The sequence below is a fragment of the Streptomyces sp. JLBJ103 genome, assembly GCF_058215575.1.
In genome coordinates this window covers 2,397,500-2,511,949 of sequence record NZ_CM177089.1, presented here as the reverse complement: position 1 = coordinate 2,511,949, position 114,450 = coordinate 2,397,500, and the positions used below count along the sequence as shown (strand labels likewise).

Here is a 114,450-nt window from a genome sequence, read left to right as displayed (position 1 = left end):
GCACCTCCGCGACCGCGGAACAGATGCAGGGGTCGGCGATGTACCGGCAGATACCTCCCGACAACGGACGTGAGGCGCGCATCGCCGCGGAGTTCGCGCTCCACGGCAACATCGTGCGGACCGCCCCCGGGGAGTGCGCTCCGGCGGAGAAAGCGGTGGTGATCGGGGACCCCCACGACATCTACAGCACCAACCTCAGCGAGCGGTTCGCCAAGGAGTTCAAAGGCGCCCGGCAGATCTGGTTTCCCCTCGGCGACGCGTCCGCCTCCCCGCCTACCGGGCTGAACAACGAGGGGGACGAATGGGTGTCCAATTCACCCCAGATGGCCACCAGTATCTGCCGGAGGCTGACGGAGGATCCACGCACGGTCGTCTACTGGGCCGCCCGCGCCAATGAGTTCGAGAATTTCCTCAACGCCTTCGACGAGGGCACCACATGCAAGGGACGGGTGACCGTGCTCGGCGGCAACGACCTCACCAATGCGGTGGTCGAGGATCAGCGGCCCACCGAGCGGCACTCCGGGCTGCGGCTGTACTACGCGGCGCAGGCCCTGCCGAAGGACGATCCGCCCAATGTGATCGGCATCGCCTTCCGTCGGCAGTACGCCGAGGCGTACGGGAACGACCTGTGGAGCAACGACGGACGGGCCCCGCTTGCCTGGGACGCCCTCCAGGTCCTCTCCGAGGGGATCAACACGGCGTATCGCAACGCGGGCACGGCACCGTTCGGGCGGGCCACGGTCCAGTTCGCGCTGGAGCAGGGGGTGGGCGGTACGGACGGGGTGCGCGGGGCCACCGGATCACTGGTGTTCGCCGAGAACCGCAAGGTCCCGAGGAACAAGCGGCTGCTGCTGCTGTACGACAGGGCGGAGTCGTCTCCGGCGATCGCGTTGGAGTGCGGCATACGGGACAGCGGAGAGGAGGCTACGAGGTGGGGGCCCGGTGACCGGTTCTCCTGTCCCAGCGACCGTGACGACTGATCAGCCCTCGGGGGAGTCCGGACCGTGGCCGGGATCACCGCTGTACGCCCAGCCCGTCCAGCGCACCACCTCGACCTCGGTCACCGGTCCGCTCGGCACCCGCCCGGCGTACTGGGGATACTTCGCGACCAGCCGTTCCACCGCCGCCGTACGGCCGTCGGCGGACGCGTCGGGGAGGATCCGGGCGCGGCCGTCGGCCCGGACCCACCACAGCTGTCGCCAGTCCTCGTCGTAGTGGTCCACCAGCAGTGACACCGCCGGGTTGGCGCGGATGTTGCGCAGCCGCCGCAGGTCCTGGTGGCGCTTGGGCTTGTGGTCCACGGCCATCACCACGGTGTCCGCGTCCAGCGCGAAGGTGGCGGGGACCAGATGCGGTCGGCCGTCCCCGTCGGTGGTGGCCAGCCGCAGCACCCGGGCGCGGGCGAAGCGCCGCCGCGCCTCGGCGATCTCCAGTCGCATGCGGTGAGGCTACTGCCGCCGCACCGTCTCGCGGGTGAAGCCGCGGCGCCGGCCACGGCCGGGAGTCCCGGGTGGCGGCGATGCCGAGCGTGCTCTGCGCGGGCAGCATGCCCGCCGCGAACACCCCGCCCAGCGGCGGCCCGGTCAGCTCCGCGAGCCGCGCAGCAGTCCGGTGATCTGCGCCGCCGTGGCCGCCAGACGGCGGTGGGCGTCGGCCAGTTGATGCGAGGTCACCCCGTGGTCACGGGCGGTGTCACGGATGTCGTCACGGAACCGGTCGAGCAGCCGGTCCAGGTCGCGGGCCGGGTCGCCGGAGGCGGCGAAGTCCCGGGCCCACGCGGGCTGGTCCGCCTCGGCCGCGCCGGGCGTCGTGTCCGTGGCCGCGCCGGGTGTGGTGTCCGTACGGCCGCCGTTCGCGGTGCTGCCGTCCACGCGGTCCGTGCCGTCCGGGGTGCCCGTCTCCCGCGACGGCCGGTCCTGCCGGGAGAGTCGGCTCATCCCGCGCGAGACCTCGGCCAGCCCCTCGCGCACCGCCCGCTGCCAGTCGCCGGTCCGGACGTGCTCCTGGGTGCGCTCCTGTACGCGCCGGGCCATCCGCTGGACCTCCTCGCGCGCGAACTCCTGGGCGTCCTGGGCCTGCTGACGGGCGCGCTGCGCGTCCTGCCGGGCCCGCTTGCTCTCCTCCTTCGCCCGGCGCGCCTGCTCCTTCCACTCCTCCTTGGCGCGGCGCATCTCCTCCTTCGCCTGCTGCCAGGTCTCCTTGTCGCTCCAGCCGCCCTCCCATGAACCGGGCCCGGCTTTGGCGCCACCGGAATCGCCGGAGGTGCGGGTCCGCTTGGCGGCCTCCCGCATCTCACGCCGCAGATCGCTGGCCGAGCCGCGGACGTCCTCCCTGATCTCGGCGGCCAGTTCGGCGACCGACTCGCGGATCTCCAGTTCCAGATCGGCCAGTTCGCCGCCGCGGTCGGCCAGTTCGGCGCGTCCGGCGTCGGTGATGGAGTAGACCTTGCGTCCGCCCTCGCTGGTGTGGGTGACAAGCCCCTCGGCCTCCAGCTTGGCCAGCCGCGGATAGACGGTCCCGGCGGAGGGCGCGTACAGCCCCTGGAAGCGCTCCTCCAGCAGCCGGATGACCTCATAGCCGTGGCGCGGCGCCTCGTCGAGCAGCTTCAGCAGATACAGACGCAGCCTGCCGTGGGCGAATACGGGAGGCATCAGAGGACCTTTCCCTGGGATCCGTCGGTGGTGTCCTCGGTCCGCGGACGGCGCAGCAGCGCGATGGCGCCGGAGAGGGTGGTGGCGCTGAGACGGCCACTGCCCGTGCCGAGCGTGCCGTTGATCCGCTTGGCCCCCCACTGTCCGGTGACCCGCAGATCCTCGAAGGCGCAGGAGACGGCGCCGCTCGCGGTGCTGGCCTCGACCTCGGCGTCGGCCGGGTGCGGCAGCCGGATCGCGATCTCGCCGGAGACGGTGTTGAGACTGATGTGCGCGCTCTCGGTCGTGGGGGCGAGGTCGAGCACCACATTACCGCTGACCGACTCGGCCCGTACGCACGGTCCCGAGCCCTCGACGACGGTGAGGTCGCCGGAGACGGAGTTGAAGCGCAGATCGCCGGTGACGGCCTGGGTCTCGACCCGCCCGGAGACGGTGTCGGCGCGCACCGGGCCGGTCAGCCCGACGAGGGTGAAGTCACCGGAGACCCCGCGCAGCTCGGCGCGGCCGGCCAGCCCGGAGGCGACAGCGGCGGCGCCGATGACGCCGATCGAGACATCGGTGGCGGTGGGCACGGTGAGGGTGAGATGGACGCTGCGGTTCCAGCCCTTGCGGTCGAGCCATTTCAGCAGGCCCTTCCAGGGGAGGTCGTCATAGGCGACGGTCAGGGTGGCGTCCTCGAGGGTGACCGTCAGCGGCGGTCCGTCGAGGTCGGAGAGTTCCAGCCGGGCGGGGCCGCTGTCGGTGCCCACGACATTGACGGTGCCGCCCACGACTCTGACGTTGAGGGCGGAGACGGGTCCGTCGAAGGTGAGCTTCTCTGGTTCGCTGATCGACCACTCTGATCGGGCTGACATCCCCGGCCTCCCCTGCTGGTTGCGCGACGCAACATATCGCGTCTTCACTAGACACGATATATCGTGGCTCGGGGGAGTCAAGCCCTCCTTCGGTGTACGGCGCCGCCGTCGAGGGGCAGGAGTTACGAGCAGGCCGCCGACCTGTTCGTCCGCGCGTACCGCACCTGATGTGCGCTAGGCCGGGTCCGCGACGGCCCGGGGCGGGCGGGCGGGGAAGGCCCGGCGGTAGTCGCCCGGCGAGACCCCGATGTGCTTCAGGAAGTGGTGCCGGAGGTTGTTCGCCGTACCGAGGCCGCTGAGCCGCCCCACCGCCTCGATCGGCAGGTCCGTCGACTCCAGCAAGCTCTGCGCCCGCGCCAGACGCTGGGCGAGCAGCCAGCGCAGCGGGGTCGTCCCGGTGGCCGCCTGGAGGCGCCGATAGAGGGTGCGCGGGCTCATCGCGGCCCGCCGCGCCAGGTCCTCGACCGTCAGTGGCTGGTCCAGATGCGCGCGGGCCCAGTCCAGTACGGGCGTCAGCCCGGCGTCGTCCCGGGCGGGCACCGACAGATCGATGAACTGGGCCTGGCCGCCGGGCCGGTGGGCGGGCACCACCATCCGGCGGGCGAGTTGGTTGGCGATATGCGCGCCCAGGTCGCGGCGCACCAGATGGAGACAGAGGTCGAGCCCGGCGGTCAGCCCGGCGCTGGTCAGTACGTCCCCCTCGTCCACATAGAGCACCGAGTCGTCCACGCGCACCTTCGGGTAGCGCTCGGCGAGTTGGGCGGTGTGCATCCAGTGGGCGGTGGCCCGGCGTCCGTCGAGCAGTCCGGCCTCGGCGAGCGCGAAGGCACCGGTGCACAGCGAGACCATGCGGGCGCCCGCCGCGGCGGCACGGCGCAGGGCCGCGATCAGCTCCCGCGGCAGCGGCGCGCGCTCCTCGACACAGGCGTCGGGCACCGAGGGAACGATGACGGTGTCGACGCCGGTGAGGTCGTCGAGCCCGTAGGGGGTCCGCAGCGAGAGCCCGCCGCCGGTGGTGGAGGGGGCGCCGTCAGCCGTGCCCGTACCGCACAGCCGCAGGTCGTACCAGGGGTCGGCCAGATCGGGCTGCGGCTTGCCGAAGACCGTGCAGGGGATGCTCAGTTCGTACAGGTCCCAGGAGGGGACCCCGATCTCCTCGGTCACCACCACGGCGACGGAACCAGCGCGCATCTCCGCAGAGTAGGGCAGGAATCAGCGGGTGGCAGGAATTTGGTGGCCGTCGTCATCGGTGTCACTGTTTCCGGCCCTCATGCGCTGCGATCTTGGGTCAATCCGGTCAAACCCCCGCCCCCGGCGGACGAATGAGGAGTTGTGACATGCAAGCTGACCGCTCGGCCGTCAGTGTCATCGGACTGGGATCGATGGGCTCGGCGCTGGCCGCCGCGTTCCTCGACCAGGGCCATCCGACCACCGTGTGGAACCGCTCGGAGCACAAGGCCGCGCCGCTGGCCGAGCGGGGCGCCCACCGTGCCGCGACGCCCGGGGAGGCGGTCGGGGCGAGCCCGCTGATCGTCGCGTGCGTCCTGGACTACCCGGCGCTGCGCGGCGTTCTCGACCCCGTCGCCGCCTCCCTCGCGGACCGGACCCTGGTCAACCTCACCTCCGGCTCCCCGGAGCAGGCCCGGGAGATGGCCGAGTGGGCCCGGTCGCACGGGGCGCGCTATCTCGACGGCGCGATCATGACCACCCCGCCCGGCGTGGGCAGCCCCGAGATGATGTTCCTCTACAGCGGTCCGCGGGAGGTCTTCGACGCCCACTGTCCGGCACTGAGGTCCCTGGGTGACGCCCTGCACCTGGACACCGACCCGGGCCTGGCGTCCCTCTACGACGCCGCGCTGCTCGGCCTGATGTGGTCCACCATGACCGGCTGGCTGCACGGCACCGCGCTGGTCGGCGCGGAGAAGACGGCGGCCACGGAGTTCACCCCGGTCGCGGTCCGCTGGCTGACCGCGGTGGCCGGTTTTCTGACCACCTACGCGCCCCAGGTGGACGCCGGCCGCTACCCGGGCGACGACGCCACCGTCGACATCCAGATCGCGGCGATCGACCACCTGATCCACGCCGCCGCGGCCCGCGGGATCGACAACTCCCTGCCCGAACTGCTGAAGCGCACCATGGAACGGACCAGCGCCGCGGGCCATGGCTCCGACAGCTACGCGAGTGTGATCGAGGCGCTGAGGGCCCCGGCCGCCCGCTGAGGGATCAACGGGCGTCCTGGGATCGGCGGCCGTCCGAGGATCAGAGGTCGTCGTCCTCGTCGTCGAGCCGGGCCAGCCAGGTCGCCAGCCGCTCCACCGGCACCTCGAAGTCCGGGTTGAGATCGACGAAGGTCCGCAGCTGATCGGCCAGCCACTCGAAGGTGACCTCCTCCTCGCCGCGTCGCTGCGCCAGCTCCTCGATACCGCGGTCGGTGAAGTACAAGGGTCGCTCCGGAAGAGGGAAGAGGGGCTCAAGGGATCTGCACCGCCCAGGATATGCCGCCGGTGCCCACGACAACGGCCCGGCCTCCGCTCGCGCGGGGGCCGGGCCTCATGGTCGACGGGCCGTGACGGGCCGCTGGATCAGATGTCGAAGACCTCGTTCACCAGCGCCTGCTGCTCCGCCTGGTGGCGCTTGTTCGACCCCACCGCGGGCGAGGACGAGTGCGGCCGGGAGACCCGGACCAGACGCTCGGAGGCGGGGACGTCCTCGCCGACCGCCAGCTCCAGGTGGTCGATCAGGTTGAGGGCCATGAACGGCCATCCGCCCTGGTTCGCCGGCTCCTCCTGAGCCCACACGAACTTCTCGACGCCGGTGTACTTGGCGATCTCGGCCTGGACCTCGGCACCCGGCAGCGGGTACAGCCGCTCCAGCCGGATGATCGCCGTGTCCGTCACCCCGCGCTTCTCCCGCTCCGCGGCCAGGTCGTAGTAGACCTTGCCGGAGCAGAAGACCACCTTGCGGACCGCGGCCGGGTCGGCGGTCTCGTCACCGATGACCGGGCGGAAGGCGCCGGTGGTGAACTCCTCCGCCTTCGAGGCCGCCGCCTTCAGACGCAGCATCGACTTCGGGGTGAAGACGACCAGCGGCTTGTGGTGCGGGTTGTGGACCTGCCAGCGCAGCAGGTGGAAGTAGTTCGACGGCAGCGTCGGCGTGGCGACCGTCATGTTGTTCTGCGCGCACAGCTGGAGGAAACGCTCGATCCGGGCCGAGGAGTGGTCCGGGCCCTGGCCCTCGTAGCCGTGCGGCAGCAGCAGCGTGACGCCGGAGGTCTGGCTCCACTTCTGCTCGGCCGAGGAGATGAACTCGTCCACGACGGTCTGCGCGCCGTTGACGAAGTCACCGAACTGCGCCTCCCACATGACCAGCGACTCCGGGCGGGCCAGCGAGTAGCCGTACTCGAAGCCCATCGCCGCGTACTCGCTGAGCAGCGAGTCGTAGACGTTGTAGCGGGCCTGGTCCTCGGCGAGGTAGAGCAGCGGGGTGTAGTCCTCGCCGGTCTCCCGGTCCACCAGCACCGCGTGGCGCTGGCCGAAGGTGCCGCGGCGGGAGTCCTGGCCGGCGAGCCGGACCGGGGTGCCCTCCATCAGCAGCGAGCCGATGGCGAGGGTCTCGCCCATGCCCCAGTCGATCGTGCCGTCCTCGATCATCGCCGCGCGCCGCTGGAGCTGCGGGTACAGCCGCGGGTGGACGGTGATCCGGTCGGGGATGTTGACCTGGGACTCGGCGATCCGCTTGACGACCTCCTGGGAGATCGCCGTGTTCACCGCGACCGGGAACTCCGGCTGCGGCTCGGGCACCTCGGGCTGGGCCGGGGTGGAGACCGCGTCGCGGACCTCGGTGAAGACCTTCTCCAGCTGCCCCTGGAAGTCCTGGAGCGCCTGCTCGGCCTCCTCCAGCGTGATGTCGCCGCGCCCGATCAGCGACTCGGTGTACAGCTTGCGCACCGAGCGCTTCTTGTCGATCAGGTCGTACATCAGCGGCTGGGTGAAGCCGGGGTTGTCGGTCTCGTTGTGACCGCGGCGGCGGTAGCAGATCAGGTCGATGACCACGTCCTTGTTGAACGCCTGACGGAACTCGAAGGCGAGCCGCGCGACGCGGACCACGGCCTCCGGGTCGTCGCCGTTCACGTGGAAGATCGGCGCCTCGATCATGCGCGCCACGTCGGTGGCGTACATCGAGGAGCGGGACGCGGCCGGGGCGGCGGTGAAGCCGACCTGGTTGTTGATCACGATGTGCACGGTGCCGCCGGTGCGGTAGCCGCGCAGCTGCGACATGTTCAGCGTCTCGGCGACCACGCCCTGGCCCGCGAAGGCCGCGTCGCCGTGCAGGGCGACGGGCAGCACGGTGAAGTCCGTACCGGCCTTGCCGATGATGTCCTGCTTGGCGCGGGCGACACCCTCCAGGACCGGGTCCACCGCCTCCAGGTGGGAGGGGTTGGCGGTCAGCGAGACCTGGATCTGCTCACCGTCCAGACCGGTGAAGGTGCCCTCGGCGCCCAGGTGGTACTTGACGTCGCCGGAGCCGTGCATCGACTTCGGGTCGAGGTTGCCCTCGAACTCCCGGAAGATCTGCGCGTAGGACTTGCCGACGATGTTGGCCAGCACATTGAGCCGGCCGCGGTGGGCCATCCCGATGACGACCTCGTCCAGGCGCGACTCGGCGGCCGCGTCCAGCACCGCGTCCAGCAGCGGGATGACGGACTCGCCGCCCTCCAGCGAGAACCGCTTCTGGCCGACGTACTTGGTCTGGAGGAAGGTCTCGAACGCCTCGGCCGCGTTGAGCCGGCGCAGGATGCGCAGCTGCTCCTCGCGCTCCGGCTTGTCGTGGCTGCGCTCGACGCGGTCCTGGATCCACTTGCGCTGCTTGGGGTCCTGGATGTGCATGAACTCGATGCCGGTGGTGCGGCAGTACGAGTCGCGCAGCACGCCCAGGATGTCGCGCAGCTTCATCATCGTTTTGCCCGCGAAGCCGCCGACCGCGAACTCGCGCTCCAGGTCCCACAGGGTGAGCCCGTGCTCGATGATGTCGAGGTCGGGGTGCTTGCGCTGGCGGTACTCCAGCGGGTCGGTGTCGGCCATGACATGGCCGCGGACCCGGTAGGCGTGGATCAGGTCGAAGACCCGGGCCGCCTTGGTGACGTCGTCGTCGTGGCTGACGTCGATGTCCTTGAGCCAGCGGACCGGCTCGTAGGGGATGCGCAGCGCCTTGAAGATCTCGTCGTAGAACTCGTTCTCGCCGAGCAGCAGCTGGCTCATGACCCGCAGGAACTCGCCGGAGGCGGCGCCCTGGATCACCCGGTGGTCATAGGTGCTGGTCAGCGTCATGACCTTGGAGACGCCCAGCTTGTTCAGGGTGTCCTGGGAGGTGCCCTGGAACTCGGCCGGGTACTCCATGGCGCCGACACCCATGATCAGGCCCTGGCCGGGCATCAGCCGCGGCACGGAGTGCACGGTGCCGATGCCGCCGGGGTTGGTGAGGGAGGCCGTGACTCCGGTGAAGTCCTCCATCGTCAGCTTGTTCGCGCGGGCGCGGCGGACGATGTCCTCGTACGCCTGCCAGAACTCGAAGAAGTTGAGCGTCTCGGCCTTCTTGATCGCCGCGACGACCAGCTGGCGGTCACCGTTGGGCTTGACCAGGTCGATGGCCAGGCCCAGGTTGACGTGCTCGGGCTTGACCAGGGTCGGCTTGCCGTCCTTCTCGGTGAACGAGTAGTTCATCGAGGGCATCGTCTTCAGCGCCTGCACCATGGCGTAGCCGATGAGGTGCGTGAAGGACACCTTGCCGCCGCGGGCGCGCTTGAGGTGGTTGTTGATCACGATGCGCTGGTCGAACAGCAGCTTCACCGGGACGGCACGCACCGAGGTGGCCGTCGGCAGCTCCAGCGACGCGTTCATGTTCTTCGCCACGGCGGCGGACGGGCCGCGCAGCGTGACCAGCTCCGGTCCGGCGGACGGCCCGGGCTTCGCGGCCTTGGCGGAGGGCGTCGGCTCGGCGGGCGTCGGCTTCACCGGAACGGGCTTGGCCGGGGCGGGAGCCGCGGCGGCGGGCTTCGGGGCGGCCGGTGCCGCGGCGGCGGGCTTGACGTCGACCGGCTTCGCGGCGGGCGCGGCGGCCTTCGGCTGCGCCGGGGCGGTGGCGGCGGGAGCGGCCTGCGCGGCGGCGGGCGCGCCCGGGGCAGCGCCCCCGGTCACGGCCTGTGGCGGCGCGGCCACGGCGGAGCCGGTGTCCTGACCCGGCTTGTAGTCGGCGAAGAAGTCCCACCAGGCTCGGTCGACCGAGTTCGGGTCCTGGAGGTACTGCTGGTAGATCTCGTCGACGAGCCACTCATTGGGTCCGAAAGCAGCGGCAGGGTTGGCTCCCTGCCCGTCCTGCTCGTCGGTAGAGACGCTCGAGGTATTGGGGGACTGTGGCGACACGGCGGCAACCGCCCTCTTCCGCTTCCTTAGATGGTGGACAGCGGGAATAAAGGCTACGCCTCTTGGACCCAAACGTGCAGGCCGCACTGGTCATCGTCGTGCAAGTCACACTGATCGGCGGGTTTCGGCGCATGTTATGGCGGGAAACACACGGGGTTCCGCTGGGTTCCCGCAGATACGAGCGAACGCAAAAGTGCGCCCACACCGCTCGAATGTGCGCGTCTTCGATCGACCTTACGTCACATGTGATCTCGGGGGCTGCCCGGAAGACTGACCTTGATGCGGCAGCCCCGGGGGGACTCCGCGACACCTATCCGGCCGCCGTGCAGATCGACCGCCCAGCGGGCGATCGCCAGCCCCAGACCGGTGCCCCCGTCGCTGCCCTGCCCGGACGGGCGGCGGGGCGCGGGCCCCGAACCGCCCGGGGAGAGCCCGCCGCGGTTGAAGCGCTCGAAGACGCGGTACCGCTCCGCCTCCGGGATGCCCGGACCCTCGTCCAGCACCTCCAGCTCCAGGCTCTCCGGCTCCTCGCCGCGCCGGGCCCGCACCGTGACCCGGCCGTGCGCCGGGCTGTGCTTCATGGCGTTGTCGATGAGATTCGCCATCACCTGGTGGAGCCGCTCGGCGTCCGCGTGCGCGGTCAGCTCCGGCGGGGAGACGTCCAGGTGGAGATGGACGTCCTTGCGGGTGTGCGAGCCCGACCCGCCGTCCGCGCTCTTGGCCATGCTCGCCTCCTTGAGGATCTGGGCCAGATACGGCCAGACCTCGAAGCGCCGTGCGTAGAGCGGCACCACCCCGTTGTCCAGCCGCGACAGATCGAGCAGCTGCTCGACGAGGCGGCCCAGCCGCTGGGTCTGGCTCAGCGCGACCCGCATCGTCTCCGGATCGGCCTCGGAGACCCCGTCCACCACGTTCTCCAGCACCGCCCGCAGCGCCGCGATCGGAGTGCGCAGCTCATGGGAGACATTCGCCACCAGCTCCTTGCGGTGGGTGTCCACCGCCTCCAGGTCGGCGGCCATCCGGTTGAAGGCGTTCGCCAGATCGCCGAACTCGTCCCGGCGCTGGGCCGCCCTCACCCGGCGGGTGTAGTCACCGTGCGCCATCGCCCGGGTGACCTCGGTCATCTCGTCCAGCGGGGCGGTGAGGCCATGCGCCACGAACTGGGTGATCAGCAGTGAGGCGATGATCGAGAAGATGGTGATCACCCGCAGCTCGGTGTCCGAGTGCATCGCCGCGAACACCAGCAGCGTGGTGATGATCACCGACCCGATGACCAGCGCCCCGAGCGCGGCCTTGACCGAGCGGTACGGGTCGAACGGCCGCAGCGCCTCCCACACCCGGTTCCAGGTGGCCCGGCCCCGGGCGCCACGGCTTCGCGCGGGGTGCCCGGGGGAACCGGGCGGCAGTGGCGGCCGGTCGGCTCGGTCGGTCCTGGCCGCGGTGAGCGTCCGCAGCGCCGCGGTGAGCGTCCGCAGCGTCGTCAGGGCCCTGCGGACGGGAGAGACCCTGGGAGCCCCGGGGGCCGTCCTCATGCGGCCGGGGTCTCCAGGGCGTAGCCGACGCCGTGCACCGTACGGATCCGCTCGGCGCCGATCTTCCGGCGCAGCGCCTTGATATGGCTGTCCACGGTCCGGGTGCCCGAGGCGTCCGCCCAGTCCCAGACCTCCGCCAGCAGCTGCTCGCGGGAGAGCACCGCGCGCGGGGTGTTGGCCAGGCAGACCAGCAGATCGAACTCGGTCGGGGTCAGATGGACGTCGGAACCGCGCACCCGCACCCGGCGCTGGGCGTGGTCGATCTCCAGCTCGCCCAGGCGCAGGATCCCGCTGCGCGGGGTGTGCGCGGCCAGCGCCGCCCGCTCCACCCGCCGCAGCAGCACATGGACCCGGGCGGCCAGCTCACGCATCGAGAACGGCTTGGTCATGTAGTCGTCCGCGCCGACCCCGAGCCCCACCAGCATGTCGGTCTCGTCGTCGCGCGCGGTGAGCATCAGCACCGGCACCGGCCGTCTGGCCTGCACCCGGCGGCACACCTCGAGCCCGTCGAAGCCCGGCAGCATCACATCGAGCACCAGCAGATCGGGTTGCCACGCCTCGGCGGTGTCGACGGCCGCGGGGCCGTCCCCGGCCGTCTGCACCTGGAAGCCCTCGGCCCGCAGCCGGGCCGCGATGGCGTCCACGATGGTCGGATCGTCCTCGACGACGAGCACCCGGCGCTGTGCGCCGGGGGTGGTCGTGGCGGCCCCGTTGTGGCCGTTGAGATTCTGCTCCATACGCCCGCCCCATGCGTCGTCCCGAAAAACCGCGCTCCGCGCCTGGTCATTGCCGTGCGGCGTGGTCTAGGCAAGAAAGCGTAAGGGCAGCGTACGCGGCTCGGCTACGCGCCTCGAATCCCGATGTGGACCACGTCGGGTACGCCACGGGCAACAGCGATCTCTTCCGTACGGACCCCGGTGAATCCGGCATTGCGGAGAGATCCCTCGAACGCGGCCGACGGCTGTGCCGACCAGACCGCGAGCACGCCGCCCGGTGCGAGGCGGGCCGCGCAGGCGGCAAGACCGGCGGGGGAGTAGAGGCCGGTGTTGTCCTCGGTGACGGTCCAGTCCGGTCCGTTGTCGATGTCCAGGCACAGCGCGTCATAGACCGGGCCGTCCGGCTCCTGGAGATGGGCGACGAGATCGGCGCGGACGATCGCGGTGCGCGGATCGGCCAGCGCCTTCGCGGAGACCGCCGCCAGCGGGCCGTCGCGGTGCCAGTCGACGACCGCCGCCTCCCGCTCCACGACCGCGATCCGGCCCCAGCGCGGTTCACCGGCCGCCTCGGCGAGCGAGAAGCCGACGCCGAGACCGCCGATGAGCAGGGCGGGAGCGGAGCGGTCGGCGGGCAGGGCATCGAGGGCGGCCCGTACGAGCAGCCGCTCGGAGCGGCCGTCGGAGGTGTCCATCAGGAAGCAGCCGTTCGCGATGATCTCGAAGACGGCGTCCGCGTCGTCCGCCGCCCCGCGCCGCCGCAGCACCACCTCGCCGTAGGGGCCGTCGCGGCGGTCGAGGGTGACCGATCGGCCTGCTGCGGTGTCGTACGGGGGCTGCATCGTGTGACCTCCGGCTGGACGTGGCGGGCGGGCCCCTCCGGCGGGCCCGCCGCCATCCTCGCGCCACCCCGGCGCGCGGGTCCACTGCGATTGATGTCCGCTGTGGTGGCGTCACACCGGGATGCGGTGACATCACTCACGGCCCGGAGGTTGTTCCTGTGTGCACCGCGGAAACACGCGCAGCGAGACGAAACGGGTCGCACGGCCGACGGAGGGGAGCCAGGCCCTGTCCTGCCGATCTTCGTGGGCCCGCGACGCCTGGCAGCGCGCCTCGCCGCGTTGTCGGGATCGTCCGAGTACGCCCAGTACGAGGACGACCCCTCCTGCGATCCTCCCCCAGCTACCGCTGGGAGGTGCCCCCTCACCTGACGCCGCGGGCTGATCCACGAAGATCGACAGGAAACAGGACCTAGGCGGTGACAGTGGTGCAGGCGGATGGTGCCAGGGCCGGTGAGGACCGCGCGGTCCCGGACGCGCCCGCGGACCCGGCCACCAGTGGTGGAGACCTCTCCGGCGCCGTCCCCACCCGGCGGCGCGATCCCGCCCTCGCCGGATGGTGCTGGTCGGTGCCCGGGGCCTGTGCGGATCCGCTGTTCCCGGCCCGTTTCCCGGCCCGGCCGGATGCCGTCGCCCCCGGGGCGGCGACCCCGCGGATGCCGGGCCGGAGCCGGGAGGTGCGGGAGCGGTGGCGGCGGGTCGTGCGGTCGGCGCCCACGCCCACCTCCGCGCCGTTCACGCTCGCCTACGCCCTCGTCCTCCTCGGCACCGGCCTCTTCTTCCACCTCGGTGATCCGCGTACCGTCCACGACCTGCTGGCCGCTTCCAGTACCGATGTCTCCCATCTGTTCCAGCGCCCGCTGCTCACCCTGCTGGCCAGCGCGGTGTGGATAGCCGGTGGCCTTGTCTCGTTCTATCTCGCCGCGCTGCTGCTGGTGCTCACGCCGCTGGAGCGGCGGATCGGCGGACTGCGGACGGCCGGGGTGTTCCTGCTGGGCCATGTGCTGGCGACGCTGCTGACCGAACTCCCGGTGGCCGCCTCCGTCGCACTCGGCCATCTCCCGCACAGCTCGCTGCGGCGGCTGGACTACGGCGTGAGCTACGGGCTGATCGCCTGCGCCGGGGCGCTCGCCGTGCTGCTGCGCCCCCGTGCGCGCTGGGTGCTGGTCGGCGGGACCGCGGCGCTGCTGACCGTCTCCGGCCTGACCGGGGCCGTCGATCCGCTCACCGGCTGGGGCCATGTGCTCGCCCTGCTGACCGGGCTGGGCTGCTGGCCGTACGTCCGCCGCGGCGCCCGACGGCGCGCCACCGCGGCCCCGGCGGACGCCGCCGCCGACCGGGCGAACGGCTGATCGCTCACAGCGAACGAGCACCCGGGAACACCTGAAGCCTTCTGGGCATTGAGTCTGCGTAGCTCAACTTGCCTGCCTAAGGGGAGATCATGGCTTCGCTGTCCGCACCGCTCACCCTGCCTGTGCTGCCTCTCGACGACGAGGTGGTGCTGCCCGGCATGGTGGTGCCGCTGGACCTGTCCGATACCGAGGTGCGCGCCGCGGTGGAGGCCGCCCAGGCCGCCGCCCGCTCCCGGGGGAGCGGCGGGAAGCCGCAGCTGCTGCTGGTGCCGCGGGTCGACGGGACGTATACGGGGATCGGCACCCTCGGCACCGTCGAGCAGGTGGGCCGACTCTCCGACGGCGACCCCGGTGCGCTGATCCGCGGGGTGCGGCGCGTTCGCATCGGCGCCGGGACCACCGGTCCCGGAGCGGCGCTGTGGGTGGAGGGGACCGCGGTCGAGGAGATCGTGCCCGACCCGCTGCCCGGTGCCGTCACCGAGCTGATGAAGGAGTACAAGGCGCTGGCCACCAGCTGGCTGCGCAAGCGCGGCGCCTGGCAGGTCGTGGACCGGGTGCAGCAGATCGACGATGTCGCGCAGCTCGCCGACAACGCGGGCTACTCACCCTTCCTGACCACCGCCCAGCGCGTGGAGCTGCTGGAGACCGCCGACCCGGTGGCCCGGCTGCGGCTGGCGGTCAGCCGGCTGAGCGAGCACCTGGCCGAACAGGACGTCGCCGAGTCGATCGCCAAGGACGTCCAGGACGGCGTGGACAAGCAGCAGCGTGAGTTCCTGCTGCGGCGTCAGCTGGAGGCCGTCCGCAAGGAGCTGGCCGAGCTCAACGGAGATCCGGAGGACGAGTCCGACGACTACCGGGCCCGGGTCGAGGCCGCCGGTCTGCCGGAGAAGGTGCGCACCGCCGCGCTGAAGGAGGTCGACAAGCTGGAGCGGTCCTCCGACCAGAGTCCCGAGGGGAGCTGGATCCGGACCTGGCTGGACACCGTCCTGGAGCTGCCGTGGAACGAGCGCACCGAGGACGCGTACGACATCCAGGGCGCCAAGGCGGTGCTCGACGCCGACCACGCGGGCCTGGAGGACGTCAAGGAGCGGATCACCGAGTACCTGGCGGTGCGCAAGCGCCGTTCCGACCGGGGCCTGGGCGTCGTCGGTGGCCGCCGCGGCGGCGCGGTGCTGGCGCTGGTCGGCCCGCCCGGGGTCGGCAAGACCAGCCTGGGCGAGAGCGTCGCCCGCGCGATGGGGCGTACCTTCGTCCGGGTCGCGCTCGGCGGCGTCCGCGACGAGGCGGAGATCCGCGGCCACCGGCGCACCTATGTGGGCGCGCTGCCCGGCCGGATCGTCCGGGCGATCAAGGAGGCCGGTTCGATGAACCCGGTCGTCCTGCTCGACGAGATCGACAAGGTCGGCTCCGACTTCCGCGGCGACCCGGCCGCGGCGCTGCTGGAGGTCCTGGACCCGGCCCAGAACCACACCTTCCGGGACCACTACCTGGAGGTCGAACTCGACCTGAGCGATGTGGTCTTCCTGGCGACCGCCAACGTCCTGGAGGCCATTCCGGAAGCGCTGCTGGACCGGATGGAGCTGGTGCGTCTGGACGGCTACACCGAGGACGAGAAGGTCACCATCGCCCGCGATCACCTGCTGCCCCGGCAGCTGGAGCGCGCCGGTCTGGAGCCGGGCGAGGTCGTGGTGGAGGACGCGGCACTGCGCAAGCTGGCGGGCGAGTACACCCGCGAGGCGGGGGTGCGGACCCTGGAGCGGTCCGTGGCCCGGCTGTTGCGCAAGATCGCGTCCCAGCATGAACTGGGCGAGCGGGAACTGCCGTTCACCGTCGGGGTGGAGAGCTTGCGGCCGCTGATCGGACGGCCGCACCACACCCCCGAGTCCGCCCAGGACCCGGCCGAGCGGCGCACCGCCGTCCCCGGTGTGGCCACCGGGCTCGCGGTCACCGGCGCGGGCGGCGATGTGCTGTTCGTCGAGGCGTCGCTGGCCGACCCGGAGACGGGCGGCGCGGGGCTGACGCTGACCGGTCAGCTCGGCGAGGTGATGAAGGAGTCCGCCCGGATCGCGCTGTCCTTCCTGCGCTCGCACGGCGCGGAGCTGGAGCTGCCGGTGGGTGACCTCAAGGAGCGCGGGGTCCACCTCCACGTCCCGGCGGGCGCGGTGCCCAAGGACGGTCCCAGCGCGGGCATCACCATGACCACGGCGCTCGCCTCGCTGCTCTCCGGCCGCCAGGTGCGCCCGGACGTGGCGATGACGGGCGAGGTCTCGCTGACCGGGCGGGTGCTGCCCATCGGCGGCGTCAAGCAGAAGCTGCTGGCGGCGCACCGGGCCGGGGTGACCACCGTGGTCATCCCCAAGCGGAACGAACCCGATCTGGACGATGTCCCCGCCGAGGTGCTGGAGAAGCTGGACGTCCACCCGGTCTCCGATGTCCGGCAGGTGCTGGAGCTGGCGCTCCGGCCCGCCTCGTCGGTGACCCCGGAGGTTCCGGCGGTGGCGTGACGGACGCCGCCGGTGGCCGTGGCCCGGAATCCCAGGTCGAACGGGATTCCGGGCCACGCGTGACCTGGCCGTCGTGCGTATCGTTGGACCAACCGGCTGCATGCGTTCGGTGTGCGGCGGGGAGGAGCGGCACAGTGACCGTCATGCCGATTGACAGGATCGAGATGGCCGACAGCGACGAACTCAGCCTGGACGAGCTGTTCGACTGGCTGGAGCGGAGCCACGTCCCCGAGGGCTACAAGGTCGAGGTCGTCGAAGGGGCCGTCTTCATATCACCACAACGGACTGTGCACTGGCGCATCATCCGTCGCATCGTGCGGGCGCTTGAAGACCGCTTCGGCGTGGACGTGAACGTGCTGTCGGATGTGCGGATCGACTTCCCCGGAGAGGGGAACGGCTTCGCTCCTGATGTCGTCAAGCTCGTGGATGACGCCGAGATGACCTCCCCGGGCGGCTGGCGGCACGGGGACGTCGAATTCGTCGCCGAGGTGATCTCGAAGGACACGGCGAGGAACGACTACGGACCGAAGAAGGTGGCCTACGCGACGGCCGAGGTGCCCGTCTATCTGATCGTCGACGCGTACACCGGCAGGTGTCACGTGTTCACCGAACCCAAGGACGGCGACTACCTCACCGAGTTGACCGTGTCCTTCGGCAAGGAACTCGATCTGACCGACACCGTCGTCGGGCTGACGCTCAAGACCGACGAGTTCCCCCGCGACTGACACGGCACATATGGGCTGGACGACGGGGCGCTCGCCGGGTATGAGGAGCGCTACCGGGGCGCTGCCGGCGTCCGGGGTGCCGCGCGAGCGCGGCCTCACCGCCGCGTAACACCAAGGCGAAGAGCCTGGCCTCCCTGTGAGCGGCCGGGCCCTGTGCCGCGTCCGTCGTGGGTCAGCTCCGCGCCGGGCAGGCGAGCGCGGCCAATTCCCGGGTCGCCGCCTTCGCCGCCATCGCGCTCTGCGGTCCGGGCGAAGGCACAGCCGCGGAAGCCGTCCTTCACGGTGACGGTGCACACCGCGTCGAACAGACCGGTGAGCTGGTCGCGCGGATCCGGTCCGGCCGCCTCGGCCGCCTCCTTCAGTGCCTGCCGCCCATACGTGTCCCACTGCCGGAGGCAGGCCACCACCAGGGCGTCCTCGCAGCCGAACTGGGCGTACAGGGTCGCCTTGGCCACCCCCGACTCAGCGATGATCCGGTCCACTCCGACCCCGCGCACCGCGTGGGCGTCGAACAGGGCGGTGGCCGATGCTCCTCGGGACGGGCCCAGGACGGACGGTGCCCTCCAGCGTACAGACAGACCTGTCCGTACACCGGAGGGCGGGTGCGCCGGCCGTGGGGGGTGGGGGGCCGCCGCGTCAGCCGTTCGCCAGGGCCTTCAGCCGGTCCATGGCACCGTTGAACTTGTTGTGGTCGCCGACGGTCGCGCCGGTGGAGGTGTACTGCCAGATGGTGTGGAAGCCCCAGCCCGCCGGGAGTTCACCCACGGACGAGCCGTAGCGCGGGATCCACAGCGGGTTGACGCTGCCGAAGGCGCTGGAGTTCCCGGTACAGGTCTTCCACCAGCTGGTGGAGGTGTAGATCACCGGGTCACGTCCGGTGCGGGAGCGGTAGGTGCTGGTGAAGTCCTTGATCCAGCTGACCATCCCGCTCGCGCTCTTGCCGTAGCAGGTCGCGCCATAGGGGTTGTACTCCATGTCGAGCGCGCCGGGCAGCGTCTTGCCGTCCTTGGACCAGCCGCCGCCGTGGTCGACGAAATAGTTGGCCTGTGCGGCGCCGGTGGAGTTGCCCGGCAGCGCGAAGTGGTACGCCCCGCGGATCATGCCGACGTTGTACGAGCCGTTGTACTGCTGGGTGAAGTACGGGTTGGTGTAGCTGGTGCCCTCGGTCGCCTTGACATAGGCGAACCGGACACCGCTGCTCCACAGCGTGGACCAGGCGACATTGCCCTGGTGGCTGCTGACGTCGACACCCTCGACGGTGGCCAGCACGCTCGGCGGTTCCTCGCCGGAGGTGGAGCTTCCCTCGTGTTTGATTATCTGCGACCCCGCCCAGTCGTCCTCGGGATGAGGGATGTCATCCGGGCGCGGCGCGGCGGAAGCCGGGGCGGAGAGCGCGAAGGTCGTGGTGGCGAGAGCGGCGAGAATGCCGGTCAGCGCACTGAGGACGGGTCGGGCCGGACCAGGTCTGTGCACGGGCATGGCGTGCCTCCGAAGCCTCGGTGGGGGAGCGGGGGAATGGGGGTGGGGGGAGTGGGGGGAGTGGGGGGAAGGGGAGGGAGGGTGTTGGAATGGCCATGTCATAAGTGACGCTACGGGCGTAGACAGGGGCGGGGAAGGGGGAGGTGGTGGTGTCGTTGGTCTAATCCTGCGAAATACTGGCGGAGCTGCGGCAACAACCGCACTTGGCGGAAACTTTCACCCGGTGAAAATGCGGAGAGGGCTCTGACGTGCACACCAACGGGCCAACGCCCCCTGAGCGGGGTGAGGACGGCGCCATGGACGGAATCGGCGTGGACCATGCATTCCTGGCCCTGGAGCGAGAATTGGCGGTCTTTCTCCGCCGGGCCCGTGCCGCGTCCGGGGAATTGGCCCGGAAGGTCCACCCCGATCTGGAATCCGCCGCGTACGGGCTGCTGATGCGGCTCGATGACGCGGGACCGCAGCGTGCCACCGACCTCGCGGGCTACATCGGCGTCGGCAAGGCGACGATGAGCCGTCAGCTGCGCGCGCTCGAGGGGCTCGGTCTGGTGACCCGCACCCCCGACCCGGCGGACGGCCGGGCGTTCCTGGTGGAGCTGACGGACGAGGGCCGGAGCCGTTTCAGCGCCGTCCGGGGCGCCCGCCGGGCCCAGTACGCTCGCCGCCTCGCCGCGTGGGAGCGCAGCGAGGTCGCCGAACTCGCCCGCCTGCTGCGCCGGTTGAACGGCGAGCAGGAGGCCGACGACGCCGGGCACACGGCCCGTGGGGGCGAGGAGTAGGGCACTCACATACGTCAGCATCGGCGAGCCGCGCGGATCCGGCGACGCGGATGTGGCAACGGCGTTACCCGGTGCGCCATCGGGGTGCGGCGGGTTTCGGCGCAGGTTCCGGCTGGGCGATCAGAGTTCGGCGTAGATCACGGCGGCGTCGTCGTGCGCCTTGCCGCGCCGGAAGGCCGTCCGGTCCGGATCGGCGTGCTCCGCCGCCCGCACCCGGTCGATCAGCGCCTGCGGGCCCTCCTTGCGCAGCAGCGCGAAACAGGCCGTCCAGTCGCCCTCGCCGAACACCTCCACCCAGCGCGACGCCCCGTCGGTGAGCGCCGCCAGCGCCCGCACTCCGGTGCGCGGAAGGTCGCCGGTGACCGCCTTGGCGGAGACGGCGGGGTCGGCGGCGGCCGTGAAGAAGCCGCCCTCGGCGTTGCGCAGTCCGGCCAGCCGGCGGCCCGCGGCGCGCAGCCGGTCGATGCGGTCGTCGAGCACCGGTGTCACCTCGCCGTCCGTCCGCTCGATGAGCAACGCCGAGTCGGAGAGCACCAGATGCTCGACCCGTGCGTCGTCCCAGCGGGCGGCGACCACCGTGGCCTGCGGGGTCAGTGGGTGATTAAGGTCACAGGTTGAACTGTGTGCTTCCGCGGTACGCCGGATCGCCTCGGAGAGGCATGCGGCCAGCGGTATATCCCGCTGCGAACCGGACAGTTCGAGCAGTGCGCCGCCCAGCCGCGCGGTGAACCAGGGCACTCCGTGGACGCATCCGTCGTCGCCCTCGGGCGGGGTCACCCCGTCCAGCACCACCAGTGAGCCGCCAAGGCCCGACGCCGGCAGGGCCACGGAGGCCCAGTCCTCGTTGGCTCGCCGCTGATCGCCGGGGGCCGTCGCGAGTTCGATGCGCATTCCGTCAGTCTGCCGGAACCCTTTCGAACACCGCCTCCTCGGGGGTGCTGAGAAAAACAATGGTTCGCACCAAACACGTGTTTGTCGGATTGGGGCGGGAATGCGTTGTCTGGGAAGGTGTGGGCGGGCATCTTGCCAGGATGGCCATGCCTTTTCCAATCACGGAAAAGGTGGTGGGAGGGTATGGCCTCTACGCAAAGTTGGTGGTCAACTACGCAATGCGGTTCACTCGTTCGGGTGGCCGGGTGGGTGATGCGCGCCCGCCCCCGAGCCGTCCTGAAAGGGTCGGAATCCCTACCAGAGGTGGGGAAACACAATTGTTGATCCGTCGTCACCTCTGGAACCACAGCGGTCGGGCGAGAAAAGATTGTGAGCACCGGTGCGGAAGAAGCGGCTTCGGGGCACCAAGCGCGAACCGGGCGGCGAGCCACGCCTTCAGGACCTCCGTGTCGGCACAGCACGGCGGCGTCCCGCGCGTGTCCGCAACCGCCTGGCCGCGTCCATCGCCCTGGTCGCCGTCGCGGTCCTCGGCGCGGGAGCCCCGGCCGTCCTCCTGGCCCTCGACGACTCGACCGACGCCCAGCGGCTGGTCGACCTCGCGCGGACCAACCGTGACGCGGTGGCCCTGGCCCACTCCCTCGCCGACGAGCGCGACGCCATGACCGCCTATGTCGCGGCCGGACGCACCACCGCCTCCGGCGCCGGGGTCTCCGAGAGCCAGCGCGCCCGGGTGGACCAGCAGGTCCACGAGGTGCGCCAGGAAGTCCCCGGCTCCGTCCGGAGGCTGCTGGGCAACCTCCCGCGTCTGCGCCAGCAGGCCCTGACCGGCCATGGCTCGGCCCTCGACGTCTTCACCTCGTACACCACGGCCGTCCAGGCGCTGAACAAGGTCTCCGCCACCCTCGCCCGCAGGCTCCCGGCCGACGCGGGATCCGGCGCCGCCGCGGCGGCCCCCCTGGGCCGCGCCACCGAGCAGGCGTCCGCCACCCGGGGACTGCTGGGCGCCGCGCTCGCCGGGGGCGGTGCTCAGCCCACGCTGACCTCCGCCGCCCAGCGGACCCAGGTGCGCGAGCAGTCCGCGCTCGCCGACTTCCACCAGCTCGCCCCGGACCGGGCCCGCGAGTCCTACGACCGCACGGTCAATGGCACCGAGGTCACCGCCGCCGAGCGCTACACCACCCGCCTCACCGACCAGGGCAGGCTGTCCGGCGGTGACCTCCACGTCGACAAGGACCGGGTCGAGGCCGCCCTGAGCGCCCGGATCACCAGGATGCGCGGGGTCGAATCCGCCCTGGCCTCGGCCGAGATCACCACGCTCGCCCGGCTGCGCGACGACGCGGTCACCGCCCTGGAGGTGCGGATCGCCCTCGTCGGCGGCGCCCTGCTGCTGGCCGTCGGCATCAGCGCCCAGACCGCCCGCTCCATGACCCGGCCGCTGGCCGCCCTGCGGCTCGGCACCCGCCGGGTCGCCGCCGACCCGAAGTCCGAGGAGCCGGTCGGCCGGCCCGGCCGCGACGACGAGTTCGCGGACGTCGTCCGCGCGGTCAACGAGCTGCACGCCGCAGCGGTGCGCGCCCAGGAGCGCGCTGCCGGGCTCGGCACCGAGCGCACCCGGCTGGTCGGGGAGCGGCAGCGGCTGGCCGACCAGCGGGACGCGCTGCGCCGTGAGCGGGACGAGGTGGCGGCCCGGCTGGCGGGGCTGCGGGGCCGGGTGCACGGCAGCTTCGTCAGCCTCGCCCTGCGCACCCTCGGTCTAGTCGAGCGCCAGCTCGCCGTCATCGAGGGCATGGAGGAGCAGGAGCAGGACCCGGACCGTCTCCAGACGCTCTTCCAACTGGACCACCTGGCCACCGGGATGCGCCGCTACAGCGAGAACCTCCTGGTCATCGCGGGCTCGGAGAACACCTCCGGCCATCCGGGCCCGGTGCCGCTGCTGGATGTGCTGCGCGCCTCGATCAGCGAGGTCGAGCGGTACGACCGGGTGCGGATCCAGTCGCTGCCGCCGCACGCCCAGGTCGCCGGGTACGCCGCCGACAGCATCAGCCACCTCGTCGCCGAACTCCTGGAGAACGCCACCTCGTTCTCCCCGCCTGACGCCCCGGTGCAGATCTCCGGCTGGCTGCTGGAGAGCGGCGAGGTGATGCTCTCCGTCCAGGACGAGGGCATCGGGATGACACCCGAGCGCAGGGCGGAGCTCAACGACCGGCTCGCGGATCCGGTGCCGGACCACGGCCAGGGGCCGCGGCCCGAGGACCCGTTGGGGCTGGGCCTGTATGTGGTGACCCGCCTCGCCGCGCGCCACGGTGTCCGGGTGCAGCTGCGGGAGCAGCAGCCGGGCGGGGTGGCGGCCGTTGTCGTCCTGCCCACGAAGATCCTCCCGGCCGGTCCGCCGGGCGCCGGGCTGCCGTCCGCGCCACCGGCCGGTGCGGGCGCCGTCCACCGTGATGTGGGGTTGCCCGCCTTCCCGGGTTCGGAGGCCGAGGCCAACTCCAACGCCCTTCCCTCCCAGGCGCGTTCGGTGCCCGCAGCCGCGGTGGACCCGGCGCCGGAGCCGGACGGGGCGCCCGCGCCCTGGGCCGCTGCCGGTGCGGAGGGGACCCCGGCCTCGGCCCGGGGCGAGGAGCAGTACCCCATGGAGCCGACGCCGCCGCGCGGCCACCCGGCCCCGGGGACCGCCGATGACCCGCCCCAACTGCCCCGGCGCACTCCGAAGTCCGCCACCGCGTCCGCGTCCGCACCCGCCGCGCAGGATCCCTCCGAGCGGACGATCGAGTTCGCCGCGCCCCAGGACGCCACCGGGGAACTGGCGGGCGGCCACGGCATCCGCCCGGTGGGCGCGGACGCCTGGGGCCCCGCGGCCACGAATCCGTACGCCATCGGGCCCGATGAGCACACCCGCGCCGCCGAACACCCCCGCACCGACAAGGGACTTCCCAAGCGCACACCGAAGAGTGTGGAGCACCGTGAACCCGGGGTGCGGGGGCGGACCGGCGCGGTCGACGCGGAGGAACTGCGGCGCAGGCTCGGTGGCTTCCAGCGCGGCGCGATGAAGGGCCGCCGGGACGCCGAGGCCGAGATCGCCGCGCGCGGCGAGGGCCGGGAGCACGGGCCGCGGGGCTCCGCCACAGAACATACGGGGGCGCACGACGAGGGTGACACGGTTGAGGAGGCACGCAGGTGAATGCGCCCAGCAGTACCTATGGGTTGAGTTCCGAGGCTCGTAATCTGCACTGGTTGCTGGCGAATCTCGTCGAGGAGGTGCCGGGCGTCCGATCGGTCGCGGTGGTCTCCTCGGACGGGCTGCTGCTGCTCTCCTCCGACGCGCGGCACATCGCCGCCGCGGGCTCCGTCGACCCCACGACGCAGGACGGGCCCAAGGGTTCCAGCGCCGATCTCGCCACGATCGTCTCGGGTCTCGGCAGCCTGACCCTCGGCGCGGCGAAGCTGATGGATGGCGGCGGCGTCAAGCAGACGATGGTGGCGATGGACGAGGGCAGCCTGTTCGTCATGACGATCGGCGACGGTTCGCTGTTGGGTGTGCATGCCACCCCCGACTGCGACATGACCGTCGTCGCCTATCACATGGCACTGTTCGTCGGCCGGGCCGGACATGTGCTCACCCCCGAACTCCGCGGTGAACTACGCAGGTCCCTGGAGTCGGCTCAGTGACGGCCGGGTCCGCCCGGCCCGCCCGGCCCGCCCGTCAAACCGGTCGTGTCCGTCCGTACTCGCTCACCGGCGGCCGGACCCGCTCGGGCCATGTGCTGCTGGTGGAGACCTTCGTGGCCTCGCTGGAGCCCCCCGACGGACGGTTCGACCCGGCCCCCGGCGGGCCGGGCGCCCGGATGCTGCCGGAGATCCGGGCGATCATCGAACTGTGCCGCCGGATGCGCTCCGTCGCGGAGGTGTCCGCGATGCTCAAGATCCCCCTCGGGGTGGTGCGTGTCCTGCTCAGCGACTTAGCCGACCAGGGAAAGATCCGCGTCTACGGCACCGGGAGAGGCCCGGGACAGCCGGATCGCGCATTGCTCGAAAGGGTGCTCAGTGGACTCCGCAGGCTCTGACACGATTCCGACCACCACGGTGGTGCCGCCGCCGCGTGTGTCCGGCATACCCGGCGCCGGGATACCCGGCGCCGAAGAGGTGCTCCAGAGCTGGCAGACGGACCGTTCGCGGGCACCGATCGCGATCAAGGTGGTGATAGCGGGCGGTTTCGGAGTGGGGAAGACCACCTTCGTCGGCGCGGTTTCGGAGATCACCCCGCTCCAGACCGAGGCGCTGATGACCCGGGCCAGCGAGGACATCGACGACCTCACCGCGACTCCGGACAAGCTGACCACCACGGTGGCGATGGACTTCGGGCGGATCACGCTCGAGAACGACCTGGTGCTGTATCTCTTCGGCACCCCCGGCCAGCACCGCTTCTGGTTCATGTGGGACGACCTGATGCGCGGGGCGATCGGCGCGGTGGTGATGGCCGACACCCGGCGGCTGGAAGACAGTTTCCCGGCGCTGGACTACTTCGAGAGCCTCGGACTGCCCTATGTGGTGGCGGTCAATCACTTCGAGGGCGCACCGCGGTACGGGCCGGAGGACATGCGCAACGCGCTCTCCGTGGCCGACAGGATTCCCGTGGTGCACATGGACGCCCGTCGGCGGATCTCGGTGGTGGACGCGCTGCTGGCGTTGGTACGGCACGCGGTTGACCTCGCGCCCGAGTGACGTAACCTCGGCTCCGCTCGCGGAATGGAGTCTTCCGTTCCTCTTTTTGCTCAGAGCTCGAGGGAGCGTCGACAGTCATGCGCAAGATACTCATCGTCGGAGCCGGGCAGTCCGGGCTCCAACTGGCCCTCGGCCTCCAGTCCCACGGGTATGAGATCACGCTGATGTCCAACCGGACGGCCGATGAGATCCGCGCCGGACGCGTGATGTCCACCCAAGTCATGTTCCACACCGCGCTCCAGCACGAGCGCGATCTGCGGCTGAACTTCTGGGAGGAACAGGCCCCGCGGATCGAGGGCCTGGGCGTGTCCATCGCCGGACCGCCGACCGCCGCGGGCCACGCCCGCGCCGTGGACTGGCTCGGACGGCTGGACGGCCCTGCCCAGTCCGTCGACCAGCGGCTGAAGATGGCGGGCTGGCTGGAGCTGTTCGAGCGGCGCGGCGGCCAGGTGGTCATCCACGGCGCCTCCGTCTCCGACCTCGATGTCTTCGCGAACACCTACGACCTGGTGCTGGTGGCCGCCGGCAAGGGCGAACTGGTCTCCCTCTTCGGCCGGGACGCCGCCCGCTCCCCGTACGACACCCCGCAGCGCGCACTCGCCGTCGCCTATGTGCACGGCCTCGGGCCCCGCCCGGAACACCCGGAGCTGGATGCGGTGCGCTGCAATCTGGTGCCGGGCGTCGGCGAGCTGTTCGTCATGCCCACCCTCACCAGCTCCGGCCGCGCCGACATCCTCTTCTGGGAGGGCGTCCCGGGCGGTCCCGTCGACGCCTTCCAGGGCATCACCGATCCCTCCGAGCACCTGGCCCGGACCCTGGAGCTGATGGAGCGGTTCACCCCCTGGGAGTACGCGCGGGCCACCAAGGTCGAGCTGACGGACGCGGGCGCCACCCTGGCCGGGCGGTACACCCCGACGGTGCGCAACCCGGTCGGGGAGCTGCCCGGCGGCGGGCGGGTGCTCGGCGTCGCCGATGTGGTGGTCACCAACGACCCCATCACCGGCCAGGGCGCGAACTCGGCCGCCAAGTGCGCCGCCGGCTATCTGGAGAGCATCGTCGAGCACGGCGACCGGCCGTTCGACGCCGACTGGATGCGCCGGACCTTCGACCGCTACTGGGCGACCGCGCGCCATGTCACGAAGTGGACCAACGCGATGCTGGCCCCGCCGCCGGAGCACATCGTGCGGCTCCTGGGGGCGGCGGGCGAGCTGCCGGAGGCCGCCGGGCGGATCGCCAACGGCTTTGACGACCCCGCCGACTTCGAGCACTTCTTCTACGAGCCGGAGCGGACCGCGGCCTATCTGGAGGAGCTCAGCGCTTCGCCCGGTTGAGCGGCCCCGGGCGTACCGCGCCCTGCACCGGATTGGTGGCGAGCGGGGAGAGCTTGACCACCTGGCCGGGCCGCGGCGCCTGCACCACCTGGCCGTTGCCCGCGTAGATCGCCACATGGCTGGCGCCCTTGTTGTAGATCACCAGATCGCCGGGGCGCAACCGCTGGAGGGAGACCCGGGGGAGCAGCCGCCACTGCTCCTGGCTGGTGCGCGGAATGGTCCGCCCCGCATGAGCCCACGCCTGGGAGGTCAGCCCCGAGCAGTCGAAGGAGTTGGGCCCCTCCGCGCCCCATACATAGGGTTTGCCGATCTGGTCGAGCGCGTAGTTCAGGGCCCGCTGTCCGGCGCTGCCGGACGTCGTGGGGGACCCTCCGGAGGACGGTGGTTTCTGGGTGGTGCCGCCACCGCCCGCCGTCGAGCCCCCCTGGCCCGTGCCGTTCTGGTCCGTGCCGTTCTGGTCGGGGGTCGTCCGACCGGGGGCGGACGGTCCGGCGGCGCCCGCGGGGTTGTTGCCTCCGGTGCCGAGGGCGCCGGAGGAGACCAGCTTGCGCTGGGCCTCGTCGGTCTCCCGGCGCTCGCGCTCGGCCACCTCGGCGACCTGGCGGGCGGTCAGCGACGCCAGCTTCTTCTCGATGCCGGCGAGCCGCTTCTTCACCTTGTCGCGCTGCTTCTTCCGCTTCGACGCCAGGGACATCTGCTTGTCCAGGGCGGTACGGGCGCGGGTGGCGAGGTCGTCGGCGTGCCGCTCACTCTTGGACAGGCGTTCGACCAGGGTGGCTTCACGGCCCGCGGCCCGGGTGAGCTCGCGGCCCTGGTCGGCGGCGGCGTCCGGGTGCGCGCTGAGCAGGGTGAGCAGAAAGCCGTAGGAAGAGAGCCGGCTGTGGCCCTGGTACTGCTCACGAGCCAGCCGACCCGCCTCGGCCTGGCTGTCGGCGAGCCGGGTGCGGGTGCGCGCGAGGTCGGCGTTCAGCTTCTTGGTCTTCGCTCGCTGCTTGCGCAGCTTCTCCTCGGTCGCGTTGTACGCCTCGGTCGCCTCCTCGGCCTTCTGGTACATCGTCCTGAGCTGCGTCAGCAGCTCGGCGACGGACCCGTCGGCGGGTCGGGTCGGGGCGGCCTGCGCCGTGGCTCCCGCGACGGGCGGCACCAGTGCGGCGGCTGCGGTGATCGCCGCCGCGCAGACCGAGCCCACGATTCGTCCTGACACGTGCTCACCTCCGGCTTCTGAAAACCGTCTTTCGACTTCCAGATCAGCAGGATCGTGGCATGTTGGTCGTATCGTCAGGACAATTGTGGGCGGGTTGGGTCAACACGGTCACCCATCCGGTGGTCCGGTCACCGCCGAACGGCCCTGGCCCGGTGGACACCCGGACCTCGTTTCACCGCCGCTCACCGCCGCGGTTTCCACCGGCGCACCGGGAACCGTTGCGCGGGAGCGTCAGGTGGGGGTGTCAGCCCGGCTTGGACCACGGCCACTTCAGCCCGCCGCGTGCCCTGCCCTCCGGGTCGTACTCGTACCGCCAGCCCCGGATCACACCCAGCCGCTTGGACACCCCCGCCGGAACCCGGCGGTAGACATACACCGTCGGCGGTCCGCCCGCCTCGTCCTCCACCGGGACCTCGTAGGTCTTCGGCGGCTGTCCGGTGGCGCCGACCATCACCTTCAGCACCCGGCCGTCCAGCGGCCCGCCCACGAAGGGCGTCTCCTCGCTTCTCACCGGACCAGTCTCACAGCGGCGCTCACAGCAGATGCGCCGCCTCACCCACCACGGGCAGCATCCGGCGCACCAGTACACCGACCGGTCCCTGCGCGGGCTCCATCGCGAGCGCGGCCCGCGTCACCGCCGCCGCCTGCGGATCGCAGGCCGCGGTCGCGCACAGCATGGACACGAAGTGGTCCACCAGCCAGTCGCGCAGCTCCTCCGTCGGCAGCTGCTTGCGCTCGTCCAGCCAGACCAGCGAGGCCGCCTCGACCGCCGTGATCCAGGTGCGCACCATCATCCGCAGACGTGGGCTGGGCTCCTCGACCGCCAGATGCAGCAGGATCTGCTCGGCCCCCGCCCGTCGCACCTCGTCGACGATGGCGTTGGTCTGCGAGGTCTCGGCCACGCTGCCGCTTTGGAGCAGTGCGCTGAACCCCCTGTCGTGTTCGTCGACAAAGGCGAGATAGCGGTCGAGCACATGGCGCAGCCGGGCGCTGAGCGGACCGCTCTGCGGCTCCTCGAAGCACCGCTCCAGCTCATCGGCCGCGCTGCGCAGCACCGCCTCGTACAACTGCTGCTTGCCGCCCGGGAAGTAGCGGTAGACCAGCGGGCGGGAGGCGCCCGCGGCCGACGCGACATCGTCCAGCGACACATCCTCGGGCGCGCGACGGGCGAAGAGATCCAGGGCGGCGGCGATGAGTTCGGCCCGCCGCGCCTCGACGCTGAGCCTGCGGTAGGTCCCGCGGCGCGCGACGGCGGGACGGTCCGCTGCCGGGGGTGCTGCCTCCGGGCGTGCCGGGGCGGTGCCGCTGCCTGTCGTCATGTCTGGCAGCGTAACCGCCCCGGTCCGGGGCGCGAGGGTGCGGGGTGCGGGCATGCGGGGTCAGGGCAACCGGATTACGCCAGCAGCCCCGAGCTCCGCCACATCCGGCGGCCGGCTCCCCGGAGCACCCCGATGTCATCGAGGAAATCGGTCAGCCGCTTGGCGCCGGTCTGCATCACCTCGCGCCGATGGCCGCTCGCCCGCACCTGGGCCACCGCCTCCCGCCGGTCCAGGCCCACGTCCGTGTACACCCGCGGGTTGATGAACGCCCGCGCGAACACCCGCGCGAACTCGCCCGCGCTGAGCCGGGTCAGCTCCTGCTCCCAGCGCGGAGCGGTCACCATCTGGCGGCGCAGCTCCTCACGCGCGTACCGCACATGGCGGGCCTCCTCCACCACATGGATCCGGGTCACCCCGCGGACCAGCGTCTGCACCCGGTCATCGGGGAAGGTCAGCCGCTGCATCCAGTCGAGCACTTCCTCGCCGAGCAGGGTGGCGGTGAAGGAACCGGGCGTGGTGGAGACCGTCTTGAAGAACCGGGCCAGATTGTGGTGGAAAGGCGACACCGGATAGTCCCCGACACCGCCCTTGTTGATCAGCCGCGCGAACATCATCGAGTGGCGGCACTCGTCCGCGATTTCGGTGAGCGCGTAGCGCACATGGGCGCTGGTGGCGGGCTTGTCGTAGATGTGCCGGGTGAGCAGCTGCATCAGGATGACCTCGAACCATATGCCCAGCGACAGCAGCGCGGCCCCCTCGTGCTTGGACAACAGGACGCGCTGCTCCTCCGACATCCGCCGCCACATCGGGGTGTCGTACAGGGACACCAGCTCCGGCGGCCAGAACCACTTGTCCGGCTCGAACGGGGCGTCCCAGTCGAGCTCCTTGTCGGGGTCGAAGGAGTGCTTGGCGGAGGACTCGAGCAGCCGCTGCGCCACCCGCTCCCGATCCTTGATCAGCCCGAGCGCGTCCCGGAGCGCGGGCGGTTCGGTCGTGGTCGTCATCGCTGAGGGCACCTCGCTGATGGCTCGGACACGGCGCCGTGTCATCTCCTGACCGGCGAACTCCTCTTATGAGACTGCGTGTCAGCAAGCGCGTCAATCCCCTGCGGATGTGTTGTTGACCGTTCCGTCAAGCGCGTGTGAGCCTGCCGCATAAGCATCCGTTCACGGGGGAGCGAGGTGAAGGAGGGCGTCGGTGTCGACGCATGAGCTCTACGCGATGGATCCCGGGAACCCGATGTGGAAGGTGCCGGCCACCGGCTCCGCGCGCTTCAGCTGGGAGTACGACGACCATCGTGCCCGGCTCCTCGCCCTCTACCAGAAGGGCAAGGACAAGCAGTGGGACGCCACCAAGCGGATCGACTGGCACCTGGAAGTGAACCCTGACGACCCGCTGGGCACCCCCGACGAGGCCCTCGCCCTGTACGGCACCCGGTACTGGGACGGGATGTCCGAGAAGGAGCGCGGGGAGCTGCGGCGCCATGTCGCCGCCTGGCAGTTCAGCCAGTTCCTCCACGGGGAGCAGGGCGCGATGGTGTGCGCCGCCCGGATCGTCGAATCGGCACCCGACCTCGACGCCAAGTTCTACTCCGCCACCCAGACCATGGACGAAGCCCGCCACGCCGAGCTGTACGGACGCTTCCTCCACGAGAAGATCGGGATGCTCTACCCGATCAACGACAACCTCCAGGCCCTGCTGGGCGACACCCTCCGCGACTCCCGCTGGGACATGGCCTACCTGGGCATGCAGGTGCTCATCGAGGGCCTGGCGCTCGCCGCGTTCGGCGTCCTCCGGGACACCACCGACCAGCAGCTGCCGCGGCAGCTGCTGGCCTATGTGATGCAGGACGAGGCCCGCCACGTCGCCTTCGGCCGGATGGCGCTGCGCGACTACTACCGCCGGCTGACCGACGCGGAGCTGCGCGAGCGCGAGGAGTTCGTGATCGAGGGCTGCTATCTGATGCGCGACCGGCTGCGCGGGGTCGAGGTGCTGGAGAACCTCGGCATCCCGAAGGCCGAGGCCGAGGAGTTCAGCGAGCGCTCGCCCTATCTGCACATGTTCCGCAAGCTGCTGTTCAGCCGGATCGTGCCGTGTGTGAAGGACATCGGGCTGTGGGGCGAACGGCTTCAGCGGGCCTATGTCGACATGGGCGTGCTGGAGCTGGGCGACAGCGATCTGGACCTGCTGATGAGCCAGGACGAGGAACTCGCCGAACACCTCGACGCCGAGCGCTTCGCGGCGGAGGAGGCGGCCCGCGCCGGTGAGGTGGCGGAGGCGATCGCGCAGGGCGCGGAGGGCGACTGACGGCGGTCGGCGGCGGCCCGGGGCGCCTGGGACCGGATGGGTGGGCACCGCGTGGCGACACGCGGACGGGTGGGCACCGCGTGGCGGGGACGTGACACCGTCAACACCGCCCTGTGACATGGCCCTTGTTACCTTCGTGATCAGTGCCACCGGGAAATACCGAGGTCATTGGGGTGATGTCGGTCCGGTGGCATCTGTAGTGCAACAGAACGGCCAAAGGGTGCTCTCCACGGCGGTGGGGGGCACCCCTTTGCGGAACGGCCGGAGGATGATGGTGGTGTGCGGATTCGAACGAGCACCATCGAGGACCTTCCCGTCCTCCAGGAGATAGAGCGTGCGGCGGGGCTGTGCTTCCGGGACGTCGGCATGGACGAGGTCGCCGACGACGAGCCGCTGAGCCTGGCCGAGCTGGGGTGCTACCAGCGCGCGGGGCGGGCCTGGGTCGCGGTGGACGACACCGACCGGGCGATGGCCTATCTGATCACCGACCCCGTCGACGGCAATGTGCACATCGAACAGCTCTCGGTCCACCCGGACGCCGCCGGGCGCGGTGTGGGACGCGCGCTGATCGACCACATCGCGGCGCGGGCCGCCGCCGAGGGCGTACCGGCGCTCACCCTGACCACCTTCGTGGACGTGGTGTGGAACGCCCCGTACTACGCGGCGCGGTGCGGCTTCCGGGTACTGACGGAGGACGAACTCACCCCGGGGCTACGGGAGATCCGCCGCAGCGAGGCGGAACACGGTCTGGACCGATGGCCACGGGTCTGTATGCGCAGAGAGGTGCCCCCGGGCCCGGCCGCGCCCGCCCCGCCCGGCGGCTGAGCAGGACGGCGGGGGCGGGGCCGTCAGGGGTCAGGCCCCGGACAGCGTCCGCAGCCGCTCGGCGATCGTCTTCACCACGGCGGGCACCTGATCGTTGAGGTAGAAGTGCCCGCCGGGGAACACCTGGTACTCGAAGGTGCCGGTGGTGTGCCGCTGCCAGGCCCGCACCTCGTCGATGGTCGTCCTCGGGTCGGCATCCCCGGTCAGCGCGGTGACCGGGCAGCTCACCCGCTGCCCGGGGGCACAGCGGTAGGTCTCGATGGCGCGGTAGTCGCCCCGGATCGCGGGCATCGCCAGCCGCAGCAGCTCCTCGTTCCGGAACACCTCCCCGTCCGTCCCGTTCAGCCGCCGCAGTTCGCGCACCACCCCGTCGTCGTCCCGCTGGTGCACGGTCTCGGTGCGCACGGTGGACGGCGCCCGCCGCCCGGAGACGAACAGCACGGCAGGCGTCACCCCGGCCCGCGCCTCCAGGCGCAGCGCCACCTCGTACGCGAGCGTCGCGCCCATGCTGTGCCCGAAGAGCCCCAGCGGCCGGTCGAAGATCCCGGACCGTTCCTGGACGGCGGCGGCGCCGAGGGCGGCGACGATGGCGTCGGCGAGCTCGTGGAGATCGTCCAGACATGGCTCCCGGTGGCGGTCCTGCCGCCCGGGGTACTGCACCGCCTGCACCTCGACCGACGGCGCCAGGGCCTTCGCCACCGGGAGGAAGTAGCTCGCCGACCCTCCGGCATAGGGGAAGCAGACCAGCCGTATCGCGGCGTCCGGGGCCTCCTCGTACCGCCTGAGCCAGGTGTCGGCGCCGCGGGCGATGCTCGTCATGGTGAACGGTTCCTTCCCCCGAAGGTTCGCGGGACCGGGGTCCACCCGGTCCTCCGTAACGACCACGGCCTTCGTATCAGGAACCCCCTAACGTACGGCTTGAGCGGCGGGACAGGTCAGGCCAGGTGGACGGGGCGCGCAGGTGAGACCCTGAAACCAGGGGACTGGTCTTCGGGAGTGGGTCCGATGGCAGTGAGCATGCACGTGGTCTGGAGCAAGACCGAGCCGGGGCGCGTCATCTATGAGACGCACTCGATCGAAACGATCACCGACGGCGAGGGTGTACACGCGACGGTCGACAGCCACACGTACGAGATCTCCGTCCGCAGTCGCGCGCAGGCGGAGTCCATTGCGGACGAGGAGGGCTACGAGCTGTTCCGCAAGGGCGAGGCGTGGGAGAGCCTGCCCGAGGAGGAAGACGCGGAATGAGCACACGGCGCGGGGCCCGGGGGCGCCGCACCGTGTGCTGATTCGTGTGTTCCCGGGGTTGTGACCCGGCCGCCGGGGGCCGGCTAAGTGACCTCGCTGAAATCCGGTGCGGTTCGGTTGCGCCCCGAAGGGGCGCGGGGCTGTGTCGATGTGCCGCTCAGCCGCGTGGGCGCGACCAGCCACGACGCAGCCGCGGACAAACGACCGCACCTCGCGGCACTTCCCGCGGAGCGCTTAGCTGCCGTGGGCCAGCAGGAAGTCGACGTCCCGGGCCTCCGCGGGCTTCGCACCGCCGACCGTGACGGGCCGGGTCGCCGGTGCGTAACCGCCCGCCACCACCGTGTAGTGCTCACCGGTGAGGCCCTCGAAGCCGAACGTTCCGTCCTCGCCGGTGATGAACTGCCCGACGACGTCCCCCGAGGAATCCAGCAGCGAGACCCGCGCGTCCTCCAGCGGCTGCCCGCCCCGTCCGCGTACGGTGCCGCGGACCCGGGCGGCGGGCCGCAGCTCCGCGTCCACCCGCACCGGCTCGCCGCCGGTCAGCTCCACCTGGGTGGCATGCGGACGGTGTCCCCCGGCGGCCAGGGTCACGGTGTACGTACCGGGGGCCAATTCCGGCAGCTCGAACTCGCCCAGCTCGTCGGCCGTGGCCGCGCCTGCCACCGCTCCGTCGGGCCCGGTCGCGGTCACGGCCGCCCCGGCCAGCGGCTCCCCGCCGGTGGTCCGTACCGCACCGATGAGCCCGGTGCCGCCGCCGGTCAGCCGCAGATCGCAGACCACCGGCTGGTCCGCCACCAGCAGGGTGGCGGCCTGCGGGCGGTGGCCGGGGGCTGAGCCGATGAGGACGACGTTCCCGGCGTCGGGGACGGCGACGCGGTAGCGGCCGTCGTCGCCGCTGGCTGTACGTCCGAGCTGCTGACCGCCGGTGTCGATGAGGGTGATGGCGGCGTCGGCGAGCGGAAGGTCGCCGGGGCCGAGGACGCGGCCGTGGACGAGGCGGCCGGTGAGGGGCTCGGGCCCGGCCTTTGTGTCAGCTGTGTCAGCCTCGTCGGCCTCGCTCACGTCCCGCGGCTCGGAGGCAGCGGCGGGGTTCCCCGGAGCGAGGGCGGTCCGGCGCCGCGCGGGCAGGAGGAGGGCGATCAGCAGACCGCCGACCGCGGCGGCGCACGCCACGGCGAACGACGTCTTGAACCCGTCCGTGTTCGGCAGCGGAACACCGCCGAAGCTGGTGGTCTGGTGCGCCAGGATCACACCCACCACCGCACTGGAGGTGGACATGCCGATGGACCGCATCAGGGTGTTGAGCCCATTGGCCGCCCCCGTCTCACCGGCCGGAACGGCGCTGATGATCAGGGTCGGCATGGCCGAGTACGCGATCCCGACACCGACGCCGAGCGCGATGGACAGCACCACGATCTGCCAGACGTGGTCCATCATCACGATGCCCGCGCCGTAGGTCGCGGCGATCACGACCAGCCCCAGCATCAGGGACACCTTGGGGCCGCTCGCGGCGTTGATCCGCGCGGACAGCGGGGAGACGACCATCATCGCCACGCCCATCGGCGCCACGTACAGCCCGGCCATGACCATCGACTGACCGAGGCCGTAGCCGGTGGCCTCCGGCAGTTGCAGCAGCTGGGGGAGGATCAGCGACATCGCGTAGAAGGAGAAGCCGACCATGATCGAGGCGAGGTTGGTCAGCAGCACCTGACGGCGTGCGGTGGTGCGGAGATCGACCAGTGGGTGCTTGGTACGCAGCTCGATCAGGCCCCACAGGACCAGGATCACCACGGAGGCCCCGAACAGCCCGAGAGTGGTGCCGCTCGCCCAGCCCCAGTCGGCACCCTTGGTGATCGGCAGCAGCAGGCAGAGCAGCCCGGCGGACAAACCGGTCGCGCCGATGAAGTCGAAGCGGCTGGGGGTGCGGACGCTGGACTCCGGGACGACGATCAGCACCAGCGCGATCGCGACGGCGCCTATCCCCGCGGCTCCGTAGAACAGCGCATGCCAGTTGGTGTGCTGGGCGACGAACGCGGCGGCCGGAAGCCCGAGCGCACCGCCGATCCCCAGCGACGAGCTCATCAGGGCCATCGCGGAGCCCAGCTTCTGCGGCGGCAGCTCGTCCCGCATGATGCTGATGCCGAGCGGGATGGCGCCCATCGCCCCGCCCTGGATGGCACGTCCGATCACCATCACCACAAGATCGGAGGTGACGGCGCAGGTCAGCGAGCCGATGACCAGCAGCACCAGGGCGACCACCAGGATCCGGCGCTTGCCGAACATATCGCCGAGCCGCCCCATCACGGGGGTGGCGACGGCGCCCGCGAGCAGCGTGGCGGTGATCACCCAGGACGCGTTCGACCTGGTGGTGTCCAGCAGCTGGGGCAGATCGGTCACCAGCGGGACGACCAGCGTCTGCATCACCGAAACGGCGATACCGCAGAACGCGAGGACGGCCACAAAGCCGCCGCCGACCTCGCGCGGAAGCTGTGAGCCCGGCGACGCGGCGCTCTGAGGCTCCTCGACGCGGGTGGGGGCTGACTGGGGCATGCGGGTGCCCGCCTCCAAACAAGTTCACGGGACAACGAATGATGTGCATCCTACACACGATGTGTACGATGCATATTGCCAAAGAGGATTACGGGGGCGGTGAGGAGGAAGCGTGCTGGAGCGACTGGAACGCGAGCTGATGCTGGTCGCCCGATGCCATGTGCTCACGCCCCGGGAGCGCAAGGCCGCGGGGGCGGCCGGCGCCGACGGTGCCGCCGATGGAGCCGGCGCCGACGGAGCTGGTGGGACCGCGGCAGGGGCGGACGGGTGCGGCCCGGACCGCTTGGACCGCCTGGACCGCTCCGCGTATTTCCTGCTCTCCCGGCTGGACGCGGAGGGCGCGATGTCCATCGGCCAGCTCGCCGACGCGTTCCACCTGGACGTCTCGACCGTCAACCGCCAGACCGGAACCCTCGTCCGCAGCGGCCTCCTGGAGCGCATCCCGGACCCGGACGGTGGCCTCGCCCGCAAACTCCGCGCCACCACCCTGGGCGCCGACCGCTTCACCGCCGAACGCGCCCACCGCCGGGCCGTCCTGGCCCGGATCCTGGAGGGCTGGACGGAGGAGGAGGTGGCCCGCTTCGAGGGGATGCTGACGCGGTTCAACCGCGAGGTGGAGACGCACGAGGGCCGCGCCTGGCCCCGTGAGGACGACAGGGCGGAAGAGACGGCGGGTGTGTAGGCGGGTGTGCAACGGGCCGGAATGCGCGCACTCGGCCGTACGTTCAGGTGAGTAAGGAACGCACTGAGTGCGGAACCACCCGAGAAGCCTGAGAAGTCCCGAGGAGGACGTGGTCATGTCGACCCACGCACCCCACCCCACGACCGGCAGTGGCAGCGGCGGGCACCGCGTGGATGTGGTCCGCGGCTCGCAGCGCGTCAAGGTCACGATCGACGGCCAGGTCGTCGCCGAGTCCAACCGCCCGCTGCTGGTTCATGAGACGGGTCTGCCGGTGCGCTACTACCTGCCACCGGAAGATGTGGACCTGACCCTCTTCGAGCCGACCGACACCACGACCACCTGCCCCTTCAAGGGCGAGGCGGCGTACTGGACGTTCATCGGCGCGAAGAGCGGAGGCGAACTGCGACCGGATGTGGTCTGGGCGTATCCGCAGCCGATCGACGCGGTGGCGGAGATCAAGAACCATCTGTCGTTCTACGACACGGTCGCGGAGATCACCGTGGAGGAGTGACGACGGCCGTCGGCCGTTGTCACCCCAACAGGGGCCTTCCACGAGCCGGGCGGCGGGAACGGCTGTCGCGTGCACTTCCACGCGTACTTGTGGCTGGGCGAGAAGGAACTGTTCGACAGGGAGGCGCGCCGCCGCCTGCCGGACCGCCCCCGGCCGCCCGTCACGGCGGAGGACGAGGAGTACTACCGGTCGCTCGTCGAGACCTTCCGGCGCTCCGAGCTGCCCCCGATGGAAACGGCCCACTGGCTGCTCAAGTCACCCCGCGCGATCCGCGCGACCTTCGAGGAACCGAAGGACGCGGCGGCCTGGCTGGGCCGCGAACTCACCGAACACGCCCCCGGCTTCCTCTCCCAGCAGGAAGCCGACACCGCCCGGCTGGCCCGCCTGGTCACCACGGCCGCGGAGCGCCTGGCCCACGGCGGGGACGTCTCGTTCGGCTTCTACCTGGGCCGTTCGTCCTTCCTCTCCCTGGCCCTGGTCACCTGCTCCCCAAACCACACCGCCCCGGAGTTGCCGTGCCCGCGGGGGCGGTGAGGCGGGTGTGGCGCGTGTAGCGCTACTTGTCCCAGTGGATGGTGACGGGGCCGTTGGGAAGCCGGTCGGCGCCGGGGCACTTGTACCAGTCCGCGGCGAGGTCATGTATCACCTGCGCGGTGAACGTGGAAAGGTCGTGGAGTCCCTTGGTCGACTTGCTGAGTTGGGCACCTGAGCCGATGGCGTTCCGCACGGTCGAGGCGCTGGTCTCGATGGTGATACCGCCCTTGTCCTCTCGCGGCGGAGACGTACACGGCACGTAGAGAGAGAACCCGCCTTCGCGCGTCAGATACCCGGTCGCGTCACCTAACGAGGCGCGATGCGTCTTCCCGCGGAAGTGCTCGGGCGGATACTTGCCCGAACCGTACAGATACATGATGAGCACCTTCTCGTCGCCAGCTTTAAATTGGCAACTACCGTAAGAGCTCCTGATGCTGAACTGAGTGGTGTCCTCGCGGAACTCCGCCCCCTGCTCGGGAAGTAGTCGGTCTGCATTATTTCCGGAGACTCGATGGTCGCAGATCCGCTCGGGCACCGTGAGGGCATTGTCCGACTGAGAGTCGTATATGAACCACCACGCTGTTCCCGCTGCGACGAGCAGAGCCAGTAGGGCGGCTATCCCTTTGCCCTGTCGGGTCGACAATCGGAACGACATCTGAGAGAGCCGCCTCTTCCCTAATCGTGTTCCACTGAGTTGGCGGTACGCGTCGAGTGATAGACCGCGTCGGCGGCGTGCCTTACGCCCTTGTCCGTGGGGTCAAGACCGGCACTCGCGGCAGCGCTGTAGAACGCTTGCTTCGTTGCCTGTGCCGTTCGCTCGCGTTCGGTGTCCAGGTACTTGTCCCGGTTCTCCTCGATCTGCTGAGCTGCTGCTTCAGGGTCTTTCACCAGGTGCTCGAGGGTGGCCTCCCGCGCGTCCTCAGTTGCCCAACCGAGGACATCACCCGCCACGGGGACGTAGCTTGTGCCGAGATCGACGAAGCGGCCGACCCACTTGTCCCTGTCCGCCAGCTTCTCGTTGTACTCCTCGATCTTCTCGACGCTGTCATCGGCAGTTGCGATCGCGTCAGCTCGCCCATCGGCGGTCACACCCGCGATGCTCCCCCCGGGCTGCGCCGCGGTCGAGGCGAGATCCCCAAGGCTCTCGTCCTCTCCACGGTGCGCGATGGCCTCGCGGATCGCTTCGGTCGTCACAGCCTGCTGGGCGTGGGTGATGGTGGAGTACGCCTCCGAGTCCGCTGCTGCTGTCTTGAGGAACTGGTCCAATACGTGCTTGCCGTCGTCACTCGAGAAATCGGCAGCTACCCCGGTGTCCTTGAAGTAGCCGCTCTCATCCCCACCCGCATAAACCCGCTGAATATCGTGCATGTACTCCGCCGACATATTGCCCAGACTCCCCGCGATCGGCGCGAGCTCCCCGTCCCCCTTGAAGAGGTCGGGGTTCGCCGCCACCTTCTTCGCCACCGTGCTGAACAACTCGGCCTGCTCCAGGGTGTGATCCTTCGCAGGGCCGGCGCTGTCGTACGGTCGCCCGGACGTCGCGGACTCCAGCGCATGGCCCAGCGCTTCCTTGCCGTAGTCCGCACCCTTGGCGCCCCCGCCGAAGATGTCCGTGGCCTCATCCGCGACCCACCAACGGTGGTTCTTCCCCTCCTTGTCACCGAGGAAGTAGTCCAGATTGCGGAGCTTCTCGAGCCCGTCGTCCTTCCCTCCCCCCGTGGACCCGTGGAAGAACTCCGTCGACGCCTCCGGGCTGTGGCCCAGCCCTTCGAGGAGTCCCGGAATCGGGTCCCACCCCAGCCCACCCTTCTTGTCGAGATTGAGACGGTAGTCCTGCTCCCCGCCGGGCCTTTCGGTCCACCCCCACTCGTTCGGGTTCTTGCGATCGAAGGTGACCATGTCCTGCGCAATGGGAACGAGGAAGTCCTTGTCGTACTTCCCGTGGCGCAGCAGGGTGGAGAGGACCTGATAGCCACGGACACCATCGACCCGTCCCCACGGGTCGGACGGCAGGTACTCCTTTCCCACCCTCTTCAACTCGCTCACCCATGACTTCCCGAGATAGTCCTTGTCCTCGCGAAAGGCGGTGTTGGGGTCGTCCCTTCCGCTCGGGTGTCGGGTCGCCGTCGCCAATGCCTCGCCCATACTGACCTGAATGCTGTGGGCCAGCTTGAATCTTGCCTTGTCGCCATCTGCCGGGGCGCCGAGCGCGATCTGTTCCTGGAAGCTCAAGGCGTCCCTGGGGCCCAGTGACCGGTAGAAGTCGACGGCGAACTCACGGTCCTTGTAGTTACCCGCGAGCAGCTGCTTGAGCTCGGCCAACTCTGTCTTGCTGAGCTGGTCCTCCCATGCCTGGCCGGGTTTGAGGGCCTGCCTGGCCAGCTCAACGGCCCGCTCCGCCTGCGCGTCATCCAGCGAGTCGTATTTCGTGTGGCCGAAGTTGTGGCTGTCGCCACCGTGGATCTTCTTCAGTGCACGGGTCACGGAATTGTCGATCTCATCCGCCTGCGCGAGGAGAGCGTTGATCTTGCTCTCCAGGGCCTCCCGCGCATCGGCCTGTTTCGGCGTCTCCTGGTTGGTGTCCCCTCGCTGTCCCACAACCACGCACGAGACCGTACCGTCGTCCAGTCCGGTCACCCGGATGTGCCACTTCTTGGCCTCGACGTCCACGGCTGTCTTCAGGGCCGACTGGATCTTCACCAAGTCCGTATGCGCGTCCCGAAGCATGCTCCAGATGGCTTTCGCCTCGGTGTGCGCGTCCCGGAATTCCTTCCCGGTCTTGCGGACGAACGGCCGCGTGACATCGGCCGTCAGACCCGCCCAGCGCGCCGCTTCGGACTGCTTGACCATGCCGTCCTTGGCATCCGTGGCCAGTGTGTCCAGTTGGTCCACCATCTCCTTCCAGTCGTCGGCCGCCGTGCCGAGACTCTTGAAGGAGACGTGATAGAGGTCGTCAAAACATAATCGGGCCATGGCCGTCCGCCCCCTCTACCGGTAGTAGCGGGAGATCTCGGAAACCGACATGGCGCTTCCGTTCCGATGCGTCATGGAAGCGCCGATCTCCTTGTCCGTATGGGATTGCGACTTCTTCGTGTAGTCGAGACCGTTGGAGATATGAGCGCACGCCTGGAGCAGCGTCTTCAGCTGGTCGTTCCACATCGTGGCCATCGTGGTGAGGGCATCACCCATGCTGAAGTGGTGCGCGCCGAGCGCACTCGCGGCCTTGGCCGTCGCGCCGTCGTCCGACGCCCCACGGGTCATATCGCCCGCCTCCTTCAGGCGGGCGTGGAGTAAGAACGCCTCATGGCCGACCCGCCCCAGATCATCCTGGTGCACCACCAGATCGCCCGAATCCGCACCAGGTGATCCTTTCCCCGCGCTGTTGACCCGCATCCGGGATGCCGCCTCGGCGCGCAGCCCACTCCATTCCCCATCGAATGACACGCTCTCTCCCCAAGGTGCGTCATGAACATGAAGTGACGTACAGCTTAGGGGAGTTGACAGTGAGTACGGATGCATGAAGGTCGGTGTGTCACCGAAAAGCGCTACGCACACGCACCCGGTCCTTGACACCAGGGAGACTGAGTAGGAGGACTCATGCGGCGGCACCCCTTGCCGAGGTGAGCTGGGCGCATGGCCGACAGCACAGCCCCCACCCCGGCACCGGACGCCTATGACCGAAGAGCCTGGATCGCACCCCTGCTCTCCCTGCTCGTCACGCTTCCACTGGCGTTCGGGCTCTCCATCGGCGTGGGGTTCGCCGGGATGGCGTGCGACATCGGATCCAGCGCCGAGATCAGCCGCTGCAACGCGAGCGTGGTCCCGGCCGCCAAGGTGTACTTCTGGGGAATGCTGCTCCCACTGGCGCTGCTCGTGGCCAGCTGGATCGTCCCCTGGCGTCGGAACCACCGCTTCCACCGCACCGTCCTCGCCCTGCTGGTGCCCTCCGCCGTGATCGTCCTGTACGTCGTCTTCAACGCCATGGTCGACTGGCCCCCGGAACCCTGAGTTCGGGTCCGGCGGTGTCGCCCCCGACCCGGAGCAGTCGGCAGGGCATGCACGAGTTTCTGGTCGAGTGCCGCAAACGCCCGGCCGCGTCTGCTCGCCGGACACCCAACGAACCCGAGCGCCCTGCCCGCTGATCTGCGCCCCGCACTGACCGAGCGGCGGCGGGGACGGCGGCCAGGGTACGAGGAGGCCGCCCGCCGAGGAAGAGCGGGCTTCACCGCCCCGCGAGCTGGTCCCGCCAGCGGACGAACTGGGCCGTGGGATCGCCGGTGTAGAGCCACGGGGCCATCGCGGCGCGGTTGTCGAGGAGGCGGAAGACCTGGGCGGCCTCGTCGTACATCGTCGTGTGGACGAGAGCGTGCGCCAGCAGGTTCAGGTCGGCGACCAGCGGGGCGTGCGCGGGGGGCCGTACGTGGGCCAGCCACTGCTGGAGGGTGAAGCGCAGATCGTGATGGGCCACGTCGTTGTTCCAGTGGAAGGTGAGCCCGGGTGCGTCCTGCCCCTGGAGCCGGACGATATGGCGGAAGTGCTCCACCCGGGCGGCCTGGGTCAGTACCGGCAGCGGTGAGCCCGGGGGAGCGGTGGCGGCGCTGTCGCGGGCGAAGTTGTACATGTGGCCGTGCGATCCGTGCCAACGGGCGGACAGATGGCGCAATGCCTGGTGGTGCGCCTCGCGGTTGCCCGGGTCGCGGTGCAGGACCTCCCGCCACCACCGCCATACCTCCGGGTGTCCGTCGCCGTACAGCCGGGCGAGGGTGAGCAGGGAGATCCAGGGGAGCGGATCGGCGGGTGCGGCCTCGGCCGCGTACCAGCACACCTGGCGCACCCGCTCCAGGGCCGTGCGGTCGATGCTGTCCTCGCGCGGATCCGCGGCCCCGGCAGCGGCAGCCGCCGCGAACGCCCGGGCCACCTCGGTCTCGGCGCGCATCACCAGCGCGTCGGGGTTGTCGGGTTCGGCCGACTGCCAGCTCTCCACGGCCCGTCCGTCGCACGCCGTCTCCGCCAGCACCCGCGCCCGGAACGTCCGCAGCCCCCAGGCGCCGTAACTGTCGCGCAGCAGATCGCGGGTGGACTGCCAGCGGCCGATCAGGAGGTCCTGGCGTGCCGTGGACAGGACCGTGTCGTGCGCGGCCGGATCGAAGCTGGGCGGGAGAGGGGCGCGTTTGCGGGCCACGGTGGTTCCTTCGGGACGACTCGGGGTCGGCGCGGTCGGGATCGGGCGTGCGGGTGGTTCGCCCGCCGGGAGGGCCGACGGGAGAGCCGCCGGGAAATCCGCCGGGAAATCCGACGGGAGTGCCGACGGGAAAGCCGTCGCCCTCAGAGGTCCGTGAGCATGCCCCCGCCACGAGGGCCTGTGTGCGCGGTCTCCAGACCCGTGCTGAACTTGTCGTCCATCTCCTGCGCCACCCGGGCGTCCAGCCGCGGCGCGCGCCGGTAGAAGGGCGTCCCGGACATCCAGTAGTACGCCATCGGCAGCAGACCGAGCCCCAGCGCGCCCAGTCCCACGGCCAGTGTGGTGGTGTCCAGGGCGGGGATGGACTTCCAGAACACCCAGCCCATGAAGGCGGCGCCCGCCAGCGGCCACACCCCGACGAAGAAGAAGGTGCCGAAGGACCGCAGCAGCAGCTTGCGGTAGGCGACGACCACGGAGAAGCCCGCGAGGGCGTAGTAGAGACAGATCTGGAGGCCCATCGCCTCCAGCGCCGACGACATGATCGTGCCGACGGAGCCGAGCGCGTTGGAGCCGATGAACAGCGCGAGCGCGACCACCACGACGGTCGCGGTGGCCACCCAGGGTGTCCGGCGGGTCGGATGCGAACGGCCGAGCGCCGCCGGCAGGGTGTTGTCGCGGCCCATGGCGAACAACGACCGGGTCACCTGGATGAGCGTGGTCTCCAGGGTGGCGACGGTGGAGAGGATCACCGCCAGGATCATGGCCTTGCCGCCCCAGCCGGGCAGTACGGCATCGCCCAGCAGGGTCAGGATCTGGGTGTCCCCGTGGTCGATCTGGCGGGCGGTCAGCACGGTGTTGACCGCGATCGTGATCATCTCGAAGATCAGGAACGCCGTGACCACACCGAGCAGCCCGCCCAGACCCGAGGTGCGTCGGCTGTTACGGGTCTCCTCGCTGAGGTTGGCGGTGACATCCCAGCCCCAGAAGTAGAACGCCGCCAGCAGTGCGGCGGCGGCGAAGCCCTGGGCGCCGTCGAAGTGCCCGAGCCCAAGCCACGACCAGTCGAAGGCCCGCCCCGCGCCCCCGCGGACGAGCGCGACGACGCCGACGAACAGCAGGATCGCCAACTCGATGCCTGTCATGATCCACTGTGCGTGCGCGGTGATCCTCGCCCCCATCACCACCAGCCCCGCCATCAGCAGGAACCAGCCCGCCCCGACGGCCGTGGCCAGCGCTGTGCTGTCGGCGTGGTCCGGGACGAACAACGAGAGGGTGGCGGTTCCGGCGGGCAGCGATCCGGCCACCATGAACACGGTGGCCGACACCACCAGCGCCCACCCGCTGAGAAACCCCAGCGCGGGATGGAGCGCCCGGCCCACCCACGAGTAGCTGGCCCCGGCGTTCACATCCACCCGCCCCAGGTAGCTGAAGGCGAACGCGATCCCCAGCATGGGTATCGCACACCACAACAGCGCGGCGGGGCCGGCGGATCCGGCGGTGGCGATGAGGGCGGTGGTGGTCGCGGCGAGGGAGTAGGCGGGCGCGGTACCGGCGACCGCCATGACCAGGGTGTCGAACCGGCCGAGGACGTCCGAGGCGAGACGGTTGTCGGGGACGGGACGGTTGCCGGGGGCGGGACTGCTGTCGGAGGGGGTGGCTGCGGACTGAAAGCTCATGAGTGTGGACTTTCGGGGCGAATTCGGCCTTGCGGCCTCGCGAAGGGGAAAGGACCAACTTCGAGCGACAGGACACGGTGGTGCCACGGAGCTCACCGGGGTCGAGGGATCAGAAGTGGCTGAATCCGAACCCTGGGCGGCCGAATGTTATCAACACGCATGACTTTTCGCAGTGTTGTATACATAGAAGGAAGTTACTGAGGGGTATGTCCAATTTACGGGAGAACGTGGGAGGGGAGTGGTGGACAGAGCGTCACCACCGGCCCGCGAGGGACTCGCCGTGCCCACCGGTCAGCCGATGGCCGCCTGCATGATCCGCTTGGCGATCCAGGCCGCCTGGCCGTCCCCGCCTTGGCCGTCCTCCACGACCACCGCGACCGCCACCCGCTTGTCGTCGCCCTCACCGCTCCGCGCGTACGAGGTGAACCAACGGGTCTGCGCCTCGGTCGTACCGCCGGCGGTACCGCCGTGGGCCGTCGCGGGCTGGCCGCCGAGGGAGGCACCGCTCTCTGTGGGCAGGCCCCGGCCCCATGCGTCCACTGGCTTTGTCCCCCTCGGCGGCAGCTCACGGCTCATGAACTGCCGTGACGGCAACTCACATTAGTGGCGTCTCAGTGGCGTCGGCCGTCGACGGAGGAGGTCTCCGTGATCAGTCGGGCAACGTGAGCGGGGTCGCCCTGTGTGGTGTCGATGACGTTGCCTTCCCGGCTGAGCCAGGGCAGGGCTTCCCGGTAGGCGGCTAGGTGGTCAAGCCGCCACTGGCGAGCCCCGGGGAACTGATTATTCGTTTCGCTGTCCGTCTCGATCCGCTCAGTGAGGGTGTCGTGATCGGCATGGAGTACGAAGTGGTGGACCGGGATCCCGATCTTTTCGAGGGCGTCGCGGATCTCTCTCCAGTACTCCTCAATGAGGATCGACTGAGGGACGACCAGGATCCCGCCGACGTAGTCCAGGAGCTGGGAAGCCGTCTCCACGACCAAGTGGCGCCACGGTGGCCAGTGCTGGAAGTTCCCCAGCTGCGGGAGGTTCTCCACGTGTCGGAGCATGTAGCCGACCTGTTCGGCGTCGAAGATCCTCGCCTCGGGGAGGAGTTCGATCAACTCGCGGGATGTGGTCGTCTTTCCCGCGCCGAAGGTGCCGTTCAGCCAGATGATCACCTGGCGAGCCTAGTCGCACCACGAGGAGGGGACCCAGGGCCGCGCTCGGCTCCACGACTGGTCGTTACGTGATCACTGGCATCCGGCCCCACCAACGCGAAGACCCCGCCGTCAGCCGCTGGACTGATGGCGGGGTCTGCTAGCACCTACTGCAAGGCAAGGTGCCCCCGGCGAAGGACACAGTAAATGGGGACAAACCGACCCATTTGTGGGCGGTGAGCTGGTGATCCAGACGGCCTTCCCGGTGCCGGTGACTCGGGCGCGCACGTAACCGACCGGCGCTCCGACCGCTGCGTACAGGGCTCTCCCCTCGCGGCCCCTGCCGAGCCCCGACATTCCACCGATTTCAAAGGCAGGGCCCTGCCCGGCCAGGCCGTGACGGACGCTCGCTCCCTGATCGCCTGGTCGACGCTGCGAGGTTCCGGAGCCTTCCGAAGACGTGTCGCCCGCGTTACCCAAGGAAGGTAGCTAGTGTCTAAGTAAGATTCAATCTACGTAAGATCGAAACTATGTTTGATGCCGAGAGACGGAGCAGGGATGGAGTTCAAGGGCAGGGTTGCTGATCTCGACCTGCTGACCAGGCAACTGGGTCTCGTGACCGAGGGTGCGGGAGCCACCCGGGGCCAGGCTGTGATCATGACGGGGCGGCGGCGGGTGGGGAAGTCTCGTCTGGTCCAGGAGTTCTGTGACCGGTCCGGGGTTCCGTACGTGGTCTTCCAGGCGACCCGGGGTCGTAACGCCGTCGCTGAGCGGGCGGACTTCTCCGCGGCGCTCGCGCAGTCCCCGCTGCCCGGGGCGGAACTGGTGGCCGGACTGCACGCCGCGGACTGGAACCAGGCGCTGCGTTCCCTGGCCGTCGCCGTCCCGGACGATGCCCCGAGTATCGCGGTGATCGACGAAGTGCCGTGGCTGGTGGAGCAGGACCAGGAATTCGAAGGGGCGCTGCAGACGGTCTGGGACCGCCACCTGTCTGCCAAACCGGTCCTGCTGATCCTGGTGGGCAGCGATATGTCAGTGATGGAGGTGCTGCAGTCCTACGGCCGTCCGTTCTTCGGCCGGGCCGCGAAGATGACCGTACGGCCGCTGCACCTGGCCGATGTGCAGGCGATGACGGGCCTGGACGCGGCGGACGCCGTGGACGCCCTACTGATCACCGGGGGCTTCCCCGAGATCGTCCAGTCGTGGCGGCCTGGGATGGGGCGTACGGACTTCCTACGCGAGGCCGTGGCCAGCCCGCTGTCCCCGCTGCTGGTGGCGGGTGAGTTGTCGCTGCTGGGGGAGTTCCCCGAAGCCTCGCACTCCCGGGCGGTGCTGGAGGCGGTCGGCAGCGGCGAAAGGACCTTCTCCACCATCGCCGCGCAGGCCGGCGGCGCCGGCGCGCTGCCCTCCGGAACGCTGTCCCCGCTGCTGCACACCCTCCAGACCAAGCGCATCCTGGCCACCGACCTCCCGCTGTCCATCAAGGCCGACAGCAAGAACAAGCGCTACCGCATTGCCGACCCCTACCTCCGCTTCTGGCTGGCCTTCCTGCAACGGGGAATCCCCCTCATCGAACGTGGCCGCGGGGACCTCGCCCTGGAACGCATCGAGCGGTCCTGGACCACCTGGCGAGGGCGCGCGGTCGAGCCGGTCATCCGCGAGTCGCTGCTACGCCTGCTCCCCGATGACCGATGGCCCCACACGGAAGCGGTCGGCGGCTGGTGGAACCGTCAGAACAACCCCGAGATCGACCTGATCGGCGCCGACCGCGAACCGGTCGCGGACGCGGTGCACTTCATCGGCTCCATCAAGTGGCTGGAGTCCCAGCCATTCGGTCGACGCGAGTACGACACCCTGGCCCGGGACATGCTCGCGGTGCCCGGAGCCGAACCGGACACCCCGCTCGTCGCCGTCTCCCGCTGCGGCATCGAGGACGACCTGCCGCTCGCGGCGCACTGGGGCCCGGAAGACATGGTCCGCGCTTGGCAGTAACCGGGGGAGAGGCGGGCAAGTGTCCTGGAGGGCGGCTGCCGGGGTCAGCAGACGGCACGAGCGCGGAGGAAGGTCAATGGAAGGGTTCAGTGAGTCGGCTCTGCGGGCGTTGGCCGGTCCACGCTCCTTCGAACGGGGACGGGGGTATCTGGACGCGGTGTCCGGGATCGAGGTCGGTGACGGCTGGGTCACCGCGAGGGTCCACGGCACGGAGCGGTACGAAGTGGCGTTGACGCTGGACGGGCCCGGTGGTCTGTCCGGCGACTGTGACTGCCCGTACGGCATGGAGGGCAACTTCTGCAAGCATCTGGTCGCCCTCGGCCTGACTGCGCTCGCCCAGCGGGAGAGCCTGCCGCGACAGCGGAAGGCGGCCCGGGACCGCGCGCAGCACCTTGACGGCTGGCTGTCCGGCCTGTCCAAGGACGCATTGCTCATCCTCGTACGTGAGCAGATCGCCGAGGACCGGCAGTTGCGCCGCCGCCTGGAGCTTCGGGCCGCGAGCGCTCGCGGGGACCTCGCCGCGGTCCGCGCCCGCATCCGCGATCTGCTGGACATCTCACCATTCGCGCAGTACGGGTACGTCGCGTACGCCGATGCCCGCGCATACGCCGACCAGGCCGGGCAGGCGGTGTCCGCGATCGGCGCGCTCACCGGTTCGGGCCGGGCCGACGACGCGATCACCCTGACGCGAGAGGCGATGAAGCTGCTCGCCGCCGCGGTGGAGAACGTCGACGACTCCGACGGCTGGCTCGGGCAGGTCGGTACAGACCTCGCCGACACCCACCTCGAAGCGTGCCGTGCGGCACGCCCCGACCCCGAGGAACTCGCGCGCTGGCTGGTCGGCCATGCGCTCCGCGACGTGGACGACGGATTCACAGACATCGATCCGCTCGACTACGAGGAAATCCTCGGCGAAGACGGATTGACCGTCCTGCGGAAGCTGGCGGTCGAGGCGTGGCGGGGCAACCGCCGTGGCTGGGCGGAGAAGTACCTGATGGAGCGTCTGGCCAAGGCGGCAGGCGACGTCGACGCGGTGATCGCCGTGTATGCGGCCGACCTCTCGCCGAGCGGCCACACGCACCTGGTCATCGCCCGCGAGCTGGACACCGCCCGGCGCCCGGACGAGGCCCTGCGCTGGGCGGAACGCGGCATCCAGGACGCCCGGGACCTCGCTGCCGTCGACACTGCCCTTGTCGACTACCTCTGCGACCGCTACACCCAGGCGGACCGGCTCCCCGATGCTGTTGCCGTGCGCCGCGACCACTTCCGCGCCCGCCGCACCCTGCTCGCGTACCAGCAACTGCGCGCCGCCGCACGGGCCGCGGACTGCTGGCAGGCCGAGCGTGAGGGGGCGCTGGCCCTACTGCGTGCCGACGCGGAGCAGCGCCCACCGTCTTGGTACGGCGGCCCAGTCTTGATCGACGCCCTGCTCGATGACAAGGACCTCGACGCCGCCTGGCAGGCCGCCACCGACATCGGCGCCGACGACCAACAGTGGCTCACCCTCGCCGACCAGGTCCGCCCCATCCGCCCCGCCGACGCGCTCGGCGTCTACCACCGCCTGGCCGAACCCCTCACGAAGGAGACGGGCAACGCGATCTACGAGCAGCTGGCCAGCCTGCTGCTGAGCATCCGAGACTGCCACCATCGCCTGGACACCCGGGAAGAGTTCACCACATACCTCACCGCCCTGCGCGCCGGCCAGAAGCGCAAACGCAACCTGATGCGACTCCTCGACCAGCACGGCCTGTGAAGCGCGGCCGGCCCTCGAAAGCCGCGCGTACGACCTGGGCCGGAAGCGGTGGTGGGCAGCCACCGCAAGGCGCGGACCGCTTGCTGTGGTGAGGCACTGCCGCACGTTCGAGTGCCAGGCGGGGGACGCAGCAAATGGGGACAAACCGAACCATTGATGGGCGGTGAGCTGGTGATCCAGACGGCCTTCCCGGTACCGGTGACTCGAGCGCGCACGTAGCCGACCGGCGCTCCGACCGCACGGGGAGCCGCCCCTGACGGCTTCCGTTCCACTACCCGGCGGCTCGGCCGTGGGACGACCCCCTCACCTATGGGTGTGGTCCTGGATACAGTGGGTAGCCACAGCGTGCTCGACCACCTCGACCGGAGGCAGACATGGTCCGTGCCTGGGAGGCTGACCCGTCCGCGTTATTCGAGCGACGGCTGGGGAAGTCGGCCGAAGAGCTCGGGAACTCCGACGGCAATGACGAGTGTCCGGACATCTGGCAGCTCGACAACGGTGATGTGGCTGTGATCGGCAGGGATCTGACAGCTGTCTACGGCCCTCGCCTGCCGCAGGGCGTGCACCTCGCTCCGGATGAGCGGTTGGTCGTCATCCCAGGGAACATGCTCAGCGCGGCCAAGAAGGACATCCCCGATGCTTGATCTCCTCGCCCCCGATCTCGTTCTCGAGCAGGGCGATCGGCTCACCCGCACCGCCTATAAGCAGGACTTCCGGCAACGGGAGGACGCGGTCCGTAACGGGAGTTCCTGGAAGCTGGAGCGCCGACAGTACTTCGAGGAGCAGGGCAGTCCGAGCCGGGACGCCCTGCGCCGGGGTGACTGGGATGAGGCGCTTCGGCTCCTCGCCGACCGGCGCGACACCTTGGCCGCGACCGCCCAGGAGGACGAGCGCAGAGGATATGCCTTTCACCGTGTGCGGGTGGTCGAGAGGCCACTGACGCCGTATGTGCAGTGGGAACTCCACTCCCAGCGGCAGCGTGCGGAGCACGGGCAGCGGATCAGGGTCGTCCCTGCCGCGCAGGTGGCCGCCTCGGAGGACACCGGGCCGCTTCCGGAAGTGGTTGTGCTGGGCGGCCGCACTCTCTTCCAAGTCCTGTACACCGAAGCAGGAGTTGCGAACGGCGCGATCCGCTACACCGACCGTGATCTTGTCGAGCGCTGGGAGAACTACATCAAGGCGCTCTACGCGGTGGGTGAAGAGGTGATCTCCTACTTCGACCGTGAGGTGGCGCACCTTGATCCGCCGACGCTGAGCGCGGGAAGGGAGTAGGCCGATCGCAGCGCCAGGCGGAGGGGGCGAGCAGTCCGGCAGCACCCATTCCGAGCTGTCGGGATCCTCACGTGACGTCGTCCAGGCGAGAAATGTCCACGGAGGCATCCACTTCCACGCGCAGGGCACACCGGACCCGGGGAGCTCCGCCAGCCCCGTTCCACGCCAGTTACCGGCTGACGTACGCGGATTCGTCAACCGCACCGATGAGCTTGGCGAGCTGAACGCCGTTCTCACCAGCGAGGACGGCGGTCCGCTCGTCGTCTCGGTATACGTGATAGCCGGCACCGCCGGCGCTGGAAAGACATCGCTGGCACTGCGCTGGGCACACCAGGTCCGGGAACGATTCCCGGATGGTCAGCTGTACGCCAATCTGCGCGGCTACGATCCCGGGGAGCCTGTCGCGGCACGTGAGGCTCTGCACCGCTTTCTGACCTCTCTCGGTGTGCCGACCGATGCCGTACCGCAAGACCTCGATGCCGCCGCCGCGTTGTACCGCTCATTGCTGGCCGATCGCCGGGTACTGGTCGTCTTGGACAACGCGGCCACCGTCGGCCAGGTCAGGCCGTTGCTACCGGGGAGCGCGCACAGTCTGGTGCTGGTCACCAGCCGCAGCCGCCTGTCGGGTCTTGCCGTCCGTGACGGGGCCCGCCGACTCACGCTTGGTGTGCTGCCGGAGCCGGAAGCGGTCGCCTTGCTGCGGGCCATCACCGCTGGGTACCGGCCGGTGGACGACGAGCGGCAACTCGCCGAACTGGCCCGGCTATGCGCGCGGCTTCCCCTTGCACTGCGTATAGCCGCGGAACGCGCCGCCAGTCACCCCCACCTACGGCTGGACGACCTGATCGCCGACCTGCGCGACGAATCGGCCCTCTGGGACGCCCTGAGCACGGGCGACGACGAGGAAGCCGAAGCCGTCCGCACCGTCTTCGCGTGGTCCTATCGCGCCCTGCCCGAGCAAGCGGCCCGTTTGTTCCGCCTGCTGGGCCTACACCCCGGACCCGAGTTCGGGCTGCGGGCCGCCGCGGCCCTGGCAGGGTCGGCCAGCGTCAGTCGGTCCCGGCAGCTGCTGGACTCTCTGGTCGGTGCTCATCTGCTGGAGCAGACCGCCCAGGACCGTTACCGGTTTCATGACCTTCTGCGTGCCTACGCCATCGACCAAGCCCAGCACGAAGAGCCGCCGGCCGAGCGGGAGGCAGCTGTGCGCCGCGTGCTGGAGTGGTACCTGCACACCGCCGATGCCGCGCAGAGTTGGATCAACCCCGCCGAGGATCGCGTGACCCTCGCGCCTGCTCCGAATGACGTCAGCCCGCTGACGTTCTCCGAGTACGACGCCGCCGTGGACTGGGCCGAGCGGGAGCACGACAGCCTCCTCCAGGCCATACGTATGGCCGCCGAGGCCGGGCATGACCGACTGGCGTGGCAGTTGGCCACAGTCCTGTGGAACGCGCAGTTCCCTTCCGTCTCAGGCACAAGCTGGCCGGCCGTGGGACGCATCGGGCTGGAGGCAGCCGAACGGTTGGGGGAACGCGCCGCACAAGGCGCACTCCACACCTACCTCGGAATGGCCTACACCCGCCTCAACCGCCAGACCGAAAGCCTCGAATCCCACGAGAACGCGCTGATGATCCGGCGCGACCTGGGCGACCGCCTTGGCGAAGCACGCTCACTCAACCTGATCGGGCTGAACCATCTCCGCGGCAGACGACTCGACACCGCTGCCCGCTACTTCGAGCAGGCCATCTCCGCCTTTCAGGAGCAGGACGCCGCCCACTGGGCCGCCACGGCGATGTCCAACCTCGCTACCACCCACTACCGAGCCGGGCGGCTTCCGGAGGCGGCGACCGTCATCGACCAAGCCCTGACAGCGCACCGGACCCTCGGCGATCAGCGTGGCGAGGGCAACATCCTGCGCGTGCTGAGCGACCTCCAACGCGAGCGGGGCGATGTCGAGGCATCCCTGGACTCGGCCCAGGCCGCCCTCGATATCGCCCTCAACCTCCGTAACCTGCGCCTGGAAGGCTTCTGGCTGCTGACTCTCGGCGACGCCCAGCAGGCGAAGGGCCAGTACGCCGAGGCCCTGACCTCCTACCAGCGGTCCGCCACACTCCACCGACGCCTCGCCGACCGCAGCCGAGAGGCGCTGGCCTGGCAGGGCGTTGGCGAGGTGTACCGCCGACTTGGGCGTCATGCCGAGGCGGCCGACTTCCACCGCCAGGCTGCCTCGACGCACCGCGATCTCGGCGATGAGTGGCACCAGGCCCTGGCCCTGGATGGCTTGGCCTCGGCCGTACTCGGCGAAAGCCCGGAGGAGGCCCACCGGCACTGGACACAGGCGCTGAGGTTGCTTGCCCACTTCGACGATCCTCGCGCAGCGGCGGTACGTGAGGACATCGAACGTCGGCTGGCAGAAACAGGCTGAGTCAGGGGCTGACTCGGGCATGGGAGACGCCGGTACGGTTCAGGACGGGGAATCGACGCTGAGCTGGATCTCGGCCCACACGGTCTTGCCCGACGGGTGACGGGGCTCAACGCCCCACCGTGTTGCCAGTGACTCCACGATGAGCAGACCTCGTCCGTGTTCCTCCCAGACGCCCGGGGGCGCCGCGGGGGCCGGGCCGGGAAGCCGCTCGCCCCGGCAGTCGGCGACCTCGATGCGCAAGGTGACAGGCCCGGTCATGGACTGCGTCAGGAAGAGAGCCAGGAGGAAGTCCCGCCCGGGTAGGCGACCGTGCTGCACGGCGTTGGCGGCAAGTTCGGCGACGAGCAGGGCGGCGGCATGCACCGATTCGTCATCGTGGTCCCAGCCCCAGTCGGCGAGTTGTTGAACGGTGAGGCGGCGGGCGAGGCGTGCACCGCGCCGGGTGGCGCTGAGGCGCTGGCTGAATCGACGGGACTCTTGGATGAAGTGGGGAGGGTGAAGTTCCTGCGTCATGTCACTGAGCGTGGCCGGACGCTCCTACGCTGACCAGGAAGACGGCCAGTACACAGCGTGCTGGTACCGGCACGGACGGCCGATCGTCAGGGGCGGCGGGCGTGACCGTACGGGCGTACGACATGGGGTGGTGACTCTGGTGAGGGATACGGCTTTCGGCCCGGACGGGGAACGGCGGCCCGAACCGCACGAAGACACGGAAAGCGCGGCGGATCTCAATCGGGCCGTGGGCAAGCAGGTCAAACTGCTCCGGGAGCGCTCGGGTTGGACTCAGAAGGAGCTCGGCAACCGGCTCGGCTACAGCGAGGATCTGATCGCGTCGCTGGAGCGCGGGCGCCGGACGCCGCAACCGGAGTTCCTGGATGCCGCGGATGACCTCCTCGGTGCGGATGGCTTGTTGAGCGTCACGAAGGAGGACATCGCCCAGGCGAAGGCGAAGGCACGGGTTCGGCATCCGGCATGGTTCAGAGACTATGCGCGATTGGAGGGGGAGGCTGTTGAGGTTCATGATTACAGCAGCCATGACATCCCGGGCCTCTTCCAGACCGAACGACGAGCATGGGCCCTATACGAGATGCGAAAGCCGCTACTGGACGAGGAGACGATCGAGCAGCGAGTGGCCTCCCGTATTGACCGGCAGACGATCCTGACTCGCTGGCCGCCTCCCATGGTGACCGCGGTGGTGGAGGAGGCTGTGCTGCGGAGGCCGCTCGGTGGCTGGGAGGTACACAAGGAGCAGCTGGAACAGTTGCTTCGGCTGGGGCGGCTGCGCAACGTCGAACTTCAGGTCATGCCGATGGAGCGCACCGAGCACGCCGGGATGGGAGGGCCCTTCATCCTGCTGACCCCCAAGGGAAAACAGCAGGTTGGATATATGGAGACCCAGAACCATGCGCGACTGGCGACGTCTGCCGAAGAAGTCCGTATCCTGGCCGCACGTTACGGCACCATCAGGGCCCAGGCGCTCACGCCACGTGAGTCCCTGGAACTGATCGAGAGGATGCAGACATCACGATGAGCACTGAGGATTCCGCGCGACTGGCTTGGTTCAAGAGCAGCTACAGCGGTAACGAGGGTGGCGCATGTGTGGAGGTCGCCAGGACTCCCGACGCCGTTCACGTGCGGGACTCCAAGGAGCCGGTGGGGGCTCAACTCGTTTTCGCGGCGCAGAGCTGGGCGGCGTTCGTGCAATTCGCGACGCGATCCTGACACACGAGGGGGATACGGTCAAACGGCTCGTATCCCCCGTGCGTCCGCAGAAACATGGCGGCAAGCGGCGAATCGGACGCCGCTTGCCGCTATGTTTCTGCGGGCTTGGAGTCACGTGGACCAAGGTGCTCTGTTCAGATCAGGCCCTGTTCCAGGGCCTCCTTGCGAATGCGGAGTAACTGCTTCTCCTCCGTGCCGATTTTGGCGTGCCAGAAATTCCAGCCGGGGCAAGCTTTCGTCTGTAGGACGAAGCTTCCGGCTGCCGAGAGCGAGCCGAAGACCTCACCGGAGGCGACACGGATACGGCCGTCTTCTAGCACATCAGCGTGAAAGGTCTCACCCCGCCGCTGCCCCACGAGCTTGGTCGATGCGGGAATGAGCCCCTTCGCCACGAGATCCTGCACTGCGACGTCATATCGCGCCCGCGTTCGAGCCCTGGTGCGGTCGACCGGCCGTACAACGACATCAGGCGTGCCAAAGAGGCTGTCACTCCAAACGATCTCGCACAACCGTTGGTAGAGCTGCTGACGGGTGGCGATGTCCTTCTTTGTGAAATCTGAGTAGGGACGGAAAAGTCCATCCAGTTTGTGTTCCTTGATGAAGGCTCCGAACCGGGGGTTGCGTTCGCGGTGCCTGACGTGCAAGGAGGCCGCCAGGTGGCTCTGTCGTTGGTAGTACTCAACTTTCCGTGAGTACGGAAGGTCCTGGTAACTGGCGTTGTCGGACTTGTGCAACAACAGAAGGGCGCCCAGCCGGTTGCGCTGTGAATCGAATTCGGCGCGGGTACGGGTCTGCGGCTGAAAGCGCTCGAATTGGTTGGCCCAGATGTGCTCAATCTCGAACGGGCGGTGCTCGTCGAGGTAGGTTCCGTTCTCATCAGGCTGGCCGCATCCGATCTGTACGAAGGCGGTGAGCCGGGCAAGAAGGTAGCGGACCTGTCGGCTGTTATTGGAGCGAAGCCCGAAGGTTCCCATGCTGGCGAAGTCCAGGTTGACCTGTGCAACTTCCGTGGAAAGAAGCCGCCGCAGCTTCGCCACGTCGGACTTCCCTCGGAACTGGCCGACGAGCCGCACCGCTTCGCGGTCGAGTTGAGAGCCTGCGTACTGCGCGTCGTTGACCAGCCGACGAACGAAGACGAGATCCAGGTAGTCGGCGATCAGGCGCGATTTCTCCTTGAACGTGCTTGTGTCGTCACCCGGGTCGATGGCCGCGAGGATTGGTGCGGCCTGCGAGGTCATGCCGTTGAAAGTGTTGAAGAAGACGGAGGCGAGGTCTTCTTTGTAGGACCTAGCCGCTGCGGCGAGTGTGCAGTAGTAGTCGGAGAAGACACGGAGTTCCGTGACGAGCTTGCGGAAGTCCTGGGAACCCTTGAGCCCGAGCTGAGTCTCGTTGTCCTTCACCCAGGTGTGGTAAAGGCCGTTGATCTCTTCGACGTCCTGCGAAGTCCCGTCCTCGTCGATCTTGGCAAAACGTGCGATGAGGAAGGTCTTGACGAAGTCACTCGGGGTGTTGGGGTCGACGGAGGCCAGGGCGTTGACCATCGACCGCCAGGTGTTGTCGCACCCAGTGGTCTCACCCGTGATATTCGATAGCAGGTAACTTTTGAGCAAGTCGATGGGGCCAAGGCGAACACCACGGTCGTTCATCGACTCATAGATCTCCATGCCTTGCTCCTGGGTGGCTGCCCGAATGCCCACCATGCAGACGCCGTCCAGCAGCCAGTCCACGAAGTAGGGGAGTGCATCTCCGGTCAGGTCCTCAGGGAATTCCTCCTGGAATACCTGAGCGGCCTCCCATAGCCGTCGCAGATCTCCCGGCGCCTCTGCTGGGACTGTGTAACCGGAGTCCTGAAAGACGGCCGAAAGGAACGACTCGCGCTCAGGGATGTCGAGCGTATAGACGGAACGGCCGAACCTTCGGGTCCTCGACAGGGCACCGATGCGCTCGGCATCTTCTTCTAGGTCCTGGGCCCGGAGCAGCTCCTTCAGGTAGAGGAGCAGAAGGTGCAGCGTGGTAATGCGCTGCTGCCCATCGACGAGATAGGTGACTGCCGCGGCCTCGTGGTAAACGTATGGCCCCAGGAAGTATGGCGCGTACTCGGCAACCGCATCGCGGTCGTCCTCCATGCGCCAGCTCTTCAAGAATTTCCGACGTAGATCCTCCACCAGCCGGCGCACATCGCCACGCCCCCAGGTGTAGCCGCGCTGGTAGCTGTCCAGCTGGTAGCGGCGGCCGGTGAAGACCTCCTCGACTGTTACCGCTTTGCCCTGGATGAGATTCTCCTGCATGTCCCCACCCTCTTGTTGCCTACATCCGCCCTGCGGGGAATTTATCCGACACATGTTGCTTTGTGTAGTGGTGTGACAACGGTGAGTTCCGGCCACATCTGGTGACGTACCCGGTGGTCTGATCGGAGGGACACTGCACCGAGGTAGAGCTCATCCCAAACTGACTTGCCCGAGTGCTTGGAGGCCGCCGCAGCAGCTGATGCCGTTCATGCGCGGGAGCTTGAACCGTGTTCGTGGGCCCTCGCGGCGCGACCACGAAGCGTGGGCTTGGCTTCGACCCGTAGGGTCCGTGGCCCTGCACCTACTCTGCCAGCGGGTCAGCCCAGCACCGTCGCGATGGCGAGAGCGATCCGCTCGATCCAGTCGATCGCGTCCGTGACTTCGGCGTCGGAGATCGCGCGTCGGCGCTTGAGGTCGCCGTCCAGCAGGTCCGCGTCGTGGGCGATGCGGTTGCGCCGGTCGGTGATGGAGATGTACTGCTGCTTGAGGGACTGTGCGTTGTACGCCGTGCGGTTGTGGTTCCACTGGTTGAGTTGGACGGCGGCCTTGCCCCAGACGTCCTCTTCGGTGACCAGCTTCAACGCCTCGCTGATCTTGCGCGGGTTCTGGAGTGCCGCGTTGCCCCACTTGGCCTTGACGTGCTCCGAGACGGCGTCAGCGAGGGTGGTCGTACCGCGCCGCACCTCTTCGACCTTGACCAACGGCAGCTCGAACCTGGTCAGTTGGTGCGGCATTCCGGGGCTGTCCTCGGCGGCCAGTTCCGCCACCCGTCGGTACAGTTCCTCATGGAACCAGTGGTCAATGGCGCTGACGGCCTGCACCCAGGCGGCACGGTAGAAATCGCCGATGTCGATGACGGGGGACTGGAAGGCAGCGAGGCTCTGACCCGCGACAACCATCTTTCGGGCATATTCAAGGTTGGTCAGAAATGCCCGGAACTCTCGGGTCTGCGGATGTGCTGCCGCTGGCATGGAGCTCGTCTCCCCGTCTCGCCGAATCGTGAGGTCAAGGATTCCGACGAGAGCGGGGGACAAGCAAGTCAGTTGCTGATCAGTCGGTTTCCGTTGGCTGGATCTCATCGGCATCGGCTGAGATCTCGCCACCGAGGGCTTCCGCGATAGCGGCGAACTCGCTGAGGGCGGCTTGCAGGTCCTTGACGATCTCCTGGGCGATCACCTCGGGCGGGAGCAGGGTGTCAGCGTCGTCGAGCGCCGGGTCCTTCATCCATGTGATGTCGAGGTTGACCTTGTCGCGGGCGATCAGCTCGTCGTAATCGAACGCCTTGAAACGCTCGGTCTCGACACGCTCGGACCGTGGCTTGTCCGGAAGGTAGGCATCCACGAACTCGTCCAGGTCCGCGCGCCGCAAGGGGTGCTGCTTCAGCGTGAAGTGCTTGCCGGTGCGGAAGTCGTATACCCAGAGCTTGGAGGTGTTGGCGCCTTCGCTGCGGGGCGGCTTCTTCTCGAAGAAGAGGACGTTGGCCTTGACGCCGCCCGCGTAGAAGATGCCGGTCGGCAGGCGCAGGATGGTGTGCAGGTCGAAGTCGTCGAGCAGCCGTCGCCGTACTTTCTCGCCAGCCCCGCCTTCGAAGAGGACGTTGTCGGGCAGAACGACGGCCGCGCGGCCGTTCATCTCCATCAGCGACATGATGTGCTGGAGGAAGTTGAGCTGCTTGTTGGTGGTGGTGGCGCGGAAGTCGTCCCGCTCGTAGGAGATGTCCTCCTTCTCGGCCTTGCCGTCTGTACCGATGACGGTGATCGCGGACTTCTTGCCGAAGGGCGGGTTGGCGAGGACGAGGGAGGCGTGTCGGCTGGGCTGCTCTGCGAGGGCGTCACCCTCGGTGATGAGGGACGGCCCGTCGGCGTCGCCGATGCCGTGGAGCAACATGTTCATGGCTGCGAGGCGCGCGGTGCCGGTGACCAGCTCGTTGCCCCAGATCTTGCCACTGCCGAGTGCGAGGCGCTGCTCGCGGGAGAGGTTCTGCATGTGGTGCTGGCGGATGTAGCTGTGGGCGGCGATGAGGAAGCCGCCCGTGCCGCAGGCGGGGTCGGTGATGGTGTCCTCGGGCCGGGGCTGCATCACATCGACCATGGCGTCGATGAGCGGGCGGGGAGTGAAGTACTGACCAGCGCCGGTCTTGGTGTCCTCGGCTCCCTTGGCGAGGAGCCCTTCGTAGGCGTCGCCCTTCAGGTCTGTCCCTTGGATGGTCCAGTCTTCCTTGCCGATCAGGTCGACGACCAGCTTTTCGAGGAGGGCGGGCTCGGTGATCCGGTTCTGGGACTTGGCGAAGATCGTGCCGAGGGTGGTGCCGGGGTTCTTCGCGAGGGCGGTGAGGATATCGCGGTAGTGCCCTTCCAGCGCGAGCCCCTTGAGCTGGACGAGCGACTGCCAGTCGTAAGCCGAGGGTACGACGGGCCGGGCCTCGTGCTCCGTGAAGGGATCGGAGGCGATTTCGTCAGCCATCTTGAGGAAGAGCAGGTATGAAAGCTGCTCGACATACTCGATCGTGGACAGGCCGTTGTCCCGCAGGACGTTGCAGTAGTTCCAGAGCTTCGCGACCAGGGTGTTGGTCTGCGCTTGCGCCTGGGCGGTGGTGGTGGGGGTCACAGGGGGAACTCCTGCTGAACGGCGGTGGTGGGGGCGGGGATTGGGGTGGCCGGAGGGGGCGGGGGTGGCGGCCCGTCTGCGGTGGCCGTCTTACGGGGACGGCGGGGTGCACGCTTGACCTTGCCCTTGGTGCCACCGCTTTGTGCCTCGCGTTCGGCACGGATGCGGTCGAATAGGACGGAGGCGGGTTCGTCGGTGAGGTCTTGGGTGACGAGGCGGCCAGTGAAGGCACGGTCCAACAAGGCTCGCCGTAGGGCTGAGCTCCTGGCAATAGAGAGATCCACCGCTTTCGCGGCAGCCTCGATCGCAGTGAGTTGCTGCTGTGCCGACTCGACAATCCGTTTCTGCACAGCTGGTGGAGGAACAGCCACAGGCAGGGCGCGAATCGACGCAATGTTAACACCCTTTACCGCCACGCCGCGAGCGTGCGCCTTTAGGTAGTGCTGTGTGAAGCTGCTCTGTAGGTAGAGTTGAAGATATTCAGGAACTATCCCTGGTAGTGGTGAAATTCGAGCGACATCGCGGCTTATATTGGCGCCCTGTAGATCGGGCGGGACAATGGCCGATCGATCATATGACCCTCGTACCGCAACGAGGATGTCGCCTGGTTGGATCCGCGCTCCTGAAAACTGCTCGTCAAGATCTGTGCTTGTCAAGTGTAGTTCTTTTCCGTGGAGCGTGCAGTCTTTGAGATCTTTCACTTCTGCGTACGGAACTGTGCCGCCGGACTTGACCTTGGGCATCAGGATTCCGTAGCGGATAATTCGAATTGGGTCCGTTAGGGCTTCCAGGCTGTGTACTCTCCAGTTTGCTGGCAACTGTGGAACGTGGTCCGGGTCTGGAAAAACAGGTTCCTTGTATTTCTTCGATTGTGTGGATTGCCAATGCTCACGACGCTGTTCCAGGAAATCCGGCACGAAATCATCGACGCCGACGTCCAGCCTTCCCTCGGTGGCTGCGGTGTAGAGTGCGCGACGCTGCAGGGGGATCAGGGACTGTGCGTGCGTGAGTGATTGCGATGCTGCATCAAGGCGGGATAGGTGGGCTTCTAGGGCCTCGACGATGCGGTGCTGCTCCGCAAGCGGGGGCACGGCAAGGTGTAGATCCATCAAGGTGCCGGTCGAAAGGGATGCCACAGTGGTACCTGCCTTGCGGCATTGCTTCAAGATCACCCGTTCCAGGGAGCGCAGGCACCAGGCTAGCCAGCGAGGCGAAACCCCTGAATGGACGCAAACGGCCTTCATGTCCTGATTAAGTGTGGTCTCAAATGGAACGAATGCAATTGGTGCCACTCGTTCCAAGATGCCGGAGCGTGTCACGATAGCGACGGACTTGGCTGGGACCACGCGTACGGAAGACTCTTCCACAGCGCTCTGGGTGATTCGATCCTGGGTCGCAGAGATTACATCAGGGCCCATGTCCTTGGGTGACAGCCATGGGATTTGGCCATCTTCCCAGAAGTCCGGTCGGCTTTTTGATGGAGTGCCGCCGCCGTACCACTCTCCGAGTTCTCCCAGCCGAGCCCAAGCCCATCCTGCTGGCAGTGGCATGTCGCTCAACTTGCTCAAGCCAATTCTCGATTCAACTCACCCAACAAATCGCGGACATTCCGCTCTGGAAACGCGTGCTGGAACCCGCGCCCCCCACCGCGCCCCTTAAAGGGCTCGGCGTTGAACTCAGCCGGGCCGATCCCGACATCGCTCGCCACGATGTCCCGTATGGCCCGTAGCCACCACATCTGCTCTTCCGAGAAGTCCGCCCCAGCCTGCCGCTGCTTCAGCAGCCACGCCTCGAAGCGTTCCTTCACCGTATCCCGATACGGACGAAGCTCCTCATCCACGCCCAACTCATACCGGATGAGCGAGATCAGATCCGGCACGCCAGCCTCCGGTCCAGGCCGGTGCGCTGCCGCACCCAAGTCCTCGTAGTACGTCCACAACACCTGGGGCGTCCACGCGTACTGCGGGCGGTGGATTTCTGCGGCCAGCTCACGGAGCGCCGCGTATGCCTCCGCCGGAGAAACGGTCCTGGGGCTGCTCAGTGCCAGCGACACCGCCGCCAGGCGGTCCCGCTCCTCCTTCAGTAGGCGGCTCCAGCGGCCGATCTCCTCCTGTGCGCGCTCCTCGCGCGGAACCTCATCCAGGTCCACCTGCACGGCCGTGGTCTCGTCGAAGACGTAGTCCTTGTCCCGACGGATCTCGATGATCTGCCGACGCAGCTCGGGGCTGGCCGTCAGCGGGGCGAGTGCGTCCTCCACCAGCTTCCGCGCAGCCTGAGCTCCCTGCTCGTCGCGTACGCGCTCCTGCCGGTCGGGATCCACGGCAGCGACGATGGAGCCCGCGATTTGGGAGAGGGTTCGCCCATCGGCCGCCCGCTCCAGCTGCTCACGCTCCTCGTCCGTCAGCTGTTGGCTGAGCCGGGCCAGTCGACCTGCGAGGATCTCCGCCTCACTCGTGTTGATCGACTTCGTGCCGGCCTTGTCCAGAAGCTTGGCCAGTGACACTTGCCGCTCTGTCGCCGGTACGAGTGGACGTGCGTCCACCAGTGGGGAGTCGGTCACACCCACTGCGTCGACCAGCACGAAGCGGTCCTTCCGCACCGACGTGTCCGCGTCGGGCGTGACCTCCTGGAGTTCGGTCGGGTCGATCGTTCGCGCCCCGCGTCCCTTCATCTGCTCGAAGAGCACCGCACTCCGCACCTCGCGCAGGAATATCACGCACTCCAGCGCTTTCACGTCCGTCCCGGTCGCGATCATGTCGACAGTGACCGCCACGCGCAGCCGTGGCGAGGTCCGCAGCGCGCGGATCAGCTCGTCCGGGTCCTCTCCGGCCTGCCGGCTCTTGTACGTGATCTTCTTCGCGAAGTCGTCTCCGCGCCCGAAGACCTCCTTCACGTGGGCGAGGACGTCCTCGGCGTGGTCCTCGCCGACCGCGAAGATCAGGGTCTTCGGCAGTTCGCTGCGGTCAGGGAACCAGCGCCGCCAGTTGTCTCGGTAGGCGGTGAGCACGGCCCGGATCTCATCAATCGTCACCACGGACCGGCCGATCTGTCCTGTCGTGTAGGTGAAGTCGTCGTCCAGCTCCTGATAGCGCTGCCGCCGGGTCTTGCGGTCCTTGACCCGGATCGTCGTTCCGGACTCGATCGTCGCCACGCCGTTTTCGCGCAGGTCGGAACGGATGCGTACAACATCGAAGTCGACGTTCACGCAGTCCGCGACCGCCTGCGGGTAGGTGTACTCGGACACCAGGTTGCGGTGGAAGAAGCCCAGCGTCTGGGGCTTGGGGGTGGCGGTGAGGCCGACCAGGTGGGCGTCGAAGTATTCCAGTACGCCGCGCCACAGACCGTAGATCGACCGGTGGCACTCATCCACGATGATCAGGTCGAAGGACTCGATCGGCACGTCCGGGTTGTACGCCACCTCGATGGGCGTGGCGGTCTCGTACGTATCCTCGTACGCCACGCTGTCGGCTGCCGCGTCGGCAGGGTCGTCGTCCGTCAGTGTCTCGCCGCGCAGTAGCGAGTACATCTTCTGGATCGTGCAGATCACGACGGAGGAAGTCTCCTGCAGGCCCGATGCGCCCAGGCGGTCGACGTTGTAGATGTCGGAGAGCTTGCGGCCGTCGTCAGGCGTGGTGAATTTCCGGAACTCGTCGAGTGCCTGCTTGCCCAGGTTGTTGCGGTCGACGAGGAACAGGACGCGGCGGGCCCTCGCGTGCTTGAGGAGCCTGTACGTCTGCGCCACCGCCGTGTACGTCTTGCCGGCGCCGGTCGCCATCTGGATGAGGGCCCGGGAGCGGTCCGCGCTCAGGGACTCCTCCAGACCGGAGATCGCGTCGATCTGGGCGAGGCGAAGCCCGTTCGGCTCCAGGTGGGGCAGCTGTCGCAGGGCTGCCCGGAAGGTGGGAGCGCCCGGAGACTGGTCCGCCCGTCGCATCCAGTCCGAAACCGTCTCGGGTCGGTGGAAGGTGAAGACCTCGCGGGAGCGGGCGTCCGGGTCCAGCCGGTTGACGAAGTACGTCTCCGCGCCGGTGGTCGCGTAACGGAACGCGAAGGGCTCGGCCTCGCGCCACACCGCGAGCCGGTGTTCCTTCAGCACACCGGCCGCGTATCGGTCGTTCTGCTCGACAGCGCTGGAGAGGTGGTCGCCCTCCCGTTTGGCCTCCACGACGCCGACGATGCGGCCGTCGACGTAGAGCACGTAATCGGCCCGGCCGGTGGCCAGGGAAAACTCGCGGACCGCCACTCCCCGGCCCGACTGCGGGTTGAGCTGATCCCTGTCCTGGACCACCCAACCGGAGGCGTGGAGCATCCCGTCGATGGCGTCGCGGGCCTGCACCTCGTTGAGCGGGGCCGGCCGCTGCGCGCGGTGGATGATGGCGTCCCGGCGCCCCGCGTCCACCTGCCGCGGCTGCTTGCGAGCAGCGTCATACTTCACCTGCTGCTCGCTGCGGATTTCCTCGATCTGTGCGGTCAACTGCACTATGCGCGTGCGTAGTTCACGCTGGTTGGCGTCGGCGCTGGCGATCAGGTGCTCGGCCTCTGCGCGCGCCCTGCGTTCTGCCTCCAGTGCGTCACTGGACTCCGCGAGGCGGGTTCGGGCCTGAGTGAGTGCCTGCCGGTGCCCGTCAAGGGCGTCACGCAGCTCGGCCAGCTCGGCCGGGTCCGTGACTGTAGCGGTTGTACTGGGGTCGGTGGGCGGCACGAACTCGGCTACGGTCCGGCGCCCGTCGATGGCATCGTGAAACCACAGGCCGAGTTTGTAGCAAGTGCGGACGGCGGCAAGGGCCCGTGAGGTATCGAAGAGATGACGGTGGGCCGCTCTGTTCCGGTCGCGGCGCAACCGATCGAAGTCGTCACGGATCTCGGGGACGAGGACTCCGGTGCGGGTGAGTGCGGTCAGCCGGTCGATCTGGCGGTCACCCTCGATGCGCATTCCGATACGGGCGACCAACTCCTCGGCGAGGACCTCTCCGAACTGGCCGGCCTGGACCAGGGACGAGTTGGGGTTGGTGAAGACCGTGGCCTCGGCCGACGCGCCGTACAACGCCAGCAGAGGCTGATGCCGGTACAGCACCCCGAAGTTTGGTGAACCATTCGCGAAGTCGCGAAGCCGGTCGTCCATGCAGGCCTTCCCCCGTAGTCGCTGCTGTCCGAGTGAATGACGGTCCAGCCTATGCCGTATGCACCTCCGGAGGCGTCCATACTGGAATCGTCCGTGGCGTGGTTGAGGCAGTGGCGTGGAAGTACCGAGATCGACCGATCGGTGCCTAGCCGGGTAGAGACGGCGCTCGGATCGTTTGTGACCTGCGCGTCGGACTACGGGCACCTGCTGATCGCTGCCACGAGGCAGCCCCTGCTGGCACTCGCCTGCACATATGCGAAGACCCCGCTGTCAGCCGCTGGGCTGATGGCGGGGTCTGCTGGCACCTACTTGCGAGGTGCCCCCGGCAGGATTCGAACCTGCGCACACGGCTCCGGAGGCCGTTGCTCTATCCCCTGAGCTACGGGGGCGTTGCCGCCGGTGTTTCGCGGCGACGGGTAGAACCCTACCAGCTCACTCGGGGTGTTCATGAACGCTTATCGAGAGAGGGGGTGGAGGCGAGGGCCGGGGGAGCGGAGGGGGGTATACCGCATGTGGAGGTGGGGGCGCAGGAGTCCGGGGCGAAGGTCCCTCGCACGTGGTGGAAGTGGGCAAAACCCGGACGTGGCCGGGGCCGCGCGCCTACTCTTCAGTTTGTGCCTGGGTTGTCCGGCCGGGTCCTTGTCGTTGACGACAACAAGGTCATCCGGCAGCTGATCAGGGTCAACCTCGAGCTGGAGGGCTTCGAGGTCGTGACCGCGGCCGATGGTGCCGAGTGCCTGGAGATCGTTCACCAGGTGCGGCCCGATGTGATCACTCTCGATGTCGTGATGCCCAGACTGGATGGGCTGCATACGGCATCACGGTTGCGTGCGGATGCGCGGACATGTCATGTGCCCGTCGCGATCATCAGCGCGTGTACGCAGTACGAGATGGACAGCGGGAAGGGGCTCGGAGTCGACGCCTTCCTGGCGAAACCCTTCGAGCCGGCCGAGCTGGTGAACCTCGTGGGGCGGCTGATGAGGCGAGGGGGCGCCGGCGCTGCGGCGCCCGGTGATGCCGCGCCGGTTGTGGGGCCCACCGGCTAGCGGTGGGCTCCGGTGACTGGTGGTGTGGCCGGGTGTGCGGGTAGTCGGTGTCCTGCGGTCAGTCGGCGTGCGGGTGCCTGGCTGCTGTGGGCAGCCGGGGCGCTGCGGGCGGTCGGTGTGCTGTCTGCTGGCGGGTTGTCTGCCCGTGTGCGGTGAGTCATCCGTGTGCGGTCAGTCCGTGTGCGGGCCGTCGGGTTCCCGGCCGTCGGGCTCCGAGCCGTTGGGCTCCCGGCCCTTCACCTCCCGGCCGTTGGGCTCCCGGCCCTCGGTCTCCGGGTCGTTCTTCACCGTCCCGGCGTCCGAAGGACGAAACCGGTTCGCGGGGGCACCCCCCTCCTCCCATACGCTTGTCCCGTGACACCCGCCCAGCTCTCCCGCACTGTGCTGCACACCGTGCGTCGTGCCGTCGAGGACGACGAGCTGTGTGTCACCGTGCCGGAGCGGGTGAAGGTGCGGACTCCGCCGCGGCCCGGCTGCGGCGATTACGCCACCAACGTCGCCCTTCAGCTTGCCGGGGATCGGAACGACCCCAGCGGCGATCCGCTGCGGATTGCCGAGATACTGCGGCGGCGGCTGGTCCGTGCGCCGGGGATCGCGCGCGTCGACATCGCCCACCCCGGGTTTCTGAACATCACCCTCGACGCCACCTCCCACGGGCACCTCGTGGACACCGTTCTCGCCCAGGGGCGCGCGTACGGGCATGGGGACGGCATGGCCGGGGAGCGGGTGCGGTTCGCCCCCGGTGCCCCCGGTGCCCCCCGTGCCCCCGGTGCCGCCGGGGGTGAGGTGCGCGCCGACCTCGTCGCCCATGTCGTCCGCGGACTCGTCATCGCCGCCGGGGGCCAGGCGGACGAGGACAGCCCCGGCGGGGAGACCCTCACCGTCCGGGCCGCCGGTGTCTCCGCCGAGGAGCTGCTCACCCGCCTCGGGCCCGACGCCGCCCGCTGGGCTCTGTTGCGGCCCGCCGCTCACGATCTCCCCGACCTCGACCCCGGGCGGCTCCTCGCCCAGCGCGAGGCCAACTCCCTCTTCCGCGTCCGGTACGCCCATGCGCGGGCCCGGGCCGTGGTGCGGAATGCCGCTCAGCTCCACCATGCCGCTCAGCTCCAAGCCGACCGCTTCCAAGCCGACCGCTCCGCCGCCGACGTGGGCTCCGACGTAGGCGCCTACACGCACCCCGCCGAGACCGCCCTCCTCGTCCTCCTCGGGGACTTCCCCCGTACCATCGAGGCCGCCGCCCGGCATCGGGCGCCCGACCGGTTGGCGCGTCATCTCGTCGCCACCGCCGACGCCTTCTTCCGCTTCCATGACACGTGTCCGCCCCTCCCGCGCGGCGAGCAGAAACCCTTGGCCGTGCACCGCTCGCGGACGGCCCTCGCCGAGGCCGCCGGCACGGTGCTCGCCAACGGCCTCCACCTGCTCGGCATCACCGCCCCAGAACATCTGTGACACCTGCGAGAGAGACACCATGAGCCGTTCCGCCCACCCCGCCGGGCCCCGCTACGCCGATGTCCTGCCCGAGGGGCACTACAGCGCGCCGCCCGCCGATCTCAATCAGCTCGACCCGCGCGTGTGGTCCCGTACCGTCGCCCGGAACGCCGACGGTGTCGCCACCGTGGGCGGGATCGACGTCACGCGGCTGGCCGAGGAGTTCGGGACGCCGGGCTACTTCCTGGACGAGGAGGACTTCCGGGCCCGCTGCCGTGCCTGGCGGGAGGCGTTCGGGGACGATGCCGACGTGTTCTACGCGGGGAAGGCGTTCCTCTCCCGGGCCGTGGTGCGCTGGCTGCACGAGGAGGGGCTCAACCTCGATGTGTGCTCCGAGGGGGAGCTGGCCACGGCGCTGGCCGCCGGGATGCCCGCGGAGCGGATCGCGCTGCACGGGAACAACAAGTCGACGCGGGAGATCACACGGGCGGTCGAGGCCGGGGTCGGGCGGATCGTGCTCGACTCCTTCCAGGAGATCGTGCGGGTGGCGCATATCGCGCAGCGGCTCGGCAGGCGGCAGCGGGTGCAGATCCGGGTCACCGTGGGCGTGGAGGCGCACACCCACGAGTTCATCGCGACCGCGCACGAGGACCAGAAGTTCGGGATCCCGCTGGCGGGCGGGCTGGCCGCCGAGGCGGTGCGGCGGGCGCTGAAGCTGGACGGGGTGGAGCTGATCGGCATCCACTCGCACATCGGCTCGCAGATCTTCGACACCTCCGGGTTCGAGGTGGCCGCCCACCGGGTGGTCGGGCTGCTGGCGGAGATCCGTGACGAGCACGGGGTGGAGCTGCCCGAGATCGACCTCGGCGGCGGTCTCGGTATCGCGTACACCGCGGACGACGACCCCAGCGAACCGCATGAGATCGCCGCGGCGCTGCGCGAGATCGTGCTCCGTGAGTGCCGGGGGGCGGGTCTCGCGGTGCCGCGGCTGTCGGTCGAGCCGGGGCGGGCGATCGTCGGGCCGACCGCGTTCACGCTGTACGAGGTGGGGACGGTCAAGGAGCTGCCGGGCTTGCGGACGTATGTGAGCGTCGACGGCGGGATGTCCGACAACATCCGTACCGCGCTCTACGACGCCGAGTACTCGGTGGCGCTGGTCTCCCGTGCCTCCACCGCCGAGCCCATGCTGTCCCGCGTCGTGGGCAAGCACTGCGAATCCGGTGACATCGTGGTGCGGGACGCCTTTTTGCCCGCGGACCTGGCGCCCGGCGATCTGATCGCCGTCCCCGCCACCGGCGCCTACTGCCGCTCGATGGCGAGCAACTACAACCACGCGCTGCGTCCGCCGGTCGTCGCCGTGCGCGACGGACAGGCGCGGGAAATCGTCCGGCGCGAGACCGAGGAAGATCTCCTGCGGCTCGATGTCGGCTAGCGAGAAATAAATCTCGGATACTGGACCCGGGATAGGAAATTCCGTCCAGTGCCTGAGACTGGTGCACTCAACGATGGATGAGAAACGAGGTCGGATGATGCGTACGCGTCCGCTGAAAGTGGCGCTGCTGGGCTGTGGAGTAGTGGGCTCAGAGGTGGCGCGCATCATGACGACGCACGCGGACGACCTCACGGCGCGTATCGGGGCTCCGGTGGAGCTGGCCGGGGTGGCCGTACGGCGCCCCAACCGGGTCCGCGAAGGGGTGCCCGAGCACCTGGTGACCACCGACGCCACCGCCCTGGTCAAACGCGGGGACATCGATGTGGTGGTCGAGGTGATCGGCGGGATCGAGCCCGCGCGGTCCCTCATCACCACCGCGTTCGAGCACGGCGCGAGCGTGGTCTCCGCCAACAAGGCGCTGGTCTCCCAGGACGGCGCCGCCCTGCACGCCGCCGCCCAGGAGCGCGGCGCGGACCTGTACTACGAGGCGGCGGTCGCGGGTGCGATCCCGCTGGTACGGCCGCTGCGCGAATCGCTGGCCGGGGACAAGGTCAACCGCGTCCTCGGCATCGTCAACGGCACCACCAACTTCATCCTCGACCGGATGGACGGCAGCGGCGCGGGCTACAGCGAGGCGCTGGACGAGGCCACCGCGCTGGGCTACGCCGAGGCCGACCCCACCGCCGACGTCGAGGGGTTCGACGCCGCGGCCAAGGCCGCGATCCTCTCCGGGATCGCCTTCCATACCCGGGTCACCCTCGACGATGTGCACCGTGAGGGCATCACCGAGGTGACCGCGGCCGACATCGCCTCCGCCAAGCGCATGGGCTGCACCGTCAAGCTGCTCGCGATCTGTGAGCGCGCCGCCGACGGCCGGTCGGTCACCGCGCGGGTGCATCCGGCGATGATTCCGCTGGCCCATCCGCTGGCCTCGGTCCGCGAGGCGTACAACGCGGTGTTCGTGGAGGCCGAGGCCGCCGGTCAGCTGATGTTCTACGGGCCGGGGGCCGGTGGCTCGCCGACCGCCTCGGCGGTCCTGGGCGACCTGGTCGCCGCCTGCCGCAACAAGCTGGCGGGTGCCACCGGACCGGGGGAGTCCGCCTACAGCAGGCTTCCGGTGAGCCCCATGGGCGATGTGGTCACGCGGTACCACATCAGCCTTGATGTCGCCGACAAGCCGGGAGTTCTCGCTCAGGTCGCGACAGTCTTCGCCGAGCACGGAGTGTCGATCGATACGGTCCGCCAGCAGGGGAAGGACGGCGAGGCGTCCCTCGTCGTCGTGACCCACCGCGCGAGCGACGCCGCGCTGTCGGCGACCGTGGAGACACTGCGCCGCCTCGACACGGTCCGCGACGTCGCCAGCATCATGCGGGTCGAGGGCGAGTAGAGAGCGGGTGGAGCGTGGGACGCGGGCGTACCGCACAGCAGCGGGGCCGGGAGTAGCAGGGGAGTAAGGAAGAAATGAACGCAATCGCCGACGCCGGGGCGCGTATGTCCGGCACCCGCCGGTGGCACGGCTGGCGGGGCATCATCGAGGAGTACCGCGACCGTCTCCCGGTCAGCGGGACGACGCCCGTCGTCACCCTCCGCGAGGGCGGCACCCCGCTCGTGCCCGCGCAGGTGCTCTCCGAGCGCACCGGCTGTGAGGTCCATCTCAAGGTCGAGGGCGCCAACCCCACCGGGTCGTTCAAGGACCGCGGGATGACGATGGCCATCAGCGCGGCCAAGGAGGCCGGGGCCAAGGCCGTCATCTGCGCCTCCACCGGCAACACCTCGGCCTCGGCCGCGGCCTACGCGGTGCGGGCCGGGATGGTCTGCGCGGTGCTGGTCCCGCAGGGGAAGATCGCGCTGGGCAAGATGGGCCAGGCCCTGGTGCACGGCTCGAAGATCCTCCAGGTCGACGGCAACTTCGACGACTGTCTGACGCTGGCGCGCGGACTGTCCGAGAAGTACCCGGTGGCGCTGGTCAATTCGGTCAACCCGGCCCGTATCGAGGGCCAGAAGACCGCGGCCTTCGAAATCGTCGACATGCTCGGCGACGCGCCTGACATCCATGTGCTCCCGGTGGGCAACGCGGGCAACATCACGGCCTACTGGAAGGGCTACCAGGAGTACGCGGCGCCGTTCGAGGGCCAGCAGCCCCGGTCCACCCGCACCCCCCGGATGTGGGGCTTCCAGGCGTCCGGCGCGGCGCCGATCGTGCGCGGTGAGCCGGTCCGCGAGCCCAGCACCATCGCCACCGCGATCCGGATCGGCAACCCCGCCTCCTGGAGCTTCGCCGAGCAGGCGCGGGACGAGTCGGGCGGCCTGATCGACGAGGTGACCGACCGTCAGATCCTCGCCGCCTACCGGCTGCTCGCCTCCCAGGAGGGCGTCTTCGTGGAGCCGGCCTCCGCGGCGAGCGTGGCGGGGCTGCTGAAGGCGGCCGAGCAGGGTCTGGTCGACCCGGGCCAGCGCATCGTGTGCACGGTGACGGGCAACGGGCTCAAGGACCCGGACTGGGCGGTCGCGGGCGCGCCCCAGCCGGTTGTGGTCCCGGTGGACGCGGACGCGGCCGCCGTTCGGCTCGGACTGGTCTAGTAGGCGCGGGCCGGGATCCAGCGGATCCCGGCCCGTTCCGGTCCTGCCCGCCCGCCCCGCTCCGACCGGCGGTTTTGTCAAGATCCACTCAAGTGGTGGACGAGATGCACGGGAGCGAAGAGGGCGCGCGCTACGCTCCAGTAGAGTGGTCCCGGACGATGGCAGGGGGCGCGACACGCATCGTGCGCCTCCCGTGCGCCCTATGTCGCCACAGAACCTTCCTTCGATAGGCTGTACTGAATCCGCCCCGACGCAGAGCACTCGCTTCTGCGCGGCGTCGCCGTACTTCGCGTGACAACCCCCGCGGTTTTCCGTACCTCTTCGAGCAATCTCACGCAAACACAAGGAGAGTCATCGAGCGATGGCCGGTCCAGCGTTCCGCGCCGCCGCCGTCCGAGTGCGCGTCCCCGCCTCGAGTGCCAATCTCGGCCCCGGCTTCGACGCCCTCGGTCTGGCCCTGGGGCTCTACGACGACGTGGTGGTCCGGGTGGCCGACTCCGGTCTGCACGTCGACATCGCGGGCGAAGGCGCACAGACCCTGCCGCGCGACGAGAGCCATCTGCTCGTACGGTCCCTGCGCACCGCGTTCGACCTGCTGGGCGGGCAGCCGCGGGGTCTTGAGGTGGTCTGCGCCAACCGGATTCCGCACGGCCGGGGTCTGGGGTCCTCCTCCGCCGCCATCTGCGCCGGGATCGTCGCCGCGCGGGCGGTGACGATAGGCGGCGCCGAAAAGCTCGACGACGCGGCGCTGCTGGAACTGGCCACCGAGATCGAGGGCCACCCCGACAATGTCGCCGCATGTCTGCTCGGCGGCTTCACCCTCGCCTGGACGGACGCGGGAGCCGCGCGGGCGATCAGGATGGACCCAGCCGATTCCATCGTTCCGGTGGTCTTCGTCCCGGGCCGCCCGGTGCTCACGGAGACCGCCCGCGGACTGCTGCCGCGCACCGTTCCGCATGTGGACGCGGCGGTCAACGCGGGGCGGGCGGCCCTGCTCGTGGAGGCCCTGACCAGGCGTCCCGAGCTGCTGCTCGCGGCCACGGAGGACCGGCTGCACCAGGAATACCGCGCTCCGGCGATGCCCGAGAGTGTGGGTCTGGTGAACCGACTGCGCGCGGACGGCGTCCCCGCGGTCATCTCCGGTGCGGGCCCCACGGTGCTCGCGCTGGTCGAGGACGGTGCGGCCGACAAGGTCGCACGACTGGCGGGTGAGGGATGGGCGGCCAACCGGCTGGCTCTCGACGCCGGGGGGGCGAGCGTTCTGCCGCTCAGCTGACTCCAGGGCCCGGAACGGCCCGGGCACTGGGAAAACTCGATTGCCGGTCTTGGAGAGGGGGAATATTTGTTGGATCCGGTAGTGTTAACCTCAAGTCTGCACTGGATGCCTCTTGGATGTACTCGGAGGCGAGGTGCTCAGTGTCCCCATCCGGGACCACCCTTCTTCCGGGAGCCTCCCCGCACTGCCTGAGCAGCCTGCCTGAGCAGTATCGAGCACGCTCCGGAATCGGCGTGATGGAGCCGAGGAAAGTCTTCCGTCTCGCCGGAACCATGAATTGATCTCTCCGCCGTACCCGGCGGACCACCGCCCCGGCTCGGTCCGTAACGGAAGGACCACAGTCGGACAGCACAACCGGTCGCCGAGCCAGACAGGCCGACGCCCGCTCCAGGGAAGGACCCTTCGTGAGCGACACCACCGATCTGATGGGCGTGAACGCCTCCGGCACCTCCGACAGCAGTGTCGGCAATGCCGCCGCGCCCGCTACGGACGCTCCCGCCGCGCCTGCCACCGGTGCTGCCACTGGCACTGCCCCGCGGCGACGCCGCTCGGGCACCGGCCTTGACGCCATGGTCCTGGCCGAGCTCCAGCAGCTCGCCTCGAGCCTCGGTATCAAGGGCACCGCGCGGATGCGCAAGAGCCAGCTGATCGAGGTCATCAAGGAGAAGCAGGCCGCGGGATCCGGCGGAGCCCAGAGCTCCGAGACCGCCTCCGGCGAGGATGTGACCAAGCCCAAGCGCCGTACCACCTCCCGGGCCCGTACCGGCGATGACAGCGCCGCCGCGGGCAAGCAGGAGAAGACCGCGAAGGCGGCCAAGGCCGAGAAGACCGCCAAGGCGGACAAGGCCGCCAAGGCGGAGAAGAGCGACAGCGACAAGGCCGAGAGGGCCGTGGCGCAGCAGCAGATCGAGATCCCCGGCCAGCCGGGCGAGCCCGCCGCCGATGAGCAGCCCGCCGGTGAGCGGCGCCGCCGTCGCGCGACCGCGCCCGCCGCGAGCCCCGAGCAGGGGGCCACGGCCACCGCCGTCGAGACCAAGGCCGAGACCCGGACCGACACCGCGGTCGGCGCCCGGACCGAGACCACGGCGGACGCGAAGGCCGAGGCCGCCGTGGACACCGCCGAGGGCCGGGGCGGCAAGGCCGGTACGGACCGTCAGGACCGTCAGGAGCGCGGCCAGAAGGGCGACCGCCGGGAGCGCGGCGGCCAGCGCGACCGCCGCGGCGGCAAGGGCGACGACGGCCAGCAGGGCGGCGGCCGCCAGCAGCGCGACGGGCGCGGCCAGGCCCAGCAGCGCGCCGATGAGTCCGACGACGACTTCGAGGGCGGGCGCCGCGGGCGCCGCGGCCGCTACCGCGACCGCCGTGGCCGCCGTGGCCGCGACGACTTCGGCAATGAGCCGCAGGTGTCCGATGACGATGTGCTGATCCCCGTCGCGGGCATCCTCGACATCCTCGACAACTACGCGTTCATCCGGACCTCCGGTTACCTTCCGGGCCCGAACGACGTCTATGTCTCGCTCGCCCAGGTCCGTAAGAACGGTCTGCGCAAGGGCGATCACGTCACCGGCGCGGTCCGTCAGCCGCGTGAGGGCGAGCGCCGCGAGAAGTTCAACGCGCTGGTCCGGCTGGACTCGGTCAACGGCATGGCGCCCGAAACCGGGCGCGGGCGGCCGGAGTTCGGCAAGCTGACGCCGCTTTACCCGCAGGACCGGCTGCGTCTGGAGACCGAGGCCGGTGGGCTGACGACCCGGATCATCGACCTGGTCGCGCCGATCGGCAAGGGCCAGCGCGGTCTGATCGTGGCCCCGCCGAAGACCGGTAAGACCATGATCATGCAGGCGATCGCCAACGCGATCACCCGCAACAGCCCCGAGTGCCATCTGATGGTCGTCCTCGTCGACGAGCGGCCGGAAGAGGTCACCGACATGCAGCGGTCGGTCAAGGGCGAGGTCATCTCCTCGACCTTCGACCGCCCGGCCGAGGACCACACCACCGTCGCCGAGTTGGCGATCGAGCGGGCCAAGCGCCTGGTCGAGCTGGGGCATGACGTGGTCGTCCTGCTGGACTCGATCACGCGTCTGGGCCGCGCCTACAACCTGGCGGCGCCCGCCTCCGGCCGCATTCTGTCCGGTGGTGTCGACTCGACCGCGCTCTACCCGCCGAAGAAGTTCTTCGGTGCCGCGCGGAACATCGAGGACGGCGGCTCGCTGACCATCCTGGCCACCGCGCTGGTCGAGACCGGCTCGAGGATGGACGAGGTGATCTTCGAGGAGTTCAAGGGCACCGGCAACATGGAGCTCAAGCTCGACCGGAAGCTCGCCGACAAGCGCATCTTCCCGGCGGTGGACGTCGACCCGTCCAGCACCCGCAAGGAAGAGATCCTGCTGGCGCCGGAGGAGCTGAACATCGTCTGGAAGCTCCGCCGGGTGCTGCACGCGCTGGACTCGCAGCAGGCCATCGAGCTGCTGCTGGACAAGATGAAGCAGACCAAGTCCAACGCCGAGTTCCTGATGCAGATCGCCAAGACCACGCCCACCCCGGGCAACGGCGACTGATCCGGCACGCTCCGCAGAAGGGGCCTTCCCGCCACGGCGGGGAGGCCCCTTCGCCGTCGGGAAGATGATTAGGGAGATGATCGAGAAGGCCGCGGAGATCACCGCCAAGATCGTTGCCGACGTTGTCGTTGAGATCTGAACCACAGTGGCCGAGATCCTCACGGACCGGCCGCGATGGCGTGATGGGGAGTAAAAGCGCAGGTCAGGAAGGAAATAGGGACGAAGTGGACGAACGACCTCGGGTGCTGTCCGAGCGAAAACACAGAAAACAACATGTGCAACCCTGACCCTCGGCCTGTCGTCTGTCTGGTCGACACACGCATCCGACGACACCGTGACGCCAGGCCTGACCGTGATGGCAGGGGGCAGCCGGGGGACGAGGACTGAGGAGCACATGGCTGACGACAGCAGCGGTAGGCCGGTGAACCCGGGCCGTCCCCGTATGAGCGGATCCGGTGGCCGCCGCAAACCGCCCAGCACCCGCCGCCGCGCGGTGCACTACACGATATGGACCCTGGCCGCCGTGCTGGTCCTCGGAGGTGCCGGACTCGGGTACCTCTACTACCGGCTCAACGGCAATCTCACCAGCGTCGACATCAACAACGCCCTCGGCTCCGACCGCCCCAAGAACGTCGACAACGGCTCGATGGACATCCTCGTCCTGGGCTCCGACTCCCGGGCCGGGAAGAACGCCAAGTACGGCAAGGACGAGGGCACCTCCCGCTCCGACACCGCGATGATCGTTCACGTCTACCAGGGCCGCCAGAAGGCCAGCGTGGTGAGCATCCCGCGGGACACCATGGTCAAGCGTCCCTCCTGCGTGAAGGACGGCAAGGAGACGCCCCAGGCGCGGCAGGCGATGTTCAACAGCGCCTACGAGGTCGGCGGCCCGGCCTGTGCCGTGAAGACCGTGGAGTCGCTGACCCACATACGCATGGATCACTACCTCGAAGTCGACTTCTCCGGGTTCAAGCAGCTGATCAACGACCTCGGCGGCGTCGACATCACCACCACCACGGCGATCCATGACAAACAGAGCCACCTCGACCTCGAGCCCGGCTCGCACAACCTCGACGGAGAGCAGTCCCTCGGGCTGGTGCGGACTCGGCACGGTGTCGGCGACGGCAGCGACCTCGGCCGGATCAAGCTCCAGCAGGCGTTCATCAAGGCGCTGCTGGACCAGATCAAGCAGGTCGACCTGTACGGCAACCCGAAGAAGCTCTACGACCTGGCGGACACTTCCACCAAGGCCCTCACCACCGACTCCGAGCTGGCCTCGGTGAACAAGCTGATGGGCTTCGCCAAGAGCCTCAAGGGCATCGGTTCGGGCGACATGAAGATGGTCACGCTGCCCGTCCAGTACGACCCCGCGGACCCCGACCGGGTGCTGCCCATGGAGCGCAAGTCCCAGCTGATGTGGCGGGCCCTGCGGCAGGACCGGCCGATCCCCGCGTCCGCCACCAAGGGCTCGGCCGGCGACGCCACCAGCGCGGGCAAGGTCGTCAAATAACGCGGGTCCGCACCGCCCCGCGCGGCGCGGCGGGGGCCCGGGAATATCCGGGCCCCACCCCCGGTTTTGGGGGATACGGCCAGTGCTGGCAGACTGGACCGTCGGTCCCGGTTCACGACGGACAACCCGCCCGTCGACCCGGCACCCTCCCGAACCTAGGAGAATCCCTTGAAGCGCGACATCCACCCGGAGTACGTCGAGACGCAGGTCAGCTGCACCTGTGGCGCGTCCTTCACCACCCGTAGCACCGTGAGCGGCGGCACCATCCGCGCCGACATCTGCTCCGAGTGCCACCCGTTCTACACGGGCAAGCAGAAGATCCTCGACACCGGTGGCCGTGTGGCGCGGTTCGAGGCCCGCTTCGGCAAGAACGCCGGGTCCGCCAAGAAGTAGCGACCCGTACGGCGCCGGTCTTCGGTCGCCCCTGTCCTGGGGCGACCGGACCGGCGTTTTGTCGTCACACGGCCTTCCCGGCTCTTACCCGCCAGCCCACGCAGACCACCCAGGGAGCCCCGATGTTCGAGGCGGTCGAGGAACTCATCGGCGAACACGCCGACCTCGAGAAGCGGCTCGCCGACCCCGCGGTCCACGCCGACCAGCGCGAGGCGATGCGGCTCAACAAGCGCTACGCCGAGCTGACCCCGATCCTCTCCGTCTACCGCGACTGGAAGCGGGCGGGCGACGACATCGGCACGGCCCAGGAGCTCGCCCAGGACGACCCGGACTTCGCCGACGAGGTCAAGGAGCTGGAGCGGCGGCGCGAGGAGCTCACCGAGCGGCTCCGGCTGCTGCTGGTGCCCCGCGACCCCAGCGACGACAAGGACGTCATCCTGGAGGTCAAGGCGGGCGAGGGCGGCGAGGAGTCCGCCCTGTTCGCGGGCGATCTGCTGCGGATGTATCTGCGCTACGCCGAGCGCGTGGGCTGGAAGACCGAGATCCTCGAGGCCAATGAGTCCGACCTCGGCGGCTACAAGGACGTCCAGGTCGCGGTGAAGGCCAAGGGCACGACCGAGCCCGGCCAGGGCGTATGGGCCCGGCTGAAGTACGAGGGCGGGGTGCACCGCGTGCAGCGGGTGCCCGCCACCGAGTCGCAGGGCCGTATCCACACCTCCGCCGCCGGAGTGCTGGTCACCCCGGAGGCCGAGGAGGTCGAGGTCGAGATCGGTCCCAACGATCTGCGGATCGACGTCTACCGCTCCTCCGGCCCCGGCGGCCAGTCGGTCAACACCACCGACTCCGCGGTGCGCATCACCCACCTGCCCACCGGCATCGTCGTCTCCTGCCAGAACGAGAAGAGCCAGCTCCAGAACAAGGAGCAGGCGCTGCGCATCCTGCGCTCGCGGCTGCTGGCCGCGGCCCAGGAGGAGGCCGAGAAGGAGGCGTCCGACGCCCGCCGCAGCCAGGTCCGCACCGTCGACCGCTCCGAGCGCATCCGTACGTACAACTTCCCGGAAAACCGGATCTCGGACCACCGGGTCGGCTTCAAGGCGTACAACTTGGACCAGGTGCTCGACGGCGAACTCGACCCGGTGATCCAGGCGTGTGTGGACGCCGACGCGGCCGCCAAGCTGGCCGCGGCGAGCTGAGCACCCACCGGGAAGTCTTGTGCCCTTGTCCGGACCGGCTGGAGGAATTCAGTGAACGTGCTGCTCGCCGAGGTGGCCCAGGCCACCCAGCGGTTGGCCGACGCGGGCGTGCCCTCCCCGCGCTTCGATGCCGAGGAGCTCGCCGCCTTCGTGCACGGAGTCAAGCGGGGTGAGCTGCACGGTGTCGCCGACGCCGACTTCGACGCCCGCTACTGGGAGGCGGTCGCCCGCCGGGAGGCCCGCGAGCCCCTTCAGCACATCACCGGCCGGGCCTTCTTCCGCTATCTGGAGCTCCAGGTCGGTCCGGGCGTGTTCGTGCCCCGCCCGGAGACCGAGTCGGTGGTCGGCTGGGCCATAGACGCGGTCCGGGCCATGGACGTCGTCGAACCGCTGATCGTGGACCTGTGCACCGGCTCCGGGGCCATCGCCCTCGCCCTCGCCCAGGAGGTGCCGCGCTCCCGGGTGCACGCCGTGGAGCTGGACGAGGGCGCCCTCCAGTGGGCCCGCAAGAACGTCGAGGGGTCCCGCGTCGTTCTCCAGCACGGAGACGCGTTGACGGCCCTGCCCGAGCTCGACGGGCAGGTGGACCTCGTCATCAGCAATCCGCCGTACATCCCGCTGACCGAGTGGGAGTACGTCGCACCGGAGGCCCGCGACCACGACCCCCAGCTCGCGCTGTTCTCCGGCGAGGACGGCCTCGATGTGATCCGCGGCCTGGAGCGCACGGCCCACCGGCTGCTGCGTCCGGGAGGCGTTGTGGTCATCGAGCACGCAGACACCCAGGGCGGCCAGGTGCCATGGATCTTCACGGAGGAGCGTGGCTGGGCGGACGCCGCCGACCACCCCGACCTGAACAACCGGCCCCGGTTCGCCACCGCGCGGAAGGCCATGCCGTGACGACGGCACCGCACCCCACCCTGGCCCGTTACGAGGAGGTCCGCTAATGGCACGGCGCTACGACTGCGGGGACGCCACCGACCGCAAGACCGGCCTGCGCGAGGCCGCGTCCGCGGTCCGTCGCGGCGAACTGGTCGTGCTGCCCACCGACACCGTCTACGGGATCGGTGCGGACGCCTTCAGCGCCGAGGCGGTCGGCGATCTGCTGGAAGCCAAGGGCCGGGGCCGCAATATGCCCACCCCCGTCCTCGTCGGCTCCCCGAACACCCTGCACGGTCTGGTCACCGACTTCTCCGAGCAGGCGTGGGAGCTGGTCGACGCCTTCTGGCCCGGCGCGCTCACCCTGGTCGCCCGGCACCAGCCGTCGCTCACCTGGGACCTGGGGGAGACCCGTGGCACCGTCGCGATCCGGATGCCGCTGCACCCGGTCGCCATCGAACTGCTCAACGACTTCGGCCCGATGGCGGTCTCCAGCGCCAACCTCACCGGACATCCGTCCCCGCAGGACTGCGACGCCGCGCAGGAGATGCTCGGCGACTCCGTCTCGGTCTACCTCGACGGCGGGTCCACCCCCGCCGCCGTCCCGTCCTCCATCGTCGACGTCACCGGCAAGGTGCCGGTGCTGCTCCGCGCGGGCGCGCTCACCGCGGAGCAGCTCCGCGAGGTCGTCCCCGACCTCGAGGTGGCCAGTTGACAGCCCCTGAGACGGGGCGTGGCATAGCGGAACACCGGGCGAAGCACGCCGAGACCTCCTTCCGCATCCTCCACGTCAGCACCGGCAACGTCTGCCGCTCGCCGATCACCGAGCGGCTGACCCGGCATGCCCTCTCCCACCGCCTCGGCACCGCCCGCACCAGCGGACTGATCGTGGAGAGCGCGGGCACCTGGGGGCACGAGGGCGCGCCCATGGAGGCGCACGCCGCGACCGTCCTGACCGACTTCGGCGCCGACCCGGCGGGCTTCCTCGGCCGCGAACTGCTCGACGAGCACGTCATCCGGGCCGATCTGGTGCTCACCGCGACCCGTGACCACCGCGCCCAGGTCATCTCGATGGGGCACTCGGCGGGTCTGCGCACCTTCACCCTCAAGGAGTTCACCCGGCTGGTACGGGCCATAGACCCCGCCACCCTCCCCGACCCGGAGGAGGCGGGCGGGGTGGTCGAGCGCGCCCGTGCGCTGGTGCAGGCGGCGGCCGCGCTGCGCGGCTGGCTGCTGGCCCCCACCGAGGAGGCGGACGAGGTGCACGACCCCTACGGCGCGCCCATCACCTTCTTCCGTTCCATCGGCGACGAGATCCACCAGGCGCTGGACCCGGTCGTCACGGCCCTGACGGGGGTCCCCGCCCCGGCCTGAGGACCGCCGGGGCCGCGGTGGCCGCGTCGGCCGTACGGCGCGCACCAACGGCCCGCCCGGCCTACATTTGGGGGTGACGCCCGAACCCTCCCAAGGCTGTGAGCAGCGATGGCCGTCACCCCCGCCGGGCCCCGGGGCGGCACCTCCGCCGATCCCCCCGCTGCCCTGGGCCGTACGCCCTGGGGACCCGACTTCGGGGCGCTCGCCCGCCAGGACCCCGAGCTGGCGGGGATCATCATGAGCGAGATGGACCGCGTCTCCAGCGGGCTCCAGCTGATCGCCGCGGAGAACTTCACCTCGCCCGCCGTGCTCGCCGCCCTGGCCTCGCCGCTGGCCAACAAGTACGCCGAGGGCTACCCCGGAGCCCGCCACCACGGCGGCTGCGAACTGGTGGACATCGCCGAGCGGGTCGCCCAGGACCGCGCGAAGGCCCTGTTCGGCGCCGAGCACGCCAATGTGCAGCCGCATTCGGGCTCCTCGGCGGTGCTGGCCGCGTACGCCGCGCTGCTGCGGCCCGGCGACACCGTGCTGGCCATGGCGCTGTCGCACGGTGGCCATCTCACCCACGGTTCGCCGGCGAACTTCTCCGGCCGCTGGTTCGACTTCATCGGCTACGGCGTGGACCCGGCCACCGGGCTCATCGACTACGACCAACTCCGCGGGCTGGCTCGGGCGCACCGGCCGAAGGCCATCGTGTGCGGCTCGATCGCCTATCCCCGCCACCCCGACTACGCCGCCTTCCGGGCGGTGGCGGACGACGTCGGGGCGTATCTCATCGCCGACGCCGCACACCCCATCGGGCTGGTCGCGGGCAAGGCGGCGCCAAGTCCGGTGCCGTACGCGGACGTGGTGTGCGCAACGACACACAAGGTGCTGCGCGGACCGCGCGGCGGGATGCTGCTGTGCGGGGCGGACCTGGCTGAGCGGATCGACCGGGCGGTGTTCCCGTTCACCCAGGGCGGCGCCCAGATGAACACGGTGGCGGCCAAGGCGGTGGCGTTCGGAGAGGCCGCGGCGCCCGCCTTCACCGCCTATGCGCAGCGGGTGGTGGCCAACGCCCGGGTGTTGGCCGACGCGCTGGTCGCGGAGGGTCTCGCGGTCACCACCGGCGGTACCGACACCCACCTGATCACCGCGGATCCGGCCCCGCTGGGTCTGGAGGGACGCGCCGCACGGGCCCGCTGCGCCGCCTCCGGGATCGTGCTGGACACCTGTGCGCTGGCGTCCGCGACGGAGCCCGGAGGGTGCGTCAAGGGGCTGCGGCTGGGCACCGCGGCGGTGACCACGCAGGGGATGGGAACACCTGAGATGGAACGCATTGCCGCGCTGATCGGAACCGCGTTGCGGGACGAGGGCGTCATACGGGAGAAGGTGGCGGAACTGGCCGGTAGATTTCCGCCCTATCCGGACGCGGGCCGACTCGTGCAACCATCCGAAGGTGTAGGACGTCTGTAAGTACGTTCACCGGCAGTGGTCCGACACGCATAGGGTGTGTGGCTGTGATGGCCAGCGATACCTCTGGGGCAGCCTGTGCGTGAATACCTGCTCACTCTGTGCATCACGGCCGCGGTCACGTATCTGCTGACCGGGCCGGTGCGGAAGTTCGCCATCGCGGCTGGCGCGATGCCGGAGATCCGGGCCCGTGATGTGCACCGCGAGCCCACGCCGCGGCTCGGTGGCATTGCCATGTTCGGCGGGCTGTGCGCGGGGCTGCTGGTCGCCGCCCATCTCACCAACCTCAAGGACGTCTTCGAGCTCTCCAACGAGCCGCGGGCACTGCTGTCCGGCGCCGGACTGATCTGGCTGCTCGGTGTGCTGGACGACAAGTGGGGCGTGGACGCGCTGATCAAGCTGGGCGGCCAGATGATCGCCGCGGGTGTGATGGTGCTCCAGGGTCTGACCATCCTGTGGCTTCCGGTGCCCGGTGTGGGGCCGGTCTCGCTGACGCCCTGGCAGGGCACCTTGCTGACGGTGGCGCTGGTCGTCATCACCATCAACGCGGTCAACTTCGTTGACGGGCTGGACGGTTTGGCCTCCGGCATGGTGTGCATCGCCGCCGCCGCGTTCTTCATGTACGCGTACCGCATCTGGTACGGCTACGGCCTGGAGGCCGCCGCCCCCGCGACGCTGTTCGCGGCCATCCTCATGGGCATGTGCGTGGGCTTCCTGCCGCACAACATCCACCCTGCGCGGATCTTCATGGGCGACTCCGGCTCGATGCTGATCGGCCTGGTGCTGGCGGCGGGTGCCATCTCCATCACCGGCCAGGTGGACCCGGACGCGATGAAGCTGTTCGCCGGGTCGGAGACCGCCGCGGTGCACGCCACCGTGCCCGTCTACATTCCGCTGCTGCTGCCGCTGACCGTCATCGCGGTGCCCTTCGCCGACCTGGTGCTGGCCATCGTGCGGCGCACCTGGCGGGGCCAGTCGCCGTTCGCGGCCGACCGCGGCCATCTGCACCACCGGCTGCTGGAGATCGGACACTCGCACAGCCGGGCCGTGTTGATCATGTACTTCTGGTCGGCGCTGATCGCCTTCGGCGCGGTGGCGTACTCGGTGAACAGCGTCGGTATGTGGTTCGTGCTGGCGATCACGGCGCTGAGCGGGGTCGGCCTGGTGCTGTTGCTGCTGCCGCGGTTCACCCCGCGGGTGCCGAGCTGGGCCGAGGGCTTCGTACCGCCGCGCTACCGACGTGGCCACCGGGGTGCGCGGGCGGAGGCCGTGGCCGATGCCGGAGCCGACGACGCCGGAACCACGGAGCCGGTGGCGGAGGAGTCCGCGTCGCGGCCGATGCCGGCCGGGATCAACGGCGCCACCGCGATCGGCGACCGTTCCCGGTTCACCCACCGCAAGAAGATCGGCACTCCGCGGTGAGCGCTCTGGTGAACTCCCCAGTGATCTCTGGGTGATCTCCGTTCCGGAGTGCTGATCTCCGCAATGGGGAACGTCATGGCGTCAGCGCGATGTCGAGTCCATAACTCCTGTGTGTGACGGGCAGCACACCTGGCAGGTAAAGACCTCATCAAATAGTTTGTGATACCGTTCACTAAACCCGGTGCCAGAGCCGAGGGACCGTAGTGCGACGGTCCTTCGTCGCGAGGTCTCCCTCATCCCCCGGGATACGCTCGTTCACGACGAAACGCTGCTTCCGACTCTTGCCGGAGAACCCTTCATGCAGTCCAACGACGCCCGAACGCTTCTGAGTTGCGCCGTGCCCACGGCTGTTGCCGGGGTGGTCGCTGTCGCTGTCAGTGCTGCGGTCGCCGGTGGAAAGGGCGCGCTCGGGGCCGCCTTCGGGGCGTTCCTGGGTGCCGCGGTGATGGCCACCGGCCTCATCGTGCTGGAGCGCACCGCCAAGTACCTTCCGCAGTTGTTCCAGATGATGGGACTGGTTCTCTACATGACCCAGTTCCTGCTGGTCGCGGTGTTGCTCGCGGTGTTCAGGGACACCACCCTGTTCTCCACCAAGGCCTTCGGCCTCGCACTGCTCGCCGCGGTTCTGGTGTGGATTGCCGCACAGGCCCGCGCCCATATGAAGGCCAAGATCCTTTACGTGCAGCCCGAAGCCGAGGACGAACGCAAGCCCGAGGGGGCGAAGAAGTCCGCTCCCGCCGGGTCCACATCGTGATCGGTAGGGCCGGTATAAAGGCACATCCGCTCACCTGCTATCGTCCGGTGCCATCTGAGGCACAGCGGGCGCAGGTAGCCGAATCCCCGTATTCCGCGGGACGGAATCGGCGGCCCATGCAGCTGATGCCCGACCCAGCCTTCGGCCCCCCGCCGATCAGCCGCCCCCACATCCGTAAGACCAGTCCAGTGCCGTTCCGTGGCCGTGCGCCGCGCCGACACAACGAGGTTGCCGTACCCATGCGCCACGCTGAAGGAGCTCAAGGTGAGTTCTGACCAGACGCTCGCCTTCGAGACGAACTGCCACATCTTCGATGGGTGCGGCTTCCCGGCACCCGGACTCCATTCGTTCAAGTTCGAGCCGCTCTTCACGGTGGGCGGTTTCGAGTTCAACAAGCCGATGCTGCTGGCCCTGCTGGGCACCGGCGTTGTCATCTGGTTCTTCTGGGCGGCCTTCGGCCGCGCCAAGGTGGTCCCGGGCAAGCTCCAGATGGTCGGCGAGGCGGGTTACGACTTCGTACGCCGCGGGCTCGTCTACGAGGCCCTGGGGAAGAAGGAGGGCGAGAAGTACGTCCCCTTCATGGTCTCCCTGTTCTTCTTCGTCTGGATCATGAACCTCTGGTCGATCATTCCGGTCGCCCAGTTCCCGGTGACGTCGATCATCGCCTTCCCGGCCGGTCTCGCCGCGATCGTCTACATCATGTGGATGTACCTGACGTTCAAGAAGCACGGGTTCGTCGGCGGCTGGAAGAACATCACCGGCTACGACAAGTCGCTGGGCGGGATCCTGCCCATGATCGTCGTGATCGAGTTCTTCTCGAACGTGATCATCCGGCCCTTCACCCACGCGGTCCGGCTCTTCGCCAACATGTTCGCGGGTCACCTGCTGCTGCTGATGTTCACCATCGGCAGCTGGTACCTGCTGAACGGCATCGGGATCGCCTACGCGGGTGCGTCGTTCATCATGACGATCCTGCTGACCGCGTTCGAGCTCTTCATCCAGGCCGTCCAGGCGTACGTCTTCGTGCTCTTGGCCTGCAACTACGTTCAGGGCGCGCTCGCCGAGCACCACTGAGCTGCCCGCCTCCCTGTCAAAGAGACGTCCGGTGGCCAACCCCCACCGGTCCATGAAAGAGAAGGAAGAACCGGCATGTCCGCTCTCCAGACCCTCGCCGCCGACGGCGTCACCGGCAACCTCGGTTCGATCGGTTACGGTCTCGCCGCCATCGGCCCCGGCGTCGGCGTCGGCATCATCTTCGGTAACGGCACCCAGGCCCTGGCCCGCCAGCCCGAGGCGGCCGGTCTGATCCGCGCCAACCAGATCATGGGCTTCGCGTTCTGTGAGGCGCTCGCGCTGATCGGTATCGTCATGGGCTTCCTCTTCAAGTCCTGACGCACCGCGTTGACCACCACTGACGGAAGGCACTGAGATGCACGCCCTGGTACAGGTGGCGGCTGAGGAGGAGAACCCCCTCATCCCGCCGATCCCGGAGCTGGTCATCGGCCTGATCGCCTTCGCCATCGTCTTCGTGTTCCTCGCGAAGAAGCTGCTCCCGAACATCAACCGTGTTCTGGATGAGCGTCGCGAGGCCATCGAGGGCGGGATGGAGAAGGCCGAGGCCCTTCAGGCCGAGGCCCAGCAGGTCCTCGAGGACTACCGCGCCCAGCTCGCGGACGCCCGTCACGAGGCCGCGCGCCTGCGCCAGGAGGCGCAGGAGCAGGGCGCCGCGCTCATCGCCGAGATGCGCGCGGAGGGCCAGCGGCAGCGTGAGGAGCTCATCGCCGCCGGTCACGCCCAGATCGAGGCCGACCGCAAGCAGGCCGCCCAGGCACTGCGCCAGGACGTGGGCAAGCTTGCCACCGACCTGGCCGGCAAGATCGTCGGCGAGTCCGTCGAGGACGTGGCCCGGCAGAGCCGCACCATCGACCGGTTCCTCGACGAGCTCGAGGCCAAGGCCGCGGACGGCTCGAAGGCCGAGGCCGGCCGATGAACGGAGCGAGCAGGGAGGCACTGGCAGCCGCGCGCGAGCGCTTCGACGCCTTGACGGACAACACCTCCGTCGACGCCACGAAGCTCGCCGATGAGCTGGCCGCCGTCACCGCGCTGCTCGACCGCGAGGTCTCACTGCGTCGGGTCCTCACCGACCCGGCGCAGCCCGGCGAGGCCAAGGCCGAGCTGGCCGGACGCCTGCTGAGCGGGCAGGTCGGCGGCGAGACCGTCGACCTGGTGTCCGGGATGGTCCGTAGCCGCTGGTCGCGTTCGCGCGATCTGGCGGACGCGGTCGAGGAGCTGGCGGCCGCCGCCGACCTCGTGGCGGCCCAGCGGGCCGGCACTCTCGACGACGTCGAGGACGAGCTGTTCCGGTTCAGCCGGATCGTCTCCTCCTCGCCGGAGCTGCGCAGCGCGCTGTCCGACCGGAACGCGAGCACCACGGCCAAGGCCGACCTGGTGCGCCGGCTGCTCGGCGGCCGGGCGGACCGGGTGACCGAGCGCCTTGTGCTGCGTCTGGTCACCCACCCGCGCGGACGTAGCCTGGAAGCGGGTCTCGACGAGCTGACCAAGCTGGCCGCGGCACGCCGCGACCGTACGGTCGCTGTCGTGACCTCGGCGGTACCGCTCAGCGATCAGCAGAAGCAGCGCCTCGGCGCGGCTCTGGCCCAGCTGTACGGCCGCCAGGTCCACCTCAACCTCGACGTGGACCCGGAGGTCCTCGGCGGGATCGCCGTGCGCATCGGCGACGAGGTCATCAACGGGACCATCGCGGAACGTCTCGACGAGGCGGCCCGCCGGATGGCCGGCTGACACAGCCACCAACTCAACAAGCATGTAAGCGGCCCGAGTTGGGCCGTAGTCAGATACTTCGGGCCCAACAAGGAGAGCAGGGAACCCAGATGGCGGAGCTCACGATCCGGCCGGAGGAGATCCGGGACGCGCTGGAGAACTTTGTCCAGGCGTACAAGCCGGACGCGGCCTCGCGCGAGGAGGTCGGTACGGTCAGCGTTGCCGGCGACGGCATCGCGAAGGTCGAGGGACTTCCCTCGGCCATGGCGAACGAACTGCTGAAGTTCGAGGACGGCACGCTCGGCCTCGCCCTCAACCTCGAGGAGCGCGAGATCGGCGCGGTTGTCCTCGGTGAGTTCAGTGGGATCGAGGAGGGCCAGCAGGTGCAGCGCACCGGCGAGGTCCTTTCGGTCGCCGTCGGCGAGGGCTACCTCGGCCGCGTCGTCGACCCGCTGGGTGCCCCGATCGACGGCCTCGGCGAGATCGAGACCGAGGGCCGCCGCGCCCTCGAGTTGCAGGCCCCCACGGTCATGGACCGCAAGTCGGTGCACGAGCCGATGGAGACCGGCTACAAGGCCGTCGACGCGATGACCCCGATCGGCCGTGGCCAGCGTCAGCTGATCATCGGCGACCGCCAGACCGGCAAGACCGCGCTGTGCGTCGACACGATCATCAACCAGCGCGACAACTGGCGCTCGGGCGACCCGAAGAAGCAGGTCCGCTGCATCTACGTCGCCATCGGCCAGAAGGGCTCCACCATCGCGGGCGTGCGCGCCGCGCTGGAGGAGGCGGGCGCGCTGGAGTACACCACCATCGTCGCCGCCCCGGCGTCCGACCCGGCGGGCTTCAAGTACCTGGCCCCCTACACCGGCTCGGCCATCGGTCAGCACTGGATGTACCAGGGCAAGCACGTCCTGATCGTCTTCGACGACCTGTCCAAGCAGGCCGACGCCTACCGCGCCGTCTCCCTGCTGCTGCGCCGTCCGCCGGGCCGTGAGGCGTACCCGGGTGACGTCTTCTACCTGCACTCCCGGCTGCTGGAGCGCTGCGCCAAGCTCTCCGACGAGATGGGCGCCGGTTCGATGACCGGTCTGCCGATCGTCGAGACCAAGGCCAACGACGTGTCGGCGTTCATTCCGACCAACGTCATCTCCATCACCGACGGCCAGTGCTTCCTGGAGTCGGACCTGTTCAACGCCAACCAGCGCCCCGCGCTGAACGTGGGTATCTCGGTCTCCCGAGTCGGTGGCTCCGCGCAGCACAAGGCGATGCGCCAGGTCTCCGGCCGACTGCGGGTGGACCTCGCCCAGTACCGCGAGCTCGAGGCGTTCGCCGCCTTCGGCTCCGACCTGGACGCGGCCTCCAAGGCGTCGCTGGAGCGCGGTGCGCGCATGGTCGAGCTGCTGAAGCAGACGCAGTACGCCCCGTACTCCACCGAGGACCAGGTCGTCTCCATCTGGGCCGGTACCAACGGCAAGATGGACGACGTTCCGGTCGAGGACGTCCGCCGCTTCGAGCGTGAGCTGCTGGACTACCTGCACCGTGAGCACAAGGGCCTGCTGACCTCCATCGTCGAGGGCGGCAAGATGTCCGACGACACCATCGCCTCGCTCGCCGAGTCGGTGGACAGCTTCAAGCGGCAGTTCGAGACCTCGGACGGCAAGCTGCTGGGCGAGGGCTGAGCATGGGTGCCCAGCTCCGGGTCTACAAGAGGCGGATCAAGTCCGTCTCCGCGACCAAGAAGATCACCAAGGCGATGGAGATGATCGCCGCCTCGCGCGTCGTCAAGGCGCAGCGCCGGGTGGCCGCTTCGACTCCGTACGCCACCGAGCTCACCCGGGCGGTGACCGCGGTCGCCACCGGCTCCAACACCCAGCACCCGCTGACGACGGAGACCGACAACCCGGCGCGGGCCGCCGTGCTGCTCGTCACGAGCGACCGGGGTCTGGCCGGCGGTTACTCCTCCAACGTCATCAAGGCGGCCGAGCAGCTCACCGAGCGGCTCACCGCGCAGGGCAAGGAGGTCGACACCTACATCGTCGGCCGCAAGGGCGTGGCCTACTACGGCTTCCGTGAGCGCAAGATCACGGAGTCGTGGACCGGCTTCACCGACAACCCGACCTACGCGGACGCCAAGAAGATCGCGGGTCCGCTGATCGAGGCCGTACTCCAGCAGACGGCCGAGGGCGGGGTGGACGAGCTCCACATCGTGTACACCGAGTTCGTGTCGATGCTGACGCAGTCGCCGGTCGACAGCCGGCTGCTGCCGCTCAGCCTCGAGGACACGGCGGAGGAGCAGGCCAAGAAGGGCGAGATCCTCCCGCTGTTCGACTTCGAGCCGTCGGCAGAGGACGTCCTCGACGCACTGCTGCCGCGGTACGTCGAGTCGCGCATCTACAATGCCCTCCTCCAGGCCGCCGCCTCCAAGCACGCGGCCACCCGGCGGGCGATGAAGTCGGCGACCGACAATGCCGAAGAACTGATCAAGTCGCTCACGCGGCTTGCCAACGCGGCCCGCCAGGCCGACATCACCCAGGAAATCAGCGAGATCGTCGGTGGCGCGAGCGCTCTGGCCGACGCCTCTGCGGGGAGTGACTGACAACTATGACCACCACTGTTGAGACGGCCCCCGTGACTGGCGGGGCCACCGGCCGCGTCGCGCGGGTCATCGGCCCGGTCGTCGACGTGGAGTTCCCCGTCGACGCGATGCCGGACATCTACAACGCACTGACCGTCGAGGTCGCCGACCCCTCCGCCGAGGGTGCGATCAAGGTCCTGACCCTCGAGGTTGCCCAGCACCTCGGTGAGGGCGTGGTCCGCGCGATCTCCATGGAGCCCACCGACGGTCTGGTCCGCCAGGCCGCGGTGACCGACACCGGCGACGGCATCACGGTGCCGGTCGGCGATGTCACCAAGGGCCGGGTGTTCAACACCCTCGGCAAGATCCTCAACGAGCCCGAGGCCGAGTCCGAGGTCACCGAGCGCTGGTCCATCCACCGCAAGGCCCCGGCCTTCGACCAGCTCGAGTCCAAGACCGAGATGTTCGAGACCGGTCTGAAGGTCGTCGACCTGCTGACCCCGTACGTCAAGGGCGGCAAGATCGGTCTGTTCGGCGGCGCGGGCGTCGGCAAGACCGTCCTCATCCAGGAAATGATCATGCGTGTGGCCAAGCTGCACGAGGGCGTTTCCGTGTTCGCCGGTGTCGGTGAGCGCACCCGTGAGGGCAACGACCTGATCGAGGAGATGGCCGAGTCCGGCGTTCTCCCGCAGACCGCGCTGGTCTTCGGCCAGATGGACGAGCCCCCGGGCACCCGTCTGCGGGTCGCCCTGGCCGGTCTGACCATGGCGGAGTACTTCCGCGATGTGCAGAAGCAGGACGTGCTGTTCTTCATCGACAACATCTTCCGCTTCACCCAGGCCGGTTCCGAGGTCTCGACCCTGCTCGGCCGGATGCCCTCCGCGGTGGGCTACCAGCCGAACCTGGCCGACGAGATGGGCATCCTCCAGGAGCGCATCACCTCGACCCGTGGTCACTCGATCACCTCGATGCAGGCGATCTACGTCCCCGCGGACGACCTGACCGACCCGGCTCCGGCGACCACCTTCGCGCACCTCGACGCGACGACGGTGCTCTCCCGGCCGATCTCGGAGAAGGGCATCTACCCGGCGGTGGACCCGCTGGACTCGACGTCCCGGATCCTGGACCCGCGCTACATCTCGCAGGACCACTACGACTGCGCCTCGCGCGTGAAGTCGATCCTCCAGAAGTACAAGGACCTCCAGGACATCATCAACATCCTGGGTATCGACGAGCTCGGCGAGGAGGACAAGCTCACCGTCTTCCGCGCCCGTCGTATCGAGCGCTTCCTGTCGCAGAACACCCACGCGGCGAAGCAGTTCACCGGTCTCGACGGATCGGACGTCCCGCTGGACGAGTCCATCGCGGCGTTCAACGCGATCGCCGACGGTGAGTTCGACCACTTCCCGGAGCAGGCGTTCTTCATGTGCGGTGGCCTGGACGACCTCAAGGCGAAGGCCAAGGAGCTGGGCGTCTCCTGAGCCCCGTAGCTCTGGGAGAGGGGTGGGCCCGGTCCCGCCCCTCTCCGAACGCCCGTTATTCTGTGACGAAGCCCTGTCGTACCCGGCAGGTAGACCCGAGGAGCCACGTTGGCTGCTGAGCTGCATGTCGAGCTGGTCGCGGCGGACCGGAGTGTCTGGTCCGGCACGGCCTCCTTGGTCATCGCGCGCACCACATCGGGTGACATCGGCGTGATGCCCGGCCACCAGCCGCTGCTCGGTGTCCTGGAGTCCGGCCCGGTGACCATCCGTACGAGCGATGGCGGAACGGTCGTCGCCGCGGTGCACGGCGGGTTCATCTCGTTCGCTGACGACAAGCTCTCGCTGCTGGCCGAGATTGCGGAGCTGTCCGACGAGATCGATGTCAAGCGCGCGGAGCGGGCGTTGGACCGTGCCAAGTCGGAGGCGGACGCCGCCGCCGAGCGGCGCGCCGATGTCCGACTGCGCGCGGTGGCAGGAGTGCACTGAGCCTGTCACGTACGGTCGAGAACCTCAGCCGCGGACCTCGCTGGAATACTCCTTCAGCGGTCCGCGGCTGTGGTAATGCAGGTGCGGTTTTCCGGATGACGCGAGGAGGTCGGTGAAGATGTCCCTCGCTCTGCTTGTGAGCGGCGTGGTCGTCGCGCTGGTGGTGGTGGGACTCTTCGTCTTCGGTCTGCGGCGACGGCTGATCCAGCGCTCCGGCGGCACCTTCGACTGCTCGCTGCGCTGGAGCGCCGATGGAGGCGACGGCCGGTCCGAGCCCAGCGGCAAGGGGTGGGTGTACGGGGTCGCCCGCTACAACGGCGACCGTGTCGAGTGGTTCCGGGTCTTCTCGTACGCGTTCCGGCCCCGTCGGGTGCTGGAGCGCGACGCCATCGAGGTGCTGGAGCGGCGTACGCCCAAGGGCGAGGAGGAGCTCGCCCTGCTCTCCGACGCGCTGGTGCTCACCTGTCTGCACAACGGCACCCGGCTGGAGCTGGCGATGAGCGAGGACGCCCTGACCGGCTTTCTGGCCTGGCTGGAAGCGGCCCCGCCCGGCCGGCGGGTCAACGTGGCCTGAGGCCCCTCAAGGCCCCGCCACGCCCAGCTCCTGGGCCAGTACCGCGGCCTGTACCCGGCTGCGCAGGTCCAGTTTGGCCAGCACCCTGCTGACATGGGTCTTCACCGTGGCCTCCGCCATGGTCAGCCGCACCGCGATCTGCGCGTTCGACAGCCCCTGCCCCATACAGCCCAGCACCTCCCGCTCGCGCGGGGTGAGCGCGGTGAGCACCGACGGATCGGCGCCACTGGACGAGGTGGCCGCCGCGGCCCCGGTCCGGCCGAATTCGGCGATCAGACGGCGGGTCACCGCCGGGGCGATCAGCCCCTCACCGCGGGCCACCGTACGGACCGCCTCGATCAGCGTGGCCGCGTCACTGTCCTTGAGCAGAAAACCGGCGGCGCCCGCGCGCAGCGCCCCGAAGACATACGCGTCGAGGTCGAAGGTGGTCAGCACCAGGACGTCGGCGAGCTGTTCGGAGACCACCTCGCGGGTGGCCGACACCCCGTCCAGACGCGGCATCTGCACATCCATCAGCACCAGATCGGGGCGGAGCGCACGGGCCATGTCCACCGCCTGGCGGCCGTCGGTGGCCTCGCCGACCACCTCGATATCGGGCGCCGACCGCAGGATGAGGACAAGCCCGGAGCGCACCGCGGCCTGGTCCTCGGCGACAAGCACACGGATCGTCCGCGGCGGGGTGGCTGGCTGGGTCACTGCGGCTCCCGGTCGATGGGGGGTTGGGGGGTGTTCCCGGTGGGGTCGGTGTTCTCGGGCTTGAGCGGCAGGGTGGCCCGGACCCGCCAGACCGTGCCCGGGGGGCCGTCGGCCGGTCCGGCCTCCAGGGTGCCGCCGAGCAGGGAGACCCGCTCCCGCATCCCGATCAGCCCGCTGCCGGAGCCCGGTGCCCGGGGCGCCGGGCGGTCCTCGCCGCAGGGACTGGTGACGCCGACCTCCAGCGGCCCGTCCGGGAGACGGGCCAGGGTCACATCCACCCGGCCGGGCCCGGCGTGCTTGAGCGCGTTGGTCAGGGACTCCTGGACGATGCGGTACGCGGCCAGCTCGACCGGCGCGGGCAGCGGGGCGGCGCCCTGGGGGCGCTCGTCGCACAGCAGGAACTCCTGGCCGCCGGAGCCCGCCGCGGCGGTGGTACGGGCCTGCTCCAGCAGGGCGTCCAGGGCGTCGAGGGTGGGCGCGGGGCCCGGTGCGGCCTCGTCCTCGGCGTCGCGCAGCAGGCCGATCAGCCGCCGCATCTCGGCGAGGCCGCGCACGCTGTTCTCCCGGATGACGCCGAGGGCCTGTTCGGTGGCGGCGGTGTCCTTCAGGGAGAGCGCGGCGGTGGAGTGGATGGCGATGGCCGACAGGTGGTTGGCCACCATGTCGTGGAGTTCCCGGGCCATCCGGGCGCGTTCGGCGGTGACCGCCTCCCGGCGGTCCAGCTCGGCCAGGAGCGCGGTCTGTTCGGCGCGCAGCCGTTCGGCGGCGGCGGCTTCCCGGTGCTCGCGGATGGCCCAGCCGGTCCAGGCGGGGGTCAGCAGCACCAGCCCGACGGCGATCCCGATGAGCAGGGACACGGAGGTGCGGTAGACCGCGATCGGCACGACCGTGGCCGCGACGGTGAGCCAGACCGTGCCCAGCGGGATCTTGCGGGCCATGGTGGGGGTTCCGTAGACCACGGCCGCGTAGAGCACATCGGTGAACATCGCGAGGGTGGCGATCAGCGAGCCCAGCAGCTGGTCGCCGACGAGGGCGGGTACGGCCAGGCACAGCGCGACCACGGGCGCGGTTCTGCGCAGCAGTTCGGCCGCGGCCATCACCACCAGCGGGAGGAGCGTCAGGGCCTCCGGATCCCGGGGGAAGTCCTCCCCGCTGACCAGGCCGAGGGACCACATGATCACTCCGCCGACCAGACCGGAGAGGCTGATCAGCACATCGTCGCGGTGCGGACGCTGGAGCAGACGCGGACGGGACGGCATGTGCCCCATCCCATCACGCGGGGCGGGGCCCGCTCCTCCGCTCGAGGGCGGGCTCCGGCGGACCTCGGATACATCGAAGGATGCAGTCGGCTTTCATCGCCTCCGACGACGCGGCGGCCCGGATCGCACGGGAGCGTTGAGGCGGAGAGCGAGAGGAGCCCATCCGTGATTGTCGCGCTGATCATCGCCTGTGAGGTCGGTTTCTGGGTACTGCTGGCCGTCGGGCTGGGCCTGCGGTACCTGGCGAAGATGCCGAAGGCGAGCGTCGCGGTGCTGTTGTGCGAGCCGCTGTTGGAGCTGGTGCTGTTCGTGACCACCGCGATCGATCTCAAGAACGGTGCCGAACCGGACTGGAAGCACGGGCTCGCCGCCGTCTACATCGGCTTCTCGGTGGCGCTGGGCCATCAGACGATCACGTGGGTGGACGCCCGGGTGGCACATCGCTTCTTCGGCGGTCCGCCGCCGGTCAAGCCGCCGAAGTACGGGATGGCGCGGGCGGCGCACGAGTGGCGGACCGCGCTGCGCTGGGTGCTGGCGGCGGTGATCGCGATCGTGCTGTTGCAGGGGGCGATCTGGTACGTCGGGGACGACGGGGAGATCGGCCCGCTGCGGCAGTGGCAGACGACGATGCTGTTCGCCATCGGCATCAACGTGGTCATCGCCCTGAGCTACACGCTGTGGCCGAAGCGGGAGCCCGAGCGGGCCCGGTCCTCGCCGCTGGGTTGAGGACGTACGCGTAACGGGGTCGGGCCCGGGGGGTACCCGGCCCCGTACGCACGCGAGGTGCGGGGGCGGGTGTCAGCGGTTCTCGCCGGGCACCCACAGCACGTCGCCGAGCTCCTTGTTGGCCGTACGGGCCAGGATGAACAGCAGGTCCGACAGCCGGTTGAGATAGGTGGCGGTGAGCGGGTTCATGGAGTCCGCGTGGGTCTCCAGCGCCGCCCAGGTGGAGCGTTCGGCGCGGCGGACGACCGTGCACGCCTGGTGCAGCAGGGCGGCGCCGGGGGTGCCACCGGGGAGGATGAAGCTGCGCAGCTTCTCCAGCCCCTCCAGGAAGTGGTCGCAGTCCGCCTCCAGCTTGTCGATGTAGCTCTGCTCGACGCGCAGCGGCGGATGTTCCGGGTTCTGCACCACCGGGGTGCACAGGTCCGCGCCCACGTCGAACAGGTCGTTCTGGACGCGGACCAGCACCTCGATGATCTCGGCGGGCAGCCCGCCCAGCGCGATGGCCACCCCGATCGCGGCGTTCGCCTCGTTCGCGTCGGCGTAGGCGGAGATCCGCAGATCGGTCTTGGCGGTGCGGCTCATATCGCCGAGGGCGGTGGTGCCCGAGTCCCCGGTGCGCGTGTAGATGCGGGTGAGATTGACCATGGGTCCGAGCCTACGCGCCGCGGCTACGCTCCGGCCTGCCGGAAGAGCCGGGCGCCGAGCGTCACCGCCACCACCGCGAGACCGGTGGCCACCAGCGAGGCCAGGGCGATCTTGCCGTCCCCGTACTCACCGGCGAAGGCGGCCCGTACCCCGTCCACCAGATAGCGGAACGGCACGCAGTGCGAGACCACATCGAGCCAGCGGGGGCCGAGCGTCATCGGCAGCAGCACACCGGAGAGCAGCATCGCGGGCATGGTGATGGCGTTGATGACGGGGGCGAACTCCTGCGGGGTGGCGACCCGCATGGCCAGCGCGTACGACAGCGAGGCGAGCGAGACGGTGAGCACCCCGACGAAGACGAAGCCGATGGCCACCCCGGCCACCGGGGCGCGCAGCCCCATCACCACGGCGACGGCGACCAGCACCAGGGACTGCACCAGCAGTTGGACGACGTCCTTGAGCACCCGGCCCATGAGCAGCGCCAGTCGGCTGACCGGGGTCACCCGCATCCGCTCGATGATGCCGAGGCGCTTTTCCAGCACCAGGCCGATCCCCGCGAACGAGGCGCTGAACAGGCCGAGTTGGATGAGGATGCCGGGGACGACGATCTGCCAGGAGTCGCCGTCGCCGCCCAGTGGCAGGTCGTTGAGCAGGGGCCCGAAGAAGACCAGGAAGAGCAGCGGCTGGATCAGTCCGAAGACCAGGGCGGGGGTGGAGCGCAGGGTCTGACGGGCGTAGCGGCCGAAGACGAGGGCGGTGTCGGAGAGGACGTGGGGCACGGATTTCCCTTCGGGGAGGGCGGGTTGGCCGGTTCCGGCGGCCGGCCGGTTCTGGCGGCCGGGTGGGACGTCAGGGCTCAGACGGCGAGCGGGGCGGTGTCGCGCGACGGGGTGCCGCGCCCGGTGATGGCGATGAAGGTGTCCTGGAGGGTCGCCTCGGGTGAACCCCCGTACTCGGCCTTGAGCCGCGCCGAGGTGCCCTCGGCGGCGATCCGCCCGTGGTCGACGATGACCAGCCGGTCGGCGAGCGCGTCGGCCTCGTCGAGGTAGTGGGTGGTCAGGAACACCGTCATCCGGTGCTCATCGCGCAGCCGGCGGATCAGGTGCCACAGATCGGCGCGGCTGGCGGGGTCGAGGCCGGTGGTCGGTTCGTCGAGGAAGAGGATCCGGGGCCGGTGGACCAGGCCCAGGGCGATGTCCAGCCGCCGCCGCTGTCCGCCGGAGAGCGCGCCGCAGGGGCGGTCCAGCAGCTCGGCGAGGCCCAGGTCCTCGGCCAGCTCCGCGGCGCGGGCGGCGGCCCGCTGGGCGGTCAGCCGGTACAGCCTGCCCTGGGTGACCAGTTCCTCCCGTACGGAGACGGTCGGGTCGACGCCGCCGGACTGGGCGACGTAGCCGATCCTGCGGCGTACTCCGGCGGGGTCGCGGGCCAGGTCGTGCCCGGCGACGGTGGCGGTGCCGCCGGTGGGCGGGAGCAGGGTGGTGAGCATGCGAAGCGTGGTGGTCTTGCCCGCGCCGTTGGGTCCCAGGAAGCCGAGGATCTCGCCCTCCTCGACGGTCAGATCGATGCCCCGTACGGCCTCGACGGGGCCGCGCTTGGTCCGGAAGGTGCGGGCGAGCCCGCTGGTGATGAGGACTGCCATGCGCAACAGAAAACCAGTGTCGCCCCAAATTTGCAATGGCCCCAAAAATTCAGCGGCACCAGCGAAGCTAGGATGGCGGGTATGGCGGAAGGGCTCAGGGAGCGGAAGAAGCGGCAGACCAGGCAGTACATCTCGGATGTGGCGACCGGGCTGTTCCTGGAGCGCGGATTCGAGGCGGTCACCATCGCCGAGATCGCGGAGGCGGCCGATGTCTCCGTGAACACGGTCTACAACTACTTCCCGGCCAAGGAGGACCTCTTCTTCGACCGGGAGGACGAGATGGTGGGCCGGCTGCCGAGCTGGATCACCGCGCGCGCGGTGGGGGAGTCCGCCGCGGTCGCCGTGTTGCGTGAACTGCGCGCCGCCGTCGAGGGGGGCGAGTACGACCCGCTCAACCCGGGCTTCACGCGTTTCATGGCCGTCATCCAGGGGTCGCAGGCACTGACCTCGCGGCTGATGGCGATGCACGAGCGGACCTGCCACGCGATCGGCGCCACCCTGTGCGAGGAGACCGGGGCGGACCCCGAGGACCCCGAGCCGATGCTGGTCGCCAGCCAGCTCGCCTGGGTGAACAGCGTGATCTTCAACAGCGTCCAGCGGCTGACCGCCGCCGGGGGTGACTCGGCCGAGATCACGGGGAAGGTGCTGAAGCGGCTGGAGTTGGTCACCTCGCTCCTCGGGGAGCGCACGCTCAACTATGCGGTGAAGAACACACCGTGACGCGCCTTACTAAGGGCTGCCACAGGGGGTGAACGGGCGTTAAGGTCCGGCACATCAACGTCGATCGAAGGGTGTGTGTCGTGGCCAAGAAGCTCGCGGTCATCGGAGCCGGACTCATGGGGTCCGGTATCGCGCAGGTTTCGGCTCAGGCGGGCTGGGACGTCGTGCTGCGCGATGTGACCGACGAGGCGCTGCGGCGCGGCACGGACGGCATCCGGGCCTCGTACGAGAAGTTCGTCTCCAAGGGCAAGATGGAGGCCGAGGCGGCCGAGCAGGCCCTCGCCCGCATCTCCACCACCACCGACCTCGACGCCGTCGCCGACGCGGATGTGGTGGTCGAGGCCGTCTTCGAGCGGATCGAGGTCAAGCGGGAGATCTTCCGGACCCTCGACGGGCTGGTCAAGGACAGCACCATCCTCGCCTCCAACACCTCCGCGATCCCGATCACCAAGATCGCGGCGGCCACCGAGCGCCCGGAGCGGGTCGTCGGCACCCACTTCTTCTCGCCGGTGCCGATGATGCAGCTGTGCGAGCTGGTGCGCGGCTACAAGACCAGTGACGAAACCCTCGCCGCCGCACGGGAGTTCGCCGAGGGCGTCGGCAAGACCTGTATCGTCGTCAACCGTGATGTCGCGGGCTTCGTCACCACACGGCTGATCTCCGCGCTCGTGGTCGAGGCGGCCAAGCTGTACGAATCCGGGGTCGCCACGGCCGAGGACATCGACATCGCCTGCAAGCTGGGCTTCGGCCATGCGATGGGACCCCTCGCCACGGCCGACCTCACCGGTGTGGACATCCTCCTGCACGCCACCGAGAACATCTACACCGAGTCGCAGGACGAGAAGTTCGCGCCGCCGGAGGTCATGCGCCGCATGGTCGACGCGGGGGACATCGGCCGCAAGAGCGGCGAGGGCTTCTACCGCTACTGAGGGTCCGGGTGCCGCGCCAGGCCCAGGAACTCACCCTCAAGGGTGAATTCGGTATCGGTTCGCTTACAGGCGGCAACTTCGTCGCGTGAGAGGCAGTCAGTTCTGTAGACAGAATGGCTCATTGACGACACGACGCACCGTAGTGGGGAGCGCATATGCACATCAGGGGCGACCACGCCGAGCTGGTCGTCGGGGGCCGACTGGATGTCCGAAGCGCGGCGGACGCCCGGACGGCCCTGCACACCGCCGTCGACTCCGGCGGCGGGGATCTGGTGCTGGACCTCACCGAGCTGGATTCCTGGGATGCCACCGGGCTCGGTGTGATCATGGGCGCCCACCGGCGGGCCGGCCGGGCGGGCCGCAGGCTCGTGCTGCGCGGAGTGCCGCCCCAGATGCAGCGACTGCTGGTGGCCACCCGGCTGCACCGCATCCTGGCGATCGAGGGCGGCCTCGAGGCCGAGTCGCTGCCGCGCGTCTGAACCCGTGGAGGCTCGGGCCCCGGGGCCCGAGCTCCGGGGCGGGCTCCCAGGCGCCCGTGGGTGCCGGGGCGGCGTGCTCTCCCTCCCGGGGAGTGGATACTGTGAGAAGGTCTAGGGCTCGGTACCGCCGGGACCCTTTCCCTTTCCTTCCCTACGGCGGCACCGGACCAGAAGCGACGGCGGGCCGGGGAGCCACACAGCACGCCACGCACTGGGGGGCCATGACATGGAGCCGATGAACCGCGGACCGGAAGAGCACGGCCACGACGACGCCGGTTCCGGCCCCGCCGAGCGCTCGCACCCGGCAGCCGACGGGACGTCCTCCCGGCCCGGTGAAACGTCTCGGCGCGACGGCTCACCGGACGGACCCACCCCGCCGCTGGGCGATCCGCTCCTGCCCCATCTGGACAGCGACCAGCCCGCGCCCGCCCGTACCGCCCGGATCGTCTCCGGCGACCATCTGCTGACCGTCAACCCCGTCGACGGCAGTGAGATAGAGCCCTGTCCGCCCGGTGAGCGGCCCGCCCGGCCCGAGCGGCGCGGCGCCGAGGAGCGCACCGAGCTGCGCCGGGCCGCCGCGGCGCCGCGCCCCTCCGGCACCGTGGCGGCCGAACTGCCCATGCTGGAGCGCGACGAGGAGCGGGAGCGGCTGCGCCGGCTGCTGGCCCGCGGCCGCTCGGTGCGGGTCACCGGCCCCTCCGGCGCCGGGCGCAGCGCCCTGCTGGAGGCCGTCGCCGACGACTGCGAGGGGATCGCCCCGGACGGTGTGGTGTGCCTGTCCGGCTACCGCCGTACCCCCACCGACCTCCTCCACGACCTCTACGCCGCCGTCTACCGCGCCTCGCTGTACCGCCCCGACCGCGCGGAGCTGCTGGCGGCGGTCCGAGAGATCGGCGCCGTCGTCGTCCTCGACGACATCGACTTCGGCGGTGCCGCGCTGGACGAGTTCCTCGACGCGACCCCCGAGTGCGCCTTCCTGATCTCCGCCACCCCCGATATCGCGGCCCCCTCCGCCGACTCGCACCTCGAAGAGGTCTTCCTCTCCGGCCTCAGCCGCACCGCCGGTCTGGAGCTGCTGGAGCGCGCCGTACGCCGTCCCCTGACGGAGGACGAGGCGAGCTGGGCCGCGGACCTGTGGTTCGAGTCCGAGGGGCTGCCGCTGCGCTTCGTCCAGGCGGGTGCGCTGCTGCGGTGGCGTGAGGCGCGGGGCGGCGGACCGCTGCCCAGCCGCGCCGAGGCCGCGGCCCCCGCCGCGCTGCTCGCCGGGGAGCTCGGCGGGGCGGCCCGGGACACCCTGCGGTTCGCGGTCGCACTCGGCGGCGAACTGCCGCACCAGGCCCATCTGCCCGCGCTCACCGAGGACGACCATGCGGACGCGGCCCCCGGCGAGCTGCTCGGCTGTGGTCTGGCCACCAGCGCCGGATCGCAACTCCGGCTGGCCGCCGGAGTGGCCGCCCAGCTCACCGGCGAGGGGTTCGCCGGGGACGCCGTGGAGTCCGCCGGGCGGGCGCAGACCGTCGCCCGGCACTACGCCTGGTGGGCCGCACACCCCTCGGTCGCCCCGGAGCGGGTGGCCGCCGAGGCGGACGCCATCCTCGGCGCCATGACCACCCTGGTCGCCGGGCGGGAGACGGGCCAGGCCGACGCCGCCGTCCTGCTGGCCCGCGCCGCCGCCCCCGCCTTCGCCGCGGCGCTGCACTGGGGCGCCTGGGAGCGGACCGTCCGCCACGGCCAGGAGGCGGCCCGGCTGGCCGGGCAGGTCTCCGACGAGGCGTACTTCCACCACGAGCTGGGCGTCCTGGCGCTGTGCACCGGCAATCTGGACCGGGCCCGCGCGGAGCTGGAGGCGTCCATCGGGCTGCGCGGCGTGCTCGCCGACAAGCGCGGCACGGTCGCGGGACGGCGCGCCCTGGCACTGGTCACCGACCGCACGGCCGGATCGTCGATGGCCGGTGCGTTCGGCACCGCCGGTGGCGGTGGCCGTACGGCGGCGGGCGAGGAGGTCCCGGCCGCCCGTCGTGAGGAGTCGGCGTCCGCGCCGGGCGGGCCGGACCCCGACGCCGAGATCACCGTGGTCACGCCGAAGGTGACGGCGACCAGTCCGCTCACCTCCGTCGGCACGGCCGCGGCCGGCCCGGCGGCCGAGACGAGCGTCTTGGCCGCGGTGGGGCCGACGGGCTGGCAGGGCTCGACGGGCTCTCAGAGCTCGGCGGGGAAGGCGGCGTCCTCGGGCTCGGCGGCGTCCTCGGACTCGGCCGGCCGTCCGCGCGGACTGCGCGGTCTGGCGATGGCGGTGACCGGCGCCCGGCGCAATGTGATCGCCGCGGGTGCCGGTGCGCTCCTGGTGGCCGTCCTCGGCACCGTGGTGACCCTGGGCGCCATGTCCGACGACAACGACCGCCCCGCCGATCGCGTCAAGCCCGAGCGGACCGCCTCCCAGCAGGACGACGACAAGGACCGGACCGCCGACGATCCGAGCAGCGGCACCGACGGGAACCCCCAGCCGGGGCCGACCGGGGTGCCGCAGTCCTCCACCTCGCCCACCGCGCCCAGCAGCCGTAAGCCCAGCGGCTCGGCGTCTCCGGGCACTCCGTCGACCAGCGGTGAGCCCTCGGAGACCAACAGCCCCTCGTCGCCGTCGTCGGACCCCACGACGCAGCGTCCCACCCACCGTCCGACCCGGACGCCGAGCACCACGCCGACCACACCGGACGACCCCACGGAGAAGCCGACCCCGTCGACCACACCGCCGACCACGGCGCCCACGCCCTCGGGTCAGACCTCCACCACGGCCAGCGCTCCGACCACGCCCGCCACGTCCTCGTCCTCGTCGGTCTCGGCCTAGGTCTCGGCCTAAGACCGATCCCGGGCGACGAGGCCGGGCGACGAGGCCGCGCGTCCGCGCCGGGTGGAGCGACCGCATCGCGCCGGGCGCGGACGCGGTCGGATGGCGGGAAGTGGTGGGTGTGGCGGGCGGCAGCGTCGGAACGGCCGTCACCGGCTGCCCCCAGCCGTCAGAAGAGACGGAGCTTGTCGTCCTCGATACCGCGCAGCGCGTCGTAGTCGAGGACCACACAGCCGATACCGCGGTCGGTGGCCAGCACCCGCGCCTGCGGCTTGATCTCCTGGGCGGCGAAAATCCCCTTCACCGGGGCGAGATGGGGATCCCGGTTGAGGAGCTCCAGATAGCGGGTGAGCTGCTCGACACCGTCGATCTCACCACGGCGTTTGATCTCCACGGCGACGGTCGTGCCGTCGGCGTCCCGGCAGAGAATGTCCACGGGGCCAATGGCAGTGGGGTATTCACGCCGAATAAGAGTCCAGCCATCGCCAAGTGTCTCGATACGATCGGCCAGCAGCTCCTGGAGATGGGCCTCGACACCGTCCTTGATCAGGCCCGGATCGACACCGAGTTCATGCGACGAGTCATGGAGGACCTCCTCCATGGTAATGATGAGCTTTTCCCCCGCTTTGTTCACGACCGTCCACACGTTGTCATCGCCCTCTTTGAGGGTGCACGGCGGAGACATCCAGTTGAGGGGTTTGTAGGCCCTGTCGTCCGCGTGAATGGACACACTGCCGTCGGCCTTGACGAGGATCAGACGGGGTGCCGAGGGAAGGTGGGCGGTGAGACGGCCGGCGTAGTCCACGGAGCACCGGGCGATGACGAGACGCATGGTCGGCAACGCTACTCGACGGCGGTGGCTCCACGCGATTCGTCCGGCGATGGACCCGTTCGGGGATGGCTGGTTGTGTGCCCATTCTCCTGGTGCGGGTGGAGTGGCCGAATTACCGTTGAAGCGGGCGGTCGCCGGGCGGGTACGCTCCGTCGCCATCCGCCCATCCCATCCCTGAGACCCCGCCTGCGGGGTCGCGAGAGGAGAACCCATGTCGCTCGACGTCTCACCGGCCCTTCTGGAACAGGCCGAGCGAGGCGAGGTCGACGAAGCGGACTTCGTCGACTGCGTCCGGAACTCCCTACCCTACGCATGGGAGATGATCAGCTCCCTGGTGGCCCAGCTGAAGGTGGACGGCGGGGAGTTCGCCGACAACCAGACGCCGCCGCCGGACGAGCAGGCACGCGGTCAACTGCTGCGCGCACTGGCGAGTGACGCGATACGCGGCGCGCTCCAGCGCCACTTCGGAGTGCGGCTGGCCTTTCAGAACTGTCACCGGGTGGCCGTCTTTCCGATGGACGCGTCGGCGGATGAGCGCCTCGCGCGCTTCACCTCGGTTCGGGGGCAGTTGCTGAACCAGTCGCCCGAACTGCGCGACTGCTGACGCGATGACCGCTGCCGCTCCCTCAGGGGGAGGTGTATCAGCACAGGAGCGGCAGCACTTCACCACCGAGCCTGCGCACATTCTCCTCCGTGGTCGCGAGGTCCCCGGACCCCTCGACCAGCAGCGCGAACCGGCGGATTCCGGTGCGCTCCGCGGTGGCCGCCAGCCGGTCGGCGCACAGCCGTGGCGAGCCGACCGGATGCAGCTCGCACAGCAACTCCGCGTAGGCCACCGGATCACGCATCCGGCGCTGCCGCCCGTCGACCGTGACATGGGCGCCGAGCCCCTGCCGCAGCCAGCCGGGCATCGCCTTGGTCAGGGTCTCCGCTGCCTCGGGGCGCGCATCCGCGATCTGCACCACTCCGGCCGAGACATGCTCCGCCGCCTCGACCTCCTCGGGCGAACGGCCCGCGGCGAGCGCGGAGCTCCGCCACAGCGCGACCGCCTCGGCCTTCTCCTCGTCGCCGCAGTGCATACCGAGGAGCATGGGCAGCCCGCGCTCGGCGGCCAGCCGCACACTGCCGGGCGAGGTGCAAGCCACGACCACCGGCGGGGAGACCGACCCCCGCGCGCCGGGCGGATCCTCGCAACGCGGCACCACCGGCACCTCGCGGAAGGCGAACCGCTCTCCGTCCGCCCCCACCCGGGGCTCGCGCAGCCAGCGCAGCAGCAGATCGAGTGATTCGGGGAAGCCGTGCTCGTACGCCTCGAGGCCCGAGCCGAAGACCTCCAGATCCACCCATGGCCCGCCGCGGCCGACCCCCAGGGTGAACCGGCCGCCGGAGACCAGATGCAGCAGCGCCGCCTGCTCACCCAGTGCGACGGGATGCGCCGTGGGCAGCACGCTCACCGCCGTGCCGACCCCGAGGGTGCGGGTGCGGCCGAGCAGATGGGCGGCGAGGGTGACCGCGGAGGGACAGACTCCGTACGGAACGAAATGGTGCTCGGCGAGCCAGACCGCGTCCAGCCCCGCCACTTCCGCCAGTTCGGCCGACCGCACCGCCCGGTGCAGCGCCTCCTGCTGTCCCTGGCCCGGGAATTGAGCGGCCAGGATGAAAGCCCCCACATGCATCGCCATCTGCCTCCTTGTCGCGGATCGTCCGCGGACGCGGGCACACCCCCTCAAAGGCATTAACGCCTGACACGTGCCAAGGGCACGGCTTGGCAAGAAGTTTTCATGATGATCGGAGGGTGACAGTGGACGACGGCTTTCCGGATGCGTGACCGTAACGCGTAGGCTGGTCACAGCCTGTAGCGTCCAGCGTTGTCGCATAGCCGAGTTGCCGAGTTGCCGAGGTGCCATCGTGTCTCCACGTCGAAACCGCCCGCGAGGCGGCGAGCAGCCCGTCGGCCGCGACGGCGCCGACCGCTTCGGACTGGAGCGCACCGAGAGCTGGCAGGACGAGGAGTGGGTGGTGCGGCAGATCAGCGGCGCCGCCGCCACCAAGCACTACCGCTGCCCCGGCTGCGACCAGGAGATCCCGCCGGGGGTGCCCCATGTGGTCGCCTGGCAGCAGCATTCGGGGGCCGACGACCGCCGCCACTGGCACAAGGCGTGCTGGAACGCACGGGACCGCCGGAGCGCAAAGCTCCAGCGGTCCCGTAACGCACCGAAGTACTGAGCCCGTGACCCGGGCCGCCCGGAAGGGGCCTCAGACGTCGCGCTTCTCCAGCAGCGAATAAGCGGCGATCAGCGCCGCGCCGGTGACTCCGGCGACCAGGCCCAGCTGCGCCATACCGTTGCCCAGGTCGTCGGAGACCTGGAAGAGCGAGGCCAGCGACTGGGGCGAGGAGTACTTCTGCATGGTCTCGCCCACGTCGAAAAGGCTATCGGACATCATCAGGAACGGCGGGAGGATCGACGGGAGCAGCACCACACCGAGCATCGTGGCGATGGCGCCCGCGGAGTGCCGCAGCATGGAGCCGACGGCGAGCGAGAGCAGTCCCAGCAGCGACATGTACAGTGCGGCACCCACCGTCGCGCCCAGCCACTGCTTACCGCTGGGCTCCATGACGTCCGGACCGCTGTGCATCCCGGTACTGGCGAACGCCACCAGCGCCAGTGCGGCGGTCGTGGTGATGAACGAGAGCGTGAAGAAGACCAGCGCCTTGGCGGTCAGCACCCGGGCGCGCTGCGGGCAGGCGGTGAACGTGGTGCGGATCATCCCGGTGCCGTACTCGGAGGAGATCACGAGCACGCCCAGCGTGACCAGACACAGCTGGCCCAGCAGTGTGCCGACGAAGCCGGGGAGGGTCGGGGGAGCGGTGACGTAGTCCTTGTCGCTGGTGCTCGCGGAGACCAGCAGCCCGATTCCGACGACCAGCGCGACCATCACGCTCAGCGTCCAGATCGTCGACCGTACCGACTTGATCTTGGTCCACTCGGAGGCGAGGGCGTCTCCGAAGTGGGTGCGCCGGACCGGGATGGGCGAGGTGTACGCGCCCATGGCGGCGTACGGCTGGGACGGGTTGCCCCCGGCGGGCGGCGGTGTCGGCTGCGGCATCTGCGGCTGGGGCATCTGCCCCTGCGGGGGCATCTGCTGCGGGTGCGCCGACTGCGGGGGCATGGCGGGTGCCGCGTGCTGCTGCGGCACCGGTGGGGCGGAGTGCGGAGCGGGGGGCGCCTGCGGGGGCGTGTGCGGCGGGACGGGCGCCGACTGGGGCTGCTGGTACGGGGTCGTCATCGGGCGTCCTCGCTGTCGCGCTTGGTCATATCAGGAGCGGCGGCCGGGGGCGCGGTGGGCGGCGCCGCGGGCGCCGCGGCCGGTGCGGCGGCGGCCTGCTGTCCGTGGGGCGGGGTGCCCGGCGCCGGGGCGTGGCCCTGCGGTGCCGCGGGCGGCTCGGCGTACCCCGGCAGCACGGTGCCGGGCGGGAAGCCTCCCGGCCCCATGGGCTGGCCCGGCATCCCCGGGGCGTAGCCGTGCGCACCGCCCTGCGGCGGCATTCCGGGGACCGGCTCCATGAGCCCGGCGCGCTGGTCCGCGGTGGAGCGGTAGTCCACCGCGCCCGAGGTCATCCGCATGTACGCCTCTTCCAGCGACGCCTGGTGCGGCGACAGCTCCCAGAGGCGGACGTCCGCCTGGTGCGCCAGATCGCTGATCCGCGGCAGCGGCAGCCCGGTCACCCGCAGCGCGCCGTCCTGCTCCGGCAGCACCTGGCCGCCCGCCTCACCGAGGGCCGAGGTGAGCTTCTCCCGCTGCGCGGGTTCGCCGTCGGGGGTGCGGACGCGGGCGAAGTCCGCCGAGTTGTAGGAGATGAAGTCCCGGACGTTCATATCGGCGAGCAGCTGGCCGCGCCCGATGACGATCAGGTGGTCGGCGGTGAGCGCCATCTCGCTCATGAGGTGGCTGGAGACGAAGACGGTGCGGCCCTCGGAGGCCAGCTGCTTCATCAGGTTGCGGACCCACAGGATGCCCTCGGGGTCCAGCCCGTTGACCGGCTCGTCGAAGAGCAGCACCTGCGGGTCGCCGAGCAGCGCGGCGGCGATGCCCAGGCGCTGGCCCATACCGAGCGAGAAGCCCTTGGACCGCTTGCGGGCCACGCTCTGGAGGCCGACCACGCCCAGCACCTCGTCCACCCGGCGGGCCGGGATACCGGACAGCTGGGCCAGGCACATCAGGTGCTGCCGCGCGCTGCGGCCGCCGTGCACCGCCTTGGCGTCGAGCAGGGCACCCACCTGGCGTGGCGCGTTGGGGAGGCGGCGGAACGGGTAGCCACCCACGGTGACCTGCCCGGAGGTGGGCTCGTCGAGCCCCAGGATCATGCGCATCGTTGTCGACTTGCCGGATCCGTTGGGTCCCAGGAAGCCGGTGACGGCACCGGGCCTCACCTGGAACGACAGGTTGTACACGGCCGTCTTGGCGCCGTAGCGCTTCGTCAGGCCGACTGCCTCGATCATTCTCCGCCCCTCGTGCAAATGGGTCCGGGGCGCGAGCCCCCGTGAGGGTTAGGAGCTTAGCGGCGTGTTGACGGTTCCCCTCACGGGAGGAATGAGAGCGCATCGTAATCACGGGCCCCGGGCGGCCCGTGATCCCCGGCCCCGGCGGCCCCGGCGTCCTCGGCGTAGCGCCCGAACGCGTCCTGCGGCAGTGCCCAGCCCTCGTCCCGGAAGGCGCGGGTGCCCGCCTCCCGCAGCGCGGGATCGGCGCCCGCACGCCCGACCCAGGAGCCCGGATCGGGGCCGAGCAGGGCGCGCAGCCGGGCGGAGGCGGCCAGCAGCCGGGTCAGCAGCGCGCTCTGGTCGCCGCCTCCGGGCAGCGGCGCCGTCGCGGCCGGGTTCCGCAGCACCCCGCGCACCCCGGCGTACAGATACGCGCCGCCCAGCCGCTCGCCGGACGGCAGCACCATCGGGAAGTCGGTGCCGGGCAGCAGCACCCGCCGGTAGTTGGGGTACTCGGTGGCGTCCACGGCCGCGAGCTGTCCGGTGTCGAGCCAGCTGACGACCAGCGGTGTGCACGCCTGTGGAGCGATGTACGGCGCGGAGGCGACATAGCCGTAGCGCCCGATGTGCGCCGAGCAGCCGACCGCGATTCCGGTGATGTCCACGGGGACCATCGGCACCGCGTACGGGGCGTCCGGCCGGGACAGCTTGTAGTGCAGCTGGGCGGGGGAGGCGTTGGAGCCGACGGCGATGACCGGGGTGCGCTCCCCGGCCGTCGGCACCCCGAGCCGGGCCAGTTCGGCGTCGAGCGGGACGCGCCGCCCGTCCGGGCCGGCCACCGGCCAGCTGCCCAGCCGTCCCGCCGCGGGCTCCAGGGGCCACAGCTCACCGCCGGTGAGCAGGGTGGAGGAGGTGACGGGGCGGCCGGGGTAGCTGAGCGGCTGCCGGGCGGGCACATCGGCGAAGCCCAGGGCGGCGAGGCTGCGGTCGGTCACACCGCGAGCCTAGGTCCTGTCCTGTTGATCTTCGTGGGTCAGGCCGCGGCGTCTGGTGAGGGGGCACCTCCCAGCGGTAGCTGGGGGAGGATCGCAGGAGGGTCGTCCGCGTACTGGGCGTACTCGGAAGATCCCGACAACGCGGCGAGGCGCGGTGCCAGGCGTCGCGGGCCCACGAAGATCGGCCGCGGCCGCCGCTCGGCCAGGCGCTGTCGGGCCTCAGCGGGCTCCTGGCGGTCCGGTGCGGTTCGGATGCGCCCCGAAGGGGCGCGGGGCACTCAGGCGTCGCGGCGCTTGAGCAGCAGATATCCCGTCACCAGGGCGGCGGCCACCCACAGGCACATGATGGTGAGGCCGCCCCACGGGCCGTACGGGGCGCCGTCGCGGTCCGGGATCACCCGCATGATGTGCTGGCCCGCCTGGTCCGGAAGATATTCGCCGAACTTCCGGGTCACTTCCACATTGGCCAGGATGTTCGAGATCAGGAAGAAGAACGGCATCAGCACGCCCAGGGACAGCAGCGGGCTGCGCAGCATCGTGGCGACGGCCATCGAGAACACGGTGATGAGCGTCATGTAGAGCCCGCCGCCGAGGACCGCGCGCAGCACCCCCGGGTCGTCCAGCGACGTCCCGTACCGGCCCAGCAGGCTCTGGCCGGTGGCGAAGGCGGCGAAGCTGGTCAGCATGGAGACCGCCAGGGCGAGCAGTGCCGCCACGGTGACCTTGGCGAAGAACAGGACGCCGCGGCGCGGGACGGCCGCGAGCGAGGTGCGGATCATTCCGGTGGCGTACTCGCCGGAGACCACCAGCACCCCGAAGACGATCATCGCGAGCTGACCGAGCCCGGTTCCGGCGAAGCTCACGAAGGTCGGGTCGAAGACCTGTTTGTCGTGGCGGGACAGGCTGCCGAAGTCATGCCGGACCAGCGCGCTGATCAGCGCCCCGAGCGCGACCGTGACCAGTGCGGCCACGCCCAGCGTCCACCCCGTCGAGCGCACCGAGCGGATCTTGGTCCATTCCGAGCGCAGCACCTGGGTCACCACCGCCATCGTCAGGACTCCTTCCGTGACCGCCAGTCGGTGCCCCAGGCGGCGGGGGCGGGCTCATCGGCGCCCGCGGGATGCGCGTGGTACTCCACCGACCCGGCGGTGAGCCGCATGAACGCCTCCTCCAGGGACGCCTGCTGCCGACTCAGCTCGTGCAGCACCAGCCGGTGGTCGGCCATCAGCTGGCCCAGACGCACCGGATCGCCGTCGTCCACTTCGAACGAGCCGTCGGAGCCGGGTACCGCCGTGATACCGCCCGCGGCCAGAACATCGCCCAGCCGCTGGAATTCGGGCGACCGCAACCGAACATAGGAACGTGAATGCTGGGTGATGAAATCGGACATCGAGGTATCGGCGAGAAGTCGTCCCTGACCGATGACGACCAAATGGTCGGCCGTGAGTGCCATTTCGCTCATCAGGTGACTTGATACGAACACAGTCCGGCCCTGGCTCGCCAGATCCCGCATGAGATTCCGGATCCAGTGGATGCCCTCCGGATCCAGTCCGTTGACCGGTTCGTCGAACATCAAGATCGATGGATCGCCCAGCATCGCGGCCGCGATCCCCAGCCGTTGACTCATTCCCAGGGAAAAACCCTTGGAGCGTTTACGGGCGACCGAACCGAGTCCGACCAGGTCAAGCACCTCATGGATCCGGGAGCGCGGTACGCCATTGCTCTGCGCGAGGCACAGCAGGTGATGGAAGGCGCTACGGCCGCCGTGTACGGCCTTGGCGTCGAGGAGGGCGCCGACATGGCGCAGCGGGTCCGTCAGCCGCGCATAGGGCTGTCCGGTGATCCGGACCCGGCCGGACGTCGGGTGGTCAAGGCCCAGCACCATCCGCATGGTGGTGGACTTGCCCGCGCCGTTCGGACCGAGGAAGCCGGTGACCACACCGGGCCGGACGGTGAAGGAGAGACCGTCCACGGCGAGTGTGTCGCCGTAGGTCTTGCTCAGCCCCTCGATCTCGATCATGCGGCCACGCTAAGTGCGGCCCGTCACCCCCGCCACCGGGCCGCCGCCCGGCGGAGTACGTTCCCCCTTTTTTGGCTCGGTTCTCCCCCAGCTACCGCTGGGAGGTACCCCCGCCGGGGGCTGAAGCCCCTGCCGAGGGTCGACCGTGCTCGACCCCTCGCGCGGCGGAGCCGCATATCGACGACAGCCCTCGGGGCCTCCGCGCGCTCTCCCTTTCGACAGGGTCGCGCCCCTTCGGCTCACTCGCCGGTGGTGCTCATGCGCGTGCCCCGCGCCGCACAGGTGCGGCACGGGGCACGGAACGCTCCGGGTGACCGGACGTCACCGGGTCTGCTGGGCCGGGACGCCACGGCTGACCGTCTCGTCCTCCGGGTTGCCCGCCGCGGCCACCGCCGCGCCGGTCAGCGTGGCCAGCATCTCGCGGACGTTGGTCAGCTGGGCGTTGATGCTGTCGCGGCGGTTGGTGAGGGCCGCCAGCTCGCGCTCGGACTCGCTGCGGATCCGGTCCGCCTTGGCGTTGGCGTCGGCCACGATGTCCTCGGCCTGGCGCTGGGCGGTCTCCACCGTCTGGCGGGCCCGGCGCTCCGCGTCGGTACGCAGCTTCTCGGCCTCCAGGCGCAGCTGCTCGGCGCGGTGCTCGATCTCCGCGAGCCGCTTCTCGGCCTTGGCCTGACGGGAGGCCAGGTCGCGCTCGGACTGCTCGCGGCGCTTGGCCAGATTCGTCTCGAAGTCGGCGGCGGCCTGCGCGGCCTTCGCGCGGGTCTCCTCGAAGAGGGAGTCCGCCTCCTCGCGCTTGGACTGGGCGTCCTTCTGCGCCTCCTGGCGCAGGGTGGCCGCCTCGCCCTTCGCCTTCTCGACGATACGCGCGCCCTCGTCCTCGGCCTTCGCCTTGCGGTCGGCGGCGAACGTCTCGGCGTCGTTGCGCACCTGCTGGGCCGCCGACTCGGCGAGCTCACGGTGCTGTTCGGCGGCCCGGCGAGCCTCCTCGCGCAGGTCCTTGGCCTCCTCCTCGGCGAGACGGAGGATCTTCTCGACCCGGGCGCCGAGCCCCGCGTAGGACGGCTCCGCGTCGTTGATCTGGGCCTGAGCGTTCTGCGTCTCGAGGTGCAGCTCCTCGATGCGCTTTTCCAGGGAGGTGATACGGGCCAGTGCACTGTCACGGTCGGCGACGAGCTTGGTAATGCGGTCGTCCACCTGACCGCGGTCGTATCCACGCCGCACGAGCTCGAAGCCGAAGGGGGAGGAAGTGTCGCTCATGGGGTTCCTGTCGAAAGAGACCGGTGAGGTGATAGAGGGAATCCTAGGGGGCCGAGCGGCGTGTCATCGAGTCAACGTCTGTTTGATCTGGAGAATGTCCAGCCTTTTGAGTGGCAGTAAGGCCCAACGCTTGTCACTCGTCGGGATGATTCGGACACGAAACGGCGTGTGCCGCTAGCCGTCGGAACGCTTTCCGCCCGGTCTGGTCGCACCCGCACCTGCCGCCGTCTTGACTCCGCCGTTCTCCTTGGCTCCCGCGCCGCCCGACGCGGGGGCCTCGAAGGACTCCAACGCCTCCAGCACGTCCTGGACACGGGAGATCTCCGCGTTGATGTCCTCGCGGCGCCGCTTGAGCAATTCCAGCTCGCGCTTGCCCTCGTCCACCATCTCCTTCGCCTCGGCCGTGGCCTCGCTCCGGACGCGCTCCGCGTCCCGCGCGGCGGCGGCCTTCTTCTGCTCGGCCTCCTTCAGCAGACCCTCGGCCTTCTTCACCGCCGCGATCCGCACCCGGCTGGCCTCGCTGTTGGCCTCCGACACCAGCGACTTGGCCTTCTCCTCGGCCTTCATCAGCTGCGCGGTGGCCGCCGCGACCAGCTTGTCCACCCGCTCGCCGGTGGCCTTCATCTGCTCGGCGGACTCCCGGCGGGCCCGCTCGTGCAGCTCCTCCACCTCGGACTCGGTCCGCGTCCGCAGCTCCTCGGCGCGCTCCCGGATCGCGGTCGCGTCGCCCCGGGCCTCGCTCAGCATGACGTCCGCGTCCGTACGGGCCTTCTCCACCAGCCCGTTGGCCTTTCCGGTGGCCTCGGCGACCAGCCGGTCGGCCTCCGTGCGGGCCACGCCCACCATGGTGTCCGCCTGCTCCTCGGCCGCCGTCGCCGCCCGCAGCGCGGCCTCCTGCGCCTCCGCGATGAGCCGCTCGGCCTCCGTGGTGGCCTCCGTGACCAGCCGGTCCGCCTGCTCCGCCGCGTCCGAGCGGCGCTTGTTGGCGTCCTCGCGCGCCCGGTCGACCACCCGGTCCGCCTCGGCCTGCGCCTCGATACGGATCCGCTCGGCCTCCGCCGCCGCGTCGGCCGCGATCCGCTCCGCCTCCGCCCGGGTGCGCTCGGCGTGCTGCTGGGCCGAGCCGACGGTCTCCGCCGCCTCGTTGCGCAGCCGTTCGGCCTCCGCGGTGGCCTCCGTGACCAGCCGCTCCGCCTCGCTCCCGGCCTCGCCGACCAACCGGTCGGCCTGTGCGGCGGCCTCCGAGCGGATGTTGTTGGCGTCCCCGCGGGCCTGGGCCCGGGTACGCGCCGCGTCCTGCTCCGCCGTGGCCCGTGCGTCCGACGCCTCGGTACGCATCGCCTGCGACCGCGCGGTGGCCTCGGCCACCAGCCGCTGTGCCTCTTCGCCGGCGCCGTTCACCAGGGTGTCGGCCTGTTCCGCCGCCTCCGCGCGGGCCTTGTTGGCCGCGCGGCGCGCCTCGTCGAGCGTCTCGTCGGCCTCGGTGCGCAGCCGCTCGGACTCCTGGGTGGCCTCGGCGAGCAGCCGGTCGGCCTGCTCGGCCGCCTCCGTGCGGCGCCGCCCCGCGTCCTCGCGGGCCTCGGTGGTCAGCCGCTCCGACTCGGCGATGGCCTCCGAAACCGTACGCTCCGCCAGCGACTTGGCGGCCTCGGCCTCCTCCTGTGCCTCGTGCCGCAGCCGGGTGGCGTCCTGCGAGGCGCGCTCCCGCTCCGCGTAGGCGTCCGCGCGGACCCGGTCGGCCTCCTCCTGCGCCTCGGTGCGGGTGCGCTCCGCCGCGTGCTCGGCGGCCGTACGCAGCCCGGTGATCTCGGCCTCGGCCTGCTCGTGCAGCCCGGCGACCGAATCCCGTACCTGCTGCGCGGTCTGCTCGGCCGCGGCCACCATGTCCGACGAGCGCTGCTCGGCCTCCTCGACCAGCCGCTGCGCCTCGGTCTGCGCCTCGGAGACCCGGTTGCGGGCCGCGGTCAGCAGCTCCTCGCTCTGCTCATGCGCCCGGGTCCGCTCACGCTGGGCCTCGTCACGGGCGTCGGTCAGCAGCTCCTCGGCCTCACGGCGGCGGCGGGCCGCCTCCTCCTGGGCCGCGGCCAGCGCCTCCGCCGCCTCGGCGCCGATCCGCTCGGCCGCGCTCGTGGCCTCCGCCCGCACCCGGTCGGCCGTCTCCTGTGCCTCGGCGCGCAGCCGCTCCGCCTCCGCGGCGGCCTCGCCGCGCAGCCGCACGGCCACCGACTCGGCCTCGGCGCGCGCGTTCGACGCGTCCGCCGCGGCCTCCTCGCGCAGCCGCTCGGCCTCGTCCTCGGCCTGCTGGCGCAGCGCGTTCAGCCGCTCCGCGGATTCCCCGCGCTGCCGCTCGATCTCCTCGGCCGTCTCCCGGCGCAGCCGCTCCGCCTCGGTACGCGCCTCGCTCAGCGCCTCGTCGGCGGAGCCGAGCCGCTGCTCGGCCTCCTGGTGCAGCCGGGTCAGCTCGGCCTCGGCGGTGGTACGGCGGTCCTCCGCCGCCTGCTCGGCCTCCTCGCGCAGCTCCTCGGCCGCGCGGGTGGCCTCCGACCGGACTTCCTCGGCCCGCTCCTCGGCCGAGGTCACCAGCTCCTCG

At 69.9% G+C, this 114,450-nt stretch carries 101 protein-coding genes, 1 tRNA gene and 1 pseudogene (2 of these 103 only partly in view); 57 read left to right on the top strand and 46 right to left on the bottom strand.

Annotated elements, in window-relative coordinates; all coding sequences use genetic code 11:
* On the top strand, positions 1-980 hold the 3' portion of the coding sequence (locus AC4BEG_RS10775) for a type 1 periplasmic-binding domain-containing protein (RefSeq protein WP_490705666.1). It extends 1,804 nt beyond the left edge of the window; 980 of the gene's 2,784 nt are visible here — the last part of the coding sequence; the start codon falls outside the window, past its left edge; its stop codon occupies positions 978-980.
* Here AC4BEG_RS10775 and AC4BEG_RS10770 read toward each other — a convergent pair whose 3' ends face one another.
* The 4 genes from AC4BEG_RS10770 to AC4BEG_RS10755 all read right to left on the bottom strand — a co-directional run bounded on the left by AC4BEG_RS10770 (position 981) and on the right by AC4BEG_RS10755 (position 4,675).
* Positions 981-1,439 (bottom strand): TIGR03668 family PPOX class F420-dependent oxidoreductase, encoded by a 459-nt coding sequence (locus AC4BEG_RS10770; RefSeq protein ID WP_490705665.1) that lies wholly within the window; start codon positions 1,437-1,439, stop codon positions 981-983. It abuts the gene before it with no gap.
* A 144-nt stretch (positions 1,440-1,583) separates the two neighbouring features.
* Positions 1,584-2,651: a PadR family transcriptional regulator gene (locus AC4BEG_RS10765; RefSeq protein ID WP_490705664.1), complete on the bottom strand. Its 1,068-nt coding sequence runs from the start codon at positions 2,649-2,651 to the stop codon at positions 1,584-1,586.
* On the bottom strand, positions 2,651-3,505 hold the full coding sequence (locus tag AC4BEG_RS10760; protein WP_490705663.1) for a DUF4097 family beta strand repeat-containing protein: 855 nt from the start codon (positions 3,503-3,505) through the stop codon (positions 2,651-2,653). The genes AC4BEG_RS10765 and AC4BEG_RS10760 overlap by 1 nt, the downstream gene beginning before the upstream one ends.
* Before the next feature lie 174 nt (positions 3,506-3,679).
* Positions 3,680-4,675 carry a GlxA family transcriptional regulator gene (locus AC4BEG_RS10755; RefSeq protein ID WP_490707052.1) on the bottom strand — a complete coding sequence of 332 codons (996 nt, stop codon included), beginning with the start codon at positions 4,673-4,675 and terminating at the stop codon, positions 3,680-3,682.
* A gap of 167 nt (positions 4,676-4,842) precedes the next feature.
* On the opposite strand from AC4BEG_RS10755, the gene AC4BEG_RS10750 reads away from it, so the two are divergent.
* Positions 4,843-5,724, top strand: coding sequence for an NAD(P)-dependent oxidoreductase (locus AC4BEG_RS10750; protein ID WP_490705662.1), 882 nt, complete (start codon positions 4,843-4,845; stop codon positions 5,722-5,724).
* Positions 5,725-5,764: 40 nt separating this feature from the next.
* Here AC4BEG_RS10750 and AC4BEG_RS10745 read toward each other — a convergent pair whose 3' ends face one another.
* The 5 genes from AC4BEG_RS10745 to AC4BEG_RS10725 form a co-directional block, all read right to left on the bottom strand.
* Complete coding sequence (locus AC4BEG_RS10745; protein ID WP_201871287.1) at positions 5,765-5,947, bottom strand: DUF6104 family protein; 183 nt, start codon at positions 5,945-5,947, stop codon at positions 5,765-5,767.
* A gap of 140 nt (positions 5,948-6,087) precedes the next feature.
* Positions 6,088-9,924 (bottom strand): multifunctional oxoglutarate decarboxylase/oxoglutarate dehydrogenase thiamine pyrophosphate-binding subunit/dihydrolipoyllysine-residue succinyltransferase subunit, encoded by a 3,837-nt coding sequence (locus tag AC4BEG_RS10740; RefSeq protein WP_490705661.1) that lies wholly within the window; start codon positions 9,922-9,924, stop codon positions 6,088-6,090.
* Between the two features lie 239 nt (positions 9,925-10,163).
* The gene (locus AC4BEG_RS10735) at positions 10,164-11,456 is read right to left on the bottom strand and encodes a sensor histidine kinase (protein ID WP_490705660.1); all 1,293 of its coding nucleotides are present in this window, start codon (positions 11,454-11,456) and stop codon (positions 10,164-10,166) included.
* A complete protein-coding gene (locus tag AC4BEG_RS10730; protein ID WP_490705659.1) occupies positions 11,453-12,193 on the bottom strand; it encodes a response regulator transcription factor in 741 nt (246 codons plus the stop codon). Before AC4BEG_RS10730 ends, AC4BEG_RS10735 begins: the two co-directional genes overlap by 4 nt.
* 104 nt (positions 12,194-12,297) lie before the next feature.
* Positions 12,298-13,011 (bottom strand): spermidine synthase family protein, encoded by a 714-nt coding sequence (locus AC4BEG_RS10725; protein WP_490705658.1) that lies wholly within the window; start codon positions 13,009-13,011, stop codon positions 12,298-12,300.
* A gap of 416 nt (positions 13,012-13,427) precedes the next feature.
* Between AC4BEG_RS10725 and AC4BEG_RS10720 the strand changes: the two genes are divergently transcribed.
* The 3 genes from AC4BEG_RS10720 (at position 13,428) to AC4BEG_RS10710 (ending at position 17,589) form a co-directional block, all read left to right on the top strand.
* On the top strand, positions 13,428-14,360 hold the full coding sequence (locus AC4BEG_RS10720) for a rhomboid-like protein (protein WP_490705657.1): 933 nt from the start codon (positions 13,428-13,430) through the stop codon (positions 14,358-14,360).
* Positions 14,361-14,449: 89 nt separating this feature from the next.
* Positions 14,450-16,864, top strand: coding sequence for an endopeptidase La (gene lon / locus AC4BEG_RS10715; RefSeq protein WP_490705656.1), 2,415 nt, complete (start codon positions 14,450-14,452; stop codon positions 16,862-16,864).
* 134 nt (positions 16,865-16,998) lie between these two features.
* Entirely contained in the window at positions 16,999-17,589 is a 591-nt protein-coding gene (locus tag AC4BEG_RS10710; RefSeq protein ID WP_490705655.1) for a Uma2 family endonuclease, read from the top strand.
* Positions 17,590-17,684: 95 nt separating this feature from the next.
* Here AC4BEG_RS10710 and AC4BEG_RS10705 read toward each other — a convergent pair whose 3' ends face one another.
* Positions 17,685-18,086, bottom strand: a complete 402-nt coding sequence (locus AC4BEG_RS10705) for a TetR/AcrR family transcriptional regulator (RefSeq protein ID WP_490705654.1) — start codon at positions 18,084-18,086, stop codon at positions 17,685-17,687.
* A gap of 139 nt (positions 18,087-18,225) precedes the next feature.
* A complete protein-coding gene (locus AC4BEG_RS10700; protein ID WP_490705653.1) occupies positions 18,226-19,068 on the bottom strand; it encodes a lysozyme in 843 nt (280 codons plus the stop codon).
* 296 nt (positions 19,069-19,364) lie between these two features.
* Here AC4BEG_RS10700 and AC4BEG_RS10695 point away from each other — a divergent pair, with 296 nt between their 5' ends.
* Complete coding sequence (locus AC4BEG_RS10695; protein WP_490705652.1) at positions 19,365-19,847, top strand: MarR family winged helix-turn-helix transcriptional regulator; 483 nt, start codon at positions 19,365-19,367, stop codon at positions 19,845-19,847.
* A 120-nt stretch (positions 19,848-19,967) separates the two neighbouring features.
* Here AC4BEG_RS10695 and AC4BEG_RS10690 read toward each other — a convergent pair whose 3' ends face one another.
* Positions 19,968-20,738, bottom strand: a complete 771-nt coding sequence (locus AC4BEG_RS10690) for a hypothetical protein (RefSeq protein WP_490705651.1) — start codon at positions 20,736-20,738, stop codon at positions 19,968-19,970.
* 379 nt (positions 20,739-21,117) lie between these two features.
* On the opposite strand from AC4BEG_RS10690, the gene AC4BEG_RS10685 reads away from it, so the two are divergent.
* The 5 genes from AC4BEG_RS10685 (at position 21,118) to AC4BEG_RS10665 (ending at position 26,791) form a co-directional block, all read left to right on the top strand.
* The gene (locus AC4BEG_RS10685) at positions 21,118-23,919 is read left to right on the top strand and encodes a sensor histidine kinase (RefSeq protein ID WP_490705650.1); all 2,802 of its coding nucleotides are present in this window, start codon (positions 21,118-21,120) and stop codon (positions 23,917-23,919) included.
* Positions 23,916-24,407, top strand: a complete 492-nt coding sequence (locus AC4BEG_RS10680) for a roadblock/LC7 domain-containing protein (RefSeq protein WP_490705649.1) — start codon at positions 23,916-23,918, stop codon at positions 24,405-24,407. Before AC4BEG_RS10685 ends, AC4BEG_RS10680 begins: the two co-directional genes overlap by 4 nt.
* A complete protein-coding gene (locus tag AC4BEG_RS10675; RefSeq protein WP_490705648.1) occupies positions 24,404-24,802 on the top strand; it encodes a DUF742 domain-containing protein in 399 nt (132 codons plus the stop codon). The genes AC4BEG_RS10680 and AC4BEG_RS10675 overlap by 4 nt, the downstream gene beginning before the upstream one ends.
* The gene (locus tag AC4BEG_RS10670) at positions 24,783-25,460 is read left to right on the top strand and encodes a GTP-binding protein (RefSeq protein WP_490705647.1); all 678 of its coding nucleotides are present in this window, start codon (positions 24,783-24,785) and stop codon (positions 25,458-25,460) included. The genes AC4BEG_RS10675 and AC4BEG_RS10670 overlap by 20 nt, the downstream gene beginning before the upstream one ends.
* A gap of 77 nt (positions 25,461-25,537) precedes the next feature.
* Positions 25,538-26,791, top strand: a complete 1,254-nt coding sequence (locus AC4BEG_RS10665; RefSeq protein WP_490705646.1) for a styrene monooxygenase/indole monooxygenase family protein — start codon at positions 25,538-25,540, stop codon at positions 26,789-26,791.
* Here AC4BEG_RS10665 and AC4BEG_RS10660 read toward each other — a convergent pair.
* From AC4BEG_RS10660 to AC4BEG_RS10645, 4 genes are all read right to left on the bottom strand, one after another.
* Positions 26,772-27,995 carry a C40 family peptidase gene (locus AC4BEG_RS10660; protein ID WP_490705645.1) on the bottom strand — a complete coding sequence of 408 codons (1,224 nt, stop codon included), beginning with the start codon at positions 27,993-27,995 and terminating at the stop codon, positions 26,772-26,774. The two genes, AC4BEG_RS10665 and AC4BEG_RS10660, sit on opposite strands and share 20 nt — an antisense overlap.
* A 244-nt stretch (positions 27,996-28,239) precedes the next feature.
* A complete protein-coding gene (locus AC4BEG_RS10655) occupies positions 28,240-28,506 on the bottom strand; it encodes a DUF8847 domain-containing protein (protein ID WP_490705644.1) in 267 nt (88 codons plus the stop codon).
* A gap of 22 nt (positions 28,507-28,528) precedes the next feature.
* Positions 28,529-29,314 (bottom strand): TetR/AcrR family transcriptional regulator, encoded by a 786-nt coding sequence (locus tag AC4BEG_RS10650; RefSeq protein ID WP_490705643.1) that lies wholly within the window; start codon positions 29,312-29,314, stop codon positions 28,529-28,531.
* A gap of 74 nt (positions 29,315-29,388) precedes the next feature.
* On the bottom strand, positions 29,389-30,318 hold the full coding sequence (locus AC4BEG_RS10645) for an AurF N-oxygenase family protein (RefSeq protein ID WP_490705642.1): 930 nt from the start codon (positions 30,316-30,318) through the stop codon (positions 29,389-29,391).
* 193 nt (positions 30,319-30,511) lie between these two features.
* Here AC4BEG_RS10645 and AC4BEG_RS10640 point away from each other — a divergent pair, with 193 nt between their 5' ends.
* Both AC4BEG_RS10640 and AC4BEG_RS10635 read left to right on the top strand, forming a co-directional pair.
* Entirely contained in the window at positions 30,512-31,621 is a 1,110-nt protein-coding gene (locus AC4BEG_RS10640) for a ferritin-like domain-containing protein (protein WP_490705641.1), read from the top strand.
* Between the two features lie 279 nt (positions 31,622-31,900).
* Complete coding sequence (locus tag AC4BEG_RS10635; protein ID WP_490705640.1) at positions 31,901-32,446, top strand: GNAT family N-acetyltransferase; 546 nt, start codon at positions 31,901-31,903, stop codon at positions 32,444-32,446.
* 30 nt (positions 32,447-32,476) lie between these two features.
* Here the strand turns inward: AC4BEG_RS10635 and AC4BEG_RS10630 are convergent, their stop codons facing one another.
* Positions 32,477-33,265 (bottom strand): thioesterase II family protein, encoded by a 789-nt coding sequence (locus AC4BEG_RS10630; RefSeq protein WP_490705639.1) that lies wholly within the window; start codon positions 33,263-33,265, stop codon positions 32,477-32,479.
* Positions 33,266-33,451: 186 nt separating this feature from the next.
* Here AC4BEG_RS10630 and AC4BEG_RS10625 point away from each other — a divergent pair, with 186 nt between their 5' ends.
* Positions 33,452-33,694, top strand: a complete 243-nt coding sequence (locus AC4BEG_RS10625) for a hypothetical protein (RefSeq protein ID WP_201871265.1) — start codon at positions 33,452-33,454, stop codon at positions 33,692-33,694.
* A gap of 234 nt (positions 33,695-33,928) precedes the next feature.
* Here the strand turns inward: AC4BEG_RS10625 and AC4BEG_RS10620 are convergent, their stop codons facing one another.
* Complete coding sequence (locus AC4BEG_RS10620; RefSeq protein ID WP_490705638.1) at positions 33,929-36,244, bottom strand: MFS transporter; 2,316 nt, start codon at positions 36,242-36,244, stop codon at positions 33,929-33,931.
* 112 nt (positions 36,245-36,356) lie between these two features.
* On the opposite strand from AC4BEG_RS10620, the gene AC4BEG_RS10615 reads away from it, so the two are divergent.
* The 3 genes from AC4BEG_RS10615 to AC4BEG_RS10605 all read left to right on the top strand — a co-directional run bounded on the left by AC4BEG_RS10615 (position 36,357) and on the right by AC4BEG_RS10605 (position 37,971).
* Positions 36,357-36,926 (top strand): MarR family winged helix-turn-helix transcriptional regulator, encoded by a 570-nt coding sequence (locus tag AC4BEG_RS10615; protein ID WP_490705637.1) that lies wholly within the window; start codon positions 36,357-36,359, stop codon positions 36,924-36,926.
* Positions 36,927-37,041: 115 nt separating this feature from the next.
* Positions 37,042-37,437: a DUF427 domain-containing protein gene (locus tag AC4BEG_RS10610; protein ID WP_490705636.1), complete on the top strand. Its 396-nt coding sequence runs from the start codon at positions 37,042-37,044 to the stop codon at positions 37,435-37,437.
* Between the two features lie 69 nt (positions 37,438-37,506).
* Positions 37,507-37,971, top strand: coding sequence for a hypothetical protein (locus AC4BEG_RS10605; protein WP_490705635.1), 465 nt, complete (start codon positions 37,507-37,509; stop codon positions 37,969-37,971).
* Positions 37,972-37,993: 22 nt separating this feature from the next.
* Here the strand turns inward: AC4BEG_RS10605 and AC4BEG_RS10600 are convergent, their stop codons facing one another.
* The 3 genes from AC4BEG_RS10600 to AC4BEG_RS10590 all read right to left on the bottom strand — a co-directional run bounded on the left by AC4BEG_RS10600 (position 37,994) and on the right by AC4BEG_RS10590 (position 41,415).
* A complete protein-coding gene (locus AC4BEG_RS10600) occupies positions 37,994-38,347 on the bottom strand; it encodes a hypothetical protein (protein WP_490705634.1) in 354 nt (117 codons plus the stop codon).
* A 299-nt stretch (positions 38,348-38,646) separates the two neighbouring features.
* Positions 38,647-40,944, bottom strand: a complete 2,298-nt coding sequence (locus tag AC4BEG_RS10595) for a hypothetical protein (protein ID WP_490705633.1) — start codon at positions 40,942-40,944, stop codon at positions 38,647-38,649.
* Positions 40,945-40,959: 15 nt separating this feature from the next.
* A complete protein-coding gene (locus AC4BEG_RS10590; protein WP_490705632.1) occupies positions 40,960-41,415 on the bottom strand; it encodes a hypothetical protein in 456 nt (151 codons plus the stop codon).
* 189 nt (positions 41,416-41,604) lie between these two features.
* On the opposite strand from AC4BEG_RS10590, the gene AC4BEG_RS10585 reads away from it, so the two are divergent.
* Positions 41,605-41,979 (top strand): hypothetical protein, encoded by a 375-nt coding sequence (locus tag AC4BEG_RS10585; protein WP_490705631.1) that lies wholly within the window; start codon positions 41,605-41,607, stop codon positions 41,977-41,979.
* Positions 41,980-42,193: 214 nt separating this feature from the next.
* Here the strand turns inward: AC4BEG_RS10585 and AC4BEG_RS10580 are convergent, their stop codons facing one another.
* The 4 genes from AC4BEG_RS10580 to AC4BEG_RS10565 form a co-directional block, all read right to left on the bottom strand.
* Positions 42,194-43,153: a hypothetical protein gene (locus AC4BEG_RS10580; RefSeq protein WP_490705630.1), complete on the bottom strand. Its 960-nt coding sequence runs from the start codon at positions 43,151-43,153 to the stop codon at positions 42,194-42,196.
* Positions 43,154-43,296: 143 nt separating this feature from the next.
* A complete protein-coding gene (locus tag AC4BEG_RS10575; protein WP_490707051.1) occupies positions 43,297-44,715 on the bottom strand; it encodes an APC family permease in 1,419 nt (472 codons plus the stop codon).
* Between the two features lie 405 nt (positions 44,716-45,120).
* On the bottom strand, positions 45,121-45,369 hold the full coding sequence (locus AC4BEG_RS10570) for a hypothetical protein (protein ID WP_490705629.1): 249 nt from the start codon (positions 45,367-45,369) through the stop codon (positions 45,121-45,123).
* Positions 45,370-45,440: 71 nt separating this feature from the next.
* Positions 45,441-45,986, bottom strand: coding sequence for a P-loop nucleotide/nucleoside kinase family protein (locus AC4BEG_RS10565; RefSeq protein ID WP_490705628.1), 546 nt, complete (start codon positions 45,984-45,986; stop codon positions 45,441-45,443).
* Positions 45,987-46,523: 537 nt separating this feature from the next.
* Here AC4BEG_RS10565 and AC4BEG_RS10560 point away from each other — a divergent pair.
* The 5 genes from AC4BEG_RS10560 to AC4BEG_RS10540 all read left to right on the top strand — a co-directional run bounded on the left by AC4BEG_RS10560 (position 46,524) and on the right by AC4BEG_RS10540 (position 53,404).
* Positions 46,524-47,957: an ATP-binding protein gene (locus AC4BEG_RS10560; RefSeq protein WP_490707050.1), complete on the top strand. Its 1,434-nt coding sequence runs from the start codon at positions 46,524-46,526 to the stop codon at positions 47,955-47,957.
* A 76-nt stretch (positions 47,958-48,033) separates the two neighbouring features.
* The gene (locus tag AC4BEG_RS10555) at positions 48,034-49,710 is read left to right on the top strand and encodes an SWIM zinc finger family protein (protein WP_490705627.1); all 1,677 of its coding nucleotides are present in this window, start codon (positions 48,034-48,036) and stop codon (positions 49,708-49,710) included.
* A 374-nt stretch (positions 49,711-50,084) separates the two neighbouring features.
* Positions 50,085-50,354: a hypothetical protein gene (locus AC4BEG_RS10550; RefSeq protein ID WP_490705626.1), complete on the top strand. Its 270-nt coding sequence runs from the start codon at positions 50,085-50,087 to the stop codon at positions 50,352-50,354.
* Positions 50,347-50,982, top strand: a complete 636-nt coding sequence (locus AC4BEG_RS10545) for a DUF6879 family protein (protein ID WP_490705625.1) — start codon at positions 50,347-50,349, stop codon at positions 50,980-50,982. Before AC4BEG_RS10550 ends, AC4BEG_RS10545 begins: the two co-directional genes overlap by 8 nt.
* Positions 50,983-51,427: 445 nt before the next feature.
* Positions 51,428-53,404: an ATP-binding protein gene (locus tag AC4BEG_RS10540; protein ID WP_490705624.1), complete on the top strand. Its 1,977-nt coding sequence runs from the start codon at positions 51,428-51,430 to the stop codon at positions 53,402-53,404.
* A 39-nt stretch (positions 53,405-53,443) separates the two neighbouring features.
* Here the strand turns inward: AC4BEG_RS10540 and AC4BEG_RS10535 are convergent, their stop codons facing one another.
* Positions 53,444-53,917, bottom strand: a complete 474-nt coding sequence (locus AC4BEG_RS10535; RefSeq protein ID WP_490705623.1) for an ATP-binding protein — start codon at positions 53,915-53,917, stop codon at positions 53,444-53,446.
* Positions 53,918-54,143: 226 nt separating this feature from the next.
* On the opposite strand from AC4BEG_RS10535, the gene AC4BEG_RS10530 reads away from it, so the two are divergent.
* Both AC4BEG_RS10530 and AC4BEG_RS10525 read left to right on the top strand, forming a co-directional pair.
* Positions 54,144-54,935, top strand: a complete 792-nt coding sequence (locus AC4BEG_RS10530) for a helix-turn-helix domain-containing protein (protein WP_490705622.1) — start codon at positions 54,144-54,146, stop codon at positions 54,933-54,935.
* Positions 54,932-55,126 carry a DUF397 domain-containing protein gene (locus tag AC4BEG_RS10525; RefSeq protein ID WP_490705621.1) on the top strand — a complete coding sequence of 65 codons (195 nt, stop codon included), beginning with the start codon at positions 54,932-54,934 and terminating at the stop codon, positions 55,124-55,126. Before AC4BEG_RS10530 ends, AC4BEG_RS10525 begins: the two co-directional genes overlap by 4 nt.
* A gap of 134 nt (positions 55,127-55,260) precedes the next feature.
* On the opposite strand, the gene AC4BEG_RS10520 is transcribed toward AC4BEG_RS10525, so the two are convergent.
* The 6 genes from AC4BEG_RS10520 to AC4BEG_RS10495 all read right to left on the bottom strand — a co-directional run bounded on the left by AC4BEG_RS10520 (position 55,261) and on the right by AC4BEG_RS10495 (position 65,532).
* Positions 55,261-57,414, bottom strand: coding sequence for a GmrSD restriction endonuclease domain-containing protein (locus tag AC4BEG_RS10520; RefSeq protein ID WP_490705620.1), 2,154 nt, complete (start codon positions 57,412-57,414; stop codon positions 55,261-55,263).
* Between the two features lie 317 nt (positions 57,415-57,731).
* Positions 57,732-58,313: a hypothetical protein gene (locus AC4BEG_RS10515; RefSeq protein ID WP_490705619.1), complete on the bottom strand. Its 582-nt coding sequence runs from the start codon at positions 58,311-58,313 to the stop codon at positions 57,732-57,734.
* Positions 58,314-58,464: 151 nt separating this feature from the next.
* Positions 58,465-60,021, bottom strand: coding sequence for a type I restriction-modification system subunit M (locus tag AC4BEG_RS10510; protein ID WP_490705618.1), 1,557 nt, complete (start codon positions 60,019-60,021; stop codon positions 58,465-58,467).
* Entirely contained in the window at positions 60,018-61,571 is a 1,554-nt protein-coding gene (locus AC4BEG_RS10505; RefSeq protein WP_490707049.1) for a restriction endonuclease subunit S, read from the bottom strand. The genes AC4BEG_RS10510 and AC4BEG_RS10505 overlap by 4 nt, the downstream gene beginning before the upstream one ends.
* A gap of 14 nt (positions 61,572-61,585) precedes the next feature.
* Positions 61,586-65,143 carry a type I restriction endonuclease subunit R gene (locus tag AC4BEG_RS10500; protein ID WP_490705617.1) on the bottom strand — a complete coding sequence of 1,186 codons (3,558 nt, stop codon included), beginning with the start codon at positions 65,141-65,143 and terminating at the stop codon, positions 61,586-61,588.
* A gap of 317 nt (positions 65,144-65,460) precedes the next feature.
* Positions 65,461-65,532 (bottom strand) — tRNA-Arg (locus AC4BEG_RS10495).
* 176 nt (positions 65,533-65,708) lie between these two features.
* On the opposite strand from AC4BEG_RS10495, the pseudogene AC4BEG_RS10490 reads away from it, so the two are divergent.
* From AC4BEG_RS10490 to AC4BEG_RS10370, 25 genes and pseudogenes are all read left to right on the top strand, one after another.
* Positions 65,709-66,189: pseudogene (locus AC4BEG_RS10490) on the top strand (response regulator transcription factor).
* 354 nt (positions 66,190-66,543) lie between these two features.
* Entirely contained in the window at positions 66,544-67,638 is a 1,095-nt protein-coding gene (gene nrtL, locus AC4BEG_RS10485; protein WP_490705616.1) for an ArgS-related anticodon-binding protein NrtL, read from the top strand.
* A gap of 19 nt (positions 67,639-67,657) precedes the next feature.
* On the top strand, positions 67,658-69,049 hold the full coding sequence (lysA, locus tag AC4BEG_RS10480; RefSeq protein ID WP_490705615.1) for a diaminopimelate decarboxylase: 1,392 nt from the start codon (positions 67,658-67,660) through the stop codon (positions 69,047-69,049).
* Between the two features lie 94 nt (positions 69,050-69,143).
* Positions 69,144-70,436, top strand: a complete 1,293-nt coding sequence (locus AC4BEG_RS10475) for a homoserine dehydrogenase (RefSeq protein ID WP_490705614.1) — start codon at positions 69,144-69,146, stop codon at positions 70,434-70,436.
* A 104-nt stretch (positions 70,437-70,540) separates the two neighbouring features.
* Positions 70,541-71,629: a threonine synthase gene (thrC, locus tag AC4BEG_RS10470; RefSeq protein ID WP_490707048.1), complete on the top strand. Its 1,089-nt coding sequence runs from the start codon at positions 70,541-70,543 to the stop codon at positions 71,627-71,629.
* Between the two features lie 361 nt (positions 71,630-71,990).
* Positions 71,991-72,905 (top strand): homoserine kinase, encoded by a 915-nt coding sequence (gene thrB / locus AC4BEG_RS10465; RefSeq protein ID WP_490705613.1) that lies wholly within the window; start codon positions 71,991-71,993, stop codon positions 72,903-72,905.
* A gap of 404 nt (positions 72,906-73,309) precedes the next feature.
* Positions 73,310-75,460, top strand: coding sequence for a transcription termination factor Rho (rho, locus tag AC4BEG_RS10460; RefSeq protein WP_490705612.1), 2,151 nt, complete (start codon positions 73,310-73,312; stop codon positions 75,458-75,460).
* A gap of 394 nt (positions 75,461-75,854) precedes the next feature.
* Positions 75,855-76,970 (top strand): LCP family protein, encoded by a 1,116-nt coding sequence (locus tag AC4BEG_RS10455; protein ID WP_490705611.1) that lies wholly within the window; start codon positions 75,855-75,857, stop codon positions 76,968-76,970.
* A 168-nt stretch (positions 76,971-77,138) separates the two neighbouring features.
* Entirely contained in the window at positions 77,139-77,363 is a 225-nt protein-coding gene (rpmE, locus tag AC4BEG_RS10450) for a 50S ribosomal protein L31 (RefSeq protein ID WP_176180627.1), read from the top strand.
* Between the two features lie 122 nt (positions 77,364-77,485).
* Positions 77,486-78,556: a peptide chain release factor 1 gene (gene prfA / locus AC4BEG_RS10445; RefSeq protein ID WP_490705610.1), complete on the top strand. Its 1,071-nt coding sequence runs from the start codon at positions 77,486-77,488 to the stop codon at positions 78,554-78,556.
* 51 nt (positions 78,557-78,607) lie between these two features.
* Positions 78,608-79,453: a peptide chain release factor N(5)-glutamine methyltransferase gene (gene prmC / locus AC4BEG_RS10440; RefSeq protein ID WP_490705609.1), complete on the top strand. Its 846-nt coding sequence runs from the start codon at positions 78,608-78,610 to the stop codon at positions 79,451-79,453.
* A 46-nt stretch (positions 79,454-79,499) separates the two neighbouring features.
* A complete protein-coding gene (locus AC4BEG_RS10435) occupies positions 79,500-80,147 on the top strand; it encodes an L-threonylcarbamoyladenylate synthase (RefSeq protein ID WP_490705608.1) in 648 nt (215 codons plus the stop codon).
* Positions 80,144-80,806, top strand: coding sequence for an arsenate reductase/protein-tyrosine-phosphatase family protein (locus tag AC4BEG_RS10430; RefSeq protein WP_490705607.1), 663 nt, complete (start codon positions 80,144-80,146; stop codon positions 80,804-80,806). Before AC4BEG_RS10435 ends, AC4BEG_RS10430 begins: the two co-directional genes overlap by 4 nt.
* A gap of 108 nt (positions 80,807-80,914) precedes the next feature.
* Positions 80,915-82,261: a serine hydroxymethyltransferase gene (glyA, locus tag AC4BEG_RS10425; RefSeq protein WP_490705606.1), complete on the top strand. Its 1,347-nt coding sequence runs from the start codon at positions 80,915-80,917 to the stop codon at positions 82,259-82,261.
* Positions 82,262-82,324: 63 nt separating this feature from the next.
* A complete protein-coding gene (locus AC4BEG_RS10420) occupies positions 82,325-83,680 on the top strand; it encodes an MraY family glycosyltransferase (protein WP_490707047.1) in 1,356 nt (451 codons plus the stop codon).
* A gap of 298 nt (positions 83,681-83,978) precedes the next feature.
* The gene (locus AC4BEG_RS10415) at positions 83,979-84,434 is read left to right on the top strand and encodes a Cg1360 family ATP-synthase-associated protein (protein WP_490705605.1); all 456 of its coding nucleotides are present in this window, start codon (positions 83,979-83,981) and stop codon (positions 84,432-84,434) included.
* 264 nt (positions 84,435-84,698) lie between these two features.
* Positions 84,699-85,508, top strand: coding sequence for a F0F1 ATP synthase subunit A (gene atpB / locus AC4BEG_RS10410; protein WP_201871201.1), 810 nt, complete (start codon positions 84,699-84,701; stop codon positions 85,506-85,508).
* 75 nt (positions 85,509-85,583) lie between these two features.
* Positions 85,584-85,826, top strand: a complete 243-nt coding sequence (gene atpE, locus AC4BEG_RS10405) for an ATP synthase F0 subunit C (RefSeq protein ID WP_020868408.1) — start codon at positions 85,584-85,586, stop codon at positions 85,824-85,826.
* 37 nt (positions 85,827-85,863) lie between these two features.
* Complete coding sequence (locus AC4BEG_RS10400) at positions 85,864-86,424, top strand: F0F1 ATP synthase subunit B (RefSeq protein WP_490705604.1); 561 nt, start codon at positions 85,864-85,866, stop codon at positions 86,422-86,424.
* Positions 86,421-87,236, top strand: coding sequence for a F0F1 ATP synthase subunit delta (locus AC4BEG_RS10395; protein ID WP_490705603.1), 816 nt, complete (start codon positions 86,421-86,423; stop codon positions 87,234-87,236). The genes AC4BEG_RS10400 and AC4BEG_RS10395 overlap by 4 nt, the downstream gene beginning before the upstream one ends.
* An 89-nt stretch (positions 87,237-87,325) precedes the next feature.
* The gene (atpA, locus tag AC4BEG_RS10390; protein ID WP_490705602.1) at positions 87,326-88,897 is read left to right on the top strand and encodes a F0F1 ATP synthase subunit alpha; all 1,572 of its coding nucleotides are present in this window, start codon (positions 87,326-87,328) and stop codon (positions 88,895-88,897) included.
* 2 nt (positions 88,898-88,899) lie between these two features.
* On the top strand, positions 88,900-89,814 hold the full coding sequence (locus AC4BEG_RS10385) for a F0F1 ATP synthase subunit gamma (protein ID WP_490705601.1): 915 nt from the start codon (positions 88,900-88,902) through the stop codon (positions 89,812-89,814).
* A gap of 5 nt (positions 89,815-89,819) precedes the next feature.
* A complete protein-coding gene (gene atpD, locus AC4BEG_RS10380) occupies positions 89,820-91,274 on the top strand; it encodes a F0F1 ATP synthase subunit beta (RefSeq protein WP_490705600.1) in 1,455 nt (484 codons plus the stop codon).
* Between the two features lie 108 nt (positions 91,275-91,382).
* Positions 91,383-91,760, top strand: a complete 378-nt coding sequence (locus AC4BEG_RS10375; RefSeq protein WP_490705599.1) for a F0F1 ATP synthase subunit epsilon — start codon at positions 91,383-91,385, stop codon at positions 91,758-91,760.
* 118 nt (positions 91,761-91,878) lie between these two features.
* Positions 91,879-92,334: a DUF2550 domain-containing protein gene (locus tag AC4BEG_RS10370; RefSeq protein ID WP_490705598.1), complete on the top strand. Its 456-nt coding sequence runs from the start codon at positions 91,879-91,881 to the stop codon at positions 92,332-92,334.
* 6 nt (positions 92,335-92,340) lie between these two features.
* On the opposite strand, the gene AC4BEG_RS10365 is transcribed toward AC4BEG_RS10370, so the two are convergent.
* Both AC4BEG_RS10365 and AC4BEG_RS10360 read right to left on the bottom strand, forming a co-directional pair.
* Positions 92,341-93,030, bottom strand: coding sequence for a response regulator (locus tag AC4BEG_RS10365; RefSeq protein ID WP_490705597.1), 690 nt, complete (start codon positions 93,028-93,030; stop codon positions 92,341-92,343).
* Positions 93,027-94,289 carry a sensor histidine kinase gene (locus AC4BEG_RS10360; RefSeq protein WP_490705596.1) on the bottom strand — a complete coding sequence of 421 codons (1,263 nt, stop codon included), beginning with the start codon at positions 94,287-94,289 and terminating at the stop codon, positions 93,027-93,029. The genes AC4BEG_RS10365 and AC4BEG_RS10360 overlap by 4 nt, the downstream gene beginning before the upstream one ends.
* Positions 94,290-94,454: 165 nt before the next feature.
* Between AC4BEG_RS10360 and AC4BEG_RS10355 the strand changes: the two genes are divergently transcribed.
* The gene (locus tag AC4BEG_RS10355; protein WP_490705595.1) at positions 94,455-95,015 is read left to right on the top strand and encodes a hypothetical protein; all 561 of its coding nucleotides are present in this window, start codon (positions 94,455-94,457) and stop codon (positions 95,013-95,015) included.
* Positions 95,016-95,087: 72 nt separating this feature from the next.
* Here AC4BEG_RS10355 and AC4BEG_RS10350 read toward each other — a convergent pair whose 3' ends face one another.
* The 3 genes from AC4BEG_RS10350 to AC4BEG_RS10340 all read right to left on the bottom strand — a co-directional run bounded on the left by AC4BEG_RS10350 (position 95,088) and on the right by AC4BEG_RS10340 (position 97,299).
* Positions 95,088-95,660, bottom strand: coding sequence for a cob(I)yrinic acid a,c-diamide adenosyltransferase (locus AC4BEG_RS10350; protein WP_490705594.1), 573 nt, complete (start codon positions 95,658-95,660; stop codon positions 95,088-95,090).
* A gap of 23 nt (positions 95,661-95,683) precedes the next feature.
* Positions 95,684-96,439, bottom strand: coding sequence for an ABC transporter permease (locus tag AC4BEG_RS10345; protein WP_490705593.1), 756 nt, complete (start codon positions 96,437-96,439; stop codon positions 95,684-95,686).
* Positions 96,440-96,516: 77 nt separating this feature from the next.
* Complete coding sequence (locus tag AC4BEG_RS10340) at positions 96,517-97,299, bottom strand: ABC transporter ATP-binding protein (protein ID WP_490705592.1); 783 nt, start codon at positions 97,297-97,299, stop codon at positions 96,517-96,519.
* An 81-nt stretch (positions 97,300-97,380) separates the two neighbouring features.
* Here AC4BEG_RS10340 and AC4BEG_RS10335 point away from each other — a divergent pair, with 81 nt between their 5' ends.
* From AC4BEG_RS10335 to AC4BEG_RS10320, 4 genes are all read left to right on the top strand, one after another.
* Positions 97,381-98,019, top strand: a complete 639-nt coding sequence (locus AC4BEG_RS10335) for a TetR/AcrR family transcriptional regulator (RefSeq protein WP_490705591.1) — start codon at positions 97,381-97,383, stop codon at positions 98,017-98,019.
* 80 nt (positions 98,020-98,099) lie between these two features.
* On the top strand, positions 98,100-98,948 hold the full coding sequence (locus tag AC4BEG_RS10330) for a 3-hydroxyacyl-CoA dehydrogenase family protein (RefSeq protein WP_490705590.1): 849 nt from the start codon (positions 98,100-98,102) through the stop codon (positions 98,946-98,948).
* 155 nt (positions 98,949-99,103) lie between these two features.
* A complete protein-coding gene (locus AC4BEG_RS10325) occupies positions 99,104-99,427 on the top strand; it encodes an STAS domain-containing protein (protein WP_055547659.1) in 324 nt (107 codons plus the stop codon).
* A gap of 226 nt (positions 99,428-99,653) precedes the next feature.
* Entirely contained in the window at positions 99,654-102,272 is a 2,619-nt protein-coding gene (locus AC4BEG_RS10320; protein ID WP_490705589.1) for an ATP-binding protein, read from the top strand.
* Positions 102,273-102,441: 169 nt separating this feature from the next.
* Here the strand turns inward: AC4BEG_RS10320 and nucS are convergent, their stop codons facing one another.
* Positions 102,442-103,104, bottom strand: coding sequence for an endonuclease NucS (nucS, locus tag AC4BEG_RS10315; RefSeq protein ID WP_490705588.1), 663 nt, complete (start codon positions 103,102-103,104; stop codon positions 102,442-102,444).
* A 211-nt stretch (positions 103,105-103,315) separates the two neighbouring features.
* Between nucS and AC4BEG_RS10310 the strand changes: the two genes are divergently transcribed.
* A complete protein-coding gene (locus tag AC4BEG_RS10310) occupies positions 103,316-103,708 on the top strand; it encodes an SCO5389 family protein (protein ID WP_201882476.1) in 393 nt (130 codons plus the stop codon).
* Positions 103,709-103,745: 37 nt separating this feature from the next.
* Here AC4BEG_RS10310 and AC4BEG_RS10305 read toward each other — a convergent pair whose 3' ends face one another.
* Positions 103,746-104,780 (bottom strand): LLM class flavin-dependent oxidoreductase, encoded by a 1,035-nt coding sequence (locus AC4BEG_RS10305; RefSeq protein WP_201882565.1) that lies wholly within the window; start codon positions 104,778-104,780, stop codon positions 103,746-103,748.
* 232 nt (positions 104,781-105,012) lie between these two features.
* Between AC4BEG_RS10305 and AC4BEG_RS10300 the strand changes: the two genes are divergently transcribed.
* Positions 105,013-105,330, top strand: a complete 318-nt coding sequence (locus AC4BEG_RS10300; protein ID WP_490705587.1) for an Rv1322 family protein — start codon at positions 105,013-105,015, stop codon at positions 105,328-105,330.
* Between the two features lie 30 nt (positions 105,331-105,360).
* On the opposite strand, the gene AC4BEG_RS10295 is transcribed toward AC4BEG_RS10300, so the two are convergent.
* From AC4BEG_RS10295 to scy, 7 genes are all read right to left on the bottom strand, one after another.
* Positions 105,361-106,392, bottom strand: coding sequence for an ABC transporter permease (locus tag AC4BEG_RS10295; RefSeq protein ID WP_490705586.1), 1,032 nt, complete (start codon positions 106,390-106,392; stop codon positions 105,361-105,363).
* Entirely contained in the window at positions 106,389-107,606 is a 1,218-nt protein-coding gene (locus tag AC4BEG_RS10290; RefSeq protein ID WP_490705585.1) for an ABC transporter ATP-binding protein, read from the bottom strand. Before AC4BEG_RS10290 ends, AC4BEG_RS10295 begins: the two co-directional genes overlap by 4 nt.
* A gap of 80 nt (positions 107,607-107,686) precedes the next feature.
* Entirely contained in the window at positions 107,687-108,583 is an 897-nt protein-coding gene (locus AC4BEG_RS10285; RefSeq protein ID WP_490705584.1) for a hypothetical protein, read from the bottom strand.
* Positions 108,584-108,861: 278 nt separating this feature from the next.
* A complete protein-coding gene (locus AC4BEG_RS10280) occupies positions 108,862-109,632 on the bottom strand; it encodes an ABC transporter permease (RefSeq protein ID WP_490705583.1) in 771 nt (256 codons plus the stop codon).
* A 2-nt stretch (positions 109,633-109,634) separates the two neighbouring features.
* Positions 109,635-110,603 carry an ABC transporter ATP-binding protein gene (locus tag AC4BEG_RS10275; protein ID WP_490705582.1) on the bottom strand — a complete coding sequence of 323 codons (969 nt, stop codon included), beginning with the start codon at positions 110,601-110,603 and terminating at the stop codon, positions 109,635-109,637.
* 321 nt (positions 110,604-110,924) lie between these two features.
* Positions 110,925-111,860 (bottom strand): cellulose-binding protein, encoded by a 936-nt coding sequence (locus AC4BEG_RS10270; RefSeq protein ID WP_490705581.1) that lies wholly within the window; start codon positions 111,858-111,860, stop codon positions 110,925-110,927.
* Positions 111,861-112,034: 174 nt separating this feature from the next.
* Positions 112,035-114,450 carry the 3' portion of a polarized growth protein Scy gene (scy, locus tag AC4BEG_RS10265; protein ID WP_490705580.1) on the bottom strand. It continues 1,616 nt past the right edge of the window, so only the last 2,416 of its 4,032 coding nucleotides appear in the window; its start codon lies beyond the right edge, outside the window — the gene reads right to left on this strand; its stop codon occupies positions 112,035-112,037.

What these genes read in the sequence shown, in the direction of transcription:
- AC4BEG_RS10770 (WP_490705665.1), bottom strand. Translation starts at nt 1,439, where the DNA reads ATGCGACTGGAGATCGCCGAGGCGCGGCGGCGCTTCGCCCGCGCCCGG.
- AC4BEG_RS10765 (WP_490705664.1), bottom strand. Translation starts at nt 2,651, where the DNA reads ATGCCTCCCGTATTCGCCCACGGCAGGCTGCGTCTGTATCTGCTGAAG.
- AC4BEG_RS10760 (WP_490705663.1), bottom strand. Translation starts at nt 3,505, where the DNA reads ATGTCAGCCCGATCAGAGTGGTCGATCAGCGAACCAGAGAAGCTCACC.
- AC4BEG_RS10750 (WP_490705662.1), top strand. Translation starts at nt 4,843, where the DNA reads ATGCAAGCTGACCGCTCGGCCGTCAGTGTCATCGGACTGGGATCGATG.
- AC4BEG_RS10735 (WP_490705660.1), bottom strand. Translation starts at nt 11,456, where the DNA reads ATGAGGACGGCCCCCGGGGCTCCCAGGGTCTCTCCCGTCCGCAGGGCC.
- AC4BEG_RS10730 (WP_490705659.1), bottom strand. Translation starts at nt 12,193, where the DNA reads ATGGAGCAGAATCTCAACGGCCACAACGGGGCCGCCACGACCACCCCC.
- AC4BEG_RS10725 (WP_490705658.1), bottom strand. Translation starts at nt 13,011, where the DNA reads ATGCAGCCCCCGTACGACACCGCAGCAGGCCGATCGGTCACCCTCGAC.
- lon (WP_490705656.1), top strand. Translation starts at nt 14,450, where the DNA reads ATGGCTTCGCTGTCCGCACCGCTCACCCTGCCTGTGCTGCCTCTCGAC.
- AC4BEG_RS10700 (WP_490705653.1), bottom strand. Translation starts at nt 19,068, where the DNA reads ATGCCCGTGCACAGACCTGGTCCGGCCCGACCCGTCCTCAGTGCGCTG.
- AC4BEG_RS10695 (WP_490705652.1), top strand. Translation starts at nt 19,365, where the DNA reads ATGGACGGAATCGGCGTGGACCATGCATTCCTGGCCCTGGAGCGAGAA.
- AC4BEG_RS10690 (WP_490705651.1), bottom strand. Translation starts at nt 20,738, where the DNA reads ATGCGCATCGAACTCGCGACGGCCCCCGGCGATCAGCGGCGAGCCAAC.
- AC4BEG_RS10665 (WP_490705646.1), top strand. Translation starts at nt 25,538, where the DNA reads ATGCGCAAGATACTCATCGTCGGAGCCGGGCAGTCCGGGCTCCAACTG.
- AC4BEG_RS10650 (WP_490705643.1), bottom strand. Translation starts at nt 29,314, where the DNA reads ATGACGACAGGCAGCGGCACCGCCCCGGCACGCCCGGAGGCAGCACCC.
- AC4BEG_RS10645 (WP_490705642.1), bottom strand. Translation starts at nt 30,318, where the DNA reads ATGACGACCACGACCGAACCGCCCGCGCTCCGGGACGCGCTCGGGCTG.
- AC4BEG_RS10630 (WP_490705639.1), bottom strand. Translation starts at nt 33,265, where the DNA reads ATGACGAGCATCGCCCGCGGCGCCGACACCTGGCTCAGGCGGTACGAG.
- AC4BEG_RS10625 (WP_201871265.1), top strand. Translation starts at nt 33,452, where the DNA reads ATGGCAGTGAGCATGCACGTGGTCTGGAGCAAGACCGAGCCGGGGCGC.
- AC4BEG_RS10620 (WP_490705638.1), bottom strand. Translation starts at nt 36,244, where the DNA reads ATGCCCCAGTCAGCCCCCACCCGCGTCGAGGAGCCTCAGAGCGCCGCG.
- AC4BEG_RS10610 (WP_490705636.1), top strand. Translation starts at nt 37,042, where the DNA reads ATGTCGACCCACGCACCCCACCCCACGACCGGCAGTGGCAGCGGCGGG.
- AC4BEG_RS10600 (WP_490705634.1), bottom strand. Translation starts at nt 38,347, where the DNA reads ATGTATCTGTACGGTTCGGGCAAGTATCCGCCCGAGCACTTCCGCGGG.
- AC4BEG_RS10595 (WP_490705633.1), bottom strand. Translation starts at nt 40,944, where the DNA reads ATGGCCCGATTATGTTTTGACGACCTCTATCACGTCTCCTTCAAGAGT.
- AC4BEG_RS10585 (WP_490705631.1), top strand. Translation starts at nt 41,605, where the DNA reads ATGGCCGACAGCACAGCCCCCACCCCGGCACCGGACGCCTATGACCGA.
- AC4BEG_RS10575 (WP_490707051.1), bottom strand. Translation starts at nt 44,715, where the DNA reads ATGGCGGTCGCCGGTACCGCGCCCGCCTACTCCCTCGCCGCGACCACC.
- AC4BEG_RS10560 (WP_490707050.1), top strand. Translation starts at nt 46,524, where the DNA reads ATGGAGTTCAAGGGCAGGGTTGCTGATCTCGACCTGCTGACCAGGCAA.
- AC4BEG_RS10555 (WP_490705627.1), top strand. Translation starts at nt 48,034, where the DNA reads ATGGAAGGGTTCAGTGAGTCGGCTCTGCGGGCGTTGGCCGGTCCACGC.
- AC4BEG_RS10550 (WP_490705626.1), top strand. Translation starts at nt 50,085, where the DNA reads ATGGTCCGTGCCTGGGAGGCTGACCCGTCCGCGTTATTCGAGCGACGG.
- AC4BEG_RS10545 (WP_490705625.1), top strand. Translation starts at nt 50,347, where the DNA reads ATGCTTGATCTCCTCGCCCCCGATCTCGTTCTCGAGCAGGGCGATCGG.
- AC4BEG_RS10535 (WP_490705623.1), bottom strand. Translation starts at nt 53,917, where the DNA reads ATGACGCAGGAACTTCACCCTCCCCACTTCATCCAAGAGTCCCGTCGA.
- AC4BEG_RS10525 (WP_490705621.1), top strand. Translation starts at nt 54,932, where the DNA reads ATGAGCACTGAGGATTCCGCGCGACTGGCTTGGTTCAAGAGCAGCTAC.
- AC4BEG_RS10520 (WP_490705620.1), bottom strand. Translation starts at nt 57,414, where the DNA reads ATGCAGGAGAATCTCATCCAGGGCAAAGCGGTAACAGTCGAGGAGGTC.
- AC4BEG_RS10515 (WP_490705619.1), bottom strand. Translation starts at nt 58,313, where the DNA reads ATGGTTGTCGCGGGTCAGAGCCTCGCTGCCTTCCAGTCCCCCGTCATC.
- AC4BEG_RS10505 (WP_490707049.1), bottom strand. Translation starts at nt 61,571, where the DNA reads ATGCCACTGCCAGCAGGATGGGCTTGGGCTCGGCTGGGAGAACTCGGA.
- AC4BEG_RS10500 (WP_490705617.1), bottom strand. Translation starts at nt 65,143, where the DNA reads ATGGACGACCGGCTTCGCGACTTCGCGAATGGTTCACCAAACTTCGGG.
- lysA (WP_490705615.1), top strand. Translation starts at nt 67,658, where the DNA reads ATGAGCCGTTCCGCCCACCCCGCCGGGCCCCGCTACGCCGATGTCCTG.
- AC4BEG_RS10475 (WP_490705614.1), top strand. Translation starts at nt 69,144, where the DNA reads ATGATGCGTACGCGTCCGCTGAAAGTGGCGCTGCTGGGCTGTGGAGTA.
- thrC (WP_490707048.1), top strand. Translation starts at nt 70,541, where the DNA reads ATGTCCGGCACCCGCCGGTGGCACGGCTGGCGGGGCATCATCGAGGAG.
- thrB (WP_490705613.1), top strand. Translation starts at nt 71,991, where the DNA reads ATGGCCGGTCCAGCGTTCCGCGCCGCCGCCGTCCGAGTGCGCGTCCCC.
- AC4BEG_RS10455 (WP_490705611.1), top strand. Translation starts at nt 75,855, where the DNA reads ATGGCTGACGACAGCAGCGGTAGGCCGGTGAACCCGGGCCGTCCCCGT.
- prfA (WP_490705610.1), top strand. Translation starts at nt 77,486, where the DNA reads ATGTTCGAGGCGGTCGAGGAACTCATCGGCGAACACGCCGACCTCGAG.
- AC4BEG_RS10435 (WP_490705608.1), top strand. Translation starts at nt 79,500, where the DNA reads ATGGCACGGCGCTACGACTGCGGGGACGCCACCGACCGCAAGACCGGC.
- glyA (WP_490705606.1), top strand. Translation starts at nt 80,915, where the DNA reads ATGGCCGTCACCCCCGCCGGGCCCCGGGGCGGCACCTCCGCCGATCCC.
- AC4BEG_RS10415 (WP_490705605.1), top strand. Translation starts at nt 83,979, where the DNA reads ATGCAGTCCAACGACGCCCGAACGCTTCTGAGTTGCGCCGTGCCCACG.
- atpE (WP_020868408.1), top strand. Translation starts at nt 85,584, where the DNA reads ATGTCCGCTCTCCAGACCCTCGCCGCCGACGGCGTCACCGGCAACCTC.
- AC4BEG_RS10400 (WP_490705604.1), top strand. Translation starts at nt 85,864, where the DNA reads ATGCACGCCCTGGTACAGGTGGCGGCTGAGGAGGAGAACCCCCTCATC.
- AC4BEG_RS10395 (WP_490705603.1), top strand. Translation starts at nt 86,421, where the DNA reads ATGAACGGAGCGAGCAGGGAGGCACTGGCAGCCGCGCGCGAGCGCTTC.
- atpA (WP_490705602.1), top strand. Translation starts at nt 87,326, where the DNA reads ATGGCGGAGCTCACGATCCGGCCGGAGGAGATCCGGGACGCGCTGGAG.
- AC4BEG_RS10385 (WP_490705601.1), top strand. Translation starts at nt 88,900, where the DNA reads ATGGGTGCCCAGCTCCGGGTCTACAAGAGGCGGATCAAGTCCGTCTCC.
- atpD (WP_490705600.1), top strand. Translation starts at nt 89,820, where the DNA reads ATGACCACCACTGTTGAGACGGCCCCCGTGACTGGCGGGGCCACCGGC.
- AC4BEG_RS10370 (WP_490705598.1), top strand. Translation starts at nt 91,879, where the DNA reads ATGTCCCTCGCTCTGCTTGTGAGCGGCGTGGTCGTCGCGCTGGTGGTG.
- AC4BEG_RS10360 (WP_490705596.1), bottom strand. Translation starts at nt 94,289, where the DNA reads ATGCCGTCCCGTCCGCGTCTGCTCCAGCGTCCGCACCGCGACGATGTG.
- AC4BEG_RS10350 (WP_490705594.1), bottom strand. Translation starts at nt 95,660, where the DNA reads ATGGTCAATCTCACCCGCATCTACACGCGCACCGGGGACTCGGGCACC.
- AC4BEG_RS10340 (WP_490705592.1), bottom strand. Translation starts at nt 97,299, where the DNA reads ATGGCAGTCCTCATCACCAGCGGGCTCGCCCGCACCTTCCGGACCAAG.
- AC4BEG_RS10335 (WP_490705591.1), top strand. Translation starts at nt 97,381, where the DNA reads ATGGCGGAAGGGCTCAGGGAGCGGAAGAAGCGGCAGACCAGGCAGTAC.
- AC4BEG_RS10325 (WP_055547659.1), top strand. Translation starts at nt 99,104, where the DNA reads ATGCACATCAGGGGCGACCACGCCGAGCTGGTCGTCGGGGGCCGACTG.
- AC4BEG_RS10320 (WP_490705589.1), top strand. Translation starts at nt 99,654, where the DNA reads ATGGAGCCGATGAACCGCGGACCGGAAGAGCACGGCCACGACGACGCC.
- nucS (WP_490705588.1), bottom strand. Translation starts at nt 103,104, where the DNA reads ATGCGTCTCGTCATCGCCCGGTGCTCCGTGGACTACGCCGGCCGTCTC.
- AC4BEG_RS10310 (WP_201882476.1), top strand. Translation starts at nt 103,316, where the DNA reads ATGTCGCTCGACGTCTCACCGGCCCTTCTGGAACAGGCCGAGCGAGGC.
- AC4BEG_RS10305 (WP_201882565.1), bottom strand. Translation starts at nt 104,780, where the DNA reads ATGCATGTGGGGGCTTTCATCCTGGCCGCTCAATTCCCGGGCCAGGGA.
- AC4BEG_RS10295 (WP_490705586.1), bottom strand. Translation starts at nt 106,392, where the DNA reads ATGACGACCCCGTACCAGCAGCCCCAGTCGGCGCCCGTCCCGCCGCAC.
- AC4BEG_RS10290 (WP_490705585.1), bottom strand. Translation starts at nt 107,606, where the DNA reads ATGATCGAGGCAGTCGGCCTGACGAAGCGCTACGGCGCCAAGACGGCC.
- AC4BEG_RS10280 (WP_490705583.1), bottom strand. Translation starts at nt 109,632, where the DNA reads ATGGCGGTGGTGACCCAGGTGCTGCGCTCGGAATGGACCAAGATCCGC.
- AC4BEG_RS10275 (WP_490705582.1), bottom strand. Translation starts at nt 110,603, where the DNA reads ATGATCGAGATCGAGGGGCTGAGCAAGACCTACGGCGACACACTCGCC.
- AC4BEG_RS10270 (WP_490705581.1), bottom strand. Translation starts at nt 111,860, where the DNA reads ATGAGCGACACTTCCTCCCCCTTCGGCTTCGAGCTCGTGCGGCGTGGA.